A 114,867-nucleotide genomic window follows, 5' to 3' on the forward strand; every position below is an offset into this window, starting at 1 on the left:
GTGCAGGCCGCGACGCCCCACGACCCCGCGACCGGCACGGTGGTGAGCAGGAGGACCGCACCGAGCCCGGCACCTCCGGAGACGCCGAGGATCCCCGGTTCCGCCAGGGGGTTCCGCGTCACGGCCTGCACGGCGGTGCCGGCGAGCGCGAGGGCCGCCCCGGCGAGGAGCGCGGCGAGCACCCTCGGCACACGCGTGTCGAGCACGTACGACACGATCGGCCCGGCTCGCCCGGTGGCCCAGTTTACGACGTCGCCGAGCAGGAGCTTCGCGTCGCCGAGCAGCACCGCGGCGATGACGGTGCCGACGAGCACCGCGGCGAGCACGACCACGGTGAGCACGAACACGACGGTGCTCGGGATCCGGAGCCGGTCCCCCGCGGTCGTGGTCTCCCCGGCGGAGCGGGCGCGGAAGGCGAGGCCGACGAGGAACACCGCGCCGACGAACGTGGTGACGGTGCCGGTGGGGACCCCGACGGCGGCGTCCCCACCGACCACCGCGCGGAGCAGCACGTCCGACCCGAGGACGACGACCGCGCCGACGAGCCCGGCGAGCGGGAGCGCGACGACCGCCCGGGCGAGTCCGGGGACGCGTCGGGTCAGCGGACGGGCGAGCGCGGGCGCGCAGAGTCCGACGAACCCGATCGGACCCGCGAGCGTGACCGCCGCCGCGGCGAGCAGCACCGCGAGCACGACGCTGACGACGCGGGTCCGGCGGACGCCGACGCCGAGGCCCCGCGCAGCGTCGTCCCCGAGCCCGAGCACGTCGATGCGCCGTCCGACCACGAGCAGACCGAGGATGCCCACCGCGACGACGGGTGCCATCTGCGCGACACCGCCCATGCCGTTCTGCGCGATGCTCCCCTGGCTCCACCGGTACAGCCCCTCGGTCCGTTCGGGGAACAGCAGCACGAGGGTCGAGGTCACCGACCCGACGCCGAGCGCCAGCGCGCTCCCGGCCAGGACGAGCCGGACGGTGCCCGACCCGAGGCCGGAGAGCGCGAGCACGACGCCCGCCGCGACGAGCCCGCCGACGAACGCGACGCCCGAGGAGGCCAGGAGCGGCAGGTGCAGCCCCGTCACCCCGACGACGGTGAGCGCGACGTACGCGCCGGCGTCGACGGCGAGCGTGTCGGGTGCGGCGAGCGGATTCCGGCTGATGGCCTGGAGGGCCGACCCGGCCACCCCGAGCGCGGCACCCACCAGGATCCCCGCGACCGCACGCGGGAGGCGCGACGCGACCACGACGGACGCGTCGCCCTGGTCCGCACGACCGGTGACGGCCCTCCAGACCGCGGCCGGCCCGACGGCCGCCGGGCCCTGCGTGACGTCCACGACGGCGAGCGCGGCCACGAGGACCGCGCCGGCCAGGAGCACCGCGGTGACCGTGACCGGCCGCCGCGGCGCCAGGAGCGTCACTTCGTGAGCGCCGCCACGACGGCGTGCACGTACGCGGTCATGGAGGCCGGGCCACCGAACAGCCAGATGCCGTCGTGGAGCCGGTGCACGTGACCCGCGGCGACGAACGGCAGGGACTTCCACCCCGCGTTCGACCCGAGCGCGCTCGTGAACACGTCGCCGCCGTCCGCGTCGTTCGCGAGGTAGAGGAACTGCACGTCCGACGGGAGCTTCGTCAGCCCCTCGACGTCGGTGCTGCCCAGGCCGTAGCTCCCGTCGCCGGTGACGTCCCAGGCGTTGTGGAGTCCCAGCTCCTCGGTGACGTCGCCGATGAGGGAGCCGTCGGCGTAGGGCCGGATGGTGACCTGGTTCGAGACCTCGTAGCCGTCGGCGAACGCGAAGTCGTCGCCCGCGAGCCCCGCCTTCGTGATCGCCTCCTTGCCCGCGGCGACGGCGTCGTGGAACCGGTCCATGACCTTCGCCGCCTGCTGCTGCCGTCCGGTGGCCTTCGCGATCATGTCGAGGTCGGTCGTCATCTGCGCGATCTGGTGCGACGCGTCGGCGGACCGCACGGCCACGACGGGCGCGATCGCCCGGAGCTGCTCCAGGGTCGCGGCCGACAGGTCCGTCGTGGCGACGATGAGGTCGGGCGCGAGGGACGCGATGGTGTCGGTGCTCGGCTCGCCGCGGGTACCGATGTCCTTCGGTGAGCCCGTCAGCGGCGCGGCGGTGTCCCAGTTCCCGTAGCCCTTCGGGTCCGCGACGCCGACGGGCTGCACGCCGAGCGCGACGAGGTCCTCGACGACGTTCCACTCGGTGCCGACGACCTTCGTGGCCGGTCCGTCGAGGTGCACCTTCGTGCCGGTCGCGTCGGTGATCGTGATCGCGCCCGCGGTGGACGAGGACGTGCTCGAGGTCGCCTCGGTGGTGCCGCACCCGGTCAGGACGACGGCGGCGGTGACGGCGAGGGCCGCGGCGGTGATGATGCGCTTCATGGGGTGGGGTGGAGCCTTCCGGATCGGTCGTGGTGTCGGCCGACGGCCCGGGTGCGGACGGCGCCCGTTGCCGGGTCGACGTCCACCTCGATCCGGATGCCGTAGACGGCGCTGAGGGTGGTCGCGGTGAGGACGTCCGCCGGGGTGCCCGTGGCGACGACGCGGCCGTCGGCGAGCAGGACGACGTCGTCCGCCACGGCCGCGGCCTGGTCGAGGTCGTGCAGGACGATGCCGACGGCGATCCGGTGCTCGTCGGCGAGGTCGCGGACGAGGTCGAGCAGCTCCACCTGGTAGCGCAGGTCCAGGTACGTCGTCGGCTCGTCGAGCAGGAGGACCCCGGTTTCCTGCGCGAGGCAGCTCGCGAGCCACACACGCTGGAGTTGGCCACCCGAGAGCTGGTCGACGGGGCGCTCCGCCAGCTCGGCCACGCCGGTGACCGTCATGGCGTGCGCGACGGCGGCCGGGCCTCCCGGATCGCTGCGTGTCCACCGGGTCCGGTGCGGGTGCCGGCCGAACGCGACGACCTCGTGGACGCGGAGGCCCCCGGGGGTCGGGCGGCCCTGGGTCAGGAGCGCGACGCGGCGGGCGAACTGGGCCGGTGCCAGGGCGAGGGCGTCGACCTGGTCGGGGTCGCTCGCGTGGTCGGCGCGGTCGGCGTGGTCGGCGTGGTCGGTGTGGTCGGCGTGGTCGGGGCCGAGGGTGATGCTGCCCGTGCGGGCGTGCTGGAGCCGGGCGAGGGTGCGGAGCAGCGTCGACTTCCCGCTGCCGTTCGGGCCGACGAGCGCGGTGACACGACCCGGGCGGAGCCGCAGATCGGCCGCGTGCACGACGTCGACGCGGTCGTACGCCACGGTGATGCCGGTGGCGTCGAGCCCGGAGGGGGCGACGGATGAGCGTCGCACCGCACGCGCGGGTGAGGCCGCCTCGGTCCGGTCGTCGGTCACGTAGGTGAGGTTAGCCTAACCTCACCCCTCCTCCGCAAGGGCTCCGCGACACATGACGCGCATCGCCCTCGTGTTGCACCTCCGAACCGCGCGCCCCGACGACAACTGCGCTGTCGTCCACGCGCGCCCTTCGTCGTCCACGCGCGCACTCGCCGGTCCGCGTTCGCCGGTCCGCGCGCCCGGCGTCACTGCGGGTAGGGCGTCTCCCCGCGCTCGAGCATCGCGACGAGCTTCGCCAGGCGGTTCGCCCGGGCCGTCGGACTCGGCGCCGTCGTGACCCGGTGCAGCACCGCGTACCGGTTCTGCCGGTTCAGCGTCGCGAAGCGCTCGGCCGCCGCGGGCGATGCCGCGAGCGCCGCTGTCAGGTCCTCCGGCTCGGCGATCGCCGCCGACCCGGCGTACGCGCTGGCCCATCGCCCGTCGGCCTGGGCACGGTCGACCTCCGCCTGGCCACGCGGTCGCATCCGCCCCTGCGCCGTCAGGGCCGCGACGAGCCCGATGTTCCGCTGCGACCACAGCGACGCCCGGCGCCGTGGCGTGAACCGCTGGAGGAACGTGGCGGCGTCGTTCCCCCGCTTCTGCCCGTCGATCCAGCCGCTGCACAGGGCCTCGTCGAGGGCCTGGTCGTACGTCAGCGAGGTCGGGTCGACCGTGCCCTTCTTCGCGAGCACGAGCCACACGCCGTCGGGGTCGTCCTCGTGGGCGTCGAGCCAGGCGCGCCACGTCGCGACATCCGGGACGACGAGCACCGCCGGACCGGGTACCGCCGGGGCGGGTGCCGCGCTCCCGCTCACGGGCGGAGGGCGATCCCGTGGGCGTCCCGCGCCGTGGTCGCGACACGGTAGATCGACGTCGTCGCCGCGATGAACAGCGTCGTGCCGTCGTCGCCCCCGAAGCAGAGGTTCGCGACGACCTCGGGGACGGGCACGGTCCCGATCCGGTCCCCCGAGGGTGCGACGACGATGATGCCCCGTGCGCTCGAGCTCCACACGTTCCCGTCCTCGTCGACGCGGATGCCGTCGGGGACGCCCTCGTCGACCGCGAACTGGGCGAGGACGCGGCCGTTGTTGCACCGGATGCCATCCACGACGTCGTACGCCCGGATCCACCGGTTCCCGACGTCCGAGCCCTCGGATGCGGACGAATCGGCGACGTAGAGCGTCGTCCCGTCGGGTGAGAACGCCAGCCCGTTCGGCTCCTCCACGTCGAGCACGACCGGGCGGACCCGGCCGGTCGCGGGGTCGAACCGGAACACCGCGTGGTCCCCGTACTCCAGGTACCCGGCGTGGCCCTCACGCGACTGCGTGATCCCGTAGTCGGGATCGGTGAACCAGATCGTGCCGTCGGGTGCGACGACCACGTCGTTCGGGGAGTTGAACCGCACCCCGTCCCAGCTCGCCACGATCGGTTCGACGACGCCGTCGCGGTCCCGCTCGACGCGTCGCCGGCCGTGGGAGCACTGCACGACGCTGGCGTCCCGGTCGAGCGTCCGGCCGTTCGTGAACTCGACGCGGTCGGCGTACACGCTCGTGGTGCCGTCGTCGGCATGCCACTGCATGATGCGGTCGCCGGGGATGTCGGACCAGCGGAGGGTCCGCGTCGCCGGGATCCACACGGGGCCCTCGGCCCAGGTGCTCCCCGTGGCGATGCGCTCGACGGCGCCGGGATCGGGGACGAGGTCGGTCAGCGGCACGGGTTCTCCTTCGAACGCACGGGCGCGACGCACCCGTTCGCTCCATGCTGGCGCATGTCGGGTCCGACGGTCAGGAGGCGAGTGCCCCGATCTCGGCGACGGTCGCGGCGATCCGGTCGGCGAAGTCCGGATCGGTGGTGCTGCCGCCCTGGTGGACGGCCTCGAGCAGCGCACCGAGCACGAGGGTCACCGCGAGTCGAGCGGTCCGTTCGGGCACACGACCGGCGGCGATCGCCACGAGGTCCTTCCGCAGGTCCGCCATCCACTTGAGCACGGCCGGCATGAGCTCGGGCTGCTCGGTGATGAGGTCCTTCATGACGGCCTTCTCGTGCGGTGAGGCGCCGGTCTCGGCGACGACGTGCGCGACGAGAGCGCAGAGGTCGGACACGAGGGCGTCGGGTTCCCCAGCGGCGAACCGTGCCCGCTGGGCATCGTCGATCCGGAGGTCCGGCAGCCCGAGCGCCGCGGCGGACTTCGACGGGAAGTAGTTGAAGAACGTGCGGGTCGAGACACCGGCCTCGGCGCAGATCGCGTCGATCGTCACGCCATGGAGGCCGTGCTCGGCGGTCAGGCGGCGTGCGGCGTCCTGGATGTGCCCGCGGGTCTGCCGCTTCTTGCGGGCCCGGAGCGTGGATGACTCGGGGTCGACGCCCGCGATGTCGATCGCGGCCGTGTCGAGCGTGGCGCTGGTGTCCACGTCGTCTCCGTCCTGGTGGTCGTGGTCGTCCGGCAGCGGTCGCGCCGGATCCGTGCGGCGCCGTCCCCGTCCTGTCGGACGGCGACGGCGCCGCGGTCCTGCCCTACTTGGAGACCGGGATCGATCCGGTCGCGGGGGCGGTCAACGAGCCGGTGAGGTCGGCCGCGCGCACGGCCTCCACCTCGAGGTCGTCGGCCGTCTGGTCCTTGTCGGCCTGCTCCTGCAGTGCGGACCGCTGCCGCAGCGGCGGCACCTTGAAGAACCAGCTGAGGACGAACGCGAGCAGGATCACGCCGAGGCCGACCCAGTAGATCGACACGGCCGAGGCGTTGAAGCCGGTCATGAAGGGCTTGGTGAGCCGCGCGTCCGCGCCGTTGAGGTACGACGTGTCGCTCGTCTCGCTCGCGGAACTGCTCGAGCCCGACGTGCCCTTCCGCAACTGCTTCGCGATGGCCGGTGCGACCTCGTCCACCACGTGCTTCCGCTGACTGGCATCGCTGTAGTCGATCGTCAGCCGACCGTTCGACACCGAGGCGTGCGCCTGCTTCGCGGCAGCCGCCAGGGCCTGCTGCTCGGCGGCCGGTTCGGCGGCGGCGACCTGCTGCTGGATGACGGTCTGCGCGGCCGCTGCCGGGACGGCCCCGGCGGTGACCTGCTGCTGGACGGCGGCGGTCACCTGCTGGGTGACGGCCTTGTCCGCGGCGGCCTTGGCGGCGGTCGTGCCCTGGTCGAGCGCGTCCTGGATGTTGCTCCTGATCGGGGTGACGATCGGGGTCCAGATCTGCTTCATCACGCCCTTGTTCTCGGACGCGTTCGCGACCGAGGGGGTCAGAGCGGCGTTCAGGCCACTCGACAGGTCCGTCCTGTCCGACATCGCGGTCACGATGTTCGTCGGCATGAGGGAGAACAGCACCGACAGGAGCACGGCCGTGCCGAGCGTTCCACCGATCTGCCGGAAGAACGTCGCCGAGCTCGTGGCGACACCCATGTCCCGGGGCTCGACCGAGTTCTGGCTGGCGAGCGTGATGGTCTGCATGAGCTGGCCGAGGCCGAGACCGATGAAGAACATGCCGATCATGAGGAACCAGAGCGGCTTGTCGATCGTCATGAACGTCAGGACGACGAAGCCGACGGCGGTGAACGCGGTGCCGGTGACCGGGAAGATCCGGTACCTGCCGGTGCGGGACACGATCTGACCGGACACGATCGACGCGATCATGAGGCCACCGATCATCGGCAGCGTGGCGAAGCCGGACGCCGTCGGGGACAGCCCGGTGACGATCTGCAGGTACAACGGGATGGTCAGCATGGCGCCGAACATCGCGAACCCGACGAGGAAGCCCATGACGGTCGCCATCGAGAACACGCCCGAGCGGAACAGCTTGAGCGGGATGATCGCGTCGTCCTTCATGAGGGTCTCGACGACCAGGAACCCGACCAGTCCGGCGACGCCCACGGCGTAGCAGGTGATCGCGCCGGCGGAACCCCAGCCCCAGTCGCGGCCCTCCTCGGCGACGAGCAGGAGCGGCGCGAGGGTCACGATGACCGAGGTGGCACCCCACCAGTCGATCCGCGGCGTGCGCTTCTCGCCGGTCTTCGGCAGGTGCAGGAACGCGATGACCATGAGCAACGCCGCGATGCCGATCGGGACGTTCACCAGGAACACCCAGCGCCAGCCCGTGATGAACAGGATCTGCGCGGCACCCGAGAACAGACCACCGACGAGCGGGCCGATGACCGACGAGATGCCGAACACGGCCAGGAAGTACCCCTGGTACTTCGCGCGCTCACGGGGCGCGAGGATGTCGCCCATGATCGCGAGGGGCAGCGACATGAGCGCGCCCGCACCGATGCCCTGGAACGCGCGGAAGGCGGCGAGCATGAGCATCGAGGTCGAGAAGGACGACAGCAGCGACCCGACGACGAACACCGAGATGCCGAAGATGTACAGCGGGCGGCGCCCGAACAGGTCCGAGAGCTTGCCGTAGATCGGCGTGGTGATCGTCGAGGTGATGAGGTACGCGGTGGTCACCCACGCCTGCTCGTTGAGACCGTGCAGGTCGTCACCGATGGTGCGGATGGCGGTCCCGACGATCGTCTGGTCGAGGGACGAGAGGAACATGCCGGCCATGAGGCCGTAGATGACGAGCAGGATCTGGCGGTGGCTCATGATCGGCGAGCCCGATGCGGGCGCCGATCCTGGAGCACTGCGCCGGACCTGCGCGGGAGCGGAGGCGGTTGACATTGCGGTCCTTCGGATGGGTGTGGAGATGCGTGCGTCGCCTGCAGGGAGCCGACCTCGTCGGGGTGCCGACGGTGGCATACAACCTTGCAGTGCATGCAACTTTACACCGGCCCAGCTTTGCACAACCCGCAATACTGCAAGCACTGCACCCCGCGTTCGCGGGCCGCGACGGACGGGAGGCGGGACCCGCGTGCTCGGCGCAGGTCCCGCCTCCCGGGTTGGTGATGCGGGCGCCCCTCGGGCGCGAGCGGACGCGGTCAGGCGCGGTGCTCCGGGTGCTCGTGGTGGGCGACCGCCGGAGCGGCGTCCTCGACCACCGGCGCCGCGTGGTGGCCGTGCTCCGCGTGGGTGTCGTCCCCGCGGGAGGGCATGCCCCGCTCGAGCTTCGCACCCTCGACGTCGACGTCCGGCACGATCCGGTCGAGCCACTTCGGGAACCACCAGGCCGCGCGCCCGAGCAGGTGCATGGACGCCGGGATGAGCAGCAGGCGGACGATGAACGCGTCCACGAGCACCCCGAACGCCAGCCCGAACCCGATCGGTCGGATCGTCGAGGACTCCGAGAAGATGAAGCCCGAGAACACCGAGATCATGATGATCGCCGCCGCCGTGACGACCGCCCGGCCCGCGTGGACGCCCCGCTGCACCGCGATCTTCGCCGGGGCTCCGTGGGCGTACGCCTCGCGCATGCCCGACACGAGGAACAACTGGTAGTCCATCGCGAGCCCGAACAGCACGCCCACCTCGATCACCGGCAGGAAGCTCAGGATCGGTGCCGGGTCGTGCACACCGAACACCTGGCCGAGCCAGCCCCACTGGTAGATCGCGGTCAGGCCGCCGAACGCCGCCAGGAGCGAGAGCACGAAGCCCGCGGTCGCGGTGAGCGGCACGAGGAACGACCGGAACACGATGATGAGGATGATGAGCGAGAGTCCGACGACCACGACGAGGTAGAGCGGCAGGACGTCCGCGAGCTTCTCGGAGACGTCGATGTTCGCGCTCGCGTTGCCGGCGACACCGAGGTGTACGTTCCCCCCGTCGGCCTTGACCGGCGACAGGTCGCGGAGGTCGTGCACGAGGTTCTCCGTGGACACGCTCGAGGGTCCGCCCGTGGGCTGCACCTGGAACGCGATGACGGTCCCGTCCGACGACGCCCCGATCGGTGCGACGGCGTGCACGTGACCCTGGTCGGCGATCTTCTGCCCGATCGCGACCTCCTGCCGGAGCAGGTCGTTCCCGGTCGCCTTGTGCGGCAGGTCGGCGACGACGAGGATCGGGCCGTTCTGACCGGCACCGAACTCGCGCTCGAGCACCTTGTACGCCTTGTACTGGCTCGAGTCGGTGGCCTCGGCGGCACCCGTCGGGAGCCCGAGGCGCATGTGCATGGCGGGCAGGGCGACGACCCCGAGCACCGCGACGCCGGCCACGAGGGTGACGATCGCGCGCCAGGTCGCCATGGGCTTGTTCGGGATCCGCACCGAGCCGGTGCGCCCGATCGCCGCGCGCTCCTTCCGACGGAGGATGCGGAAGCCGACGAGGCTCAGCATCGCGGGCGTGAAGCTGATGGCCACGAGGATCGCGACCGCCACCGCGACGGCGCCGACCGTGCCCATGAGCCCGAGGAACGGGATGCCGGTGATGTTGAGCGCGAGGAGCGCGACGATCACCGTCGACCCCGCGAACACGACCGCGTTGCCCGAGGTGCCGTTCGCCAGCCCGATCGACTGATGCAGCTCCATGCCCTGCTTCAGCTGGGACCGGTGCCGGTTGAGGATGAACAGCGAGTAGTCGATGCCGACGGCCAGACCGAGCATCACCCCGAGCACCGGCGTCACCGAGATGAACTCGACGAGGCCCGAGAACGACATCGCACCGAGCGTGGCGACGCCCACCCCGAGGATCGCGCTGACGAGCGGCAGCGCGGCGCCGATGACCGTGCCGAGCATGACGAGCAGCACGATCGCGGCGATGACGATGCCGACGACCTCACCGGGGCCGAGGATGCTCGGAACGCCCTGCGCGATGTCGTTCGACGGGTAGACCCGCACGCCGTCGATGCCGGCGTGCTCCGACTTGTCGACGATCTTGTTCTTCAGCGTCTGCGGCACCGCGATCGTCGCCTTCTGGAACGACACCGTGCCCACCGCGGCACTGCCGTTCGACGACACGAAGCGGATGTTCTTCGACAGGTCGAGCAACTGCGAACTCAGGTCGAGCTTCGTCTCGTTCTGCTGGAGCTTCTTCCGGTTCGCGTCGACCTTCTGCTGGTTGGTCGCCAGCGTCGACTTGCTCGCGTCGAGTTTCTGCTGGTTCGCGTCGATCTGCGCCTGGCCGGCCGTGAGCTGTGCCTGCACCGCCGCGAGCTGACCGGCAGCCTGGGCCTGCGCCTTCTGTTGGTCGAGCTGCTGCTGTGCGGCGTCGATCTGCTGCTGTCCCGCGGCGAGCTGCTTCTGGCCCGCGTCGATCTGCGCCTGCGCGTCGGCGAGCTGCTGCTTGCCCGTGACGATCTTCTGCTTGCCGTCCTGCACCTGCTGGCGCTGGTCGGCCAGCTGCTGCTGCGTCGTGAACGGGTTCGTGGTCGCCCGGACGCCCTTGTACCCGTCGATCGTCGACAGGAACGACTTGATACCGGACTTCTGGTCGGCCGTGAACGCGTCACCGCTCGTCGTCTGGAAGACGATCGTGCCGCTGCCCCCGCTGGCGGACTTGAACTTCTTGGCGAGCTCGTCGGTCACCTTGCTCGTCGCGGTCCCCGGGATGGTGATCGAGGACGAGATCGTCCCGGCGAACAGGCTGTACCCGACCCCGGCGAGCGCCAGGATCACGATCCAGGCGACGACGACGGACCAGTGTCGGCGCGCGGCGAAGCGTCCGAGGCGGTAGAGGAGACCGGCCATGCTGGTGCCCCGTTCCTTTCTGTGCGGTGGTGGTGCTGCTGGGATCGGGGTACGCCGGTGGACCCCTCGTGGTCAGTGCTGGGGCATGTAGCCGCTGCGGACGCTGTCGATGAGTCGGCCGAGCAACGCGTCCCACTGTGCGCGGCCGTCGCCGTCAGTGCTCGCACCCGTGCGGAGGACCCAGTGCTTCGAGATCACGACGACGCCGTTCATGAGCGAGGTCACGAGGAGTTCGGCGTCGAGCGGGTCGGCCGACGGGTTGCGGCGACGGACCTCGTCGACGAGGACGGCGGTCGACCGGTCGAAGGCCTCGTCGATGAGCAGACGGCCGCGGCGGTCCTCCTCGGGCGGCTCACCGAGCACGCGCACGATCGACGAGATCGCGGTCGGCAGGTCGGCGACGCGTAACCACTCGGCGATCTCGTCGAACATGGAGGCCCGGTCGCCGTTGCCGACGGGCGTCGCGGTGGCCGTCGCCACGAAGTCGTCGAGGACGACGGTGAGCAGCTCGCCACAGAGCGCGAGGACGACCTCGTCGATCGACGAGAAGTGGTTGAACACCGTGCGGCGCGCGACGTCGGCGCGGGCGGCCAGCTCGTCGACGCTGAACCGGGGACCGCCCCGTTCGGCGGTCAGGGCGCGGGCGGCGTCGAGGATCGCCGCCCGGTGCCGGGCCTTGAGCACGGCCCGGCGGTCGATGCTCGTCCGCGTGGTCACTCCGGAGACACTAGGTGCACCGATGCACGGAGTGCAACGACGTCCATCCGACACTCAGGTCCGTGACCTCCGGGTGAACCGCGTCACAGGCGAACCATCTGGTCTCGGTTACCCCCAGGGGGTACCTTGTGATCATGATGATCCTGCAGGCGATCGGTGCCGCCCTGGCGGCGGCCGGGACGATGGCGTGGACGATCCTCTGGCCCCTCGTGCTCGGGTTCGCCCTGTCGGGTGTGATCCAGGCCGCGGTCAGGACCGAACGCATCACCCGGCTCATGCACGACGACTCCCCGCGTGCCATCGCGGTGGCGACGGGGTTCGGAGCACTGTCCTCCTCGTGCTCCTACGCGGCGGTCGCGCTCGCCCGGGCCCTGTTCCGGAAGGGCGCGAGCCTCACCGCGGCGATCGCGTTCGAGGTGGCGTCGACGAACCTCGTCGTCGAGCTCGGCCTCGTTCTCGCGTTCGTCATGGGATGGCAGTTCACCCTCGCCGAGTTCATCGGCGGCCCCGTCATGATCGTGCTCGTCGCGCTCGGCTTCCGACTCTGGATGCGGGGTCGCATCGTCGACGCCGCACGGGAGCAGGCCGACCGGGGCCTCGCCGGCTCGATGGAGGGGCACGCGGCGATGGACATGTCGGTCGCCGGAGACCAGGGGTTCTGGCGACGCCTGTTCTCCCGACCGGGCATCACGTCGGTGTCCCAGTACTTCGTCATGGACTGGGCCGCCGTGCTCCGGGACATCGTCATCGGGCTCCTCATCGCGGGGGCGTTCGAGACCTGGGTCCCGAGGGCATGGCTGCAGGCGGTGTTCCTGCACGGTGACCCGACGGTCGCGTTCTTCCTCGACCCGCTCATCGGACCGGTCATCGCCATGGTCAGCTTCGTGTGCTCGGTCGGGAACGTCCCGCTCGCGGCGGTGCTCTGGAACGGCGGGATCAGCTTCGGCGGCGTCGTGAGCTTCGTCTTCGCCGACCTGCTCATCATCCCGATCATCGTGATCTACCGGAAGTACTACGGCTGGGCGGCCGCCCTCCGGATCACCGGCGTCCTCTACGGCGCCATGGTGCTCGCCGGGTACGTCGTCGAGCTCGTCTTCACGCCGCTCGGCCTCGTCCCCACCGGTCGGCACCTGGCGATCGCCGAGACCGGGATCACGTGGAACTACACCACCTGGTTGGACATCCTGTTCCTGGTCGTGGCGGCGGTCCTGCTCGTCGTCTTCGTCCGCAGCGGCTCGTGGTCGATGCTGCGGATGATGGGCGGCGGCCCGGACGACGGGGGCCACGCGCACGAGCACCACGAAGCGAACGCGCACGAGCACGGGCACGAGCACGGGCACGGGCACGAGCACGGGCACGAGCACGAGCACGACGAAGCGCACGCGCACCACGACGTGGGCGGGCACCACCCGCACCACTGACCGCCCGTCAGCGGTACAGCGTCTCGCGCGGGTACTCCCCGAAGGCCGCTGCGTACGCCCCCGAGAACCGGCCGAGGTGCACGAAGCCCCAACGGCGTGCGACGTCGCCGACGGACACGTCCTCGGGGTGCTGCTCGAGCAGTTCTGCCCGCACCCGCTCCAGGCGCACCTGCCGCAGGTACCGCGTGGGCGACGTGGCCAGGGCACGCTCGAACGCCTGCTGCAGGGAGCGGGAGCTCACGTTCGCCGCCGCGGCGACGTCCGTGAGCGTGATCGGCAGATGGGCGTTCGCGTGGATGAACTCGACGGCCGTGCGGATCCGCCGGTGGCGCGGGAGCAGCAGCTCGGGCGGCAGGGAGGTCGCCTCGTGTGGGAACGTCGACAGGAGCGACACCGCGGCGAGGCGGTTCACCTCGCTCCGCAGCAGGGCACTGGCGTCCGCACTCGCGCCCACGGCGTTCACCGTCCGCACCGCCGCCGTCCACCGCTGGAGCGCGTGGTCCTCGAGTCGGCCACCGTGTCGGAACCGCAGGGGCCCGCCGTCGTGGCCCTCGACCTCCGCCGCGACCCGCTCGAGGTACCGGCCGTCGAGGTGGACGAGGTTCTGCTTGTAGTCGGCGAACGCGAACCGGTTCTGGCCACCGGTGGTGAACAGGACGGGCTGCCCGGGTTCGAGCGGCGTGAGGTCGCCGGTCCCCTCGAGGTCCATCGCGCCGGTCCCCGCGGTGATCCACGTGACCACGTACTCGCCCTGCACCTGGACGGTGCCTTCGACCGACCCCGTGAACCGGTTCCCCCGCAACGTGACGTCGTCGTCCCCGGCGATCGTGTAGCGGTACCCGAACTCGCGCTCGGTCGGCTCGATGTGGAACTGCCGTCCGTTGTACGCGGCCTCATACATGGCACGGGCATCGTCGATGTCCTGCCCGGCGACCACTGAGCGTCGCACCACGTCCTCTGCCATCATCCAAGGATCGCAGCCGCGGCGCCCGGACGCCGGGGTTGACAGGGAACTGCGCGTCTGGGACACGCGGGCGCGCCCGGGCGCAGCCGGCCTGCGGCATCCTGAGGGCATGACCGACGGCTCCCCCACCCCCGCCGACGAGCACGACGGCCCCGAGCGAGCGGCGGACGTCACGACCGCTCGGCGGGCCGTCGTCCGCCAGGGCGTCTCGGTCGCCGTCGCGACCGGACTGTACGGCGTGAGCTTCGGCGCGCTGAGCGTGGCGAGCGGCCTCAGCGTCGTGCAGACCTGCCTGCTGTCGCTCCTCCTGTTCAGCGGCGGGTCGCAGTTCGCGCTCGTCGGGATCCTCGGCGGCGGCGGCACCGCGGGGGCGGCGATCGCGGCCGCCTCCCTGCTCGGCATCCGGAACGCGCTCTACGGGCTCCAACTCGGTCCGACGATGCTCCCCCGCGGGTGGCGTCGGATCGTGGTCCCCCAGCTCACGATCGACGAGTCCACGGCGGTCGCGGTCGCGCAGTCCTCGCGGCCGCTCCGTCGCCTGGGGTTCTGGGTGACCGGCCTCGGCGTGTACATCGGATGGAACGTCATGACGCTCGTCGGGGCCCTCGCGGGGTCCGCGCTCGGCGATCCGAAGCGCTACGGGCTCGACGCCGCCGCCTCGGCCGCGTTCATCGGACTCCTCTGGCCGCGGCTGCGGGCACGGCAACCGGTCGCCATCGCGATCGTCGCCGGGATCGTGACGACCGCACTCATCCCGGTGATCCCACAGGGCCTCCCGGTCCTCGCCGCCGCGTGCGTGGGCGCGGTGATCGCGTGGTGGTGGCCCGACCGGTGGCGGCCCTCCCGGCCGGATGCGACCGGGGCCGCGTCGTGACCGCGTGGATCGCGGTGATCGCGGCGTCGGCGATCGCGTACGGGTTCAAGTTCTCCGGCTACACCGTCCCCCCGGCCGTGCTCGAGGAGCCCCGGGTCGCCCGCGTCAGCGAGATGCTCCCGGCCGCCCTGCTCGCCTCGCTCGTCGTCCTGCAGACGTTCTCGACCGCGACGCACCTGGTGCTCGACGCGCGCGCGGCCGGGCTCGTCGTGGCGATCGTCGCGCTCGTCCTGCGGGCGCCGTTCATCGTCGTGGTCGCGCTGGCCGCCGTGACCGCCGCGGTACTGCGGGCGCTCGGCTGGTCCTGAAGCGGGTGTCAGGAGCTCGCGGAGCCAGGTCGTCTCTTCCCTCCAGCGCCAGGCTCCGTCATGCTTCGGCCAGGACCTGACAGGCGAGGAACACCACCATGGGCGAGCAGGAGCTGGCAGAACGTCACTTCTTCATCAGTCACGACAGCTTCGACCACGACGTCGCAACCGTCGTCAAGGACGTGCTCCTCCGCGCGGGGGTGGCCCGGACGTTCCTCGACGTGGACGACCTGCAACCTGGTGACCCGTGGCAAGCCAAACTCCGGACGGCGTTGCGAACGTGCGATGCGCTGGTGACGCTCCTCACTCCAGAGTTCTCCGCGAAACCGTGGATGGCGGCCGAGTGGGCGTCGTTCTGGGTGGCCGACAAGACGACGTACGTCCTCACTCTGGACGTTCCGTTGACCGACGTGTTCGCGCCCATGACTACGTCCCAGCTCGCCGATCTGGGCTCGACGTCGTCGATGACGTCCTTCCTCGACGCCGTCGCTCCCCGGGGTCTGAACAACGCGTCACTCGCCGGCAGGTTGGTCGAACGCGTCGCAGAAGCCCGGGGTCAGCAGCGCAGGACGGACGGTGAGACCCTGCTCCGTCACGTGCTCGAGGGGGAAGGAGTCGTCTACGACAGCGTGCTCCGGCGGCTGATCGAGAACGGCGGGGCGGAACGACTCCTGCAGCTGGGCACCACGCTGACCGGATCACACCTCACGACTCCGCGGCTGTTCAAGGTGGCCATGGCGTTGCTCGGAACAGGCACGAGTCCGCTCGAACTCATCCCCCTGACCTCGTCCATGGGCCATTCGAACTACCAGCGGTACGTGATCGAGGCCGTCCTCGCCCTGGACACCGAGAGCGAAGACACCCGCAGGCAGTTCGCCGACTCGCAGTTCGACGCTCTGTCCGAGATCGCGAAGCGGCGAGTGAAGGGGAGAGCGATGGCCCTCGGTTTCCCGCTCGGACCATCGTGGATGGACATCGAGCCGTTCGGGATGTGACCGGCGCGTCTGCGTTCCGGCGGGCTCAGACCCGCCCCAGCCGCCCCTGCCGCCGAGCACGCCGGAGCACCCGAGCAGCCCCGCGCGCCACCCGCCCACCGATGCCCGCGCCGAGCGGCCGAACCGCGTCGAACCGGGCTCCCCGGGCGACCGGACGCCCCACGACGAGGAGCCCGACGAGGAGCGCCCCGAGCCACGGGACGATCCACACGGCCAGCACCCAGGACCCGCTCCGGTCGACGTCGTGCAGGCGTCGGACGAGCATCGACCACCGGGGCAGCGCGGTCAGCGCCACGAGCAGGACGAGCGCCCAGTCCCAGGGATCCGCGGCCACGCTGTGACCACTGCCGAAGGACTCGCTCGTGCCGGTGGCCCGGTCGAGCACGAGCAGGACACTCGCCGTCGGCGACGTCGTCGCGCCGAACGGGTCGACGAAGAACCGCCAGTGCCCCGGCAGGGACGGGAGCGCCCACGGGACGACCAGGGTCGCGATCGCGGCGAGTCCGGCCTCCAGGGCGATGCACCACCAGTACTCGGACCGACTGGCGCGCCCCGACCAGACCAGCCCCCGCGTCCAGAACCGAGCCCAGGCGACCCAGGGCAGGGCGTACCGGACGGGCTCGGGCTGCCTGACCTGACGACGCCACTGCTGCGGCGCGTCACGGAGCTGCCGGCGCCACCGCAGCCCGACGAACCGGACCTGTCGCGACCACGACAGCCAGATGAAACGAACGACCTGTAGGGCCGCTCGTCGTCGTCGCCGTGCACTGCGCGAGAGCTGCATGGTCGGAGCGTAGTGGCAGGGGACGCAGTGCCGCATGCCTGCTCGCGCCGGTGCTCACACGGACGACAACGGGACATGCGGGCGCATGCGCACTCGTCGTCGGCATGCGCAGGATCGACGGAGGGGCGCAGACCGGCCCCTTGCATCCTCCGATGGAGATCGCGGGCTGCGTCCCTCCGCCCGTCGAGGCCGGGCACCCGCGATTCCTACCGTCGGGATGTGGTCGAACCGCGGCCACCTGATCGACGGAGGCACCATGACCACCATCAGCGCACCGGGGACGGACCGCAGGAGCACGAGGCCCGCTCCGGGCGGGCTCCGCGGCGTCGTCGCCCGCAACCCGCTCCGCACGTTCGCCGTGCTCGCCCTCGGGACGAGCTGGCTGGCGTGGCTGCCGTACATCCTGTCGCCCCACGGTCTCGGGATCTGGGACCTCCACTTCCCCGAGGTCCTCGGCACCGCGCAGCTGTCGGGTGTCCTGCCGGGCGCACTCCTCGGACCGGTCACCGCGGCGTTCGTCGTGACGGCCGCGGCGGACGGTCGTGCGGGCCTCCGGGTGTGGGCCGGCCGGCTGTGGCGGTGGCGGGTCCGGTGGCAGTGGTACGTGACGGTGCTGCTCGGCGTTCCGGTGCTCATCGTGCTGTCGGGGCTGCCGTTCGCCGGCGGGGTCGTCCACGCACCGTCCGTGCTGGCGTTGGCGGCCTACGTGCCGGCGCTGCTCCTCCAGGTCGTGACGACCGGACTGGCGGAGGAGCCGGGCTGGCGGGACTTCGCCCTGCCGCGACTCCAGGGCCGGTTCGGCCCGATGCGGGCCGCGCTCGTGCTCGGGCCGCTCTGGGGGCTGTGGCACCTGCCGCTGTTCCTGACGGACTGGGGTGGATGGCCGACCGCGCACTGGACGCAACCGCTCGTGTTCGTGGGGTTCTGCATGGCGTTCACCGTCGTGATGTCGTGGGTGTTCAACCGGTCGGGTGAGAGCCTGCCGCTCGCGGTGCTCCTCCACGTCAGCGTCAACACCACGGCGTCGGTCCTGTGGAGCGACATGTTCCCGGGCATCGGTGCCGAGACGATGCTGCTCGCGCTGCTCATCACCTCGACCATCGGCGCGGTCGTCATCGTGGTCGCGACGCGGGGCCGGCTCGGCTACCGCGGTCCTGCCGCCGGCACGGCCGGGAGGCCCGGCACCGGCCCGGCGGAGGACGCCGCCTCCGCCGTCGTGGCCGGCACCGCACCCGCTGCTGCCCCGACGCCCTCCGCGTCGCCACTCGTAGACTCGAGCGATGGTCACCGCTGAGGCCCGCCCGCGGGTGCGGCGGGTGGACGTCCTGGTCGCCGCGGCCGACGCGGTCGCGGTGATCGCGCTCCTGCTCGGCGCACCCGCGATGGCGGCGGGGGATCCGGACTCGGCCCAGATCCAGTTCGCCTCGCCCGCCGACCCGTCCTGGTGGGTCGTCGCCGCCGTGCTCACGGCCCAGGCGTGCGTGCTGCTGTGGGCGCGGAACCGACCGCGGACGACGCTCGTGGCCGTCGCGGTGCTCGCAGCCGTCCTCGTGCTGGTGGCCCCGTCCGTGCTGCACGGTCTGTCGACGCTCGCGGTGATGGTGGCGGTCGTGCTCGCGGTGCTCCGGCAGCCCCTCGCGTGGCTGTGGCCCGCCCTCGTCACAGCGGCGGTGGGCGTCGGGATCGAGGAGGCCGTCTGGCAGCTCACCGGCTACGGCGCGACACCGGTGCAGGCGATCACGCAGGGGCTGGGCCAGGCGGGAGCCGTGATCGGCCTGCCACTGCTCGTGACCCTGGTCGTCCGGTCGCGCCTGGACGTCCGCGTGGCGCGGGCGCGCGAGCGGGACGCGGTCGTCCGCGAGCGGGACGCGGTCGTCCGGGAGCAGGACGCCGTGCTCCGGGAGCGGGACGCGGTGGTCCGCGAGCAGGACGCGCGCGTCGAGGCGGCCGTGTCCCGGGAGCGAGCCGCCATGGCGCGGGAGCTCCACGACATCGCCGCGCACCACCTGTCCGGGATCGCGCTCATGGCCGCCGTGATCGACCGGCAGATCGACAGCGACCCCGAGCGTGCCCACGCCGCCGTCCGCCAGGTCCGGGAGCAGAGCACGGCGGTGCTCGACGACCTCCGGCGGCTCGTCGGGCTGCTCCGCGACGACACCCTGGCCGAGCGGTCGGTCGAGACCCTGGCGGCGGTCCCGGACCTCGTCGCGCGGGCGCAGCGGCACGGCCGGGTCACGCTGCGGGTGCTGCGGGGCGAGCCCGAGACCAGCCCGTCGGTCGGCTCGGACGTCGGTCCGCTCGCGCAGCTCGCGGCGTACCGGACCGTCCAGGAGGCCCTGGCGAACGCCGCCCTGCACGCCCCGGGTGCCGCCACCACCGTCGAGCTCGACGACCGCGAGCACACCCACGTCACCGTCGTCGTGCGGAACGGACCGGCACGCGAGGCCGCACCACGGTCCTCCTCGGGCGGTCACGGGCTCGTCGGCATGCGCGAACGAGCCGACCTCGTCGGCGCCGACCTGCGGTACGGTCCCACGGAGGACGGCGGGTGGGAGGTCCGCCTCGTCGTCCCGCGGGCGGCGAGCGGTCCTGACGCCCCGGCCGTCGGAGCGGAGGTGCCGTCGTGATCCGGGTCCTCATCGCGGACGACCAGCCCCTCGTCCGCGCCGGTCTGTCCGCGTTGCTCGACGCCGAACCCGACATCGCGGTCGTCGCCGTCGCGACGGACGGTGGCGAGGCACTCGCCCTCGCACGGTCGGAGCACCCGGACGTCGCGTGCCTCGACATCCGCATGCCCGTCGTGGACGGCATCGAGGTCGCACGGGCCCTGTGCGGTCCCGAGGCGGATCCCCCGATCCCGGTCCTCATGCTGACGACGTTCGACCTCGACGACTATGTGTTCGGCGCGCTCGAGGCCGGTGCGTCGGGCTTCCTGCTCAAAGACGCGGACCCCGACACCATCGTCGCCGCCGTCCGGCAGGTGGCCGCCGGCAACGGCACGCTCGACCAGGCGCTCACCCGCCGGGTGCTGCGCGAGTTCGTCGAACGGCGCGCGCTCCAGCCCGTGACACGCGGGCGAGGGACCGAGCTGCTGACCGAGCGGGAGCGCGACGTGCTCATGCTCCTGGCGCAGGGCATGTCGAACGAGGAAATCGCGGCCGCGCTCGTCGTTGAGGTCTCGACGGTGAAGTCCCACTTGGCCCGGATGCTGCCGAAGCTCGGCGTGCGATCGCGGCTGCAGGCCGTCGTCTGGGCGTACCAGAACCGCGTCGTGACGGTGCCCGACGCGGAGCGGTGACCGGAGCAGGACGCACCAGTGTGCGGCTGCCGGACCCAGGATCCACGAAGACGCGCGCGGGATCGATCAGGTCGGACCGACTTCGCGCGGACGGCGGTCGCCGACGCCGGGGAACGCGTACCGTCCGGCCGAGAAGGGCACGTCACCCCTTCGAAAGGACACATCATGAACCACGCCCTGTGGGTCACCCTCGCCATCATCGGCATCATCCTGCTGCTGATCGGCGCGTTCGTCGCGACCCTGAAGTTCCTGATCACGGTCGGGATCATCGTCCTGGTCGTCGCCGCGATCCTGCTCGTCATCCGACTCGTGCGGGGCGGCGCGTCGCGGGTCTAGGTGTACTGCCCAGGGACGTTGGTTGTGTTGCGACGACTCGCTGTAGTCGTTGGGATGTGAGAAGGACCTCCTGCAGTGGAGTGGAGCTGTCTAGTTCACACACTCTCCGCAGGAGGTCCTCGTGTCCCACGCTAACGCTGCCCTGACACCACGCCAACGCCTCCGGATAGGTCGTCTGATCGTCGATGACGGCTGGCCAGTCCGGCACGCAGCCCTGTTCTTCCACGTGTCCTGGCCGACCGCGAAGCGCTGGGCCGACCGGTATGCGGCCATGGGCGCCGAGGGCATGCATGACCGCTCGTCCCGTCCGCACCGGTCCCCGAACCGCACCCGCCTTGAGCTGGTGAAGAAGGTCGTCGCACTTCGCTGGCGAAAGCGCCTCGGTCCCGTTGGGATCGGCGGGCAACTCGGCATGCCGGCCTCGACAGTGCACGCCGTGCTGACCCGCTGTCGGGTGAACCGGCTGCACCACATCGACATCCGCACCGGCGAACTCGTGCGCCGTTACGAGCACGAACGTCCGGGCGCGATGATCCACGTCGACGTGAAGAAACTCGGCAACATCCCCGATGGCGGCGGCTGGCGCTACGTCGGCCGACAGCAAGGTGGGCGGAACCGGTCAGCAACGCCCGGTAAGGGCCGCAGCAAGCATCGCGGCCCGCTGATCGGGACCGCGTTCGTGCACACCGTGATCGATGACCACTCCCGCGTCGCTTACGCCGAGATCCACGACGACGAGAAAGCAGCGACCGCGATCGGGGTGCTACGGCGGGCCGTGTCGTGGTTCGCCGCACGCGGTGTCCGGGTGGAGCGGGTCCTCTCCGACAACGGCTCTGCCTACAAGTCCCACGCCTGGCGCGAGGCCTGCACTGAGCTGGAGATCACGCCGAAGAAGACCCGCCCCTATCGGCCGCAGACCAACGGGAAGATCGAACGCTTCCACCGCACCCTCGCCGACGAGTGGGCGTTCTCACGGCACTACCCGACCGAGCACGCCCGCCGGAACGCCCTCCCGGCATGGCTGCATCACTACAATCACCACCGGCCCCACACCGCCATCGGGAACCGGTCACCGATCACTCGGTTGACCAACCTCCCTGGGCAGTACATCTAGGCAGTCGGCCGGAGACCGGGCCCCGCCAGCTCCTCCACCGTCCCGCTCACCCGGATGCGACCCGTCGCGGGGACCTCGACGGTGATGCGTGAGGGGTGTCCGGTCTCCGCACCCTGCTCGACGGTGAGCACCGCCGGGACCGCCACGTGGCCGCCGTCCCGCAGGTAGGCACCGAGCGCGGCGGCAGCCGACCCCGTGGCCGGGTCCTCGCGGACACCGCCCCGCGGGAACGGGTGACGGCTCACGAACCGCGTGGCGTCGACCCGGTGCACGACCGCGATCGTGCCGTCCCATCCCTCCCGGTCCTGCAGGCGGAGCACCGCGTCGCCGTCGTGGTCGAGCCGGGCGAGGACGCCGTCGCGGACGGGCACGAGCGGGTGCGGGTTGCCCCCGGACAGGAACGCCGGTGGCAGCGCCGGGTCGAGGTCCGTCGACGACAGACGGAGCGCGTCGAGCAGCTCGCCGAGCACCGCGTCGGGGAGCGGTGCGACGGTCGTCGCGACGGCGGTGAGGGTCGCGCCGTCCGGACGGACCGCGACCGGCACGACGCCGGCGTTCGTGGTCAGGTCGACCACGCCCTCGGCGCCGTTCCGCGCCAGCGCCACGCCCGACGCGATGGTCGCGTGGCCGCAGAACGCGATCTCCGCCCGCGGCGTGAAGTAGCGGATCCGCGCCGAGTTGGGCGTCACGGCGGTGAGGAACGCGGTCTCACTGTGTCCGAGCTCGCCGGCGATCGCGAGCATGTCCGCGTCGGTCAACGTCTCGGCGTGCAGCACGACCCCCGCCGGATTGCCGGACCGCGGGTCGTCGCTCGTCGTCGTGAAGGCGCGGAACTGCAGCGTCCTGGGTGCGGTGCTCATGCCGTATGTCTACCGGGCCCGGCGAGCGGGGCGCGACAGGCACCCTGAAGTGCCTACTTCCGCTCTCTCACGGGCGCTCCTACCGTGGAATCGGGCCGACTCGTCGCGCCCGTGCACTCCTCCGTCCGAAAGGCTCCCATCTCCCGCATCTCCGTCATCGGCGGCACCGGCTACGCAGGATCGGCGATCGTCGCCGAGGCTGTGTCCCGTGGTCACGAGGTCACCTCGCTCAGCCGTTCGCTCCCGACCGACCAGGTCCCGGGCGTCCGGTACGTGCAGGGCGACGCCTCCGACGAAGCCGTCCTCACCTCGGTCATCGAGGACGCCGACGTCGTCGTCGCCGCGCTCGCCCCGCGCGGCGACCTCACCGACACCTTCCGGGAGGTCAACCGCACCATCGCGCGGCTGGCCGCGTCCGCCGGTGCTCGGCTGTTCGTGGTCGGCGGGTTCTCGTCGCTCCGTCCCGCGCCCGGGGCGCCCCGCTACGTCGAGGACCTCAGCGCCGTCCCGGCCGAGCTGCACCACGAGGTCCAGAGCGGCGCGGCCCTCGTCCTCGAGGACCTCCCCGCAGCCCCCGAGGCGCTCGACTGGGTGTTCGTCAGCCCGCCCCTCCAGTTCGGCTCCTTCGCCCCCGGCGAGCGCACCGGCTCGTACCGGGTCGGCACCGACGTCGCGGTGGTCGCCGAGGGCGGAGCGATCTCCGCGCAGGACTACGCCATCGGTTTCGTCGACCAGATCGAGCGGACGGACCTGCACCGCACGCAGGTGAACGTCGCCAACTGACGCCGGCCGCGCCTGGCGTCCGACGGCGCTCGGCGTCCCCCGTCGCTCGGCGGACGCGCGTCGTCGCCGGGCCGTGCATCGGACGGGAGGCGCTGCACCCGCGGCCCCACCGTGTTGCACACCTCGCGTCCGGTCGAATCGCGTCCGGTCGAACACCGGGATCGCGGTGTTCGACCGGACGACCGGTGTTCGACGACCACGACGACGTCACCACGAGCACGCCGTGCTGCCGCCGGGGCTCAGCGCGCGCCGTACGCCCGCATGAAGGCGTGCACTCCGTCGGCCATCGTCCTGCGGGTCGCGTCCGTGGACAGCTGATCCGGGAACCGGATGTTCATGGCCAGCAGGGTGGTCAGGGCGTTGAAGTGGTCGGCCGCCAGGAACGCGTCGTCCACGTCGAGCAGACCGACGTCCGCGAAGTGTGCGATCCGCTCGGCGAGCGCCGCTTCCGGTGCCGAGCTGAGGGGGTGGTGCGCGAGCTCGGGGAGGATCGCGCGGTTGTCACCGATGAGCTTGATGGTGCTCCCGTAGTCGGCAGAGCCGAGCATGGTCTCGCCGATCTGCACGGCGAACCCGACGAGCGCGCGTTCGAGCGCGGCCTGGTCGGCGATGGGAGCGTCATCGGCCAGGTGGTCCGCGATGGCCCGCCGGAGCGTCTCGACGAGCGACTCCCCCGCAGCCACGACGACACCGAGGAGGAGCCCGCGCTTGTCGCCGTAGTAGTCGTACACGGTCCGCTTCGAGACGCTCGCGCGCGCGGCGACTGCGTCCATGCTCGTGCGCTCGACACCGTCCAGGACGAAGAGGTCCCGCGCTGCCGCGAGGATCGCGCTCCGTTTGTGCGCCTGCCCGGCACGGATGGTCTTCGATGTCGATTTCGATGTCGGGTCCTGAGGGGTCGCGGCAGCCACCACGCCACACTACACCGACGGGTGTACTTCCTACACTGCACGGTGTAGTTTACGCCACATGACCACTTCCCTCACGGCTCCGGCCGTTCCCGGCCCGGTCACGGACCGGCGGCTCACCCTGATCAGCCTCGTGCTGGTCCTGGGCGCCCTGACGACGCTGCTCGACACCACCATCATCAACATCGCACTCGACCACCTGCACCACACGTTCCACGTGTCGGTCGCACGCACGCAGTGGGTCGCGACCGCGTACCTCCTGGCCTTCGTGTCGGTGATCCCGGTGTCCGGCTGGGTGTCCGAACGCCTCGGCGCCCGCACCGCGTGGATCGTCGCCGTCGCGACCTTCATGGTCGGTTCCCTGCTCTGCGGACTCGCGTGGTCCCTCCCGTCACTCGTCGTGTTCCGGGTGCTGCAGGGCGTCGGGGGCGGCCTGGTGCTCCCGGTGACGATCACGATCCTGACCCGCGCGGCCGGCCGCGAGCGCATCGGCCGCGCCATCGCCACCATCGGGCTCATCGGGCAGCTCGCGCCGATCCTCGGACCGATCATCGGCGGGTCCATCGTGCAATCCGTCAGCTGGCACTGGCTGTTCTTCGTCAACATCCCGATCTGCCTGGCCGCTCTCGTGCTCGGCCCGCTGTTCCTGCCGTCCGCACCCGCGCAGCGCGGGAGCCGGTTCGACGTGCTCGGGTTCGTGCTCCTCACCCCCGCGGTCGCGCTCATCGCGTACGGCGTCAGCCGGCTCACCGGGGACCACGGGTTCGCCGCGACCGACGTCTGGCTCCCGCTCGCAACGGGAGGCGCGCTCCTGGTCGGCTTCGTCGCCTCCGCGCTCCGTAACCGGACCCATGCGCTCGTCGACGTCCGCGTCTTCGCACGTCGGAGCTTCGGCCTGTCGAGCGTCATCACGTTCGTCGGCGGCTTCTCGATGTACGCCCTGATGTTCCTCCTGCCGCTGTTCTACCAACAGGTCCGCGGCGCCTCCGTCCTGCACACCGGCCTGCTGCTCATCCCGCAGGGCCTCGGCACGATGCTCTTCATCGTGCTCAGCCGCCGACTCACCGCGAAACTCGACGGCCGCCTGGTCGTCGGCGGTGGCGTGGTGCTCCTCATGCTCGGGATCGTCCCCTTCGCCCTCGCCGGCGTCGATGGTCACTCCGTCCTGCTGCTCGTCGCGCAGTTCGTCCAGGGAGTCGGGATGGGCGCCGCGTCCCTCCCGGTGATGACCCTGGCGTTCGCGAGCCTGAGCCACGACGAGACCCCACGCGGCAGTGCCGCCTTCAGCATCGTGCAGCGCGTCGGGGCGCCCTTCGGCGTCACCGTGGTCGCGGTGGTCCTCGAGCACTTCCTGGCTTCCGCGGGGTCGCCGGCTGCCGCGGCCGGTGCCTTCGGGGCGACGTTCTGGTGGGTGCTCGGGCTCAGCGCGGTGCCGTTGGTGCTGGCTGCGTTCCTCCCGAGGGCGTCGCGCTGACCGTGGTGCACTCCGCAACCCCCTGTTCAGCGCGCTGGCGGTCGCGAAGCCGCTCGTGCGGATCGCGTGGACCGATGCGACCCTGCCCTCGGCTGAGCAGGCCCGGCCCGGCGCTGCCGCCGTAGATCGCACGCGAGCCGGCGAGCTCGGGACGCGACGCGAGGTACGCCTCGATCCCGGCGAGCACGGCGACGATGTGCTCGTCGGGGGCGGGCGCCGTGGCGCCGATCGCCCACACCGGCTCGTAGGCCACGATGACGGGTCCGGTCGCGTCGCACACCGCACGTCCTGGCGAACCCCGGGATCACCGTGTTCGACAGGACGACGGGTGTTCGACAGCGACGGCGACGGCCCATGTCAGCGCGACGTGAGGACGACGTGAGCGCCCACGGACACGATGGGGCACACCGATCGAAGGAGTCCCCCGATGACCACCGTCCTCATCTCCGGCGCGAGCATCGCCGGCCCCGCCCTGGCGTACTGGCTGCACCGGTACGGGTTCGACGTCACCGTCGTCGAGCAGGCCGAGCGGATCCGGCCCGGCGGCCAGGCCGTCGACTTCAAGGGCCCGATCCAGATGCGCGTCCTGGCGGAGATGGGGATCCTCGACGCCGTCCGCGCGAAGGACGTGCGTGACGAGGACGCACCGATCGTCAACGCGTCGGGTCGTCGCATCGGCACGGCACCCGGCGCCTTCGGCGCGGGCGAGGTGAACGTGCCACGCGGCGACCTCGCGCAGATCCTGCACGAGCGCACCGAGCACGACGTCGAGTACGTCTTCGGCGACAGCATCACCGGGATCGACGACGACGGCGAGGGCGTCGACGTCACCTTCCGGCACGGGGCTCCGCGGCGGTTCGACCTGGTCGTCGGCGCCGACGGGATCCACTCGAACGTGCGCAGGCTCGTGTTCGGCCCCGAGGAGGCGTACGTCACCCACCTCGGCCACTACTACGTCCTCGCCGACATCGACACCGGCCCCGAGGACGTCGTCTACAGCCAGCCCGGCATGACGGTGATGCTCGGCGGCGGCAAGGCCCCGGTGTTCCTCGTGTTCGCCTCGCCGCTCCTGCCGTCGGCCCGCGACGACGTCGACATGCAGAAGCGCCAGGCCGCGGACGCGCTCCGTGACGGTGCGTGGCGCATCCCCGAGATCATCGGGCGTTTCGGCGAAGCCCACTCCTTCTACATGGACTCGATCAGCCGCGTGACCGTCGACCACTACGCTCGCGGGCGGACCGTGCTCCTCGGCGACGCTGCCTGGGGCAACGCCCTCGGCGGGTACGGGACCGGGCTCGCCATGGTCGGGGCGTACGTCCTGGCGGGGGAACTGCACCGTGCCGCCGGGGACCCGGCGGCGTTCGCCACGTTCGAGCGGAAGTTCACCGACCACGCCTCGGTGTCGCGGAAGGTGAACGCCGGGCGACTGCTCGCGCCGCTGACGCGCGGCGGGGTCCTCGTCCGCAACCTCCTGTTCAGCGCGCTGGCGGTCGCGAAGCCGCTCATGCGGATCGTGGACCAGCCGGCGAGCGACCTGACGCTCGAGCACTACGGCGATCCCGTTCCGGCACGTTGACAGGGCGCGACGCGACCCGGGGCCTCCGGCACCACGGTCCGTCGGGGTGCCGCGCGAGGTCGTCAGTCCTGCGCCGTCGGCCGGATGACGACCTCGCCGACGTCGATGCCCTCCGGCTGCGCGATGGCGTACGCGACGGCGGCGGCCACGGCGTCGGCCGGCATGGCGATCGTCGCCATCCGCGCCTCGAGCGCTGCGCGGTGCTCGGGGTCGTCCGTCTTCGAGACGCCCTCGGTCGCCGTGAAGCCGGGCGAGACGACGGTGACGCGCAGGGCCGGTCCGGCCTCCTGCCGCAGCGCCTCGCTGAGCACGTGCACCGCGGTCTTCGTCGCCGCGTACACGCCCTGCGCGGGCACGATGCGGTGGGCCGCGGTCGACGCCGTGTGCACGAAGTGCCCGGACCCCTGCTCGCGGAACACCGGCAGGGCGGCCGCGATCCCGTTGAGGACGCCTACCAGGTTGACGTCGACCATCTGCTGCCATCCGTCGACGTCGAGCGCGTCGAAGGGTGACACGGCCATGCTCCCGGCGTTCTGGTGCAGCACGTCGAGACGCCCGAAGCGCGACCGGGCCGACGCGACCAGGTGGTGGAGGGCCTCCCGGCTGCGCACGTCCGTCTCGACCGCGATCGCCGCACCGCCGGCGTCGACGATGCGCTCGACGACCGACGCGAGCCGTTCGACGCGGCGCGCGCCGAGCACGACCTTCGCGCCGCGGGCGGCGAGGTACAGCGCCGTGGCCTCCCCGATGCCGCTCGATGCGCCGGTGATGGCGACGACCTTGCCCTGGACACCCTCCACGATGATTCCCTCCGGTAGACTGAAACGGACACACGTCCGATTCGTGGAGGAGGTTACCGGACACATGTCCGCTTCACAACCGACGCGGCGGGCCGACGCCGAACGCAACCGAGCACGGCTGGTCGAGGTCGCCCGCGATGCGCTCCACGCCGACCCCGCGACGACGATGCAGTCACTTGCGCGACGGGCGGGGGTCGGTCAGGGCACCATCTACCGCCACTTCCCCAGCCGGGAGGCCCTGCTCGCCGAGGTCTACCGGGACGACTTCCAGGGACTGGTCGCGTCGGCACGCGCGCTGGCGGCGGAGTCGGATCAGCGGGCACGGCTCCGGTGCTGGCTCGACGACCTCGCGGCCTTCGGGTACCAGAAGCACGCCCTGGCCGAGGTACTCGACGCCGCGACCCGGCAGCAGTTGCACGACGAGCAGTACGACGCGATCGTCGACGCCATCGGGGCACTGCTCGGGGCCGGCGTCGAGGCGGGCGTGCTCCGGTCCGACGTCGCGCCGGCGGACCTGCTCGCGCTCGTCGCGTTCCTGTGGCAGCTCGGACCGTCGGCGGCAGACCGCGTCCCGCACCTGCTCGACGTGGTCGTGGACGGACTGCGCGCGTCCTGAACCGAGCGCACGGCCGAACGCCGCCCGTCTCGGCGTCCGGAGCGGGAGGACGATCCCGGTCCGTCAGGCCGGATGCACCTCGTGCCGCTGCTGCGCCAAGCCACTGACGAGCAGTCGGAGTCCTGCCTCGAACCCCTGTGCGTGGTCGACGGCCTCGAGTCCCGGCGGTGGTGGCGCGTCGTCCGCGGCCTGCGCCTCCAGGGCGTTGCCGAGCGTGAGTTGACCGGCGGCCATCATCGCCGACTGCGCGGCCACCGCGGGGATGCCGTTGTCGCTGAGGAACGCGATCTTGGCGAGCAGCACCTCGAGATCGCCACCGCTCGGGAAGGTGCCCGCATGCAGCCGGGCGCCGTCCCGGTGCAACAACAGGGTGCGGCGGAAGCGTCGGTAGTTCTCGAGGAACCACTCCTGCCAGTCGTCGCCGGCCTCCGGGAGCGGGGCCGACGTCTGCGGCTGCATCGCCGCTTCGGCCATCGCGATGAGGAGGTCCTCCTTGCGCTTGAAGTGCCAGTACAGCGCCGGCTGCTCCACGCCGAGACGCTGCGCGAGGCGCCGCGTGCTGACGCCGTCGAGTCCGACCTCATCGAGCAGGTCGAGCGCCTCGGCGACGACGAGCTGCCGGTTGATCTTCGTCACACAGGAAACTTTAACACTGATAGATAATGTCAGGGTGTTCTTGATCACCGATAAACACCAGGAGACGACATGCCGTCGAACACCATCCCTCGCTCGCTCGACGAGGAGACGGGACTCGACCACCAGGTCGCCGTCGTCGGAGCCGGACCAACCGGCCTGCTCGTGGCCGCCGAACTCGCGCTCGGCGGCGTCGACGTCGTCGTCCTCGACCGGCTGGAGGCGCCCGATCCGACGATCAAGGCCGGCTCGATCAACGTCGCGACGGCCGAGATCCTCGATCGACGCGGTCTGCGCCCGGCCGCAGAGGCCGCGCAGCTCCGCTTCTTCGACGAGCTCAAGGCGTTCGCGGCGGCGACCGGCAGGGCGATGCCGCCGGTCGGTGGCCGGGGGCCGGCCGGCGGAGGGCATCGTCCGGTTGGCGCTGGGCAGGGGCCGGCCGCCGGTGGGCGCCCACCGTTCCCGAGCACCGGGCACTTCGCCGGCCTCTTCTTCCGCCCGGATCTCGTCGACCAGACCGACCCGGAGATCGCCGCGCATGGCGGAGCGGGCGCTTCCGTGATGGTGCGTCAGGCCGAGGTCGAGGCGCTGCTCGCATCCCATGCGGACGCGCTCGGGGTCCAGGTCCTCCGCGGGGTGGAGGTCACGGGGCTCGACGAGATCCAGGGCGACGACGGGGCCGACGTCGGGGTCGCCCTGACCACGGACCGCGGCCCGATCCGCGTCGCGTGGGTCGTCGCCGCGGACGGTGGCCGCAGCCGTGTCCGTCGCCTGGCGGGGATCGACTTCGTCGGCACCGACGCCGAGATCACCGGATACCAGGCGATCGCGGACATGGAGGGCGTGGACGGGACGCTGCAGCCGGGCTGGACCCACACCTCCACCGGCGTCTACAGCTTCGGACCGGTGCCCGGTCGGATCCTGACCGTCCAGTTCACCGGGGCGCCCGACCGCGCCACGCGCGACCAGCCGGTCACGGTCGAGGAGCTGCAGGCGAGCATCCGCCTGGTCACCGGGCAGGACATCACCGTCACCGCGATCCACGGTCGCGCGACGCGGTGGACCGACAACGCGCGCCAGGCGACCACCTACCGGGCCGGTCGCGTGCTCCTCGCCGGGGACGCAGCCCACGTGCGCTCCCCGTTCAGCGGCCAGGGCCTCAACCTCGGCGCCGGCGACGCGATCAACCTCGGCTGGAAGCTCGCCGCCACGATCAACGGGTGGGCTCCGGAGGGGCTGCTCGACACGTACTCCGCCGAGCGTCACCCCATCGGCGCGCAGGTGCTCGACTGGACCAGGGCCCAGGTCGCGCTCATGCGTGGCGACGACAAGACGACCCAGCTGCGCCGCGTCGTGCAGCAGGACCTCCTGTCGAACACCGCCACGACCACGCACCTGGTGCTGACGACCTCGGGCGTCGCGCAGCGCTACGACCTCGCACCGGCGGACGCGGACGCGCCGACCCACCCGCAGGTCGGCCGGCTCGTCGGCGACATGCCCCTGACGGACGGCAGCCGGCTCGCCGAGCACTGCACCACCGGGCGGTTCGTCCTGCTCGATCGCCTCGGCGGCGAGCTCGTCGCCGCCGAGGGCGGGGCGCAGGAGCGGGTCGAGTCCGTCCTCGAGGGGAGCGCGGCCCCCGGGTGCCCCGACGCCTACCGAGACTTCACCGGGCTGCTCGTCCGTCCGGACGGCGTCGTCGCCTGGGCCACGGACACCGTCGACGCCGAGCTGGCCAGCGCGGAACTTCGGGCGGCGCTGACGCGCTGGGCCGGTGCCGCGGTGTCGACGGCGGTGGCGTGAGGAGCGCGACCGCCGCCGGCCGTCACGCGTCGACTCCGAAGAGGGCGGCAACCGTCGAGGCGACCCAGTCCGTCTCCACGGCGATGCTCCTCGACGCGGCGTCCCCGGTGGAGTCATCCGCCGAGTCGGCCTGCCACGGGAGCCAGAACTCGATGACACGGTTGATGCCCCGCGCGTCGGGCTCGATCGCCGCCCGGATGCCGTCGTAGTCGAGCCGACCGGTGCCGAACGGGACGCCGGTGTACTGGAACCCGACCCAGCCCGGCGATCGGGTGAAGTCGAAGTCCTTCACGTGCCAGTTCGCCGTGTACGGAGCGCACCGGGCGACGACGTCGGCCGGGTGCTCGAGGTTCGCGACGGTGTTCGCGGGATCGAGGCAGATCCGCAGGTTCGGCGACCCGATCGCGGACACGACCGCGACGAGCTCGACCGAGCTGATCCGTTCGTACGTCTCGAGGGCGAGGGTGACCCCGGCCTCCTCGTACGCCGGCAGCGCGGCCCGCAGGCGCCGGTCGGTCTCGACGGCGTCCGGCTCGTCGTCGCCGGCACTCCACATCGACCGGACGAGCGCCGCGTCGAGCCGCTGAGCGACGTGCAGGTACCGGGCGAGGTGCTCCGGGTCGGTCCCGCGCGTGCCGACCTCGAGCGTCAGGCCGAGCTCGTCCGCGAGCGAGCGGATCCCGGCGAGCCGCTCGTCCGACGCCGTGTCGAGCGGTGCGTGGTCGCAGATCTGGAACAGGTCGACACCGTCGTGCGTGGCGGCGTCGCGGAGTGCGTCGTCGAGGGACATCGGCGACGGCACCCGATCCGACATGCGCCAGAAGTACGCGTAGGTGGACAGGCCGAGCAAGGAGGTCATGGGGTCCGCTCCGAGACGCTGGTGGTGAGGACTTCGTCGAGGACGGCAGCGACGGCGGCGGGGTCGTGGGCGAAGCGGCCGAGGAAGAGCCCGCCGATGCGACCCTGCCCTCGGCTGAGCAGGCCCGGTCCGGCGCTGCCGCCGTAGATCGCACGCGAGCCGGCGAGCTCGGGACGCGACGCGAGGTACGCCTCGATCCCGGCGAGCACGGCGACGATGTGCTCGTCGGAAGCGGGCGCCGTGGCGCCGATCGCCCACACCGGCTCGTAGGCCACGATGACGGGTCCGGCCAGGTGGTCCGCGGTGGCGGTGGCGAGGAACCGGCCGAGCTGACCGGTCACCTCCGCGATCGCATCCTGCCTGGAAGCCCGCTCCACCTCGCCGACGCAGATCAGGGGGGTGAGGTGGTTGCGGAACGCGGCGTGCACCTTGCCGGCGATCTCGTCGTCCGTCTCGTGGAACAGGGAGCGGCGCTCGGCGTGCGCGATCTCGACGAGGTCGCAGCCGATCTCGGCGAGCTCGGCGCCGGACACCGCACCGGTGAACGCGCCCTGGTCGGCCCACGCCAGGTCCTGCGCCCCGAGGTGGACGCGGGTGCCCTCGAGCAGGCCCTTGACGGGGACGAGCGAGGGGAACGTCGGGATGACGAACAGGTCGACGGCCCCGGCGGTGACGGCGGGGTGGTCCCTGGCGATGTCCGCGACGGCGGACGCCCATGCCAGCGTCCGGGCGTGACCGAAGTACATCTTCAGCGACACACCGATCGTCAGCGCGGGTGCTGCCGCGGCGGTCAGCATCAGGCGTCCACCGACTCCGTGTCGATGCCCTCCGGCGCGCTGCCGTCGTACTGGCAGATCGCGGCGACCTTCTCGGCGGAGGCCGAGGAGGTGTCGAAGCTGTAGCCGAGCCACTCCCCCGCGAGTCGGCGGGCGAGCTCGACGCCGATGACGCGCTGGCCCATGCAGAGCACCTGGGCGTCGTTGGACAGGACCGAGCGTTCGACGCTGAAGGAGTCGTGAGCGGTGACGGCGCGGATGCCGGGGACCTTGTTCGCCGAGATCGCGACGCCGAGGCCGGTGCCGCAGATGAGGATGGCCCGGTCGGCCTCGCCGTTCGCGACCATGCGGGCCGCGTCGACCGCGATGTGCGGATAGGCGGTGTGCCCCTCGGCATCGACACCGACGTCCACGACGGACGCCACCCGGTCGTCGGCCTCCAGGTCCTTCTTGATGATCTCCTTGTAGTCGAACCCGGCGTCGTCGGAGCCGACGACGAGGCGGAACTGCTGCTCAGCCATGATGACCTTCCTTCTGCTTCGTGGGGAGCGCCGCGAGGACCGCGGCGGTGATCAGGGCGAACGAGATCGCGCCGGCGTCGGGGGTGCCGACGGCGTGCTCGGCGTGGGTGCGGGCGCGACCCATCTTCGGGAGCAGCGCGGCGGTGCCGTCGGCGGCCTCCTGCGCGGCGGCGGACGCGGCGGTCCACGCGGTCACCAGGTCGTCGCCGGCGTCCACCCGTCCGGTGAGCGCCGTGTCGAACGGCACGAGCGCGTCGACCATGGTCTTGTCGCCGACGACGGCGCCGAAGGCGAGGACCGCCTCGTTCGCCGCGTGCACCGCCGCAGCGACGTCGGCGGCCGACGGACGCGACTCGTCCCCGAGCACGCGACCCAGCGCCTCCAGGGCGGCACCCCAGATCGCACCGGAGGTCCCGCCGGCCTCGTCGGACCAGGCGTCCCCGGCGATCCGGAGGACGGATCCGGCGCCGGCACCGCGCGCGGCGGCGTCCTGCGCGGCCACGTGCGCGGCGTGTGAACCGCGCCGCATGCCGATGCCGTGGTCGCCGTCGCCGGCGACCGAGTCGATCTCGCCGAGCCGGACGGCGTGCTCGTCGATCGTCGCGCGGATCGCGGTGATCGCGTCCGTGACGACCGCGGCCGAAATCTGTGACTCCTCGCTGCCGGGCGTGACCTGGACCTGCTCGCCGGCCTCGAGGAGTTCGTCGGACACGCGCTCCTGCGGCACCGCTCCGCCCTTCCGGTACGCGGGGCTGTCGGCCGGCGCCGCCCACAGCTGCTCGAGCTCCTCGTCCACCCAGAACAGCGTCAGCGACACCCCGGCCATGTCGAACGACGTGACCAGCTCGCCGACCTCGGGTTCCACGACGATCGCGCCGACGTCCGTCAGCAGGCGCTGCACGGTGCCGTAGACGACGAACAGCTCCTCGTACTTCACCGAGCCGAGTCCGTTGAGGATGGGGACGACGCGGGCGCCGTCGACGGAGACACCGTCCGGGAGCTCCTGGAGCAGGCGGCCGACGAGCAGGTCGGCGAGCTCGGCGGCGGTGGGGACGTCGGCCTCGTCGATGCCCCGCTCACCGTGGATGCCCATCCCGATCGCCATCCGCCCCTCGGGGACCGTGAACAGCGGCTCGTCGGCGCCGGGCAGCGAGCAGCCGCTGAACGCGACGCCGAAACTCCGCGTCCGGTCGTTCGCCCGCTCCGCGATCGCTGCCACGTGGTCCAGCGAGTCGCCCCGCTCGGCGGCGGCACCGGCGACCTTGAACACGCACAGGTCCCCCGCGATGCCGCGACGCTTGTGGTGCTCGTCGGCCGACGCGGAGGCGATGTCGTCCGTCACGCGGACCGTGCGGACGTCGATGCCGGCCTCAGTCAGGGCGCGCGCCGCGGCATCGAAGTTGAGCGCGTCACCGGCGTAGTTGCCGTAGGACAGCAGCACCCCGCCGCGGTGGTGCGCCGCCGTCGCGACCGCGGTGACCTGCTGTGCCGACGGCGACGCGAACAGGTTGCCCATCGCCGCGCCGGCCGCGAGGCCGTGCCCGACGAGTCCGCCGAACGCCGGGTAGTGCCCCGAGCCGCCACCGATCACCAGGGCCACCGTGCCCTCAGGGCTGGTGGTCGCACGAGTGACCCCGCCGCGGACCTTCCGGACCCACCGCCGGTTCGCCCCGACGAACCCGTCGACCATCTCGTCCGCGAAGTCCGCCGGGTCGTTGAACAGGCGGGTCATGGTGTCGCTCCTTCGATCGGGTGGTGCGGCTGGCCGGTCACGGTCGCGCGACCGGCGTGGAGGTTGGAGGGGCCGTGCACCGGCACGCGGCGGGCAGGTCGCGGCGGTGAGGCCGAGGTCGACTCCGCTGTAGCGTCGTTGCATCGGGTTCGAGGAGAGGGGGCGTCGTGGCGCTGACGAGCCGTGACATCGCGCGGGCCGCGGGCGTGTCGCAGGCGACCGTGTCGCGGGTGCTCAACGGCAGCCCGAGCGTCTCGGACCAGACCCGTGAGCGCGTCCTCGGTGCCATGCGCGACGTCGGCTACGTGCCCAACGCGCAGGCCAAGGCGATGCGCACGGCGCGGGCGGGCGCGATCGGGATCGTCACCAGCGAGATCCAGAACCCGTACCTGCCGTACCTGCTCGACGAGTTGACGCGGGTCGCGCGCGAGATGAACGTCAACGTCGTGGTGTGGAACGACGACGATCCGGCGATGCCGCTCGCGACCGCCGGCGTCGGCGCCGGCACCGTCGACGGCGTGCTCTTCACCGCCGCGAAGCAGCAGACGCTCGGCATCGACCGCCTGGTCGAACGCGGCGTTCCGGTGCTGCTCTGCAACCGGGCCGACCTCGAGTCGACCGCCGACATCGTCATGACGGATCACTTCGGGACAGGCGTCCGTGCCGCGGAGTTCCTGCTCGAACGCGGTCGGTCGCACATCGCCGCGATCTTCGGCCCGTCGGACACGTTCGCGAGCCCGGCGCGTGAGGCCGGGTTCCGACAGGCGTTGCGGGCCGCCGGGGTGGAGATCCGGGCCGAGCAGACCACGAGGGGCACGACCACGTACGACACGGGGAACCGCGCGGCGCGCGAGTTGCTCGCGCACGGCGTTCCGGACGCGGTCTTCTGCTCCTCGGACATCATCGCGTACGGCGCGATGGACGCCCTCCGCACGGCCGAGGTCGCCGTCCCCGAGCGGACGTGGGTGCTCGGCATCGACGGGCTCCCGATGTCGGCGTGGGGTGCGTTCGACCTCACGACGTTCGAACAGGACATCACGAGCATCGCGCGCGCGTCCGTGCAACGACTCCTGGACCGCATCGCCGGGGACACGTCGGAGCCGGTGCACACGCTGGTGCCCGCTCGGCTCGTCGAGCGCGGGTCGACCGGGGCCCGCTGACCGGGAGGCACGGTGTCCGCCCGGTCCGCCGGGTGTCGGCGGCGTGGGCGCGACGAGCGTGGGGTGCGCGCCGAGGTGTGGAGCACCCCGGTCGTGGGTCTCGGCCATGCGCTCTCCTCGGACTCGTCGGTCGTCGCGTCGGATCAGTGCGCCGTTGCGGCGACCGTCTCGGCTCCCCCGACGGTTGCCGCGCCGTCGACGGGCCCGTTCGGCAGGATGAGGACCTTGTTGGCGTCGCCGGTGAGGAGGTCGATCGCGGGGCCGAGGTCGCCGAGCGGGAACCGGTGGGTGATGAGCCACGAGATGTCCACGCCGCCACGGGTGAGGACCTCGACGAGGTCCTCCCAGGTGTCCCAGAGTCGGCGCCCGAACGTGCCGCGCAGGGTGATCCCGTTCTTGTTGATGTACTTGGCGATGTCGACCGGCACCGGGTTGCCGGGGTGTCCGATCGTGACGATCGTGCCCTCGCGGCGGACCGACTCGAAGATGGTCGGGTACGCCGCGGCGGCCGCGCTGACCTCGAAGGCGACGTCGACGCCGCTGCGGTGGGCATAGTGCTCCTCGACGTACTCGACGACGCCGGGGCCGGGCTCGAACACGGTCGCGCCGAGCTTCTCGGCCCAGCCGCGTCGGTACGGGTTGGGTTCGACGGCGATCACCTCGGTGGCGCCGAGGTGCAGCGCGAACTGCACGATGAGCAGCCCGACCGGGCCGCAGCCGGACACCAACACCGAGTGCCCGGCGACATCGAGGTCCGCCCGCTGCAGCGCATGCCAAGCGACGCCGGCGGGCTCGAGGAGCGCACCGACCTCGAGCGGCATGCCCTCCGGCAGCGGGAAGCAGATGTTCTCCGGCACCGCGACGCGCTCGGCGAACGCGCCGTCGGCGTGCATCGCGATGATCTTCATGTTCAGGCAGTTGTGCCCGTTGCCGGTGCGGCACATGAAGCACTGCTCGCACGGGATGTGCGTCTCGAGCGCCACCCGGTCCCCCACCGCGAGTCGACTGACGTCGGAGCCCACCTCGATCACCGTGCCGGAGACCTCGTGCCCCAGGACGACCGGCAGGTCGAGGTTGAACGCCACCGCCGACGGTGTCCACTCGTACATCTCGCGGTCGGTGCCGCAGATCGACACCGCGCCGACGTGGAGCAGGACGTCACGGGGGCCGACCGTGGGCTCGGGGTGGTCCTCGACGAACTCGACGCCCGGCGCCGCGGTGGTCTTGACGATTGCCTTCATGGTGCTTGCTTCTTCCTTCGGTGGCTCAGGACTGGTTCGCGACGCGCGGGTCCACCACGGCGGTCGGCACGGCGGAGGTGACCTCGTCGACGTAGGCCCGCTCCTTCCGGCTCCACGTCTCACGGGTGAGGAGCACCGTGACGACGCCGACGACGCCGGCAGCGACGTAGAGGAGCGAGACGCCGCCCCAACCGATCGCTGCCGCGAGGGCGGTGGCGATGAACGGGATGAAGCCGGAGATCGCGGCGGCGAGCTGGTAGCCGATCGAGGCGCCCGAGGAGCGCGTGTCCGTGCTGAACAGCTCGCTGAACCAGGCGCCCTGGGTGCCGGCGAGCATGTCGTGGATGAGCGGCAGGCCGATGACGTAGACGAACACGATCAGGACCGGCACCTGCGAGTTGAGCATCAGGAACATCGGGAACCCGAACGCGATCGAGAGGATCGACCCGACCAGGTAGATCGGCTTCCGCCCGAACTTGTCGGTGAGGTCGCCCCAGAACAGGGAGGAGCCGACGCCGATCGCGGTCGCGATGCAGAGCCCGACGAGGCCGACCTCACGGAGGTCCGCGTCGAGACCGGAGATGTAGCTGAGGATGTAGGTGACGACGACGTAGAAGCCCGCGGACTCGACCAGGCGCAGGCCGATGACGCGGAGCAGGTTCCGCCAGTCGTCCTTGAGCACCTTGAGCAGCGGGTTCTTCGCGGTCTCGCCGCGGTCCTTGACGTCTTCGAACTCCGGGGACTCCGAGACCCTCGCCCGGATGATGAGGCCCGCGATGACGAGGACGGCGCTGGCGAGGAACGGCACCCGCCACGCCCACTCACCGCCGAGGTGCACGGAGAACAGGAAGACGATGTTCGCCAGGAACACCCCGGCCGGGTTCCCCGCGGTCGGGATCGCGGAGTAGCGGCCACGGTGTCGCCACGGCGCGTGCTCGTAGGCCATGAGGATCGCGCCGCCCCACTCGGCGCCGAACGCGACGCCCTGGATGACGCGCACCGCGACCAGGAGGATCGGGGCCAGGACGCCGACGGTCTGGTACGTCGGCAGCAGTCCGATCGCGAACGTCGCGAGTCCCATCACCAGCAACGCCGCGACGAGCACCGGCTTGCGGCCGATCTTGTCCCCGAGGTAGCCACCGATGATGCCGCCGAGCGGGCGCATCGCGAACCCGACGCCGAGCGTGGCGAACGAGAGCAGCGTCCCGACCAGCGGATCGGCGCCGGGGAAGAACGCGGTGCCGAAGTACAGCGCCGACGCGGTGCCGTACGCGAGGAAGTCGTAGTTCTCGACGCAGGTGCCGACCGCTGCGCCGATCGCCGCGGACTTCTTGTCCCGCGTTCCGTGGACGGCGCGCTGGCGCTGGACTTCAGTGAGGGCCATCGTCTTCTCCTTCGAAGAATGGGTACGTATTCACGGGGATGCTCCGAGCGACTGTATACGTAACCAAGTGACGCCCGCAAGCCGCGACATCGCTCGGCGCAGAAGCACCACGACGTGTGCTCCTTGCGCCAGCGCTCCCCTGCGGAGCAGGATGCCGGAGGTACCGCTGTGCCGTGATGATCGTCGAAGCCCAGGCCGACTTGTCTGCCGACCGATCACCGGCACCGCGTCGGAGGCATCGTCCATGACGACTGCGCGCTCGCTCCTGTCCTCGGTCCTCGGACCGTTCCGGTCGACCGGTGCCCGGTACGGCCGTGTCCTCGACCACCCCGGGGCGCTGGCGTTCTTCCTCCCCGCGGCCGTTGCGCGTCTCGGCGTCGCGATGACCGGGCTCGGGCTGCTGTTCTCGATCCAGCACGCGTCGGGATCGTTCGCGGTCGCAGGCGCTTCCACGGCCGGTTTCTCGATCGCGGAGGCCGTGGCGGGTCCGCAGGTCGCTCGCCTCGTGGACCGGTGGGGGCAGACGGTGACGGTCCCGGTGATCGTCGCCGCTCACGCTGCCGCGGTCGCTGCGGCCATCACCACCGCGGGGAGCGCACCGGTCCCGGTCACGCTCGCGGCCGTGATGGTCGCCGGTGCCGTGACGCCCCAGCCCGGAGCCCTGTCGGCGGCGCGGTGGTCGCACCTCCTGACGGATGGGCCGGCGCTCCGCGTCGCCTTCTCCCTCGAGGCGAACGTCAACGACGTCGTGTTCCTGTCCGGTCCGATCCTCGTGACCCTCGCCAGTACTTCCCTCGTCCCGTGGGCGGGTTCGGCCGCGGCCGCGACACTCGTCGCCCTCGGCTGCGGCACGCTGTCGCTGCAACCGCGCACCGCACCAGCGCCGCGTCGAGGTCGGGGACGCGGCCGGAACAGGACCCGGACCTCACTCCTCGCTCCGGACTTCCTCGCCGCACTCGGCGTCAACCTCGGGCTCGGGTGCTTCTTCGGCGCTGTTCCGCTCCTCGTCACCGCCGCGGCGAGCGCTCGCGGGATGCTGTCCCTCACCGGTCTCGTCCTCGCCGTCCCCAGCGCCGCGAGCATCATCGCGGGCCTCGTGTACGGGTCGATGCGTGCGACCCCGCGCCCCCAGGCGGCGCAGCTGGTCGCGACGCTCGTGCTCACGGTCGCCGTGCTCGTCGGCGTCGCCTGGCCCACGCTGCTCGGGCTGGCGATCATGCTGGCGATCGGCGGAACGGCGATCGCCCCGCTGCTCGCGTCGTCCTCCCAGATCGTGCAGGCGACGGTCGCCGGTTCAGCACTGACACAGGGGTTCACCTGGATCAACTCCGCCTCCGCGATCGGCATCGCGATGAGCGCATCGCTCGCCGGAGCACTGATCACGCATGGTGGGGTTCGAGCCGCGACCATGCCGCTCGTGGTCCTCGTGCTGGCCGCGGTGGCGTCCGCCGCGCTGTCGTTCCGGTACGCCCGGACCCGGAGTGCGTCGGATCCGTCGGCATGATCGATCCGCCACCAGGCGGCGCCAGCTGGGCCATCGGCGCGCCGTCTGCCGTCCTCGCTGGTACGAGGAGCGATGCCGCGCCGGCGAAGACGGGTGCGTTCATCGCGGTGTGCGCCAGATGGAGACACGGCTCTGCTGCCACCGGGCCTCCCGACCGGTGTCGGACCGCGCGTCGCCGATCCCCACCATGGGCGCCGGAATGGAGGGCCGTCCAGCCCGGGTGGATCCGGGATCACGGGTGATCTTCGTCACGGGTTGACTATGGGCGTGCCGACGACCGCTGAGATTCTCGACTTCGACGAGCCGCCCGTGCCGGCGGGAGCCAGCCCGTGGGTCGTCCCGCCGAAGGCCACCGTCATCAGTGTCGTCGACCCGGACCCTGAATGGCCGCAGCTCGCATCGACGGTGAGCAACCTGATCATCGATGCTCTCGACGTTCGCGCGCTCCGTGTCGAGCACGTCGGGTCCACGTCTGTTCCTGGGCTCGCGGCGAAACCGGTACTCGACCTGGACCTGACGGTCGCAGATCCCTCCGACGAACGTGTCTGGCTGCCGCGGTTGGAAGCAGCGGGCTTCGTCCTCACGGTGCGCGAGCCCTGGTGGCACGAGCATCGCCTCCTCCAGGGAGCCCCTGCAAGCAACCGGGCGCAGCGCCGGTTCCCGGGATCCCCGTGAACCTGCACGTCTTCGGGCCGGACAGTCCGGAGCTGGTCAAGCACGTGGTGTTCCGGAACTGGCTCCGACACGACACCGCGGATCGCGAACGCTACGGGACCGTCAAGCGTCAGGCCGCACAGCAGCCAGCGCAACGCATGTCGGACTACAACGCCCGTAAGGCCGCAGTCATCCGAGAGATCTACGAGCGCGCCCTCGCGGCCGCCGGCTTCATCGAAGGCGACTAGAGAGACCTGGCCCGCGCTGGCAACGCTCTCACAGCGGTGCGCGGAAGACGCGTCGTGATCACGCAGGACGCGCTCACCACTCGGACAGGCCACACCGGCGGAGCACCTCGTCCACGACGACATCGAGCGGCTGACTGGCATCGACGTGCACGCCATCGCGCGGCACGGTGCCGGTCGCATGGAGTGCGTGAACGAGGGCCCGCTCTTCCAGCCGGCCCGTCCCGGCCCATTCGTCATCGCCCCGCGCCTCCAGGCGTCGCTCGAGCGTTGCCCGATCGATCATCAGGACGAAGACGTCGTCGAAGACATCGATGAACGATTCGACGTTGCGCGATCCTCCGCAGAAGAAGGTGACCGGATCTGACTGGTCCGCCGCGATCGAGCGGACCCTCTGTACCTGCCAGATGTGGTGGTGGTGAACGGCTGTCCCGGTCACACCATCGACAGGCGCCCCTGTCTTCGGGTCACCCTGGTAAGCGAGTTCTCGATCGCCGTCGATCGCTGGGAAACCACGGCGACGCAGTTCGTGGCACACCGACGTCTTCCCTGTTCCAGAGACGCCTTCGACGAGGTAGTTCCGCTTCCCCACGAGGGCACGGTAGCCCTCGGCGATGGATCTCTGAAGCCCATCGGCTACTGGACACCAGAGGGTGGCCGGATGCTCGTATAGGTGTCCGGAGCGCGCGTTGAGCCGCAGGGTCGAACGTGTCGGAAGGGCGTCGACGCCAGGCGTACGATTTCTTGAAGTCGAGACGATTTGTCTCGACAAGCCTGGTGATCACCACCTAGCTCACCCTCGTCACTGTCGACAGGAGACCTTCATGTCCGATTCCACCGCACCCGACAGCCACACGAACGTGGTTCCGCAGTCCACGCAGGCTTCCACCTGGACTGAGCAGATCACTCCGGGTCGTTTCTCCGGCCAGACCGTCATCGTCACCGGGGCCGCGTCCGGCATCGGTCGTGCCACGGCGTCACGCGTTGCACGCGAAGGCGGGCGGGTCGTGGCCGTCGACATCACCGCCGACCGCCTCTCAGATCTGCTTGCGGAACTGCCCGACGCCGACATCGTGCCGGTGGGTGGCGACATCACCTCGCAGGCAGACGTCGACGCGATCGTCGCAGCCGCCGGTGGCCAGATCGACGCTCTCGCCAACGTCGCCGGCATCGCCGACGACTTCTCCCCCATCGACGAGACGAGCGACGCCGTCTGGGAGCGCGTGATGGGCGTCAACGTCACCGGCACTTTCAAGCTCACCCGAGCCGTGCTGCCCGTCATGCTCGAAGCCGGCAGCGGCTCCGTCGTCAACATCATCAGCGGCGCCGCGCTCCTCGGTAGCGGTTCAGGAGCGGCCTACACCGCGTCCAAGCACGCGGTCCTGGGCCTGACCCGCTCCGCAGCGTTCATGTATGCGCAGCGAGGACTGCGTGTCAACGCTGTCGCTCCGGGCGCGGTCGCCACGAACATCGGCTCCTCCTCGAAGCTCTCGGAGAAGGGCCAGGAGCGGTTGGCGCCGTTCTTCGCACTGCTACCGAGCATCGCGGCGCCCGCCGAGCTCGCTGCCTCGATCACGTTCTTGCTCAGCAAGGACGGTGTGAACATCAACGGTGCCGTCCTCTCCAGCGACGGCGGCGTCTCCGTTCAGTAGTCCGCACCACGGCTGGCCGCGCCGGCCGGAGTCGTGATGCCGCGAGGATGGCTGTATGGCCAAGAGCACAGGACGACTCCGCAATGAAGAGACACGCTTGGCGATCCTCGACGCGACACGCTCGGAGCTGGCCAGCCGTGGATGGGACACGCTGTCGTTCGAGCGAATCGCCGCGGTAGCTGGCGTCGGCAAACAAACCCTGTATCGATGGTGGCCGACGAAAGCGGCGCTGGTTTCGGAGATGGTCACCGCGGGCGGCATCCTCCCGGTAGGTCCCGTTGCCGTCTCCGATGACGTCCACGCCGACGTCACTGCGTGGATGCTGGCCGTCGCGCGTGTTTACGACGACCCCGATGCAGCCGCCGTACTCCAGGCCATCATCGCGGCTGTTGCCGAAGATGCTGACCTCTCCGCGAACTACGACGAACGGATCACGACTGCCGCCCGCACGCGGCTCGCGGAACGACTGCGACTGGCGGTGGAGGCTGGTGCGCTCCCCCCGGACCTCAGGATCGACACGGTCACGCAGGTCTTCCTGGCGATGGTCCTATGGTGCCTCGTCACCCGCCGCCCGCTCGATGGAACCCTCGTCGAAGATCTCGTCGCGGCAACGTTGCCGGTGCCTCCCGACGGGTACGCACTCACTTAGCCTGAGCAATCTCTGGGAGCCGCCGGTTCAGAAGGCCAATCCCCCCACGCTGTGAGGAGAGCTCCGCCTTCGAGAGTCTTGTATGAAGGTCTTGGATCAGGCTACTGCGGCTCGTACTGCGCGCCACGGCTGAGCATCGTGTATCGGAGTCGGGGGCACAGTTGGTCCATGGCGAGCAACGAGAGCCGTATCGACGTCGAAGGTGAAGTGGCCTTCATCGAGTTGGCGCTGCGAGCACGGGGCCTACAGGTCGATGCAGACGCCATCGAGCGAGTCCGCCGGGTGCTGCAAGGAGCGCTCTCTCGAGACCAGGCGAGGCGAGAAATCGTCGCCAAGTACGGCCGGCCTGCGTCCCGATAGCCGACCAACTACCGAACGTCTTCCCGCGTTGCCCTGCGACGGGGTTTCTCGTCTGGCTACTTCACCCACGGTCGTTGACCGCGCACCGCTCGAGCAGCGGGTCTGCTGATATCGCGCTCAGCAAGGCGGTTCGGGATCCTGAACGTTCAGCTCTGGTGCGGAGCCTTTCTCGGCGAACGCACGATCTGCTTCCGCTGCAAGGTAGGCGGTGATGTCGATGGGCTGGGTCGGGGGGAGATGGATGTCTTCGGGGCGGACGGGGTGCTGCATCAGCTGTCACTTTCGTTCTACGAGCAAAGGACGAAGGGCCCCGGTGTGCTCACCGGGGCCCTTCGGAGTGTCAGCCGACGAGGACTCGTGGCTGGTCGTGCGCGGCAGGTGTCGCGGCGTCGTGCTTGTCGAGGGCGTGGCCTTCGACATCGACGTCGGGGAGGACCTTGTCCAGCCACTTCGGGATCCACCAAGCGGAGCGACCCAGGAGGGACAACGCAGCCGGCATCAGGACCATGCGGACGATGAACGCGTCCGCGGCGACGCCGACGAGGAGCCCGAACGCGATCGAGGCGCCGATCGCGAACTCCCCGGTGGCGAACCCGCCGAAGACGACGATCATGATGCTCGCCGCAGCGACGAGGACGGGACCGGATCGGGAGAAGCCCTCGCGGATCGCCTGCTTGGGGTCACGGCCCTTGCGGTACATCTCCTGGATACGTGAGACGAGGAACACCTGGTAGTCCATCGCGAGTCCGAAGAGCACACCGACGAGCAGCAGCGGCAGGATGCTCAGCATCGGGTCGCCCTGCGGTGCTGGCAGGAAGTCCAGCCACCCCCACTGGAACACTGCGACGCTCGCCCCGAACGACGCGCCGACGGAGAGCAGGTATCCGAGGGTCGCGATCACGGGAATGAGCAGCGACCGGAACAGGACGATGAGCAGGATGATCGAGATGACGACGATGACGATGACGTACTTCACCAGCGCACGTGCGAGCTGGTCGTCGGAGTCGATGCCGATCGCGGTTTCACCGGTGACCTCGAGGTGCGTTCCGCTGATGGTGTCAGCGTCGTCGCGGATCTGGTGCACCAGGTCCTTGGTGGAGTCGTCGATCGGTCCCTCGGTCGGAATGACGGTGATACGTGCGTAGTCCCCGTCGGAACTGACCTGAGCGGGAACGACCTGCTGCACGCCGTCGAGACCGGTGAGTTCGTTCTCGATCGCGGCGGTCTTCGAGGTGATGTTGTCACCCTCAGCCAGGACGATCAGGGGGCTCTGGATGCCGCCGAACTTGTCGACGATGAGGTTGTAGGCGGTGCGTTCGGTGGACTCCGGGTCGGACCCGCCAGGGACGTTGGAGGCGGTCTTCATGCTGAGCATGGGGAGCGCGACGACGACCAGGACGAGGACGCCGCCCAGGAGAGACACGATCGGGCGCTTCACGACGAAGCTGCCCCACGAGCGGAGGACGCCGCGCTTCTGCGGGCCGTCGTCGGTGAAGAGTTCCCCGCGTTGCAGCGCTGCGCGCTGCTTTTTCGACAGCGCCTTGACGCCCATGAACCGCATCAGTGCCGGCAGCAGGGTGAGCGAGAGCAGGACGGCGACGGCGACCGCGAACGCTGCGGCGACACCCATCTCGGTGATGTAGCTGAGGTTTGCGACCATGAGCGCGACGAGCGCGACGACGACGGTCATGCCAGCGAAGACCACAGCGGTGCCGGCCGTACCGGTTGCGCGAGCGATCGCGTCGTCGACCCTCCGACCGGAACGGAGCTCGGTCTTGAAGCGGGACAGGATGAACAGGCTGTAGTCGATACCGACTGCCAGGCCGAGCATGGTTGCGAGGATGATCGCGTTGTCACCGATCGGGGTGAGTGCGCCGTAGGCGAGGACACCGATGAGGCCGACACCGACGCCGAAGACAGCGACGAGGAGATTGATGCCCGCAGCGAGCAGCGATCCGAACGTGATCGCGAGGATGACGAACGCGATGATGACGCCGGCGCCTTCACTCGGGCTGGTGGCCGGGGCGCCGAGGGGCACGAGGTTCCCGCCGAGCTCGACACCGAGCCCCGGAGGGGCGTTCTCCTGCAGCTCGAGGGCTGCGTCGTAGTACTTCGTCTCCTGCTTCTTCGTCAGGTCGCCGTAGGTCATCGTGGCGACGGCCACCGTGCGGTCCTTGGAGATGTAGGGCTGTTCCGCGTTCAGTGGGTCGCTGACGGACTTGACGCCGTCGACCGTCCGAGCCTTCGCGAGGAACGACTCGAGCTGCTTCGCAGTCGTCGCGTCCGTGACGTTGCCGGACTTCGGTTGGAACACCAGCTGCAGGGACGCGGTGTCCGAGGCAGTCTTGGAAGGGAATTCCTTGTTCATCCGCTCCAACGCTTGGGAGGCCTTGGTGTCGGGGATGCTCGTGGTCGCGGCACCCTTGTCGATGCCGCTGCCGACGATGAAGATGCCGATCAGCACGGCCATGATCAGGAGCCACGCTCCGATCACCAGCCATCGGAACCGGGCGCTGAAGCGCCCGAGGTGGGACAGGAACGTGGACATGCGGTTTCCTTCGTCGTCGTGGTTGCGATGTGCGAACAACGTCAACGATCCCGATCCGAGCGCTTCGACACGGCCTCCTTTCGCACCGTTCGGGCTACTCCATTTGCAGTAGATCCCGCCCTTTCCTTGCACAACCAGTAGGCGCGACATCGGCGGGCCGACGCTCATTGAGCGGCGGCCGGTTCCGAAGGGTGGGGGTCAGATCAGGCGACGAAGCGGACCTCCCGCTCTGAGGCACAGCACCGCTACCCGTCGAAGTCGCCAGCGGACGGTGCTGCGATTCTCGTGGTCATCGTCGTCCTTCCGAGCCAGTGTGTGCGCCAGCCCATCTGGGTGGAGTGATCGGGTCAGGAGTTGGTGACGGCGAGCTCGGGCGCGAGGACTTCGTCGATCGAGGTCTGCCGCCATTCCCGGAGCAGGCGGTGGAACCGGACGGGCCCGGGGCTGTACCCGCCGCCCCCACGCTTCCGGGTGCCCTCGCCGTTGTAGTAACCGGGCGTGCACTCCGCCAGGAACGCCGCGTTGTCCACCTCCACCTCGTGGATCGTCGCCAACCACCGGTCTTCGGCTTCGACGGTGGGCTCGACCTGCCGTGCGCCCTCGTCGCGAGCGTGCTCCAGGATCGCGGCGATGTGCGTGGCCTGCTCCTGCAGGATGTGCACGAAGTTCACAGAGTTCGCGTTCTGCAGCGCTCCGAGGTGGAAGAGGTTCGGGAAGCCGTGCGACACGAATCCGTGCAGTGTCCGGGGACCTCGTGCCCACGCTTCGAGCAGTTTCGTTCCGTCCCGGCCGTGCACCGGCAGTGTTCCGGAGATGACGCCCGAGACGCCGGTCTCGAACCCGGTGGCGAAAACGACGGCGTCGACCTCGTACTCCGTGTCGCCGACCACCACACCGGTCTCGGTCATGGCGGTGATTCCCCCGGTGTCGGCGGTGTCGACCAGGGTCACGTTCGGCCGGTTGAAGGCCTGCAGGTACTTGTCACTGAACGTCGGCCGCTTGCACATGTACCGGTACCAGGGCTTGAGGATCTCTGCGGTCGCCGGATCCGTGACGACGGCATCGACGCGTGCACGGATCTGGTCCATCTTGCGGGCGTCCGCGATCTCGATCAGCCGGTCGCGTTCCTCCGGGTCGAGCGTGTCCTCCGTCTGCCCGGTCAGCATCGTGCGTTGCAGCGCTGCGGTGGAGGTCCAGCCGTCCTGAATCAGGTCCACCTCGGTCTCTTCGCCGGAGACGACCGCGAGGAAGTTCTCCATGCGTTCCTGCTGCCATCCGGTCGGGAGGCCCGTGGTCCAGTCCGCGGGCAGATCGCGATTGTCGCGGACGTCCACACTCGACGGGGTCCGCTGGAAAACGGTGAGGTGCGCAGCGTCCTCGGCGACGAGGGGGATCACCTGGATGCCCGTCGCACCGGTCCCGACCACCGCGACGCGCTTGTCGGCAAGGCCGGTCATCCCCCCGGCCTGGTCACCACCGGTGTAGCCGTAGTCCCACCGACTCGTGTGGAACGTGTGTCCCCTGAAGTTCTCCATCCCGGGGATCGCGGGGAGCTTGGGCTGAGATAGCGACCCGGAGGAGACGATGACGTACCGTGCGCGCATCGTGTCGCCGCGGTCGGTCCGGACTGCCCAGTCCGCGGTGTCGTCGTCCCAGCGGAGGTCGGTGACCCGGGTGTGGAAGAGCACGTCGTCGTACAGGTCAAAGTGCCTCGCCATCGCCATCGCGTGCCGGCGGATCTCCTCGCCGGGCGCGTACCGGCGAGTGGGGACGGTTCCGACTTCCTCGAGCAGCGGCATGTACACCGAGGCTTCAATGTCGCAGTGGATACCCGGGTACCGGTTCCAGTACCAGGTACCGCCGAAGTCGCCGCCCTCCTCGGTCATGCGGATGTCCGTGAAGCCCGCCTGGCGCAGCCGCGCCCCGGTCAGGAGTCCGCCGAAACCGCCGCCCACGATGAGCACCTCGACGCGGTCGGTCTTCGCCGGACGATCCGAACGGCGCGTGTACGGGTCCGTCGCCCAGTACCCGTACGCGCCGCGCATGCCCTGGTACTGCCGGAGCCCGTCAGGACGGATGCGTCGGTCGCGTTCGACCCGGTACCGGGCGCGCAACGCCTCCAGGTCCGCTTCGCGCATGCTGCTGTCCGTGGCGATGTCCGTCATCGTGCTCCTTGAGATGGGCGGGGCGGCAACAGCTGTTGCCGCCCCAGCGAGTCAATCGCCGTACCCGTTTTAACTCAATCGCTTGATTTACACTCGCGGGAGATTTCCACCTACCGCGAAGGGGGTCCCCCGAAGGGTGGACCAGGCTCAGGATGGCGACTGCCCGGCAGCGCGCGGAGACGTCACCGCCTCGGCCAGCCACAAGGACGACACGACGTCGATCAGAGAGTCCGCCACGGCGGACCAGTTCGGCCAGATGCGGGCACCGCCTCGCTCCAGCGCGCGTTCGTGTTCCGCGATCACCTGCGTCAGGAGGATTCGGCCCATCGTCATCCGCTCAACACGCACCGGCGCTGGGAGGTCCGGGAGGCAGCGCTGGATGCCATGCGCGATGCGCATGAGGCCCGGTGCTTCTCGAGCTTCGTCCATCGCGATGTCAGCCCAGGCGGGATCCGTCGCGACCTGCGCGCTGAACCGGCCGTACCAGGTCGGTGATCCCAGGGACTCGAGATGGGTGGTCGTCGGACGCACGAAACAGGCGATCCAGTCGCGGATGTCGTTCCGCCCCTCGACTCGCTGCAGTTCGGCAAGTCGGAGCGCGTTGATGGCGTGCTGGTGCCGGGCGAGGATCGCGCGGATGAGATCTGCTTTGCCTCCGAAGTGGTACCCGACCGCCGCGGTGTTCCCCTGCCCGGCGGCCTCTCCGATCTGCCGTCCTGACACGTGTGCGATGCCGTACTCACCGAAGAGCTGCTCGGCCGCCGTGAGGATCGCGTCCCTGGTTGCAGCCACACGTGACGCTCGGGTCCTCTGCTGGGCATCAGTCATGGCGGCTCCTCCCGTTCCCAGGAGCCTAACGACCGTCCATGGTCCCGAAGGGCTTCCCGAACGGTCATTGCGTCCGCGTGATGCGCGCGGCCGGGTCAGGCGAGAAGGCCGGCCTGGTAGGCGTACGCGACCAGTTGGGCCCGGTCACGGGCGCCGACCTTCGCCATCGCACGGCTCGCGTGGGTCTTCACCGTGAACGGTGAGACGAACAGCTCTGAGGCGATGGTGTCGTTGTCGTGCCCCGCCGCGATGCTGAGGACCACGTCGCGCTCGCGGGCGGTCAAAGCGAGGAACCGGTCGGCGAGGTCGGCGTCGATGACGCGGCCCGGGCTGTCGGTGACGTGCCCGATGAGCGCGGCAGAGGCTGCTGCGGACAGGGCACCTCCCCCGGCGATGACTTCCTGCAGACTGACGATGAGCTCGGCTGGTGCGACGCCCTTGCCGAGGAACCCGTTCGCGCCGGCCCGGAGCGCGGCGAGGACGGTGTCGTCGTGCTCGAAGGTGGTCAGCACGACGATGCGGGTCTGCTCGGACGGGATCCGCTCCCGGATCCGTCGCGTCGTTTCGACGCCGTCGATCCCGGGCATGCGGACGTCCATGAGGATGAGATCGACGTCGTGATCGTTGAGGAAGGTGAGGGCGGCGAACCCGTCCGCTGCTTCACCGACGACGGTGAAGTCCGGGTGCGCGTCGATGATGGTGCGCAGTCCGAGCCGGATCATCTCTTGGTCATCGACCAACAGCACGTGTGTCACGAGCTGGCTCCTTCGTTCCATGGGATTCGTGCTGTGACGGTAAAGACATCCTCGTCGGTGCCAAGCTGCAGGGTTCCGCCGGCGGACTCAACGCGTTCGCGCATGCCGATGAGTCCATATCCGCTGCCGTGTGCGGTCGGCGGCGTGGACGCGACCGGGTTCGTGACGCTGATCACCACATCAGCCTCGTCCGTCAGCACCGTCAGCGCGGCCTCACCGGTGCCGTACCGGTGGGCGTTCGTCAACGCTTCTTGCGCCACGCGGAACACCGTCACCCCGACGGCCTCGTGCACCCGGCGAGCTTGGTCGGTGATTTGCGCGTCGATCGATAGGCCAGCGTCCTGGAACGAGGCGGCCAGCTCGTCGATCGTCGACAGGCCGGGTGTCGGTCGGCGCGCGTCGTCGTGGTCGGCGTCGTCGCTGCGGAGCATCGCCAGCGTGCGTTGCGTGTCGCTGAGGATCGACTGCACGGCGGTGCGCGCCGCGACCAGCGATCGCTGGGTCGCGGCGTCGTCGCGGCCGGCGGTGACTTCGACCGCGCCGATGTGCATGCTCACGACGGCGACCTGGTGGCCGACGATGTCGTGCAGGTCGCGGGCGATGCGGACCCGCTCTTCGGCCACTCGCCGTTCGGCTTCGGCCTCCCGTGTCGCGATCGCGTCGCGGGTGCGCTGCTCGAGGGACTCCCAGTACTGTCGCTGCAGCCGAAGTGCCGCGCCCACGGCACCACCGGCGACGACGGCGACGATGACCGCGACGGCGTCGAGACCGACCGCGCGGCCCGCGGAGAGGAAGCTGGCGAGTCCGAAGATGACGGCCATCGCCAGCGCTGTGATCCCGATGCTGCGCGTGGGCGGCAAGCCGCGCAAGGTGAGTGCGAACAGGACGAACACCACGACGGTGCACTCGCCGATCGGCTCCCGCCCTCCGACGATCACCACGACGACGCCCGCCATCGTCAACGTGAGTCCGACCTGCGGTAGACGGGCGGCGACGAGCGCGCCGGCGAGGGTCACGAGTGCGCCGATGCCGGCGAGCAGACCGCCGCCGTTGGTGACGATGACGACCAGTTCCACGATCATCGCGGTCACGCTCACCCAGAGCGGGAGGCGCTCGAGCACGGGTTGCGTGCGCAGCCACAGCGGGCGCGGCGTCGCGGGCCCGCCGGGCGTCGGAACGGTCATCCCCTGAGTCTGGGGTAGGCCGGTGCCGGTCGTGTACTCCATCTGCATCAGGTCCTCGGTTCTGGGGAACGACGCCGACGGGTGTCGCTGCGGTGATGCTGGTCCCCATAGCCGCACCGATGGAAGGACACCTCATGACCACGCTTCTTCCCGCTCGCCCCGCCCGGACGGCGATGTTCATCTCGACGCCGGCGGAGCTCGACGACGAATCTGACCAGCGGGACCACACCTCTCGTGCTCGGACGATCGCACGGGTCCCGTTGCTGCCGGTATGGGCGGCGATCGCTGCCACGAGCGCCGTGTTGCGGTTTGCCGGCTTCATGGTGCTGGCCGCTTCGATGCTCCTTCAGAGCGCAGCGCGGGGCATCATTTCCCGGTGACGGCTCCGCCGGGCCTTGCAACCGCCTGCAGCGTGGCTCAGCGGAGGTGTTCGAGTAGGTGCGCGGTGAACGCGGCCATGAGCGTGTCGAGGGTCGCTTTCGGCGTGGAGCTTGCGTAGTAGAAGTCGTGGTCGACGTCGTCGAACCGTCGGGTCTCGACCGGCGCGCCGACGGCTACCGCTCGTGCGGTGAACTCCTCGATGGAGGGGCGCAGCGTGTCGTGCTCCGCGGTGACGACCAGGGTCGGTGGCAGTGCCCGGAGCTCGGCGTCGGAGAGGAAGCTGGGCGAGACGAGGGGATCTTTCCGGTCGGTGTCCTCCAGCGGGTAGGCCGTGTCGACCATCTCGAGCATCCCGGCGTTCACGAACGGCTTCTCGATCAGCAAGGTCGCTTCGGCGGGCGGGATCGACAGGTCCACGGCGGGCACGATGAGGGCGGCAGCGCGAACAGCGGGGCCGTGCTCGCGGGTGGTCTGCGTGAGGGTGCCGAGGGCGAGGTTCCCCCCGGCGCTGCTGCCAGTCACCGCGATCCGGGTGCCGTCCCATCCCATGGTGTCCCCAGAGCGGGCGACCCACCTGAGCACGTCGAAGCACTCCTCCAACGCCTGTGGGAACCGGGCTTTGGGAGCTGTGCTGTAGTCGACGTTGACGACGACTGTGCCGACTTCGCCCGCGATCCCTCGAGCGAGGTGGTTGTCCTGCAGCGGGTTCCCGATCACGAACCCACCACCATGGGTGTTGATGACCACCGGCGGGGTGGCACCGTTGGCGGCGAGCGGGGCGTCCGCGGGAGGCCGTGTGATGTAGCAGCGGACTGACCCGTGACGGGTGGGGATGTGCACGATCTCGTTGTCCGGAATCGCTCGGGAGGTCAACTCCACCTTCGGCGCCCGGATGATTCGTGTGACGAGCGTTGACATCGCCCAGGTGCGGACGCGCATGCCGAGAGGGGCGGCCATGATGGTCTCTTTCTGTGGCGTGGCTACTGGTGCAGGCGTGCGGGTCGAGCGTGTTCGTCGGTGCCTATCGCGGGCCGGGGATGGAGGAAGGAGCCGCCGCTGACGGCCCCTCCTTCTGTCCGGCTACTTGTCGCGACGGGTCCCGGCTTGAACGGAGTCCGAGCCTGAGGGGGCTGCGGCTGCGGCCGGCTGGCCGGCTGCAGCGGCGTCCTGTCGCGCCTTCTCGAGTTCATCGGCTTCTGCGCCGCCGATCGCTTCGCCGCGGGCCACCATGCCGGCCGTGTCGGAGAGCTTGATCTGCGGCAGGAACAGCGCGAGGAGGAACGCGGCGGCGATGAACGGCAGCAGGTACCAGAACACCGGCGCGAGGGAGTCGGCGTACGCGTTCACGATGCCGTTCTGCACCGCCTCGGGAAGCTTCGCCACGGTCGCGGGGTCGATGCTGCCCGCCGAGGACGCCGCATCAGTCGCGGAACCGCCGGCGCCGCGGAACACGTCCGTCAGCGAGGTGGTCAAACGTGCGGTGAACAGTGCACCGAAGACGGCGGTGCCGAGGGAGGCGCCGACCTCGCGGAAGTAGTTGTTCGTCGAGGTGGCGGTGCCGACCTGCTCGGCGGGTACGGCGTTCTGTGCGACGAGGACCACGACCTGCATGATGAGGCCGAGGCCGGCGCCGAAGACGAACAGGTAGACGCAGATCAGCCAGATCGGGGTGTCCGCAGCCAGCTGCGTCAAGCACAGCATCGCGGCGGCGACGAGGATCGTGCCGACGATCGGGAACATCCGGTAGCGGCCGGTCTTCGTGATGAGGTTGCCGGATACGACGGAGGTGCCGATGAGGCCGACCATCATCGGGAGCATGAGAAGCCCCGAGACTGCGGCCGAGGTGCCGGACGCCATCTGCAGGAACGTGGGAACGAACCCGATGGCGGCGAACATGCCGATGCCGAGCACGAGGCCGATGCCGGTCGCGAGCAGGAAGGTACGGTTGCGGAAGAACGACATCGGGAGCACCGGGTCCTCGACGCGGGACTCGACGAGCACGAGGAGGGCCGCGGCGACGACGAGGCCGGCGAACCAGGCCCAGGTCTCGGGGGCGTCCCAGCCGTGGTCCTTGTTGCCGCCGAACTCGGAGAAGAACACCAGGCAGGTGGTGGCGGCGGACATGAGGAGCACGCCGAGGACGTCGATCTTCTTCTCGGCCTTCTTGGTCGGCAGGGTGAGTGCGAACCAGGCGATGAAGAACGCGGCGATCCCGACGGGGATGTTGATGTAGAACGCCCAGTTCCAGGTGAGGTGGTCGACGAAGAACCCACCGAGCAGCGGGCCGCCGATCGCGGACAGGCCGAAGATCGCACCGAGCGGGCCGAGGTACTTGCCGCGCTGCGACGCGGGCACGATGTCCGCGATGATCGCCTGCGACAGGATCATCAGACCACCTCCACCGAGGCCCTGCACCGCACGCCACACGATCAGCTGTGTGAAGTCGCCGGCGAACGCGCAGCCGGCCGATGCGATGGTGAACAGCGCGATGGCGATGAGGAACAGGTTCCGCCGTCCGAGGACGTCGCCGAACTTGCCGTAGATCGGCATCACGATCGTGGAGGCCAGCAGGTAGCCCGTGGTCAGCCACGCCTGGTGCGCGACACCGCCGAGCTCGCCCACGATGGTGGGCATCGCCGTGGACACGATGGTCTGGTCGAGGCTCGACAGCAGCATGCCCGCGATGAGCGCCGAGAAGATGGTCCAGATGCGGCGCTGGGTGAGCAGAAGTGGCCCGTCGGACCGTCCTGCCCGTTTCGCGCTCTTGGTCGAGCTCATGGGGTGTGCTCCAGTTCGTTGATCGAGTGTGCCGCCGAGAGCGGCGCACTGCTGGCCGGGACAGCGGGGCTGTCCGAGTTCGCCATCGCTGTGACAAGGCGGAAGTTGGTGCGGAGGATGTCCTCGAAGGGCGGCCCGTCGTCATCGGCGAAGAACCGCCACGCGGTCGCTTTGAGCAGTGCGCCGATGATCTCGGCAACGAGCCGCCCGCGGTCGTCGGCCGGGTCTGTCCATCCGAATCGGGAGCGCATGGCGTCGCCGACGAGGTTCATCTGCCGGTCGGTCGCGGTGACGAATCGCGCCACGAGGGAGGGCTCGCGTTCCAGGACGTCCCGCATGAGGGCTTCTTCGCCGCGGTCGAGGCCGACGACATGGAGATGTTCGATCGCCAGTGCGACCGCCGCTTCGAAGGGAGCGAGGTCGGGGTCGACCGCCGCTCCCGCAGCGAAGGTGGCAAGCAGGTCGTCTTCGACGCCGAGCTCGATCCCGAGCACGACGTCTTCCTTCGACGCGAAGTGGTTGAAGAACGTCCGGCGGGACACACCAACTTCTTCGCAGAGCTGCTCGATGGTGAACCCGTTCAGGCCGTCCGCGATCGTCCGGCGACGGGCCGTGGCGATCATGCGACGGCGAAGCAGTCGCGTGCGCTCAGATGTGTTCACACTCTGCAGTGTTGCACTTTGCGAGGCACAGTGCAACTACTTGAAGGTGGAGGTGCAGACCTCGCTGGCCGTGCGGCATGGATGCGACAACGCTCCGTGGTACGGACGGAAGTATCCGGCACCACGGAGCGTCGTGGATCGCGGGTGGATCAGGCCGTGTGGAAGCGGCGGAAGGCTTCCTCGAGCGTCTCGGTCGGGTGACCGATCAGCGTGGAGAGGACCGTCGAGGGTCCGTCGAGCGCGCCGTCGGCGACGGCGGCGTCGAGGCCGACGAGGAACCCGATCGTGCCTTCGTCGAGACCTGCAGCGACGAGTGCCTCCTGGTGCTCCTCCGACGAGACGCCGGCGTACGCGACGTCGCGTCCGAGGACACGGCTGGCGGTGGCGGCGAACTCGGCGCCGTCCCAGGCGGTGTCGCCGGCGAGCTCGAGTGTCTCGCCGCGATGCGCGTCCGTTGCGGCGACGACGGCTGCCGCTTCGGCGTAGTCGGAGCGGGAGGCCGAGGCGATCCGGCCGGTGCCGCTGCTGGCGAGCCACTGGCTGGTCGCGGCGATCTGGGCGAACGCCTGCTCGTAGTTCTCGTTGTACCAGTTGTTCCGGAGCACGGTCGCGGTGACGGGTGAGGCCGCGAGGAGGTCCTCGGTGGCCTTGTGCTCGGGTGCGACGAACAGCGTCGACGTGTCGGCGCGGGGAGCGCTGGTGTAGACGATGTGCTGCACGCCGGCCTGTTCCGCGGCGCGGATGGCGTTGGTGTGCTGCGGGACACGCTGGCCCACCTCGCTGCCGGAGACGAGCACCAGGGTATCGATGCCGTGGAACGCGGCCTGGAGGGCGTCCGGGTCGGTGTAGTCGGCGACTGCGGTGCGGACATCGTGGTCGAGGAACAGTGTCGAGAGGCGGTCGGCGTTGCGGCCGACCGCGACGACGTCATCGGCAGCGAGGCCGCGGGCGAGGAGGTGCTCGACGATCAGGCGGCCGAGTTGACCGGTCGCGCCAGTGACGGCGATCGTCACTTGATGACCCCGAGACCGTCGGTCCATCCGATCTGCTCGGAGACGGCCAGGCCCATCTGAAGGTAGCCGATGCCCTCGAGCTCGTGGGCGCGGGCGAGGGGGCCGGCGTCGTACGCGTCGAGGCCACCGGCGGTGATCGCTTCGCGGAGGGCGGCCTTCGCGTCGGCGTCGTCGCCGGCGATGAGCACGGCGGTCTTCTTGCCGCCGACGCTCTTCGCGGCCAGCGCGCCGGCGAAGTTGGTGTTGAACGCCTTGACGACGTGGGACTCGGGCAGGCGGGCGGCGAGGTCCGCGGCGCCGCTGCCGGCGTCGAAGGCGACGGGCTGGAAGGTGGCGAAGTCGACGGTGTTGGTGATGTCGACGACGGTCTTGCCGCCGAGGGCGGCCTTGTACTTGTCGGCGATCTCGGGGAGGGCCGCGTACGGGACGGCGAGGACGACGATGTCGCCGGCGAAGGAGGTGGGCTCGTCGGAGTGCTTGATGGACTCGACGGTGGCGCCGCCGTCGGAGAAGACGGAGGCGATCGCGGTGCCCATGTTGCCGGTACCGAGGATGCTGATGCTGGTCATGATGTGTGCTCCTGTTTCAGAGGTGGTGCGGTTGGAGAGGGTGAGTTCAGAGGGCGATGAAGCCGAGGATCGCGCTGACGATCGAGAGGATCATCAGGACGATCGGCGCCGCCGGAGATTCCTTGCGGCGCAGGTGGACGACCACGGCGCCGAGCATGAGGACCGCGAGGAGGATCGCAGCGATCGGGGTGAGGATCGGCGCGATGTCGAGCAGCAGCGGCAGGATCAGACCGATCGCTCCGAGAACCTCGGCGAGGCCGATGAGCTTGACGTGGCTGCTGGCGAAGTCGGCCGCCCAGCCCATCCCGCTGCTGGCGAGGGCCTCGGTCGGGCGTGCCAGCTTCATCAGGCCGGCTCCGAGGAACGCGAGCGCCAGGAGGCCATTGATGATCCAGAGTGCGATGAGCATGATCTTCCTTGTGCTTGAACGTTGAAGTAACGAGAGCGACAGTACACACCATTTTGTTGAACAGTCAAGTTTTTTCTGCGACGATGTGTGCATGGACGAACCGCGCTGGCTCAACAAGACCGAGGCGGCAGCCTGGATGGATCTCCTTGCGATCATCGAGCTGCTGCCTTCGGCCCTCGACGCTCAGCTCAAGCGTGACTTCGGGATGACCCGCTTCGAGTACAACGTTCTCTCGATGCTGAGCGAGTCGCCCGATGACAGCGCCCCGATGAGCAGCCTCGCCTTCCTCACCAACGGCTCACTCTCCCGTCTGTCGCACGCGGTGACGAAGCTCGAGAAGCGTGGGTGGGTGCGTCGCGTGCCGTCCGAGACGGACAAGCGCTCGCTCGTGGCCACCCTGACGGCGGACGGACGAGCGCTCATCGAGCGAGCGGCTCCGCATCACGTCGAGGAGGCTCGACGTGCGTTCTTCGACGCGATCTCGCCTGAGCGGGTCGGCGATCTCGCCGAGATCCTGCGGCCGATCGCCGCGAACCTCTTGACGCCGGACGCCGACTGCGGGTCGACGGTGCGCGCCGCTGCGCCGGCGGCTCACGACTGACCGTCGGCTCTCCAGACCGAAGACTCCACAGACCCCGACCGCTCGGACTGGCACCCGTCAGTCCGTCGCTCCGCCGTGCCCGCTCATCCGATGCGGCCGCCTCTCAGAACGGAAACTCCCATGAGCACGATCGACACGACAACCCGCCGCCCGAGCCGCCTCCGCGGGGTGCTCGTCGCGACTGTCCTCGCCGCCGTCATCGGCAGCATCGCCAACGCGATCATCGCCGTCAGCGCCCTCGCGGCCGGTGCTGACCCTGCAGTGCAGGGCCTGACGCCGCCGGCCTACATCACCTTCACCGTCGTCGGGGTCCTGATCGGCGCGATTGGGTGGGCGCTTATCAGCCGCGCGCGTTCGGCTGGCCGCGTGCTCGCGATCCTCGTCCCTGTCGTACTGGTGCTGTCCCTCATCCCCGACGTGCTCCTCGCCGTCAGTGGTGGCTCCGCTGCGATGACCGCGGGAGTGGCGCTCGGCATCATGCACCTCGTGACCACTGCGATTGCGGTGCCGATCTACCGCGTGTTCCTCCCGATCGCACGCTGAGTCCTCCTCCCGCCCGCCAGCTGACGACGCTTTCGTCGCCCAGCTGGCGGGCGTTCTGCATCCAGGCCCGCTCCTGCCGCGTCGAGCCTTCAAGAACGATGTGCAGCGAGTTGTTGACAGTTCAACCAAACGGCGTACAGTGGTCCTCGTTACTTGATAGTTCAAGTAATCCCTGGTTCCGGCAGCAGCAGCTCGTGCGGCCAGGATCCACGCCGACGTCGAACTCTGCAGGAGCAGCAATGAATCCCCTCGACACTTCTTCGGACCCGCGCCCCGCCCCGAACGCTGCCGCGCCCGGCACGCCGGACCGTGAGGTCGCGGAGTTCGGCGCCGTGCACCTCGAGGTCACCGACCTCGGTCGTTCCACCGCGTTCTGGACCGATGTCATCGGTCTCGTCCTGCGGTCCGAGTCCCAGGACCAGGTCGAGCTCGGTACGAAGGCACGGACGCTCGTCACCCTGCACCCGGGCGCCCAGACCGGGTTCCTGCAGGGCCACAGCGGGCTCTACCACCTCGCCGTGCACCCGCCGACAGAAGCCGACTTCGCACGGATCCTGCTCCGCCTCATCCGGGTCGGCTGGCAGATCTCCCCCACCGACCACATCATGTCGAAGGCGATCTACCTCCTCGACCCGGACGGCATCACCGTCGAGATCACCCTCGAGACGCCGGAACGTCTCCGCGGATTCCACTTCGACGACAACGGCCCGTACGTGCTCCGCCAAGACGGCAGCCGCTCCAACGGTCGCGAACCGCTCGACGTTCGCACCGTCCTGAACGCTCTGCCCGACGACGACACGACCCTCCCCATGCCGGAGGGCACGAAGATCGGCCACGTCCACCTGTACGTCGGGGACCTCGAAGCCGCCTACGGCTTCTACCGCACGTTCGGGTTCAACCAGGCTGTCTGGGCACCCCGCTTCCACATGGGCGACCTCGGTGGAGGCGGCGCGTTCAACCACCGCATCGCGGTGAACACCTGGCAAGGCATCGGCGCACCACAATCCCCCGCAGGGACCGCCCGCATGCGCGCCTTCACCCTCCGCCTCGACACCCACGAGCGCCTCGACCATGTCCTCGGCACCGTCGACGGACCCATCGAGGAATCCGACGCCGGCTTCCTCGTCCGAGACCCCAGCCTGAACACGCTGCTGCTCTCCGCCAACTAACCACCGCCCCAACCCGGGCACACAACCCCACTCACGTTCCGTGAGCGGCCACTTTCAGCCGAAGGACAAGTCCATGAGCACCACCGACGACAACAAGACCATCGCCCGCACCTTCTACGACGCCTACAACGGCGGCGACCTGCAGGGCGCGTTCGACACCTACATCGCCCAGGATCTCCTCAACCACACCAACGGCGGCGCGATGAACCGTGACATGTGGATGGGTTCCGACCTCGCCGCGAAGACCGCGGTCCCCGACCAGACCATGACGATCCTCGGCCAGGCTGCCGACGGCGACACCGTCTACACCCACTGGGTCCTCGAGGGCACCTTCAGCAACGGTGACCTGTTCGGCATCCCCGCCAACGGCAATGCGACCCGCCTCGAAGCCGTCGCCGTCGACGTCATTCGCGACGGCCAGATCGTCGAGCACAACGCCATCGGCGACTTCACCGCTTTCATGAGCCAGCTCACCGCTCAGTAAGCACCGCCCACGAGCTGATGCAATAGCCGAATCACTCCACAGTCGGCGAAAGCGAAAGACTCGCCGGCGGGATCGCACCGGATGGGCCGGGGTCGCGTGCAGCTCCCCCGGCTCATCCGGCCACCTTCGACTCCGCTAGCTGTTTCAGTAGCCGATGCTTCTCCGAGGCATCCTTGGTCCCCTCTACGCTGACGGGGCATGCAGAGCACCGCGACTCATCAGGTTCCGATGGGCGGGCCGCTCACCGCCACCCGCTCCCAGGCTGGACACGCGTCTCTTCATGGGGTTCGGACAACTGTGCGCGATTTGCGCCCGCGCGCCCTACCGGAGGCGCCGAGTGGTGTTGCCTTAGGGTCTGCACATGGGCAAGGTTGACGACTTCTTGAGCGAGCACCTTCACGGTCTTGCCGGTCCCTACCTCTTCGTCGGCGCAGGCCTTTCTAGGCGGTATGCGGGCCTTGGGGACTGGAAAGGGCTATTGACGCACTTTTCCGAGCTCACTGGTCATCCCTTCGCCTACTACCTTGGTGCCGCGGGCGGAGATTTCCCGACGGCAGCGACGCTCATCGCGGACGCCTTCTATGACTCCTGGTGGTCTGACGCCGCGTTCGCATCGTCCGTCGATGAGTGGCGAGATTCGGTAACGACCCGTGCTTCGCCACTCAAGTTTGAAGTAGCCAAATACGTGAGGTCGGCGCTCGAAGACTTCGCGCCGCCCGTAGACCTTCTTCACGAGTTCGAGCTATTCAAAGACTCCGTTGTCGACGGTGTGATCACGACGAACTTCGACTCCCTACTCGAGCGAGTATTTCCAGACTTCCGGCCATACATCGGTCAAGATGAACTTGTGTTCTCTGACACGCAAGGTATTGCGGAGATCTACTACATTCATGGAGGCGAAAAGCACCCCGATTCATTGGTGCTTACTGCGGAGGATTACGAGGATTACAACGCGCGGAACGCGTATTTAGCTGCGAAGCTAGCAACTATATTCGTCGAGCATCCCGTTATATTCCTTGGGTACAGTCTAGGTGATTCGAACATTCAGTCGTTGTTGGATTCACTGATCACTGGTCTTCGCCCGGAGAACGTCTCGAAGTTGCAGGATCGACTCATTTTCGTCGAGTGGGTGCCCGACCAGCCGGCAGACGTGAGCTCCACCGTGATGAATGTGAACGGGGTGTCTCTCCCGATCATCCGCGCAACGGTGCCAGACTTCCTGGAAGTGTTCAGCGCCCTCGGGCATCGCGAGCGAGCTATGCCAGCGCGCATCCTTCGGCTGCTCAAGGAGCAAGTGTTCGAGCTTGTGCAGAGCAATGATCCAGACGGGCGGCTTGTTGCCGTCTCCGACATAGACGACTCTAGCGCCAGCGGGTTGGACGTCGTTTTTGGCGTCGGAGCGAAGATGACGGCAGTTGGCATCGTCGGACTCACCCGTCAGGACCTTTTCGACGACGTTCTACAGAGCCCTGCTCGAGATTTGCCTGCGGATCTGGTCATCTCCAAGGTGTATCCCAAGCTGCCAATCACGACGTACGTGCCTGTCTTTAAGTATCTCGTCGAGGCTGGTCTATGGACGGCTGGCTCATGGCAAGGAGGCTCTGCACTAGAGACGGCCGCCAAGAGGCGGGCAGAGAGATATGCGGAGCTGTTCGCGAAGCTCGAGGAGCCGGGCGTTCTGTTGTCGGTGCCTGACCTCGAGGCAAAGATGGGCTGGGATCGTGTTTTGAACAGTGCGATGCAGTTGCCCACACTGACGAACGACGTTGCTGGTTTGCGGGAGTTTCTGGTGAAGTATCGTGAAAAACGCTCTGAACCGTGGTGGTCCACGCAGTACGCGAAAGCGGTCGTGGCGTATGACTGGATGCGCTTCGGAAGCGCGTGAGGCGCCTTCTATCGAGAGCTGCTCTTCAGCTCCCCGCATTTAGGGTGAGTCACCGCTAGCGGTAGCTTGTGTCGCTGATCGACAGTCGGTCGCTTAGAGGACGCCGAAGAGGACGGCGGAGACGACCCCCAGCGACCAGCGGACCGTCCGAAGGGCCGACCGGCAGCCGGATGCTTCCTAGCGGACGGTGCGGCGCTGCCGTCCGACGGTGGGCGCGATGACGGAGGCGCAGAGGATGAACGCCGCGGCGATGAAGAGGCTTGCGAGGGTGAGTGCGCTGTGGGTGCGTCCGACGGCTCCCGCAACGCCGGTGCCGCTGGTCAGTGCGGTGGAGACGGCGACGAGGACTGCGAGGCCGAGGGAACTGCGGAGCTGGTGGGCAGTGTTCACCAGGCCTGAGGCGGCTCCGGCGTAGGCGCTGTTTGCGCCAGCGATGCCGAAGCTGGAGAGGAGGGGCGAACGCGAGGCCTTGACCGGCACCGACGACGACCATCGGGGCGTCGATGGCGAGCATGAACGGCGAGTCAGCGGTGGCTAGCCCTTCCACGACGTCGTTGCCGACGTGCCCGAAGTCATCGAGGCGCACCACGTCAGGGCGCAGACTGCTTCATCATCAAGGTGCTCGCCCGGTCGATGCGGGACCTGGCGCGGATCACTGGACGGCTCGCCACGCTCGAAGGGATCACCACGAACGTCGTGTACTCGAGCCCCGTTCCCGCGCGGCACGTGGAACCTGCATGAGCAGCTGCCCCTCACGCAGAGCGGGGCGCTCCGGGATTTTGCCGTGGCGTCAGGGCCCCGTCAGTGCGCGCCGTCATGTCCGGTAGCCGATCGGCTATCGAGACGGCTCAGATGGCGGCCGTGCAGTGCTCAGGACGAGGCGTACCGCCTGTTTCGCTTCGTCTGGGACGAGCTGTTCATCATCGAGCGAGGTCGCGGCGACCCAGCTGGGGGCGTACTCGTTGGAGTCGGATGCTCGGTGTAGCTCCGGTCCTCCGAGCGACACATCCGTGAAGGTCATCCGCACGACGAAGTACGCCGCAGGCACATCGCTGTCTACGGGGACGTCGAGCAGCTCGCCCACGTCGCATCAAGCCCGGTCTCTTCGCAGGTTCGCGACGGCAGGCCTCACGTAGGTTCCCGCTCTCTTCGACGCCGCCTCCGGGGAGCACGCAGCAGCTCCGGCCGTTTTTGAACCGTCGGATCACGAGCACCTGCTCGTCGTGCACGACGACTGCCGCTAAGCAGTCAAGCTGGCGGTCAACGCCGATACGAGACAAACTGATGCCGGAACAGACAGTCTGAAACACTTCCAGACATTCTCACCCGCTTAGTCACAACTTGCCCGTGTGCTGCTTGAGCTGGGGATTCCCGTATACCTGTCTCGCGAGAATGCCCGGTGAAGGTGCCCTAAGTGCTACAGGTCGAAGTCGCCTCTCGTGGTCCCGCGGGTCGATGGCGGATTGGTCGCGGGCGACGGAAGCCGACCGGTCGTGCAGCCCGGGATACTCGGCACGGCCCGCGAGTGCGACTGGACCCGTCGTCGCTGCCAAACAACCTGTCCTTATCGGTATTTCGGACACGTTGTGCGGCAGTCGGACAAGTTAGCTGGCGGACGACACGTTCCCCTACTGCGGCATGTCCACGAACCGCGAGAACATCCCGTGGAACGCCACCGTGATCGTGTCCGTCGGCCCGTTGCGGTGCTTCGCGACGATGAAGTCCGCCTCGCCCTGCCGCGGGTTGTCCTTCTCGTAGGCGGACTCGCGGTGCAGCAGGATCACCATGTCGGCGTCCTGCTCGATCGAGCCCGACTCGCGCAGGTCCGAGATCTGGGGCTTCTTGTCCGCGCGCTGCTCGGGGCCACGGTTGAGCTGCGAGAGCGCGATGACCGGGACTTGGAGCTCCTTGGCCATGAGCTTGAGCGCACGCGAGAACTCCGAGACCTCTTGCTGGCGACTCTCGACGCGCTTGCCGCTCGTCATGAGCTGCAGGTAGTCGATGACGACGAGCTTGAGGTCGTGCTGCTGCTTGAGCCGCCGGCACTTGGCTCGGATCTCGACGAGCGTCATGTTGGGGGAGTCGTCGATGAAGAACGGGGCGTCGTTGATGCGACCGCGGGTCTGGGCGATGGTCGTCCAGTCGCGGGCGTCGACGGTGCCCTTGCGCATGTTCTGGAGCGGCACGCTCGACTCGGCGGACAGCAGGCGCATGGCGATCTCGGAGCGGCCCATCTCGAGCGAGAAGAACGCCGCGGTCTGGTTGTGCTTGACGGCGGCAGCGCGTGCGAGGTCGAGGGCGAGCGTCGACTTGCCGAGCGCCGGGCGCGCCGCGACGATGATGAGCTGGCCGGGGTGGAACCCGTTCGTCAGGGCGTCGAGCCCGGCGAACCCGGTCGGCACGCCGGTCATCTGCCCGTCGCGGCCCTTGGCGGCCTCGATCTCGTCGATGGCGGAGCCGATGGCCTCGGTCAGCGGCACGTAGTCCTCGGTCTGCACGCCACCCGCGACGTTGTAGACCTCGGCCTGGGCGTTGTTGACGAGGTCGGTGACCTCACCCTCGGACGCGTAGCCCATCTGCACGATGCGCGTGCCGGCCTCGACCAGGCGACGGAGCACGGCCTTCTCGGCGACGATCGCGGCGTAGTAGCCCGCGTTGGCCGCCGTGGGCACGAGCGAGGTCAGGGAGTGCAGGTACTCGGCGCCACCGGCCCGGGACAGCATGGCCGTCTTGGTGAGCTCGTCGGTCACCGCGATGACGTCGGTCGGCTCACCGTGCGAGTACAGCGACAGGATCGCGTCGAAGATGACCTCGTGCTTGGGGATGTAGAAGTCCACGCCCCGCGCGGTCTCGATCACGTCGGCGACGGCGTCCTTCGACAGCAGCATGCCGCCGATGGTCGACTGCTCGGCGAGCAGATCGTGGGGCGGCGTCCGCTCCATGCCCCGTTCGGCCATGTCCGGTGGTGCACCGAGATGCGCGATCGACACGCAGACTCCTCACTGTCCTGGTCGGCCCGTCCGGGCCGTTCGAGCATGATCCGGGAGGCCCGTCCCACCATTGGTACCGCCACCCCCCGACACCACCCTCGCGGCTCGAGCGCGACGGTCGTTCCGGTCCCGTGACGACCCGTTCCATGCCCCCTGCCCGAGTCGCTCCCGCAGGCTAGGGGAGCGAAGTTATCCCCAGCAAGAGGTCCTGTGGATAACTTTGTGGATGACACGGGGAACACGCCGGAAAGCGGTGGGGACAACTGTGGAAACTCCTGTGGAGGAGCGGGGACCGGGGCGAAATAAACCGCTTCTGACCTGGCGTTTCTGGTTGCACACCATGTGTGCACAACGTTGTTTAGAGTGCCGGTTGAAGGTTCCCGACTTGACGTCCTGCCTGTGCATAGAACCTGGACAGGGCGGCCTGATGTGGAGTACCACGTCCCGCGCTCCCAGCCCCACCACATGCGCGCTTGTCCCCCGGAACGGTCCCCGGGTCAACAGCGCGACGGGTGTCGCTGGGCGCGCGCCGGAACCACGCGGAGTTGCTGTCCGCAACCAGGAGGACACGCGTACCCCACCGGCCTCGCCCCGGTCCCGGCCGGCGGGACGGACCGCCACCGCGCCTCCCGGCAGGGGGCCGGAATCGACATGACCGTTGTCGTCCGACAGCAGTCGGGTCGTCGCATGCAACCGCATCTGGTGCGTGTGCATCCGACGACCGCCGATCCGATGTCGGACGACCGCCGGACTGTCGAAGAGCAGCGAAGCCGGAGGAGGCTGCGGGGACGACGAAGGGCGGGCCTCCCGACTGGGAGACCCGCCCTCGGCGGTCGGACCGGCAGCGCCGGTCCGGACGGAACTACTTGGCGGCGACGACCTTCAGCGCGATGGTCGCGACGATGTCCTCGCGGAGCCGGACCGTGGCCTCGTGCTCGCCGACGGACTTGATCGACCCGGGGACCTCGATCTTGCGCTTGTCGAGCGAGCCGATGCCCTGCGCCTGCACGGCGTCGGCGACGTCGCCCGGGCGGACAGAGCCGAACAGGCGGCCGTCCTTGCCGGCCTTGACGGTCAGCGTGACGACGGCGTTCTGCAGCTTGAGCTTGAGGTCCTGGGCCTCTTCGATCGTGGCGAGCTCGCGCGCGGCGCGGGCGGCCTGGATCGACTCGACCTGCTTCTGACCACCACGCGACCACGCGACGGCGAAGCCCTGCGGGATCAGGTAGTTGCGGGCGTAGCCGTTCTTGACGTCGACGACGTCACCGGCGGAACCGAGGCCGGAGACCTCGTGGGTGAGGATGAGCTTCGACATGGGTGATCCTCCGATCAGCGGCCGGAGCCGGCGTAGGGGAGGAGCGCCATCTCGCGGGCGTTCTTCACGGCACGGGCGATGAGGCGCTGCTCCTGGACGGAGACGCCGGTGATACGGCGGGCACGGATCTTGCCGCGCTCGGAGATGAACTTGCGCAGGGTCGCGACGTCCTTGTAGTCGATGACGCCGACCTTGATCGACTTCGCGGGGGCGGCGTTCTTGCCGCCCTTGCCTCCGCGAGGCTTGCGGCGGTCGCCGCTGCTCTTTCCAGCCATTGGGGGATTCCTTCTAGTTCTGTTTCCGGATCAGCGGGGGAGCCGACTGATCAGAACGGGGTTTCGTCGTCGTAGGTGCCGCCCGGGGTGTTCCACACGTCGGACGAGGACGTGTTGCCACCCTGGTTGCCCTGCGGGGACCACGGTTCGTCGGACTGCGCGCCACCGTTGTACCCGCCGCCGCCGCCACCGTTGCCGCCGCCGACCTGGCCGCGGCCACCGCCGCCACCACCACCGGAGGCGCGGGTGACCTGGGCGGTCGCGTAGCGGAGCGAGGGGCCGATCTCGTCGACCTCGAGCTCGATGCTCGTGCGCTGCTGGCCTTCGCGGTCCTGGTAGGAGCGCTGACGCAGACGACCCTGCGCGATGACGCGCGAGCCCTTGGTCAGCGATCCCGCGACGTGCTCGGCGAACTCACGCCAGACACTCGCACGGAGGAACAGCGCGTCGCCGTCCTTCCACTCGTTCGCCTGACGGTCGAACGTGCGCGGTGTCGACGCGATGGTGAAGTTCGCCACCGCGAGGCCGTTCTGCGTGTACCGCAGCTCGGGATCGCTGGTGAGGTTGCCCACCACCGTGATGACGGTCTCGCCGGCCACGGGCTACTCGGCGCTCTTCGTGGCGGCCGCGGCCTTGCGGGCGGCGCGCTCGTCGGAGAGCTTCTTGGCGGCGGCGACCTGGGCGATCGCTTCCTCGGCGCGGAGGACCTTGGTGCGGAGCACGGCCTCGGAGAGACCGAGCTGGCGGTCGAGCTCCTTGGCGGCGTCGGCGTTCGCCGTCATGTTGACGACGGCGTAGATGCCCTCGGACTTCTTGTTGATCTCGTACGCGAGACGACGACGGCCCCAGACGTCCACGTTGTCGACGGTGCCACCGTCGTTGCGGATGACTGCGAGGAACCGGTCGAGCGACGGAGCGACCGTGCGCTCGTCGATCTCGGGGTCGAGGATGACCATCAGTTCGTACTGGTGCATGCGGAACCCACCTCCCTTGGTCTAGAACGGCTCCGGTCTTTCCGGAGCAGGAGGGTTGATGCATGTGTGCGACCACCACGAACACGGTGGGCACAACCTGACAAGACTAGCCGACGGCCGGGAGGCCCGGCAAGGGTTCTCCACAGCCCGACCGCCCGCACCGTGGTCGGGTGGTGCGGATCAGCCCCGCTCGGCCCACCAGGCGCGCAGGCGACGCTCCGCCTCGTCCGCGCCGAGGGGCCCCTCGTCCATGCGCGCCTCGAGCAGGAACCGGTAGGCCTCGCCGACCTCGCGCCCGGGGCGGATGTCGAGGATGCGCATGATGTCGTCGCCCGTCAGGTCCGGACGCATGGCGTCGAGTTCCTCCCGGTCGCGCAGGGCGGCGATCCGGTCCTCCAGGTCGTCGTACGCGAACCCGAGCCGGTCGGCCTTGCGGCGGTTGCGCGTCGTGACGTCCGAGCGGGTGAGCTCGTGGAGCCGCTCGAGCTGGTCGCCGGCGTCGCGGACGTACCGGCGCACGGCCGAGTCCGTCCACGCGCCGTCCGTGTAGCCGAAGAACCGCAGGTGCAGCTCGATGAGCTTCGTGACGGCGGCGACGGTCTCGTTGTCGAACCGCAGCGCGCGGAGCCGCTTGCGGGCGAGCTTGGCACCGACGAGGTCGTGGTGGTGGAAGCTCACGACGCCGCCGGGCTCAAGGCGGCGGGTGGCCGGCTTGCCGATGTCGTGGAGCAATGCGGCGACGCGGAGGACGATGTCGGGCGCGTCGCCGGCGTGCCGTTCGTGCTCGTAGCCGATCGCCTGCGTGAGCACGGTGAGCGAGTGCTCGTAGACGTCCTTGTGGTGGTGGTGCTCGTCGATCTCGAGCTGCATCGCCGGGAGTTCCGGCAGCACCCGCTCGGCGATGCCCGTGTCAACGAGGAGGCGCAACCCGGGCACGGGGTCGTCCGTGGCGAGCAGCTTGACGAACTCGTCGCGCACGCGCTCGGCGGAGATGATCGCGATCGAGCCGGCGAGCTCGGTCATCGCGGCGCGGACGTCGTCGCTCACGGTGAACCCGAGCTGGCCCGTGAACCGTGCCGCACGCATCATGCGGAGCGGGTCGTCGCGGAAGGACACCGCGGCGCTCTGCGGCGTCCGCAGTCGACCGGCGAGCAGGTCCTCGACGCCGTCGGCCACGTCGACGAGCTCGCGCTGGGGGAGTCGCAGGGCCATCGCGTTGACGGTGAAGTCCCGGCGGACCAGGTCCTCGGTGATGGCCGATCCGAACTCGACCTCGGGCTTCCGGGTCTCGCCGTCGTACACGTCGCTGCGGTACGTCGTGATCTCGACCTGCTCGCCACGCACGCGGGCCGCGATGGTGCCGAACTGTCGCCCGACGTCCCAGGTCGCGCTCGCGATCGGTTCCACGATCCGGAGGATCTCGTCGGGCCGGGCGTCCGTCGTGAAGTCGAGGTCGGTCACGGGCCGACCGAGGAAGGCGTCGCGGACGGGACCGCCGACGAGCGCGAGTTCGTGACCGGCCTCGGCGAAGGCGGCGGCCAGGGTGGCGACGGGTGCGGACTCGGCGAGGTGACCGAGGCGTTCCACGGCGTGTGCGACGGAGGGCATGACCCGTCGATCATCCCAGAACCCGGCCGTGCCGTGCCTCCTCGGCTGCGTCTCCGGCTGGGCCTCCTACACTCGTCCGAGGCCCGGACGGTCCCGGGCGCCTCTTCCATGCACATCCTCCGAACGCCACTCGCCGCCGCGGTGACCGCGCTGGTCGCCCTCGGCGTCGTCGGCGCGCCCGGAGTCGCGGAGGCGGCGAGCAGCAGCCATGCAGCGGCCAGCAGCAGCCACGCCGCGTCGGCCACGAGCAGTGCACGCGCGGTCGCGACCCCCGGTCCCACCGGCACGAACGCCAGCACCGCGACGCCCGCGCCCACCCACCCCGCGCAGAAGAACGCAGCGGCGCCCACCACGGCGACCACGGCCTCCCTGTCGGTGGCGGCGACGGACCAGGGCGTGCTCAAGCCGGACCAGGACCTCACCCTGACGGTCACCGTGACGAACGGCACCGACACGGACCTCGCCGCGACCACCGCGGACGTCTCCCTGTCGCGGAGCGTGACCGGGGACCGGTCCGACCTCGAGGACTGGCTCGACGACACCAGCTCAGACGGTTACCTCGGCTCCTACCTGACGAGTTTCGACGTCCCGGTGGTCCCCGCGCACCACACGGTCACGATGACCGACATCACGATCCCGTCAGCCACGGTCGGCCTCGACGGCTACTCGTTCGGCGCGCGCCGCCTCGCGGTCTCGTACGCGTCGGGCTCGGTCGACGTCGTCGGCCGTTCGGCCATCACCTGGTACCCGTCGCTGACGCAGCAGCCCACGGACGTCTCCGTCGTGATGCCGATCACCGTGCCCGCGACGACGTCGACCACGCTGTCGGCGTCGGAGCTCGCCGCGGACACCGCCGTCGACGGCACGCTCACGGCACAGCTCGACGCCGCGATCGACCACAACGTCGCGATCGGCATCGACCCGCGGATCATCGTCTCGATCCGGCTCCTGGGCCAGGACGCCCCGGAGTCCGCGGTGGCCTGGCTCGACCGTCTGACCGCCGCCCGGAACGAGACGTTCGCGCTCCCCTACGCCGACGCCGACCTGACGGGCCTCCGGCAGGCGGGGGCGCCGGGCGTCTTCACGCCGATCTCGTTCGACCAGGACGTCGACCCACGGCACTTCCCCGGAGCGGTCACCCCGACACCGACGGCCACCGCGACCGGGACGACGGGCGGTGCGAGCGGCGCCAGCGCGGCCGCCGCGAGCGCGACGCCGACCGCCGGTGCGGGCCCGTCCACGTCGGCCGGTGGAGGCACGGGGACGAGCGCCGGCGCCGGAACCAGCACCGGGGGCGAGACCGGAACGGCGGCCGGAACCGGAACGACCGCCGGCACCGACACAACCCCGGCGCCCGGCACGGGCCAGCCGGAAGGCGAGCCCACGCCCGCCGCGCCCACGCTGCCGACGATGCAGACCCTGCTCGACTTCCCGTACACGCTGCCCTCGATCGCCTGGCCGGACGAGGACACCGTCACCTCGGACGACCTCCCGGTACTCGCCAAGGGGGGTTACCAGCACACCATCGTCGCGAACGGGAACACCACGGCCGGCGCGGACACCACGGTCGCCGCCTCCGCCAAGGCCGGGACCGCCGACCTCCTCGTGTCCGACGAACGGCTGAGCGCGCTCCTCGACGACGCCGCGGACGCACCCGATCAGGCGTCGTGGCAGAGCGCGATGGCGGCGCTCACCGCCACCCTCGCGACGACGACGCGCCAGGCGAGCACCTCCGCCCCGATCCTCCTGACGTTCGACCGTTCATGGCCGACCGACCCGACCCGCATGTCTGACACGCTCGACGCGCTCGAGTCGATGCCGTGGGTCTCGCCCACGGACCTCTCGACGACCATCGGCACCGCGCCGACGAGCGTCTCGGTGAGCAACCACGCCGAGCCCGACGACCGCCTCGCGCAACTCCGCCAGCTCGTCCAGTCCGAGAGTGCCGTCACCGCGTTCTCGACCGCGCTGACCACCCCCACCGACCTCACGGCGCCGACCCGGCTCCACACGCTCGCCCTCGCCTCGACCGCGTGGACGACCGACCTCGCGGGACTGCAGCGTGCCGTGGCCGTCCGGGTGAAACGGGCGAACGCCGTCGTCGACTCCGTCGGGATCGTCGACTCGAGCTCCATCACCCTGCTCGGCGACCGGTCGTCCCTGCCGATCTCCGTCCGCAACAAGTCCGAGTTCCCCGTGACCGTCTACCTGACGGTGACGCCGTCGAACTCGTTCCTCCGGGTCGAGAAGAACGCGCTCCAGGTCACCGTCCAGCCCGAGTCGCAGTCGCGCATCACGTTCCCCGTGCAGTCCGTCGCGAACGGCAAGGTGCAGCTCCAGCTCACGCTGACGAGCTCCACCGGGACGCGGGTCGCGCAGCCGAGCGCGGTCGAGATCAACGTGCAGGCCCAGTGGGAGACCATCATCACCGGCCTCGCCGGAGCCGCGGTCGTGGTGATCTTCGGCCTCGGGATCCTGCGCAACATCCGCCGACGCCTCCGTCGCCGGTCCGGTGGCGCGCCTCCTGAGGACGACGACGACCCCAACCGTCCGCTCGACGACCAGCCGGTGGCCGCGTCGGCCCCCGCCCCCGCGGCCACCGCATCCACGGCCGTCGCCACACCCGCAGCCGTCGCCACACCCGCGGCCGTCGCCGCTGCACGCCCGACGGGCGCACGAGAACGGAACGACGTGACCGACGACCTCCAGACCGCTCGGCCGGGAGGCACGGCTCCACTCGCCGGGACCCCCATCGGTGCCGCGGCACCCACCGCCGGCACCCCGGGCACGACGGACGCGGCCGTCGGGGCGGGCGCGGTCGTCGGGGCGGGCGCGGTCGCGGCAGCGGGCGCGATCGATGGTGCGGCTCCGACCGGCGGCGCGACCCCGACCGGCGGCGCGGCTCCGACCGGCGGCGCGACCCCGACCGGCGGCGCGACCCCGACCGGCGGCGCGACCCCGACCGGCGGCGCGACCCCGACCGGCGGCGCGACCCCGACCGCCCCGGCGGAACGCGGCCTCGGCCGGGCCAGCGCCCTGCTCGCGATCGGCACGATGGTGTCGCGCGTCCTCGGGTTCGCCAAGACGTTCGTCCTCGCGGCCGCGATCGGCCAGTCCGGCAGCGCCGCCGCCAACGCCTTCGCCGTCTCGAACCAGCTGCCGAACAACATCTACGCGCTCATCGCGGGCGGCCTGCTCAGCGCGGTCCTCATCCCGCAGATCGTCCGCTCGATGAAGCAGCACGCCGACGGCGGTCAGGCGTACATCAACCGGATCGTCACGCTCGGGGGCATCGTGTTCCTCGGCGTCACCGTCGTCGCCACCGCGATCGCACCCCTGCTCGTCCACCTGTACAGCCAGTCCGCGGGCAGCGGCGGCAAGGGCTTCGCGGACGACACCACCGCACTGGCGGTCGCGTTCGCGTTCTGGTGCCTGCCGCAGATCCTCTTCTACGCGCTGTACTCGCTGCTCGGCGAGGTCCTCAACGCCCGCCAGGTGTTCGGGCCCTTCACGTGGGCGCCGCTCCTCAACAACGTCATCGCGATCGCCGGGCTCGTCGTGTTCATCGCCCTCTTCGGCACGCGCGGGTTCAACAGCGACGCAGGCGACTGGACGCCGACGAAGATCGCCGTGCTCGCCGGGAGCGCCACTCTGGGCGTCGCGGTGCAGGCGGCGTTCCTGCTGCTCTTCTGGCGTCGTGCCGGCCTGGGGTTCCGTCCCGACTTCCGGTGGCGCGGGGTGGGCCTCAAGGCGACGGGGACCGCGGCCGGCTGGCTGTTCCTCATGATCCTGGTGACGCAGTTGGCGGGCATCGTGCAGTCGCGGGTGGCATCCCTCGGTACGGGCGCGGGCAACGCGACGCTGCAGAACTCGTGGCTGCTGTTCATGCTGCCGCACTCGATCATCACCGTGTCGATCGCCACCGCCTACTTCACCCGGATGAGCCACGACGCGGAACGGGGTGACATCGCCGCGGTCCGCCGGAACCTGTCGCAGTCGCTCCGGATCGTCGGTCTGTTCACCGTGTTCGCGTCGGTCGCCCTCATCGTCCTGGCGTTCCCGTTCGCCCGGATCTACGAGCACGCCTTCACGGACGTCCGGTCGATGGCCTTCGTGCTCGTCGCCTACATGCCCGGCCTGGTGCTGTTCAGCATGTTGTTCATCATCCAGCGGGTGTTCTGGGCCCTCCACGACCACCGCACGCCGTTCTTCATGCAGCTCGTGCAGTCCGGGCTGTTCGTCATCGGCGCCTACGCCGTCGCGGCCCTGCCCGGCTCGGCCATCGGTGTCGGCGTCGCGATCACGACCACCCTCGCCGGGAGCGCCCAGACCGTCGTCGCGCTCGTCATCGTCCGCCGACGCCTCGCCGGCATCGAGGGCGGCGCCGTGACGCGCTCGCACGTGCAGTTCGTCGTCGCCGCGATCGTCGCCGGGGCCGCCGGGGTCGCCGTCGCCGCGTTCTTCGGGGCGTTCCGAGCCGGCGGGTTCGCGATGACGGACGTCACGAGTGCGCTCATCACCCTCGCGCTCACCGCGGCCGCCATGGTGGTCGTGTACGTGGCCGTGCTCGTCCTCACGCGCAACGGCGAGATCCGAAGCGCGGTGGGCCTCCTCCGGGCCCGTCTCGGACGCTGAACGCGGGCCGAGCGGCGGAATGCGCCGCCGGTACCATGTGTTGATCCGATCGGACCGGGAGGCACCGGTCCGGTCCTCCAGGACGTCCACGACGAAAGGGCACCAGGCATGCGCCAGCTCATCATCATCGGCTCCGGTCCCGCCGCGCTGACCGCCGCGATCTACAGCGCGCGCGCCGAGCTGAAGCCCCTCGTGGTCGCGTCCAGCGTCGAGACCGGCGGCGAGCTCACCAAGACCACCGAGGTCGAGAACTTCCCCGGCTTCCCGGAGGGCATCCAGGGCCCCGACCTCATGATGAAGATGCAGGAGCAGGCCGAGAAGTTCGGCGCGGAGATCCTGTACGACGACGCCGTGTCCGTCGACCTCACGGGCGACGTCAAGAAGGTCACCGTCGGTGGCGGCCAGACCTACGAGTCGCTCGCCGTGATCTACGCGACCGGCTCCGCCTACCGCAACCTGGGCCTCCCGGACGAGCAGCGCCTGTCGGGCCACGGCGTGTCGTGGTGCGCGACCTGCGACGGCTTCTTCTTCCGCCAAAAGAACATCGCCGTCGTCGGCGGTGGCGACTCCGCGATGGAGGAAGCCACGTTCCTCACCCGCTTCGCCGACACGGTGACGGTGATCCACCGGAAGGACGTCCTGCGCGCGTCGAAGATCATGCAGGACCGCGCGTTCAACGACCCGAAGATCGTGTTCGCGTGGAACAAGGAGGTCGTCGCCATCCACGGTGAGACCTCGGTGGAGGGCGTCACGCTCCGCGACACCACCACCGGCGAGGAGTCGCAGCTGCCCCTCGACGGTCTGTTCATCGCGATCGGCAACGACCCGCGCACGCACCTCATCCACGGCCAGGTCGACCTCGCCCCCGAGGGCACCATCGCCGTCGACGGACGCTCGTCGCGCACGAACCTGTCCGGCGTCTTCGCGGCCGGTGACGTCATCGACCCGACCTACCGGCAGGCGATCACCGCGGCCGGTTCCGGCACGGTGGCGGCCCTCGACGCCGAGAAGTTCCTCGCCGACCTCGAGCCCGAGCTCGCCGCCCTGGCGGACGGTCCGGTCCCGGTCGAGCCCGTCACGATCTCGCCGGTCGAGCCGGCCACGGTCGGGAGCTGAGCGGTCGCGCCCGGCCGCGCCGTGCCTCCCGTCCAACGGAATAGCGACACGGACGTCGATGTTGTCCACAACGACCAACCCAAGGAAGCAGGAACCATGTCCAACGCCAAGGCAGTGACCGACGCGTCGTTCTCGAGCGACGTGCTGCAGTCCGACAAGACGATCCTCGTCGACTTCTGGGCCGAGTGGTGCGGGCCGTGTCGTGCGGTCTCCCCGATCCTCGACCAGATCGCGTCGGAGCACAGCGACAAGATCGAGATCGTCAAGCTCAACGTGGACGAGAACCCCCAGTCCGCAATGCAGTACCAGATCACCTCGATCCCCGCGATGAAGGTCTTCCGCGGCGGTGAGGTCGTCAAGACCGTGATCGGTGCGAAGCCGAAGCCGGCGCTCGAGGCCGACCTGGCCGAGTTCCTGGTCTGACACCAGCCCCGACGGCTCCTGAAGCCCCGTCTCCCGATCCGGGAGGCGGGGCTTCCGTCGTCCACGCGGAGCCACGCGTCCGGAACTGGCCTGCGCGGGGACGGACGGGCGTGCACGGGCATGCCGTATCGTGGCCGGAACGCCGTCCGTCGGCGTCGGCGTTGGCGTCCGCGATCGGCGCCCCAGTGATCGGAGACCATGCGATGACCGACCGGGGAACCAGCCTCGACCCGTGGTACGACTCCTACGCCCAGCGCACCGCAGGGCTGAGCGCATCCGAGGTCCGAGCACTCTTCGCCGTCGCATCCCGCCCCGAGGTCGTCTCCCTGGCTGGCGGCATGCCGTTCGTGTCCGCGCTCCCCCGCGAGCTCGTCACCGGGTCCATCGACCGGGTCATGGAGCACGACGCCGCCATGGCGCTGCAGTACGGCGGCGGCCAGGGTCTCCGGACCCTCCGTGAGCACATCGTCGACATCATGGCACTCGAGGGCGTCCGTGCGAGCGCCGAGGACGTCGTCGTCACCACGGGTTCACAGCACGCCCTCGACCTCGTCACGCGGCTGTTCATCGATCCGGGCGACGTCGTCCTGGCGGAGTCGCCGTCGTACGTCGGTGCGATCGGTGTGTTCCGCTCGTACCAGGCCGAGACCGCGCACGTGGCCATGGACGACCAGGGCCTGGTCCCCGAGGCCCTGCGCGAGACCATCGCACGCCTCAGGGCCGCCGGCAAGCGCATGAAGTTCCTGTACACCATCCCGAACTTCCACAACCCCGCGGGCGTCACGATGAGCCGCGAACGCCGCATCGAGATCCTCGACATCTGCCGGTCGAACCAGATCCTCGTGCTCGAGGACAACCCCTACGGTCTCCTCTGGTTCGACGAGCCGGCGCCGCAGGCCATCCGCTCGATCGACGAGGACGGCGTCGTGTACCTCGGCTCCTTCTCGAAGACCCTCGCCCCGGGATTCCGTGTCGGGTGGGCCCTCGCGCCGCACGCCATCCGCGAGAAGCTCGTGCTCGCGAACGAATCCGCCGTGCTCGCGCCGAACTCGTTCGGACAGTACGTCGTGAGCGCGTACCTCGATGCCGCGGACTGGAAGGCCCAGATCACCACCTTCCGCGGTCTCTACGCGGAGCGCCGCGACGCCATGCTCGCCGCCCTCGCCGAGTTCCTCCCCGACTTGCGGTGGACCACGCCGAACGGCGGGTTCTTCGTGTGGCTCACGCTGCCGGAGCAGCTCGACTCCAAGGCGATGCTGCCCCGCGCGGTCAAGGAACTCGTCGCCTACACGCCGGGTACCGCGTTCTTCGCGGACGGCCGCGGGGGCGGACACATGCGTCTCTCCTTCTGCTACCCCACACCGGAGCAGATCCGCACCGGCGTGAAGCGGCTCGCGACCGTCGTGAACGACGAACTCGAGCTCATCGAGACCTTCGGCACCGCCGCCCGGCCGGCGCCGATCACCGACCCCGCCCAGACGGTCTCCGCACCGCCGCCGAACATGTCCTGACCCGCGTCGCCGTTTCGGCCGACCGCTCCTGACCAGGGATTCATCACGCCGCGCGCCGCGCGGCCGCACTCGAGGAACGCATCATGGTGGAGTTCGCCCGTCGTCACGTCGTCGTCGTCGCGGGGGGCATCTCGCACGAGCGGGACATCTCGCTCCGTTCCGGACGACGCGTGGCTGACTCGCTCATCGGCTACGGCTGGCAGGTCGATCTCCGGGACGCCGACGCGACGCTGCTGCCCGCGCTGCGCGAACTCCAGCCCGACGTCGTCTGGCCCGCGCTCCACGGCGCCAGCGGTGAGGACGGCGCGCTCCGCGGCATCCTCGAGGCACTCGACGTGCCGTTCGTCGGTTCGCGCGCCACCTCGGCTCGCCTCGCGTGGGACAAACCGACCGCATCCGCACTCGCCGCTCGGGCGGGCGTTCGCACGCCGCGATCGGTCACCCTGTCGCACGACGTCTTCCGCGAACTCGGCGCCGTCAGCGTGCTCGCGGCCATCGCGGACGAGCACCCGATCCCCCTCGTGGTCAAGCCCGCCCGCGGTGGCAGCGCGCAGGGCGTCACCCTGGTCCACGACACGGCCGATCTGCCGCGAGCGATGGTCACGGCGTACACCTACTGCGACGACGTCATCGTCGAGCAGCTCATCACCGGGACCGAGATCGCCGTCGGGGTGGTCGACACCGGGGATGACCCGGTGCCCCTCGCTCCCGTCGAGATCGTCCCGCGATCCGGCGTGTACGGGTACGAGGCGCGGTACAACGCTGGTGAGACGACCTTCTACACCCCGGCGCGCCTGTCGGCCGCAGCCGCAACGGCGGCGGCCGACGCAGCAGTCGCAGCACACGTCGCGCTCGGCCTCCGGCACATCTCGCGCGTCGACATGATCGTCGACGCGGTTGAGACACCGTGGTTCCTCGAGGTGAACGTCCTTCCCGGACTCACCGAGACGTCGCTCGTGCCGCAGGCCCTCCTGGCCTCCGGTCATGACCTCGGGTGGGTCTACGCCGAACTCGCCGAGCAGGCCATCCGCGACCATCGCCGGTAGCGGTCGTCTGTCCCACGGGGGATCAGCCCGGTCCCGAGCAGCGCGGTCCGGTCCCGGGCGGCGCAGTGCACGCGCGTTCCACGTGAAACATTCGGCTGCTCCAGGCGCAGTTGGAGACGACCCGGTTCTGTGGCTTGGCGAGGGTGAACGCGACGGCCGGAGTTGGCCACGGGTCGTCCTGATCGGCGTGCGGTCGAGGCCCCGTAGTCGTCCCCGCAGGAGCAAGCTGATCGGCGTACCGAGCGCCCAGCGGCAGCACGATCTGCGTGGCGGCCCAACAACAGCACACCGAGGACGCCGGGACACGACTGTGCGATCGTGCGCTGCGGTGGCCCGGCTCCGCGTCCACCAAGCGTAGCCTGATCGCCGCCCGGGTGCCGAGGACGGCCCACTCCGGCGACGAGGCGCGCTGATCACGATCCGCGCACCCCGCCTCGCGACCGCCGCATGCGCCCGCGGTGGCAGCGAGGATCGCCCATCGTGGTTGCCTCACGCGCCGCCCGGATGGCTGCCCGGATCGCCGCCCACCCGGCGCCTCGCGCTCCGCCTCAGGGTCACCCGACTCGCCGCCCATCTAACCTCTCATCCGCCGCCCGTCTCGCTGCCATCCTGGCGGGCCCGATCAACGTCCCGGCGCAATCCCCCGCGATCATCCGAGCGCGAGCCACCAGCGCCGCGGTCAACCTCCTGCAGCGATCTCCGGTCTGCCGTCCGTCGTCATCGAGACATTGCGGGCCAAGCCGCTCGTCGTGCCGTGGCGTTGTCATGTGCCGGGGGACCCGGTCCAGTGCTCGTAGTTCCATCCCCGCGACGGCCGTCAAGTCATCCTCCGCCTGCATCGCGTCGCGCTTTGTTCGCGGTCCGCGCGCAACGCCGCGTCGTCACGCGCACCGGCTGCGGCGCGACCAGCAGGACGGCGGCCCTTGTTTCACGTGGAACATGCTCGCCACGCCAGTCTCTCGACTCCGGCCGTCGCACGACCATCAGCGCACGCGTTGCCACACCGGATCGGTCGCACCAGCGGCTCGACTGGTCCATGTATGGCGTGCGCAGGATTCACGATCAGGGCGTGAGCCACGCATCGTGCTGATCGTGGTCAGCGCCGCAGGCGCCCTTCGGACGCCACCTGCCGACGCACCTCACGATGTTCCACGTGAAACGTCAGGACGCTGCGTCGGCGACTGCCTCGTTCCGCAGGTCCGCGAGGATCCGATTGAGATCCTCGATCGTTGCGAAGTCGATGCGCAGCGTGCCCTTGCGCGACCCCAACTGGATCTTCACGCGCGTGTTGAGGCGGTCACCGAGGCGTTCCGCGAGGTCATTGAGATGAGCTTGCCGCTTGGACGGCTCCGTCCGCGGCCGCACCGAGGGCGTCTTGGCCGAGAGTGCCGCTGCGGCTGCCTCAGCGGCCCGGACCGACAGGTCCTCGTTCACGATCTTCTCGGCGAGGTACTCCATCGCCTCTGCATCGGGCGCCGAGAGGATCGCGCGAGCATGGCCGGCGCTCAGGACACCGGCTGCGACGCGCCGCTGCACCGGTGACGGCAGTCGGAGCAGGCGGATGGTGTTCGTGATCTGTGGCCGCGAACGCCCGATACGTGCGGCGAGCTGCTCCTGCGTGATCCCGAAGTCCGCCAGGAGCTGCTGGTAGGCCGATGCCTCCTCGAGCGGGTTGAGGTCCGCACGGTGCAGGTTCTCGAGGAGCGCGTCGCGCAGCATCGCGTCATCAGGCGTCTCCTTGATGATCGCCGGGATGGTGCCGAGGCCGAGCTCCTTCGTGGCCCGCAGCCGTCGCTCACCCATGATGAGCTCGTACCGCGGCTCGGTTCCGGCCGCGCCCGCGATGGGACGAACGACGATCGGTTGCAGGACGCCGATCTCGCGGATCGAGTGGACCAGCTCCTGGAGCTCTTCCTCGCGGAACTCCGAGCGTGGCTGCTGGGCGTTCGGCACGATGTCCAGGGGGTTGAGATTGGCCAGGCGAGCGCCGGGCACGGCAACCAGGTCATCGGCGGTCTGGCCGACGCTGTTCGGCGAGGCTCCGTCGGCAAGGATCGCAGCGACGGCATCCGTCGCGGTCGTCGCGGGGTCCCTGGTCGCAGCACTCGTGTTCGTGGGGAAGAAGACGTCGACCGGACGCTCCTGTTGCTCGGCGCTCGTCGGGATGAGCGCGCCGATGCCCCTGCCGAGTCCGGTCCGCTTCGGTGCCATCAGTGCTTCGCTCCTCGTGCTGCGATCTCTGCGGCCGCCTCGAAGTACGAGAGCGACCCTGGTGAATTCGTGTCATAGCTGACGACGCTCTGCCCGTAGCTCGGAGCCTCACTGATGCGCACGGACCGGGGGATCAGCGTGGCGAGGACCTGATCGCCGAAGTGCTCACGGACCTCGGTCGCGACCTGGTTCGCCAGATTGGTCCGGCCGTCGTACATGGTCAGCAGGATCGTTGACACCCGCAACGCCGGGTTGAGATGCCGCTCGATCAGCTCGATGTTCCGGAGCAGCTGGCTCAGTCCCTCGAGCGCGTAGTACTCACACTGGATCGGGATGAGCACCTCACGGGCCGCCACGAACGCGTTGATCGTCAGCAGACCCAGCGACGGCGGGCAGTCGATGAACACGTAGTGGAACGGCTCGTCAACGCCGTCGAGAAACTGCTGCAGCGCGGTCCGGAGGCGCTGTTCACGCGCCACGAGGGACACCAGCTCGATCTCTGCGCCCGCCAGGTGGATGGTCGCCGGCACGCAGAACAGATTCTCCGACTCCGGGCTCTGCTGCATGGTGCCGGCGAGTGGCGCTTCATCCACGATCACGTCGTAGATGCTGGCGACCTCCGCGCGGTGGTCCACGCCAAGCGCCGTCGAGGCATTCCCCTGCGGGTCGAGGTCGATGACGAGCACGCGAGCGCCGCCACGGGCCAGTGCGGCCGCGAGATTGACCGTCGTTGTCGTCTTGCCGACGCCGCCCTTCTGGTTCGACACGGTGAACACGCGCGTCTGCTCGGGCAAGGGGAACTGCTGCGTCGCGAGCGCGCGTCGCCGCCGATTGAGGTCGGCGATCTCGCGCGCGAGTGGCGTGGTCGCGTCGAAGTCAGTAGATGAACTCACGAATGCACTTCCCCGCCTCGATGTTCCACGTGAAACGTTGGTGCGGCTGCGGCGAGCAGTCGTCCGATGCTCGACCAGACACTCCGCACGGGAACGTCAGTCAACTGTAGCCCGGAAGACCCGGGTCGTTTCCTCCACCACGCCGGCACCGAGCTCGATGACCTCGACGTCCGTCAGGCGCTTCCGGAGAATCACCTTCCGCGCCGCATCGACTTCGGCATCGACCCGGGCCCCCTTCATGAGCAGCAACTGGCCGCCCGAGCGGACGAGTGGAACGGTGATCGGGATGAGCTTGCTCAGGGCGCTGACAGCGCGGGCCGTCACCTGATCGAGCACGAGGTCATCCGCGACGTCCTCGGCTCGGGCGCGCAGCACCCGCACGTTCTGCAGCCCAAGCCGGTCCGCTTCACCACGCAACCACTCGACGCGCCGCTCCATCGGCTCGATGAGGGTCATCTCGACGTCAGGCCGCATGATGGCGAGCACGAGGCCCGGCAGTCCCGCACCTGATCCGACGTCACCGACCTTCGCTCCCTCGAGGAGCAGCGGTCCGACCACACCCGAATTGAGGATATGTCGCGTCCAGAGCCGTGGGAGTTCCAGGGGTCCGATCAACCCGAGCTCCTCGCCACGTCGCGCGAGTTCCTGCGTGAAGGACCGGACCTGCTCGAGGTGGTCGCCGAACACCGCCGCAGCAGCGTCCGGCTCTGGCTCGACCGGCAAGCTCTCGGTCACGGCGACCTCCACGTCGCCCTCAGCAGACGCGGAACGCTCGTCCGTGCTGTCAGCCACGTCAGCGCGTGACGACCGTGTGCCGGTCGCGGCCCTCGCCCTCGGACTCCGAGTGGAAGCCGCGCTCGGCCACGAGATCGTGCACGAGCTTGCGCTCGTACGACGACATCGGCGGGAGCGCCGCGCTCGGGGACCCGGCCTCGATCCGCTCGATGGCCGTGTCCACGAGCCGACCGAGCTCCGAAGCCCGAGCATCGCGCGAGCCACCGACGTCGAGGATCAGACGGCTGAATTCGCCGGTCTCGGCCTGTACGGCGATCCTGGTGAGTTCCTGCAGCGCCGACACCGTGTCGGGCTTCGAGAGCACCCGCAGCGCGCCACCCTGATCGGTCACCGAGAGGTAGACGCGGCCGCCGCGCTCCTCGATCTCGATGTCACCGTCGAGATCGCAGATGTCGAGCAGTTCCTCGATGTAGTCGGCAGCGATGTCGCCCTCATCACGGACCTCGTCGTCGACGTCGTCGACCGGTGCCTCGGTGGTCGGCTCGTCGGACACGGGCGCGTCCTCGGTCAGCAGCTCGTCGTCGGTCACGACTTCTTCCCGTTCTTCTTGGCGCGGTTCTTGCCCACCGGCTGCTGCCGCTGGGTCGTCGGGCGAGGACGCTCGATCTCGGTCACGCGGATGTCGTTCACGGCGGCGAGAGCGCCACCGGCGGTCGCGCCACGTCGCTGCGCTTTCCGGGCGAGCCGGGCTTCACGGGCGAGCGCCGCCTCGGACCCCGGCGTCGGCATGCGCCGGATCACGACGTACTGCTGCCCCATCGTCCAGACGTTCGAGGCGAGCCAGTAGAACATGACGCCGAGCGGGAAGCTCAGACCCGAGAACACGAACACGAGCGGGAGGACGTAGAGCATCATCCGCTGCTGCCGGTACATCGGGCTCGCCTTGGTCTCCGGCGACATGTTCTTGGCCACGATCTGCAGCTGCGTGACGAACTGCGAGACGGTCATGATGATGACCATCGCGGCGGCGATGAGGCGGACCTCCCAGCCCGTGGCGCTGAGGAACGTCTCGTGCAGGGGAGCGCCGAACAGCTTCGCGACACCGAACGAATGGGCCAGTGGCGTGGTCAGCAGGCCGATACCGGTCTTGTCGATCTGAGCGGTGTGGAGCGTCGAGTACAGACTCAGGAACACCGGCATCTGGATGATGAGCGGCAGGCAGGAGCTCAGCGGGTTCGTCCCGGTCTCCTTGTACAGCGCCATCGTCTCGCGGGACATGGCCTCACGCGAGAACTGGTCCTTCTTGCCCTTGTACTTGTCCTGGATCTTCTTGAGCTGCGGCGCGACCTCGAGCATCCGCCGCTGGCTCTTGATCTGCCGGACGAAGATCGGGATCAGCGCCGCCCGCACCACGAGGGTCAGACCGATGATCGAGATCACCCAGGTGATCCCGGCGTTCGGGTCCATGCCGATGGCCGCGAACAACGAATGGAAACCGACGAGGATCGCGGAGACCACCCATTTGAGTGGCCAGAGGATCGTGTTTTCGAGGAACTCCATGAGAAGCGGTCACGCCTTTCGGGGGTGCGGTGTCAACCGGCGACGCCGGGAGGTCGGGGCGGCCTGCGGGGCCGAACGGTGGGTGCCGTCCACGGGGCGGGTCTCCAGGACGGGGGTGCCGTCGAGCCGGCGGGTGCCGAGCGCGCGGGTGTCGCCGGCTGGGCGGGGGAGCACGAACCCGAAACGGGTCACGGGATAGGGCGCGGTCCGAGCCCGGACGTCGTCGATGCCACCGGCCGCCCACGGATTGCACCGGGCGATACGCCAGGCGCCCATGCTGGAACCGACGACGACGCCGTACTGCTGGATGGCCTCGAGTGCGTACCGCGAGCACGACGGGTGGTACCGGCAGACCTCGCCGTACAGCGGGGAGACGACCGCGCGGTACGCGCGCAGCACCACCACGCACACGTTGCGCGGGAGCAACGCGACGGCCGACAGTGCTCGTCTCATGCCTTGTTCACACCCTTGCTCTGGCTCATGCTCCGACTGAAGCACTGCCTGACATCTGCGATGAGGGTAGGCCAGCCGGCCTGCGCGGCGGCTGGCAGTGCGCGGACGACCACATCGAGCCCCGAAGGGTGATCGACGACGAGTTCGTGGGCGATGGCCTTGAGCCTGCGGCGGACGAGGTTCCGGGTCACCGCGTTCCCCACCGCCTTCGAGACGATGAACCCGAACCGGGTGGGATCGGCATCGGCACGGACGACCACCGATACGACGGCGTGCGCCGTGGCGCTCCTGCGACCACGACGCACGACGGTTCGGTAGTCGTCACCTCGGACGATCCGGTTGGCTCGGGCCAACAACCCCGGGGGTTAGGCCGAGAGCTCGGTGCGGCCCTTGCTGCGGCGGGCGGCCAGGATGGCACGGCCGGCGCGGGTCCGCATACGAGCGCGGAAGCCGTGCTTCTTGGCGCGGCGGCGGTTGTTCGGCTGGAAGGTGCGCTTGCTCATGATCTCGTCTCCACACGGACGCTCGCGGCGGTCCGGTCACGTTGGGTCCGTTGACGCGATGGGAACGGACGCTCTGGGCGCGACCGATTGGCCGCAGTCAACCGTTCAACGGTACGTGAGGACGGGCCCTGGGTCAAACGAACGGGACCAACCGCTCATTCTCCACATTGGGGACAACTCCGGTTGCGTCCGACGCGCCGCGAGCAATTACAGTGGGTTGATCCAGGGGCGCGCGGCCCGTGATCACCCGGCGGGACCGGGCACGAGCACGATCCGCGACTCGTGGAGAACACTGTGGACAACCCTGTGTACGGCCGAGTGGTCCGCCCACGACTCGCGGGCGACGTCGGCGCTGTGCGGGAGCCGGCCGGAGCGACCGTCGGTCCACGTCGACCGACCAGAGGAGACGAGCGCGCCATGACGATCCCGGCACCCGTCGAGGACCTCTGGGCCTCGGTGCTCGGACTCCTCGAGGACGACGACCGGATCACCCCGCAGCTGCACGGATTCCTCAACCTGGTCGAACCGAAGGGCGTGCTCGCCGGGACGCTCTACCTCGAGGTGCCCAACGACCTGACGCGCGGCATGCTCGAGCAGCGGATCCGGGTCCCCATCACCGAGGCCGTCTCGCGCCTCGGTGACGACTCGGTCGCCAACTTCGCGATCACGGTGAACCCCGAACTGACCCCGGAACCCCGCACGGATCCGGTGGTCCCCGCGTACGCGGCATCGGCACCCGTCCCGCCGATGGAGCAGGGTACGGCCCCGCGCCAGTACGTCGAGGCCCCGTTCGTGCCCGCGCCGGTGGACAACCCGTCGAGCGCCGGCCGCCCGGACTCGCGCCTCAACCCGAAGTACAACTTCGACAACTTCGTCATCGGCGGTTCCAACCGCTTCGCACACGCCGCCGCCGTCGCAGTCGCCGAGGCCCCGGCGAAGGCCTACAACCCGCTGTTCATCTACGGCGACTCCGGCCTGGGCAAGACGCACCTCCTCCACGCCATCGGGCACTACGCCGAGAGCCTGTACCCGGGCATCCGCGTCCGGTACGTCTCGAGCGAGGAGTTCACCAACGACTTCATCAACTCGATCGCGAACAACCGCTCCGCGCAGTTCCAGCAGCGCTACCGCGACATCGACATCCTGCTCATCGACGACATCCAGTTCCTGCAGGGGAAGGACTCCACGCAAGAGGCCTTCTTCCACACCTTCAACACCCTGCACGACCACAACAAGCAGGTCGTCATCACGTCGGACCTGCCGCCGAAGCACCTGACCGGCTTCGAGGACCGCATGCGCAGCCGGTTCGAGTGGGGCCTGATCACGGACGTCCAAGCACCGGACCTCGAGACCCGCATCGCGATCCTCCGCAAGAAGGCGCAGAGCGACCACCTGCAGGTGCGCGACGACATCCTCGAGTTCATGGCGTCCAAGGTGTCGAGCAACATCCGCGAGCTCGAGGGGACGCTCATCCGGGTCACCGCGTTCGCGAGCCTGAACCGGACCGAGGTCGACATGGCACTCGTGCAGACGGTGCTCAAGGACCTCATCACGCTCGACGAGGACAACGTCATCGCACCGGTCGACATCATCACGCACACCGCGGACTACTTCAAACTGTCCGTCGACGACCTCTACGGCTCCTCCCGCTCCCAGGCGATCGCGACCGCCCGGCAGATCGCGATGTACCTCTGCCGCGAGATGACGAGTCTGTCCCTGCCCAAGATCGGGCAGCTGTTCGGCAACCGCGACCACACGACCGTGATGTACGCGAACAAGAAGATCACCGAGCTCATGAAGGAACGTCGGTCGATCTACAACCAGGTGACCGAGCTCACGAGCCGCATCAAGCAGGACCGCCGCTACAAGTAGCACCGCCAACGTCGACCTCGTACCCCCCTCCGCGCGCCGGCCGGGAGGCCCACCGCGGGCCGCCATGCGTCCCCCGGTCCGGCTGCGGGACGGCCGCGGGACGGCTGCGGGACGGCCGCGACGCCGCCTCCGGAGAGCATCACCGCCCGGTCTCCACAAGATGTGCACAACGTGTGGATAACTGTGGATGACACGCCGCTCCCCTGTTCATGGACGACGGCCGAGCTGTGGACGTCGTCGGGAGGGAGCTCCCGACGAGTTTTCCTCGTCCACGGCCGCTCCACACACTGCTCACAAGTCACACGGTTGTAGTTCCCCGTCCTGACAACGATCAACAGAGTTATCCACACTGTGCACAAGCGTTAAGACCATTACTCCTGGTTAACGATTTCTCTCAGGGGGCCAACCTTGTGGACGGTCCCCAGCGGCCGAACGACACGGATCCCGCCCCCGCCCGCTGTGCCACAATGGGGGCCGCCGTCACCGAACCGAAGGACAGGGGTCCCAGCTGTGCAGTTCCATGTCAACCGGGACGTCTTCAGCGAAGCGGTCTCCTTCGCGGTCAAGCTCCTCCCCCAGCGCACGACGCTCCCGATCCTGTCGGGTGTGCTCATCCACGCCGAGGACGACCACCTGACGCTCTCGTCGTTCGACTACGAGGTCAGTGCGCAGACGCGCATCCCGGCGCAGATCGACGACCCCGGCACCGTGCTCGTGTCCGGGCGCCTCCTCGCTGACATCGCCAGCCGCCTCCCGAACGCGCCGGTCGTGTTCAGCACCGACGAGTCCCGCATCACGGTCACGTGCGGATCGGCACACTTCACGCTCCTGAGCATGCCCGTGGCCGAGTACCCGACCCTGCCCGAGGTCGGTCCCCAGACGGGCGTCATCCCGGGCAACGCCTTCTCCGAGGCCGTCGCGCAGGTGGCGGTCGCCGCCAGCCGTGACGACGTCACCCCCGTCATCACGGGTGTGCAACTCGAGGTCGGCGACAACGACCTGTCCCTCGTCGCGACGGACCGCTACCGGGTCGCCGTCCGGACGATCGCATGGGACAGCGGGCGCGTCGGCGCTGACCCGATGCACGCCCTGGTACCCGCGCGTACCCTTCAGGAGGTGGGACGTACCTTCGGATCAGCGAGCACCGTGTCGGTGTCGATCAGCGGCAACCAGGACCGCGAACTCATCGCGTTCCGTGCCGACGACAAGACCGTCACCTCGCTGCTCATCAAGGGCAACTACCCGCCGGTCCGCCGGCTGTTCCCCGACACCGTCCCCGACCACGCGGTGCTCAACACCGCGGAACTGGTCGAGGCCGTCCGTCGCGTCTCCCTCGTCCTCGAGCGCGAAGCCGCGCTCCGATTCACCTTCTCGGTCGACGGGCTCACGCTCGAGGCGATCGGATCCGAACAAGCGCAGGCATCAGAGTCGATCGACGCGCAGTTGACCGGAGAGGACACCGTGGTCTCGCTGAAGCCGCAGTTCCTCCTGGACGGGTTGAACGCGGTGCACTCCGAGTTCGTCCGCATCTCCTTCACCAAGACGGAGAACCCGAACAAGCCGGGGCCTGTGCTCATCACGGGACAGACCTCGCGCGAGGACGCGGCCGCGGACGGCTACCGGTACCTGCTCCAGCCCAACCTCCTCCTGCGCTGACGCCGGGGCACCACCGGGCGTCGCGCGAACTCAACGAGAAAAGGGAAATCATGCACATCGGTCTTGTCGGCCTCGGGAAGATGGGCAACAACATGCGTGCCCGCCTGCGCAACGCAGGGATCGAGGTCACCGGTTACGACGCCAACCCCGCCGTCTCCGATGTCGCCAGCCTCGCGGACCTCGCGGCGGCTCTGCCCGGCCCGCGCCTCGTGTGGGTCATGGTCCCGCACGGCAAGATCACCGACGACGTGATCTCGGGCCTCGCCGACGTCCTCGACGCGGGCGACCTCGTCATCGACGGTGGCAACTCGAAGTGGCTCGACGACGAGGTGCACGCCAAGCAGCTCGACGCCAAGGGCATCCGCTACATGGACGCCGGTGTGTCCGGTGGTGTCTGGGGCCTCGACAACGGTTACGGCCTCATGGTCGGCGGCGCGGACGAGGACGTCGCGACGGCTATGCCCGTGCTCGACGCGCTCCGCCCCGAGGGTCCGCGCGAAGAGGGCCTGGTCCACGCCGGTCCGGTCGGTGCCGGCCACTACACGAAGATGGTCCACAACGGCATCGAGTACGCGATCATGCAGGCGTACGGCGAGGGCTACGAGCTCCTCGAGGCCAAGGACCTGGTCAAGGACGTCCCCGGGACCTTCAGGGCATGGCAGCGCGGGACGGTCGTGCGTTCCTGGCTGCTCGAGCTGCTCGTGCGCGCGCTCGACGAGGACCCGACGCTCAAGGAGCTCGAGGGCTACGTCGAGGACTCCGGTGAGGGTCGCTGGACGCTGGAGGAAGCGATCGAGCACGCCGTGCCGATGCCCGCGATCAGCGCCTCGATCTTCGCGCGCTTCGTGTCCCGTCAGGGCAGCGAGTCGCCGACGATGAAGGCCGTCGCCGCCCTCCGCAACCAGTTCGGCGGCCACGCCGTCAAGAAGGCCTAGCGGTCCTCGCTCCTTCGGCCCGCGTGCACGTCGACCATCTCCAACTGACCGACTTCCGGAACTACCGGGAGGCGGACGTCGACTTCGCACGCGGGCCGAACCTGTTCGTGGGCCGGAACGGACAGGGCAAGACCAACCTCGTCGAGTCGATCGGGTACCTGTCCACCCTCGGTTCGCACCGGGTCCCCACCGACGCCGCGCTCGTGCGACAGGGGTGCGACGCGGCGATCGTCCGGGCACGGCTCGCCTACGAGGAGCGCACGATCCTCGCCGAGGTGCAGATCAACCGGACCGGCTCGAACCGAGCCCAGGTGAACCGGGCACCCATCAAGCCCCGGGATCTCCCCCGCTACTGCACGAGCGTGTTGTTCGCCCCCGAGGACCTGGCCCTGGTGCGCGGCGAGCCCGCCGGCCGGCGCCGGATGCTCGACGAACTCCTCGTGCTCATCGCCCCGCGCATGCAGGGGGTGCTCGCGGACTACGACCGGACGCTCCGCCAGCGGAACACGCTCCTCAAGTCGGCGCGCGGTTCGGGTGTCAGCGGCGGGGCGATGTCGACCCTGGACGTCTGGGACGACCGCCTCGTCGCCCTCGGGTCCGAGGTGATCGCCGGCCGCGACCACCTGGTCCGACGACTCGCACCGTTCGTCACCGAGGCCTACGCGGCGGTCGCGGGTGCGGCCCACGAGGCGTCACTCGCGGGCGTCCTCAGCATCCGCGGCGGCGACCCGGAGACCGAGCAGGAGCTCGGGAGCGAGATCGAACCCGTGACGGTGGCCGCCGCGGCGGACGGGTTCCGAGCCGGCCTGGCCCGTCGGCGCCGGGACGAGTTCGACCGCGGACTGACCCTCGTCGGTCCGCACCGAGACGATGTCCTCTTCCGGCTCAACGGGTTACCGGCCCGTGGCTACGCCAGCCACGGCGAGTCGTGGTCGTTCGCACTGGCGGTCAAGCTCGCGGCCGCGGCCGTGCTCCGCGCGGAGTCGTCCCTCGGCGATCCGATCATCGTGCTCGACGACGTGTTCGCGGAACTCGACGAGACCCGCCGCGGCCGACTCGCGAACGCGGTGTCCGGGTACGAGCAGGTGCTCATCACGGCGGCCGTCCACGGTGACGTGCCGCCGGTCCTCGCCGCGCACACGGTGCACATCGACGCCGGGAGGATCGTGGACGCGCCGGGCGACGATGCGGCGGTCGCCGAGACGGGGACCCCGGCGACCGGATCGACGGACGGGACCGACGGGGCGGACGCGCGCCGTTCCTCCCGTCCGGCCGCGCAGGAGGTGTGACGGTGCCACGACCGGACCGGCCGACCGAACCGACGCGGTTCTACCTCCACCTGAAGGCGGTGTTCGGTGACCCCGCGAAGCGATCCGTCGACGCGCGTCGGCGTCGTCGACGCGAGGCATCCGCGGACTCGGAGCCCTACGGCGTCGGACGCGAGCCGCGGGGGCTCGGGGACGTGGTGGGGAACCTGACGAGCGAGCTCGGGTGGACCGAGCCCCTGGCGCAGTCCGAGGTGATCGCCGCGTGGCCCCATGTCGTCGGTGCCGAGCTCGCGGCGCACTCGGAGCCGGTGTCGATCGACGACCACGCGCTGCTCATCCGGTGTGACTCGACCGCCTGGGCCACACAACTCCGACTCATGCGCGCGCAGATCACGACGACGATCGCGGAGCGCTACCCGGAGGCGGGGGTCGAGTCGGTGCGCGTTCTCGCCCCGGACGCCCCGACCTGGAAACGCGGTCTCAGATCGGTCCAGGGGCGCGGCCCTCGCGATACCTACGGTTGAGGCGACAAATCAATCCTCTGGGAGCGGAATCGGCCCGCAGATCGGCGTCTCAGCCCTCGGGAGCAGGCCTGCTGCGGTAGACTCGTGGGGTTGCACGCGGGCGCTGGCGCACGCCGGACACGCCGTGCTGCACGACCGAATCGCAGGCGGGCAGGAGCCACAACGACCATGTCATCAGAATCTGGCGACACCCCTCAGGACAACGCGTACGGTGCCGATCAGATCCAGGTGCTCGAAGGCCTCGAAGCGGTCCGCAAGCGCCCCGGCATGTACATCGGCTCCACCGGACCACGTGGGCTCCACCACCTCGTCCAGGAGATCGTCGACAACTCGGTCGACGAAGCCCTGGCGGGGTACTGCGACCAGATCGACATCGTCATCCGCGAGGACGGCGGTGTACGCGTCACCGACAACGGCCGTGGCATCCCGGTCGACATCCACCCCAACGAGGGCATCTCGACCGTCCAACTCGTGCTGACGGTCCTGCACGCCGGCGGTAAGTTCGGCGGCGGCGGGTACGCGGTGTCCGGTGGCCTGCACGGTGTCGGGTCGTCGGTCGTGAACGCCCTGAGCTCGGAACTCGACGTCGAGGTGCGCCGACAGGGCCACGTGTGGCGGCAGAGCTACACCGACGGCGTGCCCGTCGCGCCGCTCTCCCAGGACGAGGAGACCGACACCACCGGCACGACGATCACGTTCTGGCCGAACGCGGACATCTTCGAGACCGTCGACTTCGACTACGAGACGCTGCGCACGCGGTTCCAGCAGATGGCGTTCCTCAACAAGGGGCTCCGGATCACGCTCCACGACGAGCGTGTCCCCGACGAGGGCGAAGAAGCACGGAAGGACGTCTTCCACTACGAGCGCGGGCTCGTCGACTACGTCGAGTACCTCGTCAGCACGAAGAAGGCCGAGGTGATCCACCCCGACGTGATCTCCCTCGAGTCCGAGGACACCGACCGGAAGATCTCGCTCGAGCTCGCCATGCAGTGGAACACCTCGTACCAAGAGAGCGTCCACACCTTCGCGAACACGATCAACACGCACGAGGGCGGCACGCACGAAGAGGGCTTCCGCGCCGCGCTCACCTCGCTCGTCAACAAGTACGCGCGCGACAAGAACATCATCAAGGAGAAGGACGACAACCTCACGGGTGACGACATCCGCGAGGGGTTGACCGCCGTCATCTCCGTCAAGCTCGCCGAACCGCAGTTCGAGGGACAGACCAAGACGAAGCTCGGCAACACCGAGGCGAAGTCGTTCGTCCAGCGTGTCGTCGGTCAGGAACTCGGCGACTGGCTCGAGCGCAACCCGACGCAGGCGCGCGACGTCGTCCGCAAGGCGATCCAGGCCTCCCAGGCGCGCATGGCGGCGCGGAAGGCGCGCGAGACCACGCGGCGCAAGGGCCTGCTCGAGTCCGGCGGGATGCCGGGCAAGCTCAAGGACTGCCAGTCCAAGGACCCGACCGTCAGCGAGATCTTCATGGTCGAGGGCGACTCGGCCGGCGGATCCGCGGTGCAGGGGCGCAACCCGCTCACCCAGGCGATCCTCCCGCTGCGCGGCAAGATCCTCAACGTCGAGAAGGCCCGACTCGACCGCGCGCTGGCGAACCAGGAGATCCAGTCGATGATCACGGCGTTCGGTGCCGGCATCGGCGAGGACTTCGACCCGGACAAGGCGCGGTACCACAAGATCGTGCTCATGGCCGACGCCGACGTCGACGGCCAGCACATCACCACGCTGCTGCTGACGCTCCTGTTCCGCTACATGCGTCCGCTCATCGAACGTGGCTACGTGTACCTCGCGCAGCCCCCGCTCTACCGACTCAAGTGGTCGAACTCGGCCCACGAGTACGTGTTCAGTGACCGCGAGCGCGACGTCCTGCTGCAGGCCGGTCTCGCGGCGGGCAAGCGGATCCCGAAGGACAACGGGATCCAGCGCTACAAGGGCCTCGGCGAGATGGACTACAAGGAGCTCTGGGACACGACGATGAACCCGGACACCCGCACGTTGCTCCAGGTCACCCTCGAGGACGCCGCCGCGGTCGACGGCGTGTTCGCCACCCTCATGGGCGAGGACGTCGAGTCGCGTCGTCAGTTCATCCAGCAGAACGCCAAGGACGTCCGCTTCCTGGACATCTGAGGCACCGCGCGCCCCGCGCGCCCCGACCACCTGCCGGCGCGACGCCCGAGCAGGACGGAACCACGGCCTCCCGGCCGATGAGAGAGGCAGCACATGGCTGACGACAACGACAACGGCGGCGACGAGCCCGAGGTCGTGCACGGCGACGCCGGCGACATCGTGCTCTCGGGCGACCGCATCTCGCAGGTCGACCTCCAGCTCGAGATGCAGCGGTCCTACCTCGACTACGCCATGAGCGTCATCGTCGGGCGTGCGCTCCCGGAGGTCCGTGACGGCCTCAAGCCCGTGCACCGGCGCGTCCTCTACGCGATGTACGACGGCGGGTACCGCCCGGACCGCGCCTTCTCCAAGTGCTCGCGCGTGGTCGGCGACGTCATGGGGCAGTTCCACCCGCACGGCGACTCCGCCATCTACGACGCCCTCGTCCGCCTGGTGCAGCCGTGGAGCCTCCGGTACCCGCTCGCGCTCGGCCAGGGCAACTTCGGGTCCCCCGGCAACGACGGTGCCGCCGCCCCGCGGTACACCGAGACGAAGATGGCTCCGCTCGCGCTCGAGATGGTGCGGGACATCGAGGAAGACACCGTCGACTTCCAGGACAACTACGACGGCCGCACACAGGAACCGTCGATCCTGCCGTCGCGCTTCCCGAACCTGCTCGTCAACGGGTCGGTCGGCATCGCGGTCGGCATGGCCACGAACATCCCGCCGCACAACCTGCGTGAGGTCGCCGAGGGCGCGAAGTGGGCGCTCGAACACCCGGACGCGACGCGTGAGGAGCTCCTCGAGGCGCTCATGCAGCGGATCAAGGGCCCGGACTTCCCGACCGGCGCCCAGATCCTCGGTGTGCGCGGGATCCAGGACGCCTACCGCACGGGCCGTGGTTCGATCACCATGCGCGCGGTCGTCAACGTCGAGGAGATCCAGGGTCGGAACTGCCTCGTCGTGACCGAGCTGCCGTACCAGGTGAACCCGGACAACCTCGCGGTCAAGATCGCGGAGCTCGTCAAGGACGGCCGCCTAGCGGGCATCGCGGACATCCGCGACGAGACCTCCGGCCGCACGGGACAGCGCCTCGTGATCGTCCTCAAGCGCGACGCGGTCGCCAAGGTCGTGCTCAACAACCTGTACAAGCACACGCAGCTGCAGGAGAACTTCGGCGCGAACATGCTCGCGATCGTCGACGGTGTCCCGCGCACGCTCGCGCTCGACGGCTTCATCTCGGCGTGGGTCGACCACCAGGTCGAGGTCATCGTCCGGCGGACCCGCTTCCGGCTCCGCAAGGCAGAGGAGCGGGCGCACATCCTCCGCGGGTACCTCGCCGCCCTCGACGCGCTCGACGAGGTCATCGCGCTCATCCGCCGGTCGCCGACGGTCGAGGAGGCCCGGGACGGCCTCATGGCGCTGCTGTCGGTCGACGAGGTCCAGGCACGCGCGATCCTCGACCTGCAGCTCCGTCGTCTCGCCGCCCTCGAGCGACAGCGGATCCACGAGGAGGCCGAGGAGCTCGAGCGCCTCATCGCGGACTACCAGGACATCCTCGCGCGTCCCGAGCGCCAGCGCGTGATCATCGGCGAGGAGCTCGACGAGATCGTCGCCAAGTTCGGCGACGATCGCCGCACCGAGGTGATGTTCGGGTTCGACGGCGACATGAGCGTCGAGGACCTCATCCCCGAGGAGGAGATGGTCGTCACCATCACGCGTGGTGGCTACGTCAAGCGCACACGCAGCGACAACTACCGGTCCCAGCACCGCGGCGGCAAGGGCGTCAAGGGCGCCCAGCTCCGAGCGGACGACGTCGTGGACCACTTCTTCGTCACGACGACGCACCACTGGCTGCTGTTCCTGACCGACAAGGGTCGCGTCTACCGCGCCAAGGCGTACGAACTCCAGGAGGCCGGGCGCGACGCCAAGGGCCAGCACGTCGCCAACCTGCTCGCCATGCAGCCGGACGAGCAGATCTCGCAGGTCCTCGACATCCGCGACTACGAGGCAGCCCAGTACCTCGTGTTGGCGACCCGCGACGGCCTGGTCAAGAAGACCGCGCTCACCGAGTACGACACGAACCGCACCGGCGGGATCATCGCGATCAACCTCCGCGAGGGTGACGCACTCGTCTCCGCACTCCTGGTGGACGAGTCCGACGACCTCCTCCTGGTCTCGCGGCACGGCATGTCGCTCCGGTTCACCGCGACGAACGACGCCCTGCGTCCGATGGGCCGCTCGACGTCCGGCGTCAAGGGCATGACCTTCCGTGGGGACGACTCGCTGCTGTCCGCGTCGGTCGCGCACGACGAGGGATTCGTGTTCGTGATGACGGAGGGCGGCTACGCCAAGCGCACCGCCGTGGACCAGTACCGCGTGCAGGGGCGCGGTGGTCTCGGCATCAAGGTGGCCAAGCTCGCGGTCGACCGGGGTGACCTGGTCGGCGGTCTCATCGTCAGCGGGGACGACGAAGTGCTCGTCGTGCTGGCTTCCGGCAAGGTGGTAAGGTCTGCCGTGGCCGAGGTCCCTGCCAAGGGGCGCGACACCATGGGCGTCGTGTTCGCACGCTTCGCCGACGACGACCGGATCATCGCAGTGGCCCGGAACAGTGAACGGAACCTGGACGACCAGGCCGACGCCGAGATCGAACCCGCGGGCCCGGTCGAAGCAGTGAGCCCCGCCGAGGCAACGGACGAGCCCGCCGACCCGCAGGCCGGAGAGGACCAGCCAACGAATGAGTAGTGTCGCCGAGAAGCTCCAGCGCAAGACGAAGCGACCCGTCGGCACCAAGCAGGTTCGGCTGCGCCTGGTGTACCTCGACTTCTGGTCGTGCGTGAAGCTGTCGTTCCTCATCGCGCTGGCCGGCAGCATCGTGATCGTCGTGGCGACCATGCTCGTCTGGATCATCCTGAACCAGACGGGTGTGTTCACCCAGATCGACAAGCTGCTGCAGGACGTGACGGGCAAGAACAACTACTCGATCATGGACCAGTTCTCGCTGGGCCAGGTCATGGGGTTCTCGATCGTCGTCGGGATCCTCAACGTGGTCGTCGGCACGGTGCTCGGCGCGATCGTGAGCGTGCTGTACAACCTCAGCGTGCGGATCACCGGTGGTCTGCTCGTCGGGTTCACCAACAACTGACCCCGATCACCGGTCTGGAGGCCCCACCCGATTCGCGCCCGCGGCGCGCGTCATGTAGGCTTTCATCCGGTCTCGGGGCTATAGCTCAGGCGGTTAGAGCGCTTCGCTGATAACGAAGAGGTCCTAGGTTCAAGTCCTAGTAGCCCCACTCCGACGGTTCGCCGTCATCGTGACTGCACCACCGAGCCCGTATGACCCGTCGGCTGCTCCTCCGGTAGCATGGCCGACCATCCGGGGCCTTAGCTCAATTGGCAGAGCACCGCCTTTGCAAGGCGGGGGTTAGGGGTTCGATTCCCCTAGGCTCCACCAGCTGTCTGGGCTGCTCGGCGCTTCGCGCCTTCGCAGCCCGCTGGTTCAGTGCTCATGCGCGCCGCCGCCCCTGCGGCGCGACGTCGCGGGGGCGTGCCTGAGCGCTCGGCGCGCGGCGCCGGCGCAGTGCCTTCGGTCCGGGCGTCCCTTCCGGTCCTCCTCTTGCGCGAGATCGCAGGAGATGCCGCTTCGGACCGCGCCGGAACGACATCTGCTGCGATCTCGGCGGAGGGCTGCCGGCGACGCCGGGTGAGATGGCCCTCCCGGCATGACGAACGGCCCGCGCCGAGTGGCACGGGCCGTTCGTGTGGTGCGATCCGATCAGGCGGCGGGCTTGTCCGCCGCGTCCGCGTCGTCGGCGACCCACAGGTCGTCGTCGGCACGGAGGGTCTGGTACGCCGCGTACGCGGCTCCGATGACGGCGACGGCACCGACGACGATGAGCGCGACGCCGCCGAAGCCGAGTCCGCTCTTCTGCTTCGGGGCGGCCTTGACCACCGTCTTGGCGGCCTTGCGGCCCTTCTTCGAGGCCTTGGCCGCCTTCTTGGTGGCGTCGGCGACGATCTTGCGCACCTTCGGGTCCTTGGCCAGGTCCACGACGCTCATCGCGGACCCGAGGGTCGACACGAGGCTCGGGACGACCTCGGAGGTCAACCGGGTCTTGGTGGCGGTCGCCGCGGACGTCGCCGCGTGCACGCCGGTGGCGACGGCGGGCTTGACCCCGTTGTCGATGGCGTCCTTGACGCGGGGGGCGAGGTCGTTGCGAGCGGCGTCGGCAGCGTGCAGTCGGGCCTCGGCCAGGATGGCGTTCGCGTGCTCGAGGACCTTGCGCTGCTCGCCGAGGAGGGTGGTCGTCTGACCCTTGAGCTTCTTGATCTGCTTTTTGCGCTTGCGGGAGAGTTCCATGGTCATGAGCTACCTCCATCGGATCGGGCGGTGAGATGCCCATCCTGCCACCGGAGACCCTGGCAGGTCACGGTGCCTCGTCTGGAAGTACCATGAACGACCCGGGAGCGCATGCGAGAATGGCAACATGTCTTCGCACACCGCTGTTGCAACCATCCACACCAACCTCGGCGACATCCGCGTCAACCTCTTCGGCAACCACGCACCCAAGACGGTCGCGAACTTCGTCGGACTCGCCACGGGCACGCAGGAGTGGACGCACCCGGGTACCGGCAAGGTGTCGACGGACAAGCTGTACGACGGCGTCGTGTTCCACCGCATCATCAAGGACTTCATGATCCAGGGCGGTGACCCGCTCGGCCAGGGCATCGGCGGCCCAGGCTACCGCTTCGACGACGAGATCCACCCGGAGCTCACGTTCCAGCAGCCGTACATCCTGGCGATGGCGAACGCCGGCACCCAGGGTGGCCGCGGCACCAACGGCTCGCAGTTCTTCATCACGACCGTCGCCACCCCGTGGCTGCAGGGCAAGCACACGATCTTCGGTGAGGTCGCCGACGACGAGTCGCGCGCGGTCGTCGACGCGATCGAGGCCGTGCCCACCGACGGCCGCGACAAGCCGCGTGAGGACGTCGTCATCCAGAGCATCGACGTGACCGACTCCGCTGGCGCCGGGGCGTAGTGACCGACTTCTCCCAAGACCGAGCGAACTTCTGCTACCGGCACCCGGACCGGCAGAGCTTCATCCTGTGTCAGCGTTGCGGGCGGACGATCTGCACCGAGTGCCAGACACCGGCCGCCGTCGGGGTGCACTGCCCCGAGTGCGTGCGTGAGCAGCGCGCGCAGTTCTCGTCGAACCGCCGGACCGTCGGCCCGAGCACCTTCACGGTGGCACGGCGTCGCTTCGGCATGATCGACCAGAAAGCGACGACGGTCATCGTCGTCGTCAGCGTCGCCATCTGGCTGCTGCAGATGCTGACCGGCGGGACGAACGGGCCGGTCACCGCCGCGCTGGACTACAACCCGTACTGGCTGCCGACGCAGCCGTGGCGGTTGATCACGACGATGTTCGTGCACGGCAGCTTCCTGCACATCCTGTTCAACATGTGGGCCGTGTGGATCTTCGGCCGCATGCTCGAGCAGATGCTCGGGACCTGGCGGTTCGTGGCGCTGTACTTCATCAGCGGTCTCGTCGGTTCGGTGGCGGTGACGGTGCTGGCGCCGCAGACCACGGTGATCGGCGCCTCCGGGGCGATCTTCGGGCTGTTCGCGGTGTTCTTCGTGCTCCAGCGGAGTCTCGGTGGCAACGCGGTCCAGATCCTGGTCATCATCGGGCTCAACCTGGTGATCGGGTTCCTGGTCGCCGGCGTCGCATGGCAGGCGCACGTCGGCGGCGTCGTCGCGGGGTTCGTGACGGGCTTCATCTTCACCCGGACCCGCAGTGTCCGACGGCGTGGGCTCCAGATCACCCTGCTCGTCGCCGAGGCCGTCGTCGCGGTCGCCATCGCCGCAGCGGCCTACGCCGTGTACACGTGAGCACCGTCGGGAGGCCCGACACACGAAGGCCCGCGGACCGTCCGGTCCGCGGGCCTTCCGTCTCCCCCCGAAGAGGGGGATGAGTTATCCACAGCCATGTCCACATTGGGGATAATCACAGCTGTGTAAGTCCACTAGGCTCCGCCGTCACCCGGCGGACAGATCGTGTTCGCCTCAGCGCCACTTCGTCGTCATGAGGAACCCGATGAACATGATCCCGAAGCCGATCAGGATGTTGAGCGACCCGAGCGTCGGCACGGGCAGCGTTCCCTGCGAGACGTAGAACACGATGACCCAGGCGAGGCCGACGAGCATGAAGCCGAACATGACCGGCTTGAACCACACCGGGTTCGGTGCACCGCCGGCAGTGTCGACCGAGTCGGCTCGGGCCTGCCGGGCGGGCTTCGTACGGTCCTTCTGCTTGGCCATGGCCGGTATCCTACCGTCAACACATCTGCCACCCGCTCGGGTGGGTGGGCTGTCGGACGGGGGACGAACCACATGACCGTGACCGAGGTGCCCGTCGAGGGCGACGCTCATGCCCCGTCCCCGGACACGGGGGGCCGTCGTCGACGCCGAGGCCACGTGACCGTCCTCGGTGTCCTGGGCGACCTGCTCATCACGGCGGGTGTGCTCGTCCTCCTGTTCATCGCCTGGCAGCAGTGGTTCAACGACCTGGTCGTCGCCAAGCAGCACGAACACCAGGCCCAGCAGTTCAGCAAGTCGCTCGGCGCGATCTCGACGCCAGCGCCCACCCCCACGCAGGGGTACGGTCCGCCGAAGGTCAGCGCGCAGCCCGGCAACACCAAGGTGTTCGGCGTCATGTACGTGCCCCGGTTCGGTGCGACCTACGCCGTCCCCATGGCCGGCGGCACGACCACGGCGGGCACACTCGACACGATCGGCATCGGGCACTACGACCACACCCAGATGCCCGGTCAGGTCGGGAACTTCGCCGTCGCCGGTCACCGCACGACGCACGGCGCCCCGTTCAACCAGATCGCGAACCTCCAGGTCGGCGACAAGATCTACCTCGAGACCGCGGACGGCTTCTACACCTACACGTTCCGCAACCTGGAGTACGTGCCGCCGACGCAGGTGACGGTCCTCGACCAGGACCCCGACGACGTCGGCGTCGCGACGAAGGACCGGATCATGACGATGACGAGCTGCAACCCGATGTACTCGGCGCAGGAGCGCATCGTCGCCTTCAGTGTGTTCGATTCGTGGCAGCCACGGTCCGCGGGAGCGCCGACGGCCATCGCGTCCGAGGTCAAGGGTTAGGAGACCACATGTACGGTGCGCTCTGGCGGGTCCTGCCCGGTCCGGTGTGGGTACGGATCGTCGAGGTCCTGGTCCTCGTCGCGATCGTCCTCGCCGTCCTCGACCTGTGGGTGTTCCCCTGGGTGCAGGAGCTGATCCCCACCCCCGACGTGACGGTCGGCCACCGATGAGCCGGATCCTGGTCGTGGACAACTACGACAGCTTCGTCTACACGCTCAACGGCTACGTGCAACAGCTCGGTGCCGAGACCGACGTGGTCCGCAACGACGCGATCGATGCGGACGCCATCGCCGACCGCATCGCCGAGTACGACGGCGTCCTGCTGTCGCCGGGGCCCGGCGCTCCCGCCGCTGCCGGCGTCTCGATCCCCGCCGTGCATGCTGCGATCGGCGCCGACGTGCCGTTGCTCGGGGTGTGCCTCGGACACCAGGCCATCGCGGAGGCGCTCGGGGCCACGGTGACCCACGCCGAGGAACTCATGCACGGCAAGACGTCGAGCGTGATGCACGACGACAGCCCGCTGTTCGTCGGCGTTCCGCAGCCGTTCACGGCGACCCGGTACCACTCGCTCGCGGTGGTCGACGGCACGGTGCCCGACGAACTCGAGGTCACCGCGCGGACGACCGGGGGTGTGATCATGGGGGTCCAGCACCGGGACGCTCCGGTGTTCGGCGTGCAGTTCCACCCGGAGTCCGTCCTGACCGAGGGCGGGTACCGCATGGTGGGGAACTGGCTCGAGCTGACCGGGCTCGCGGGTGCCGCCACGGCCGCGGACGGACTCGGTCCGCTCATCACGTCGCCCTCGACGGACCGCTGAGGGCGACGCGCGGACCGCTGAGGGCGACGCGCGGCCCGACGAGGGCGACGCGCGGCCCGACGAGGGTCACGCGGCCCGATGAGAATCACGCGGCCCGGTGAGGCTCACGCGATCTCCGATGAGGGTCACGCGGTCCGGAGAGGACCACGCGGTCCGCTGGAGGCGGCGCCCCGGACGGTCGACGAACCGTCAGTGGTCGTCGTCGCCGTTCCCGGAGTCGCTGCTCTGGGTGGGTGCCGGCGTCGATGTCTGCGTGGGCTGCGCGGAGGCGGCGCAGTACGTCAGCTGCACGGTCGAGCCCTGCGGCTGATCGCCCGGCGGGAGCGACTGTTGTGTCACGGTGCTGCCCGTGCAGGTGTAGTCCGGCTGCGGCTGCACGGTGAGCCCGAGGCCGGCGAGTGTCGCGTTCGCCGTCGAGAAGGGCTGCTTCGTGACGTCGGGCAGCTGGATCTTGCCGTTCGAGACGACGATGTTCACGACCGAGCCCTTGTTGACGGTCGTGCCCGAGCCCGGGTCGGTGCTGAGGACGGTGCCTGCGGGCACGGTCGCCGAGTACCCCGAGTTGCTGCTGCCGATCTTGAGGCCCTGCGACTTCAGGGTGGTCTCGGCGGCGTCCTGGGACTGGTTCGTCACGTCCGGCACGGCGACCTGCGCCGGACCGGCCGAGACCACGACCCGGATGTTCTGCTGGGGCGCGACGTTCGTGCCGGCGCCGGGCGTGGTCCGGATGATGGTGTCCTTCGGGACCGACGTCGAGTTCTTGTCGACGCGGACTGCGACGAGATGGCGCTTCTCCAGGGCCTTCTGCCCGGTCTGCCAGGTCGCGCCGGCCACGTTCGGCACGGACACCGACGAGGACACGGACGACGTGGATGGCTGGAGGTTCGCGACCCACCAGACGACGGCGATCACGACGGCTGCGATGACGATGACGCCGAGCCAGATCCACGCCACGGGCGGTCGGCTCTGCGTCCGCTGCGGGCGGGCGTCATCGGGGTCGTCGAGCTCGCGGAAGGCCGCGTCGGCGCTGTCGGAGGTCCGGGGGTCGACGCCGAACAGGACGGTCGAGGCGTCGGCGGCGGCCGGTAGTCGACGCGTCGCGGGGACGTGCCCGGACGCGGCCTGCTGGAGGTCACGGCGGAACTCCGCGGCGCTCTGGAACCGCTGCGACCGGTCCTTCGCGAGGGCGCGCAGCGTGACCGCGTCGAGTGCGGGCGACACGGCTGGGTTCACGGTGCTCGGGGCGGCAGGCTGCTCGCTGACGTGCTGGTAGGCGACCGCCACGGGCGAGTCCCCGCGGAACGGCGGACGACCGGTGAGCAGCTCGAACAGGACGATGCCCGTCGAGTACAGGTCGGTGCGGGCGTCGACGGTCTCGCCGCGGGCCTGCTCGGGGGAGAAGTACGAGGCGGTTCCGAGGATCGCGGTCGTCTGGGCTACGGTCGCCGAGGTGTCGGTGATGGCCCGCGCGATCCCGAAGTCCATGACCTTGACCTGGCCGGACTGCGTCACCATGACGTTCGCGGGCTTGATGTCCCGGTGCACGACACCCGCACGGTGGCTGTACTCGAGCGCGGTGAGGATGCCCTCGGTGATGCGGACGGCCTCGTCCGGAGCGAGCGGGCCGTCGGTGAGGATGTCGCTGAGCGGACGGCCCTCGACGAACTCCATGACGATGTACGGCACCTGGACCTCGGCACCGGAGGGCTCGGTCACCGTTTCCTCACCGGCGTCGTACACGCGGACGATGGTCGGGTGGGCCATGCGCGCGGCGGCCTGGGCCTCTTGCCGGAAGCGCGTGCGGAACGAGGGGTCGTTCGCCAGGCTCGGCTTGAGGAGCTTGACCGCGACCCGACGACCGAGCCGGGTGTCGTTGCCGATGTGGACCGTCGCCATGCCGCCCCGGCCGATCGTGTCGCCGATCTCGTACCGGCCGGCGAGGAGGGAGATCCCCGCGGTCACACCTTCTGCCACGTGTCCTCCGAGTGTCCGTCGCGATCAGTGTACGGCAGGGGTTCCTGACGGATCGCTGGCGCGGGGGACCCGGTGGCGAACCGTTATCGGAAGGTCATCAGCGGTGCAGACCGACCCGGTTCGCGATCTGGTCGAGCACGTTGTTCGCGTCGTCGTTCGAGGTGCCGGGGGTACCCGGGGTCCCGGCGGAGCTCGGTGTGGGCGTGCTCGTCGCGGCCGGCTGGTACTGCACGGTGAGCGGCTGGGACGAGCCCGACTGCAGGTCCCCGCAGTTGACGGTGTAGGTGAGGGACACCGTTCCGGGCGAGCCTGCGGAGACGCGGACCGACGTGCCGCGGGTCGCCCCCGAGGACGCCCCGGAGCCGTCCGTGCCGTTCTGGATCGTGTACGAGTACCCGGTGAGGCTGTAGCCGGTCGGGCACTGCGTGTACGCCGGCCAGGTCGCCGTGAAGGTGCCGTCCGACGAGATCGGCGAGGCGGTGGCCGTGGACGGGGTGGGCGCCGACGGCATGGGCCCGTAGGCCTTGACGGTGATGGTGGAGCCGTACGGCAGGTTGCCGGTGGGGTCGATGGACTGCACCGTGTTCTCCGGCGTCGTGCTCGACGCCGGATCGCCGGTGACGACCTTGACGGTGAACCCTTCGGCGCGCAGCGCGGCCGCCACGTCGTCGACGTTCTTGCCCGTGTAGTCGCCCTCGTTCACCGTGACGGTCTGGGGCTGGGCGGTGGTCGGCGTGGAACTCGGGCTGTCGCTCGGCTCGGACCGCTTCGGCGTGGACGCGTGCGATGGGGTCTCCGACGCGCTCGGGTCCTGCTGGTTGCCGCGGTTCGCGAACACGATGCCGCCGATGACGAGCGCCGCGACGAGGAGCGCCCCGAGGACGATGAGGGGCCACAACCAGGGCCGGCGCTTCCGGCCGTCGTCGTCGGGAGTCGGGGGGGTGCCGGGGCCCCTGGGCACGGCCGGCCCCGGCGTCGGAGCGAGCCGCTGCGTGGCCTGGGTCCCGATGATGCTCGTGGCGTCGTCGTTGCCGACCGGCGGGTTGAAGGCGACCGTGGCTGCGCCGAGCGCCGGGACGGCGACGGTGGCCGCGGCGACGTCACCACGTCGGAGTGCCTGCGCCGCGCGGGCGAGGTTCGCCGCGGTCGCCGGGCGGTCGGCGGGCTTCTTCGCGATGCAGGACATCACCAGATCGCGCACGGGCTCGGGGATCGACGCCGGGAGCTCCGGGGGCTGCTCGTTGATGTGCGCCATCGCGATCGCGACCTGGGACTCACCCGTGAACGGACGCTTGCCCGCGAGGCACTCGTAGGCGACGATCCCGAGCGAGTAGATGTCCGTCGAGGGCGACGCCGGGTGACCGCTCGCCTGCTCCGGCGACAGGTACTGCACGGTGCCCATCACCTGACCCGTCGCGGTCAGGGGGACCTGGTCGGCGATGCGCGCGATGCCGAAGTCCGTGATCTTCACCCGGCCGTCCGGGGTGATCAGCAGGTTGCCGGGCTTGATGTCCCGGTGCACCAGCCCGACCGCGTGCGCGGCCTGCAGGGCGTTGGCAGTCTGCGCGACGATGTCGAGGACCTTGTCGACGGGGAGTGTGTGCTCACGCTCGAGCAGCGTCGAGAGCGCCTCGCCGGGGACGAGTTCCATGACGAGGTAGGCGCTGCCGTCCTCTTCGCCGTAGTCGAAGACGTTCGCGATGCCCTCGTGGTTGACGAGTGCCGCGTGTCGGGCCTCCGCGCGGAAGCGCTCGAGGAACCCGGGGTCGCCGAGGTACTCGTCCTTGAGGATCTTGAGCGCGACGGTGCGACCGATGACGAGGTCGGTCGCCTGCCACACCTCGCCCATGCCGCCGATCGCGACGCGGGAGGAGAGCTGGTACCGCCCACCGAAGGTGAGTCCGCTGGTGGGTCTCATTTGTTCAGCACCGCCTCCATGACTTTCTTCGCGATCGGAGCCGCGACCGTGTTGCCCACGCCCTGTTGTCCGAGTCCGCCGCCGTTCCCCACGACCACGGCGACGGCGACCTGCGGGTCCTTCGCGGGGGCGAACCCGGTGAACCAGAGCGTGTAGGGATCGCCCGTCCCGTTCTCGGCGGTGCCCGTCTTGCCCGCCACGTCGACCCCGTCGATTCTCGCATTGGTGCCGGTGCCGTTGTCGACGACGCTCTCCATGGCCTTGGTCAGGTCGGAGGCGACGTCGGACGAGATCGGGTCGCCGTACTGCTTGGCCTGGAACGGGACCACCGTCTTCAGGTCGCTCGTCGTGATCTTGTCGATGAGCGTGGGGCTCATCACCCGGCCGCCGTTCGCGATGCCGGCCGACACCATCGCCATCTGGAGCGGGGTCACCCGGACGCTCTGCTGACCGAAGGCACTCCGCATGAGCTCGGCGGTGCCGTCGGTCTGCGGGTACTGGCTCGGCGTGCTCGCCATCGGCACGTGGACGCTGTCGCCGAAGCCGTACTGCTTGGCCATCGCGTTGATGGCGTCGTAGCCGAGCTTCTGGCCGAGCTCCGCGAACGGGATGTTGCACGAGTTCTGGATCGCGACGGCGATGGTGACCGTGTTGCCACCGCCGCAGGACCCGCCCTCTGCGTTGTTGATCGTGCGGCTCGTGCCCGGCAGGGTCAGTGTCGACGGGTTCGGCAGCGTCGAGTCGAGGTCGTAGTCACCGCTCGCGAAGGCGGCGGAAGCGACGATCAGCTTGAACGTGGACCCCGGCGCGTACAGGTCGCCGGCGATCGCGCGGTTCTGCAGCGGCTGGCTCTCGGCGGACAGGAGGGCGTGGTACTGGGCCAGGACCTGCTTCGTGTCGTGCACGGCGAGCGTGTTGGGGTCGAACGACGCCTTCGACACCATGGCGAGGATCTTGCCGGTCTTCGGCTCGATGGCGACGACCGCGCCGGTGTTCGAGCCGAGTGCGTCGAACGCGGCCTGCTGCACCTGCGGGTCGATCGTCAGGTTGACGTCGTCGCCCTGGACGTCCTGCCCGGTGAGGATCGAGTTGATGTTGCTGAAGAAGCTGTCGGAACTCGTGCCCGCGAGGTAGGAGTTCTCGGCGCTCTCGACCCCGGTCTCGCCCTGTCCGATGGTGAAGTACCCGGTCACGGCGCTGTACAGGTCGCCGTTCGCGTAGGTGCGCTGGTAGTTGTACTGGTCGTCCACGGGCTTCGACTCGGCGATGGGGGTGCCGTCGACCAGGATCGCCCCGCGCTTGGTCGAGTAGCTGTCGAGGATCGTCCGGGAGTTCCGGGAGTCGGCCCGGAGCTGCTGGGCCGAGAAGAACTGGATGCTCGTCGTCGACACGAAGAGCGCGACGAACATGAGCACGACCACGGTCGAGATCGAGCGGAGTTGGCGTTTCACGGGCGGGTCACCGTCCTGTCCTCGTGTCGATGGCGGCCGTGGCGACGCCCTGCTGCACCCGCTGCTCCGCCGGGACGGAGTCGGTGAGGCGCAGGAGCATCGCCGCGATGATCCAGTTCGCCACGAGTGAGGATCCACCCGCGGCCATGAACGGCGTGGTCAGACCCGTCACGGGGATGACGCGCGTGACGCCGCCGATCACGATGAAGGTCTGCAGCGCGATGACGAAGCCGAGCCCGACCCCGAGGAGTCGGCCGAAGTCGTCCTGGCCGGCGTACGCCACGCGGAACCCGCGCGAGACGAGCAGGAGGAACAGTCCGAGGATCGCGAAGACGCCGACGAGCCCGAGTTCTTCGCCGATGGCCGAGAAGATGTAGTCGCTCTGGGCGAGCGGGGTCAGGTACGGGCGTCCCTGGCCGAGGCCCGTGCCGGTGATGCCGCCGTTGGCGAACCCGAACAGACCCGTCACGAGCTGGTAGCTCCCGGAGAACTGCCGGTTGTAGATGGTGTTGTCGAACGGCTCGAGCCAGGCCTGGAACCGGCCGTGCACGTAGGTGAGGGTCTGCGCGGCGATGAGCGCGCCTCCCACGAACAGGATCAAGCCGATGATCACCCAACTCGCGCGGCCCGTGGCCACGTAGATCATCACGAGGAACAGGCCGAAGTAGAGCAGCGAGGTCCCGAGGTCGCGCTGGAACACGAGGACGCTCATCGCCGCGCCCCACACGATGAGGATCGGCCCGAGGTCGCGGGCCCGCGGCAGCTGCACGCCGAGGATCCGGCGGCCCACGATCGACAGGCTGTCGCGCGCCGTCACGAGGTACCCGGCGAAGAACAGCGCGAGCGAGATCTTGGCGAGCTCGCCCGGCTGGAACGAGAACGGTCCGATGCCGATCCAGACGCGCGCGCCGTAGATGGTGCGTCCGATGCCGGGGAGCATCGGCAGCAACAACAGCACGATGCTGACGAGCATGAAGATGTAGCGGTAGCGCTGGAGGAAGCGGTGGTTCCGGACGAGCAGGAGCACCAGGATCGCCATCACCATGGCCATGCAGGTCCAGGCGATCTGCCGGACCCCGGCGCTGCCCCATCCGGTGGCGCTCGGTGTGTGCAGGTCGATCCGGTAGATCTCGGCGATCCCGATGCCGTTGAGCACGAGGGCGATCGGCAGGATGAACGGGTCCGCGTTCTTCGCGACGATGCGGAGGACCACGTGCATCACGAGGGCCAGCACGAGGATGGCCGCGCCCTCGATCAGGATCGGCACGTCGATCCGGTTGTGCACGCCGAGCTGGACGAGCAGCATCGCGCCGGCGCAGATGCCGCAGGCGATGACGAGGAGGCCGAGCTCCAGGTTGCGGGCGCGCGCCGGTTCGCGCAGCTTGATGGTGATGGTCTGCGTCAGGGACTGGCGGGCGGCGATGTCAGCCATGCGCGCCTCCCGTCGGCGTCGGCGTCGGCGTGGGTGTGGGCGTCGGCGTCCCGGTGCCGTCACCGTCCGCGTCGGACTCGGCCGCGGCCTCCAGACGGCGGATGATGGCCCGCGCGTCCGACAGGGACGACGCGTTGATGGTCTGGCGGACGTTCTCACGCGTGTACGCGGGCAGGTCGCCGACCCGGAGGTCCGAGTCCTCGTACACACTCGACAGGTGCACCGGACCGATGCCCTGCTGCACGCCCTTGAAGATGGCCACGTTGCTGCCGTCGGCGCCCACGTAGTAGTGCTGTTGGGTCCACCGGTAGCCGAGGAACACGACGCCGACGAGCACGACGACCGCAGCGACCAACGCGATCGTCCACGAGATGCGACGACGCAGGCGCCGGCGGCGGTCCTCCGCGATGAGCTCGGCGAAGTACTGGTCGGACTCGGGCTCGAAGTGTGAGTCCTCGGGCGCCGTCGTGACCTTGAGGGGGTGGAGCAGGATCGTCGGCAGCCGGATCGGCTTGCGGCCCGTCGACGCCTCGAACGTCAGCGGCGCGGCGGCGGACCCGACGGTCGTCGCGGCGTCGTCGACGTCGTCCGGGACGTCCTCGGTCACGTCCATCACCACGACGGTGACGTTGTCCGGTGCGCCGTGGTCGAGGGTCTCCTTGACGAGGCGCTGCGTCACCTGGTTGGCGTCCATCTCGGACGCGAGCGCGTGGCGGATGCGCTCCTCGGCGAGGTAGCTCGACAGGCCGTCGGAGCAGAGCAGCCACCGGTCACCGGGCTGGATGTCCATGACCGCGGTGTCGACCTCGGGCGCCGCGTCGACGTCGCCGAGCACCCGCATGAGGACGGACCGCCGCGGGTGGACCGCGGCTTCCTCCGGCGTGATGCGCCCGCTGTCGACCAACCGCTGCACGAAGGTGTGGTCGGCGGTGATCTGCTTGAGCTCGCCGTCCCGGAAGCGGTAGATGCGGGAGTCGCCGATGTGCGCGATCGCGATCTGGTCGCCCACGCGGATCATCGCGGACACGGTCGTGCCCATGCCCGTGAGCTCCTGGTGCTCGAACACCGTCTCGGTGATGAGCTGGTTCGCCGCGATGAGCGCGGCCTGCAGCGCGAACTCCGCGTCGTGGGCCGACGGGAACTCGCGGTCGACCTCGCGGATGCGGCGGATCGCGATCGCGGAGGCGACGTCACCCCCCGCGTGCCCGCCCATGCCGTCGGCGACCGCGAACAGGTACGCCCCCGAGTATCCGGAGTCCTGGTTGTTCGCGCGGATCCGGCCCACGTGGGACACGGCGGCACTGAGGGTACGGGCTGCCATCCGGCGCTACCGCCGCAGCTCGAACGTCGTCGTCCCGATGGTGATCGGGGTGCGCTCCCGGACCGGCATCGGCGCGGAGACGCGCTGGCCGTCGAGGAAGGTGCCGTTCGTGGAGTCGAGGTCGGTGATGAACCACCCCTCGGGGCGGAGGTCGAGGCGGGCGTGGTTGGTGGACGTGTAGTCGTCGCGGATGACGACGTTGCTGTCGCTCGCTCGACCGATCGTGATCGGACCGCGCCCGAGGGGCATCTCCATGCCCTCGCGCGCGCCGTCGGTGATGACGAGTCGGGTGGCGACCTGCGTGGCGGACGCGGGTGGGCCTCCAGGCCGGATGGCCTCGGTGAACGCGCCCGGATCCGCGCGGCCAGCCGTGGCGTTGGTCGGCAGTGGCGGCGTGCTCGGACCCTGCTGCTGGTTCTTGGCGTCGGTCGGGATGGACCGGGTGCGTTGCCCGAACAGATCGCTCCGGAGGGCGAACACGATCGCGAACACGAACAGCCACAGCACCGCGAGGAACGCGAAGCGCAGCACGAGGAGTGTCAGGCTGCTCGTCATCACGCTCCTCCGTCGGCTTCCGGGACCACCCGGAACACCATACGGGTCCGTCCGATCTCGATGGTGGAGTCCGGCTCCACGATCGCACGCTCGAAGCGCTCGCCGTTCAGCTTGGATCCGTTCGTCGAGCCGAGGTCCGTCGCCTGCGCGTGCTTGCCGTCCCACACGACCTCGACGTGCCGACGGCTCGTGCCGGTGTCGGCGACCGTGATGTCGGCGTCCGAACCGCGACCGATGACGGTGCGGCCGACCTTGAGGTGATGGCGCTGCGATCCGATGTCGAGCACGCCGGCCCACGTGACGTCACGACGGACCGTCGTGGAGTCGACCTGCAGGATCCCGGTCGAGAGCGTGCCGTCCTGCCGCAGCGTGATCTGGACCGGACCGGAGAACGAGTAGTTCTGTGCGACCGCGTGCTGCTGGACGAGGCCGGTGAGCTCGTCGATGAGCGGCCGGCCGATGTCGTTCATGCGCGAGTAGTCCGGCGGCGCGAGCCGGACCGTGAACTCGTTCGGCACGAGGATGCGCTCGCGCGTGACCACCGCCGCCTTGGTGTCGAGCTCGCGTCGGAGCGCCGCCGAGATCTCGACCGGCTGCACGCCCGAGCGGAAGGTCTTCGCGAACGCGCCGTTGACCGCGCGCTCGAGCCCTCGCTCGAAACTGTCCAGTAGGCCCATGGGTCTCCCGTGATCGCGGTCGCCGACTCATGCATGGTAGTGGTTGGCGTGGGTTCCTTCCTGTGCGTGCTAGAGTCGTCCGGCTGGCGCGAGTGGCGGAATTGGTAGACGCGCACGGTTCAGGTCCGTGTGCCCGTGAGGGCGTGGGGGTTCAAGTCCCCCCTCGCGCACCAGGGGTTGTACTGGAAACTGCTTCGGTACATCTCGAAAACCCAGCAAGAGATGAGGCCGCTGCCCGAGAGGGCAGCGGCCTCAGTTCGTTTCGACTTGTCTGTCAGTCGTCGGCGTCGATCTCCTCGGCGGGGAGGTCCACTTCCTCTTCAGTGCCAGCGGCACTTCCGTCGGCGAGGGCGGCCCAGTCCACGGCTGCGCCCTAGATGTCTCCGGAGAAGACGTCGTCGGCGATGAACCCTCCAGGGATACCCGCGTTGGGGGCGATGCCGGTGTTGGTCTCGGGGTCGTAGAGGTACCCGTTGGTGATGTCGCGGCGGCGGATGTCAGGGATGGTGCGTGGTGCGTACGGCTGGCCGAACTTGTGGGTGTTGATGCGGCGAAGGTTGGCGGCGAAGATCAGCATGGAGACCATCACGTATTGCTGGGATGAGCCGCGCGCTCGCCGTCGTCCTTCCGAGCTCAGGGCTTCCTTTGCGTCGTCCTTCACGTATCGGTTCGCTGACTCGATCATGTTGCGGGCGTGGCTGTACAGCTTCTTCCACGTCTTGGTGCCGAAGCGGACAGCTTGGATGTACTTCGCGTCGGTGGCGAGTGGGAACGTGACGGACGCCTTGTTGGTGCAGATGGGCAGGCGGCGGTCGGGCAGCTGGCTCTCGAGGACGGGGAACGGTGTCTTCGTGCGGCGGCGCTTGTCCTTAATGAGGTCCCACTCGGCTTTGCGTTGGCCTTGCCGCCACGGGCAGTCGAGGGTTGCGTTCGGGCCGATGGCCGGGCACATCATTGGCACATCTCCTCGGGCGTCTGGCTTCTGCTTCCGGCGCAGGAGGTACTTCTCGCGGCTGTCGATGCGCGTGCGCCACGTTTCGAAGTCGATTCTGTGGGCGCGGACGTCCTTCGTGGCGTTGATGAGATCGGCTGGCATCGCAGGGCAGTACCAAGCTCCCTCGACCTGAATCGCGCCCATGTAGCCGCCCTTCTCTCCGAGCTGGTCGACCTTGTAGTCAGCGGTCGATTGTGCTCGCGCCCAACTGAGAATCGATACTTGCTCTCGCGCGGTGTAGGGCGCAGACGGGTTGCTCGCCGGCAGGGGCGGGAGCCGCTTCGCTGGGATCGTGGCAAAGAACTTGGCAATGCGCAGCAGAATCGACCGTCGATTCCCGCGGGCCGCTGCGGTGAGCTGGCCGCAGCCGACCTGGATGTAGTACGCAATGACGCTTCGATCCAGCATCGCCCGTGTCTCGAGCGGAAGCGCAGCGACCTGCCACCCCCAGAGCGCGAACTCAGTCATCGTGTTGTAGACGGTGCCGACCGAGTAGGGGATGTGCCCCTCGGTTTGCGTAGCGACCTCCCGGACGAAGTCACGGATGGCTTCCCAGTGCGCTGGTTCGATCTTCGGCTGGTACTGATGTGGATCCCGCGACCGCTCCCCCATGTGGTCAATGTAATGACCGAGGGCCGTTGTGCGGGCCTGTGGTTCGGCGTGTCGCTGGCGTCGTGAGCCGCCGTGATGAGTGAATGGGCGCATCGAGATTCCAGGTCGGGCAACCCTCACGCAGCAAGTGATCAGGGCCGCGGTCAACGCGCTGCCCTCGATGCTGCGCGATCGGCGCGAAGGGCGAATGACTCGAACGGAGCTCGCGGCTCGGACCGGCATCGAGGTCAGCGCCCTGCGCCGCATCGAGGCCGGACAGCCACCGAGCGTCGAGCAACTGCTGCTCATCTGCGATGTGCTCGGCGTCGCCCCATGGGACCTGCTCGGACCGCTGCGCACCGGTGACCCGGCTTCTCGGACTGTCGAGGTACGCAGCAATGGCAACATCTGGCGCTCCGTCACTCCAGAAGTGACGCTGCCGAATCCGGTGGAGCAAACAATCAAAGCGGGGACACGGGACGCGACAGCGCAGCACGACGGGACGGAGTGGATCTACCTTGTCGAGGGGCACCTCGTCGAAGTGAACTTCGGCCGCAACCGCGAACCGCGACTCCTGCGGCCGCACGAGGCGATCGACTTCGACGCCTCGATCCCGCACTGGCTTTTCGCGGGCCTCGACGACGCCGTCGTCCTTCGACGGCTCACGCGGTCGGGCTTAGACGCACACGTGCCTGAACTGGGTGGAACGTCAGGCCTCTAACGGGGCCGGACAGCCACGGGCCAGGCCAGACAGTCACGGGCCGGTCGCGGATGAATAACCGCGTCCATCGTGCGTGCGCTCGATCCGCTCGGACACTAACCGCAGGCGGAGAAGCATGGCCGTGGCGACGACGCCGGTGGACAGCGTCACCGACGTGTCAGCACGACACGTCAGATGTGGAACCGTGGGCGAGCAATACGATCGTGCCCGCTGTGCCGAGGCGGGCGATGGGGCGTTGAAGAGACAAGCGCACCAAGCACAGGAACAGCACGTACACCCCGACCGCGGCGAGCACCACGGCGGTGCTCCGGCTCCGTCGATGTCTCCGGCTCCGTCGATGTCTCCGGCTCCGTCGATGTCTCCGACTCCGTCGATGTCCAGTCGCTCCCGGGCCCACAAGGGAAACGGTCTCTTGCCCTCTCTGCTCCGTAATACGACGGCGGCGCCGCCTATGACCGAGAGCAGTACTAACGCGTAGTGACAGTGCCCGGCGCCGAATTGGAGCATGTCGGGAAGGCTGTCAAAGCACTCGTCCAGCCGATGCTTCGGGGGATCGGCTCGTGGAACTACTGGTCAAATCTCGTGAATGAACTCAGCTGACACGGACAGGGCCACCCCGACTGATGGCGCTCAGTTCGCCTTCTAGTGCGATGCGAGCGAGGGGCACGTCAGGTCCATGAAGGCGGATGTCCACCGAGCGGAGATCAACTCGTTGGATGCCGCTCGACGCCCTTAGGCCGGTGCGGTCCCTTTTCGGCCAGTTCGGGTGCCAACTGTGACTCACGTGCCATTTCGGTGAGTGACGACAAGGTCGTACTGATGGCGTCAGCGGGAGACCCTGATCAGTTCCACTTCGAGACGGAACTTCGCGTTGCCTTGCTTGTCCGTGCCATTGGGTCGCGCGACGGTGGTGAACTCGTCCTGTCCGAGGTCGTTCTCGACTTCCTCGATCAGGCTCGCACGGATGTAGCGGATTGCATCTGGGTCGATGGGGATGTCATGCAGGGCGGTCATCCGGATCAGGGCGGCCGCGAGCTTCTCACCGAGTCGTAGATCACGAGCTGTCCTGCGCTGCCCGCGCTGGCCGTGTTTCAAGTCGTTCTGCAGTGTCGCGAGGAACTGTGCGACAAGCATCTCGGCGTCGAATGGGGGCCGTGCGAGATTCGACCAGTTTCCTCCGCCAGCGCGTACGCAGTTGGCAATCGCGTCCACTAGCTTGATCTGATCGTGAGGTGCACCGACGACCCATCCACCGAGTGCTTCCAGGGTGTTGATGAGCAGCATCACCCGAGGCTCAAGGAACCTGGTGAATCCTGCAAGCGCTTCGATTGCAGACTGCATGGGGTTCCGGAAGGTGTCGTCGTCGAGCCACCGCGCGAACCAGGCCCGCATGCCGTCTGGACCGAGTGCCGGCATGCCGAACAGTGGCACGGGGAGCTTCGCCGGGTCTTGGAAGGCGCTGTATGCGGTGTCGGCGATGAAGGCCGGCGCCCAGTCGATCGTGTCCGGTTCTCCTCGCATGTATCTCGTCGGGAACGATTGGCCGCGCACGTGGTGAGTGCGCCACTCCACGCGCTTGCCGTACGCGAGAACGAGGAGACTTCGCATCGGGTACTGCTGCCACAACAGGATCTCTGGCTGCACGTCCCCGCCGAGCCATTTGGTTTGGATGACGACCTCGTTGTGAACTATGACGCCCTCGTCGTTCTCTCGCCACGGTGTGGTTCGCAGCACCTCGTACTGCAGAGCGGAAGCGAAGTCTTCCGCGTCGACCGTCCAAGAGACATGCTCCTCCACGCTCCGCGTGAGCACGATCTGCCCGGGATGCTCCTGGTCAGTGTCTGCGACCTCGATGCGACCGAAACCGCTGAAGCGGGCAAGCCCGTCAATCGTCGAGTAGATCTCCTCCACGCAGAGCACAGAGGGAGCCAGGGGAGTTTCGAGCGCACGAGTGATGCGTTCTTCGGCCGTTCCCGTCGGAAGCACTTTCGGGTACTGGCAGATCGCGTTCCGTGCTCTCCCTCTCGTAACGCGGATCGTGCTGCCGTGCCGGCCTGTGTAGCGCACGTCCGAGAGGGTCACCGGCCCGCGGTCATCGACGAACAGCAGGTCGACGCCGCCGCGCCCGGGCTTGAGCCACTCCTCGATGACCGCGTACTGCGGTTGCTGGGGTGATGCCGGCACGGCGATCTCCGGACCCAGTTCCGTCCAGGTCAGCGAGGCGGCGATGAGGTCGGGGTGCTTACCGTCGCTGAGTAAGCCTGTTCTGACGTCATTGGCGCGGAGCACGTTATCCATGCCTTCAAGCTAAGCGGTGAAACCACCGAGCGGCCTGGCGGGCCGGTCCTGATTGGCCAACTCACGAAAAAGGAGCAGCCCCGTCTGCTCCTTCGGCGGCGTCGACCCGCCGGAGCGGCGTGAGACCGTTCGACGGTTGACCGGCGAAGCACAACGGCAGCGGACGTCCGGCAGCTGACGGGGTGGCCATCTGCTATCCAGTTGCGACGCGATGACCGGCGGCCGACATCACAGGTGCCCGCAATGGTCTTGCACAACGCCGACGGGTCAAGAGACCGCCTCCTCGAACTGGCACAAGCCACTGACGCAACGATCGCCGCTTACCTGATGGGGCTGCTGGGTCTCAGCGCGGCATGTCAGCGCCGGTCGGCCGCAGCGATGCGCACCCCCTACTGACCTGCTGCCTAAGTTGGGCACCAGGGCGCAAGCAAGACCAGCAGACTGCCGCAGTGTCACATCAAGTTTGCGCGA

107 protein-coding genes and 3 tRNA genes are annotated in these 114,867 nt (G+C 69.4%); 49 read left to right on the plus strand and 61 right to left on the minus strand.

Translation table 11 applies throughout. The features are described 5' to 3' along the window. The 9 genes from DEI81_RS10700 to DEI81_RS10740 form a co-directional block, all read right to left on the minus strand. A partial coding sequence (locus DEI81_RS10700; protein ID WP_111010718.1) for an iron chelate uptake ABC transporter family permease subunit occupies positions 1-1,418 on the minus strand: 1,418 nt, incomplete at its 3' end. Beyond that, complete coding sequence (locus DEI81_RS10705; protein WP_111010719.1) at positions 1,415-2,392, minus strand: iron-siderophore ABC transporter substrate-binding protein; 978 nt, start codon at positions 2,390-2,392, stop codon at positions 1,415-1,417. The genes DEI81_RS10705 and DEI81_RS10700, both read right to left, overlap by 4 nt. Then, on the minus strand, positions 2,389-3,336 hold the full coding sequence (locus DEI81_RS10710) for an ABC transporter ATP-binding protein (RefSeq protein WP_309146668.1): 948 nt from the start codon (positions 3,334-3,336) through the stop codon (positions 2,389-2,391). The genes DEI81_RS10705 and DEI81_RS10710 overlap by 4 nt, the downstream gene beginning before the upstream one ends. Before the next feature lie 185 nt (positions 3,337-3,521). Then, entirely contained in the window at positions 3,522-4,130 is a 609-nt protein-coding gene (locus DEI81_RS10715) for a YdeI family protein (RefSeq protein WP_258368645.1), read from the minus strand. After that, on the minus strand, positions 4,127-5,029 hold the full coding sequence (locus tag DEI81_RS10720; RefSeq protein ID WP_309146669.1) for an SMP-30/gluconolactonase/LRE family protein: 903 nt from the start codon (positions 5,027-5,029) through the stop codon (positions 4,127-4,129). Before DEI81_RS10720 ends, DEI81_RS10715 begins: the two co-directional genes overlap by 4 nt. 70 nt (positions 5,030-5,099) lie before the next feature. Next, complete coding sequence (locus tag DEI81_RS10725; RefSeq protein ID WP_258368646.1) at positions 5,100-5,726, minus strand: TetR/AcrR family transcriptional regulator; 627 nt, start codon at positions 5,724-5,726, stop codon at positions 5,100-5,102. Positions 5,727-5,829: 103 nt separating this feature from the next. Next, positions 5,830-7,971 (minus strand): MDR family MFS transporter, encoded by a 2,142-nt coding sequence (locus DEI81_RS10730; protein ID WP_181435387.1) that lies wholly within the window; start codon positions 7,969-7,971, stop codon positions 5,830-5,832. Positions 7,972-8,228: 257 nt separating this feature from the next. Further along, positions 8,229-10,868: an MMPL family transporter gene (locus DEI81_RS10735; protein WP_111010722.1), complete on the minus strand. Its 2,640-nt coding sequence runs from the start codon at positions 10,866-10,868 to the stop codon at positions 8,229-8,231. Positions 10,869-10,940: 72 nt separating this feature from the next. Then, positions 10,941-11,585 (minus strand): TetR/AcrR family transcriptional regulator, encoded by a 645-nt coding sequence (locus tag DEI81_RS10740; protein WP_181435388.1) that lies wholly within the window; start codon positions 11,583-11,585, stop codon positions 10,941-10,943. Positions 11,586-11,719: 134 nt separating this feature from the next. On the opposite strand from DEI81_RS10740, the gene DEI81_RS10745 reads away from it, so the two are divergent. Further along, positions 11,720-13,006, plus strand: coding sequence for a permease (locus tag DEI81_RS10745; protein ID WP_111010810.1), 1,287 nt, complete (start codon positions 11,720-11,722; stop codon positions 13,004-13,006). Positions 13,007-13,013: 7 nt separating this feature from the next. Here DEI81_RS10745 and DEI81_RS10750 read toward each other — a convergent pair whose 3' ends face one another. Continuing rightward, a complete protein-coding gene (locus DEI81_RS10750) occupies positions 13,014-13,970 on the minus strand; it encodes a helix-turn-helix transcriptional regulator (protein ID WP_181435389.1) in 957 nt (318 codons plus the stop codon). Positions 13,971-14,079: 109 nt separating this feature from the next. Between DEI81_RS10750 and DEI81_RS10755 the strand changes: the two genes are divergently transcribed. The 3 genes from DEI81_RS10755 to DEI81_RS10765 all read left to right on the plus strand — a co-directional run bounded on the left by DEI81_RS10755 (position 14,080) and on the right by DEI81_RS10765 (position 16,147). After that, entirely contained in the window at positions 14,080-14,844 is a 765-nt protein-coding gene (locus tag DEI81_RS10755; protein WP_111010725.1) for an AzlC family ABC transporter permease, read from the plus strand. Beyond that, positions 14,841-15,152: an AzlD domain-containing protein gene (locus DEI81_RS10760; protein WP_111010811.1), complete on the plus strand. Its 312-nt coding sequence runs from the start codon at positions 14,841-14,843 to the stop codon at positions 15,150-15,152. The genes DEI81_RS10755 and DEI81_RS10760 overlap by 4 nt, the downstream gene beginning before the upstream one ends. 98 nt (positions 15,153-15,250) lie before the next feature. Continuing rightward, entirely contained in the window at positions 15,251-16,147 is an 897-nt protein-coding gene (locus DEI81_RS10765; protein WP_111010726.1) for a toll/interleukin-1 receptor domain-containing protein, read from the plus strand. A gap of 25 nt (positions 16,148-16,172) precedes the next feature. Here the strand turns inward: DEI81_RS10765 and DEI81_RS10770 are convergent, their stop codons facing one another. After that, positions 16,173-16,931, minus strand: a complete 759-nt coding sequence (locus DEI81_RS10770; protein ID WP_181435390.1) for a DUF805 domain-containing protein — start codon at positions 16,929-16,931, stop codon at positions 16,173-16,175. Between the two features lie 256 nt (positions 16,932-17,187). On the opposite strand from DEI81_RS10770, the gene DEI81_RS10775 reads away from it, so the two are divergent. The 5 genes from DEI81_RS10775 (at position 17,188) to DEI81_RS10790 (ending at position 21,679) form a co-directional block, all read left to right on the plus strand. Further along, a complete protein-coding gene (locus tag DEI81_RS10775; RefSeq protein WP_111010812.1) occupies positions 17,188-18,225 on the plus strand; it encodes a type II CAAX endopeptidase family protein in 1,038 nt (345 codons plus the stop codon). Next, on the plus strand, positions 18,212-19,558 hold the full coding sequence (locus DEI81_RS10780) for a sensor histidine kinase (protein ID WP_111010728.1): 1,347 nt from the start codon (positions 18,212-18,214) through the stop codon (positions 19,556-19,558). The genes DEI81_RS10775 and DEI81_RS10780 overlap by 14 nt, the downstream gene beginning before the upstream one ends. Then, positions 19,555-20,229: a response regulator transcription factor gene (locus DEI81_RS10785; protein ID WP_111010729.1), complete on the plus strand. Its 675-nt coding sequence runs from the start codon at positions 19,555-19,557 to the stop codon at positions 20,227-20,229. The genes DEI81_RS10780 and DEI81_RS10785 overlap by 4 nt, the downstream gene beginning before the upstream one ends. A 165-nt stretch (positions 20,230-20,394) precedes the next feature. Continuing rightward, complete coding sequence (locus tag DEI81_RS16245; protein ID WP_181434976.1) at positions 20,395-20,565, plus strand: hypothetical protein; 171 nt, start codon at positions 20,395-20,397, stop codon at positions 20,563-20,565. 121 nt (positions 20,566-20,686) lie between these two features. Then, entirely contained in the window at positions 20,687-21,679 is a 993-nt protein-coding gene (locus DEI81_RS10790; RefSeq protein ID WP_111010730.1) for an IS481 family transposase, read from the plus strand. Here DEI81_RS10790 and DEI81_RS10795 read toward each other — a convergent pair. Beyond that, a complete protein-coding gene (locus DEI81_RS10795) occupies positions 21,676-22,539 on the minus strand; it encodes a PhzF family phenazine biosynthesis protein (RefSeq protein WP_111010731.1) in 864 nt (287 codons plus the stop codon). The two genes, DEI81_RS10790 and DEI81_RS10795, sit on opposite strands and share 4 nt — an antisense overlap. A gap of 84 nt (positions 22,540-22,623) precedes the next feature. On the opposite strand from DEI81_RS10795, the gene DEI81_RS10800 reads away from it, so the two are divergent. Further along, complete coding sequence (locus DEI81_RS10800; protein WP_258368649.1) at positions 22,624-23,322, plus strand: NAD(P)-dependent oxidoreductase; 699 nt, start codon at positions 22,624-22,626, stop codon at positions 23,320-23,322. Between the two features lie 239 nt (positions 23,323-23,561). Here the strand turns inward: DEI81_RS10800 and DEI81_RS10805 are convergent, their stop codons facing one another. Beyond that, positions 23,562-24,233 carry a TetR/AcrR family transcriptional regulator gene (locus DEI81_RS10805; protein ID WP_111010814.1) on the minus strand — a complete coding sequence of 224 codons (672 nt, stop codon included), beginning with the start codon at positions 24,231-24,233 and terminating at the stop codon, positions 23,562-23,564. Between the two features lie 58 nt (positions 24,234-24,291). On the opposite strand from DEI81_RS10805, the gene DEI81_RS10810 reads away from it, so the two are divergent. Further along, complete coding sequence (locus DEI81_RS10810; protein ID WP_111010732.1) at positions 24,292-25,704, plus strand: MDR family MFS transporter; 1,413 nt, start codon at positions 24,292-24,294, stop codon at positions 25,702-25,704. Here DEI81_RS10810 and DEI81_RS16705 read toward each other — a convergent pair. Further along, on the minus strand, positions 25,652-25,984 hold the full coding sequence (locus DEI81_RS16705; RefSeq protein WP_309146670.1) for a triose-phosphate isomerase: 333 nt from the start codon (positions 25,982-25,984) through the stop codon (positions 25,652-25,654). The genes DEI81_RS10810 and DEI81_RS16705 overlap by 53 nt on opposite strands. A 147-nt stretch (positions 25,985-26,131) precedes the next feature. Between DEI81_RS16705 and DEI81_RS10820 the strand changes: the two genes are divergently transcribed. After that, the gene (locus DEI81_RS10820; protein ID WP_111010733.1) at positions 26,132-27,280 is read left to right on the plus strand and encodes an FAD-dependent monooxygenase; all 1,149 of its coding nucleotides are present in this window, start codon (positions 26,132-26,134) and stop codon (positions 27,278-27,280) included. A 62-nt stretch (positions 27,281-27,342) separates the two neighbouring features. On the opposite strand, the gene DEI81_RS10825 is transcribed toward DEI81_RS10820, so the two are convergent. Further along, entirely contained in the window at positions 27,343-28,080 is a 738-nt protein-coding gene (locus tag DEI81_RS10825) for an SDR family oxidoreductase (RefSeq protein ID WP_111010734.1), read from the minus strand. A gap of 64 nt (positions 28,081-28,144) precedes the next feature. On the opposite strand from DEI81_RS10825, the gene DEI81_RS10830 reads away from it, so the two are divergent. Further along, positions 28,145-28,696, plus strand: a complete 552-nt coding sequence (locus tag DEI81_RS10830) for a TetR/AcrR family transcriptional regulator (RefSeq protein WP_111010735.1) — start codon at positions 28,145-28,147, stop codon at positions 28,694-28,696. 63 nt (positions 28,697-28,759) lie between these two features. Here DEI81_RS10830 and DEI81_RS10835 read toward each other — a convergent pair whose 3' ends face one another. Then, a complete protein-coding gene (locus DEI81_RS10835) occupies positions 28,760-29,332 on the minus strand; it encodes a TetR/AcrR family transcriptional regulator C-terminal domain-containing protein (RefSeq protein WP_111010736.1) in 573 nt (190 codons plus the stop codon). Positions 29,333-29,401: 69 nt separating this feature from the next. Here DEI81_RS10835 and DEI81_RS10840 point away from each other — a divergent pair, with 69 nt between their 5' ends. Further along, entirely contained in the window at positions 29,402-31,132 is a 1,731-nt protein-coding gene (locus DEI81_RS10840) for an FAD-dependent monooxygenase (protein ID WP_111010737.1), read from the plus strand. A 22-nt stretch (positions 31,133-31,154) separates the two neighbouring features. On the opposite strand, the gene DEI81_RS10845 is transcribed toward DEI81_RS10840, so the two are convergent. The 4 genes from DEI81_RS10845 to DEI81_RS10860 are packed head-to-tail and all read right to left on the minus strand — an operon-like array spanning position 31,155 to position 35,020. After that, positions 31,155-31,991, minus strand: a complete 837-nt coding sequence (locus tag DEI81_RS10845; RefSeq protein WP_111010738.1) for a sugar phosphate isomerase/epimerase — start codon at positions 31,989-31,991, stop codon at positions 31,155-31,157. Further along, positions 31,988-32,788, minus strand: coding sequence for a triose-phosphate isomerase family protein (locus DEI81_RS10850; RefSeq protein ID WP_111010739.1), 801 nt, complete (start codon positions 32,786-32,788; stop codon positions 31,988-31,990). The genes DEI81_RS10845 and DEI81_RS10850 overlap by 4 nt, the downstream gene beginning before the upstream one ends. Continuing rightward, a complete protein-coding gene (locus DEI81_RS10855) occupies positions 32,788-33,288 on the minus strand; it encodes a ribose-5-phosphate isomerase (protein WP_111010740.1) in 501 nt (166 codons plus the stop codon). Before DEI81_RS10855 ends, DEI81_RS10850 begins: the two co-directional genes overlap by 1 nt. Beyond that, positions 33,281-35,020, minus strand: coding sequence for a dihydroxyacetone kinase family protein (locus tag DEI81_RS10860; protein WP_111010741.1), 1,740 nt, complete (start codon positions 35,018-35,020; stop codon positions 33,281-33,283). The genes DEI81_RS10855 and DEI81_RS10860 overlap by 8 nt, the downstream gene beginning before the upstream one ends. A 167-nt stretch (positions 35,021-35,187) precedes the next feature. Here DEI81_RS10860 and DEI81_RS10865 point away from each other — a divergent pair, with 167 nt between their 5' ends. Then, positions 35,188-36,180, plus strand: coding sequence for a LacI family DNA-binding transcriptional regulator (locus tag DEI81_RS10865; RefSeq protein WP_111010742.1), 993 nt, complete (start codon positions 35,188-35,190; stop codon positions 36,178-36,180). A 143-nt stretch (positions 36,181-36,323) separates the two neighbouring features. Here the strand turns inward: DEI81_RS10865 and DEI81_RS10870 are convergent, their stop codons facing one another. Further along, positions 36,324-37,421 carry a zinc-binding dehydrogenase gene (locus tag DEI81_RS10870; RefSeq protein WP_111010743.1) on the minus strand — a complete coding sequence of 366 codons (1,098 nt, stop codon included), beginning with the start codon at positions 37,419-37,421 and terminating at the stop codon, positions 36,324-36,326. A gap of 25 nt (positions 37,422-37,446) precedes the next feature. Next, on the minus strand, positions 37,447-38,805 hold the full coding sequence (locus tag DEI81_RS10875; protein WP_111010744.1) for an MFS transporter: 1,359 nt from the start codon (positions 38,803-38,805) through the stop codon (positions 37,447-37,449). A 244-nt stretch (positions 38,806-39,049) separates the two neighbouring features. Here DEI81_RS10875 and DEI81_RS10880 point away from each other — a divergent pair, with 244 nt between their 5' ends. From DEI81_RS10880 to DEI81_RS16415, 3 genes are all read left to right on the plus strand, one after another. Next, positions 39,050-40,309, plus strand: a complete 1,260-nt coding sequence (locus tag DEI81_RS10880; RefSeq protein ID WP_111010745.1) for an MFS transporter — start codon at positions 39,050-39,052, stop codon at positions 40,307-40,309. A gap of 267 nt (positions 40,310-40,576) precedes the next feature. After that, on the plus strand, positions 40,577-40,984 hold the full coding sequence (locus DEI81_RS16410; RefSeq protein WP_220035676.1) for a GrpB family protein: 408 nt from the start codon (positions 40,577-40,579) through the stop codon (positions 40,982-40,984). Beyond that, positions 40,981-41,211: a GrpB family protein gene (locus DEI81_RS16415; RefSeq protein WP_220035677.1), complete on the plus strand. Its 231-nt coding sequence runs from the start codon at positions 40,981-40,983 to the stop codon at positions 41,209-41,211. Before DEI81_RS16410 ends, DEI81_RS16415 begins: the two co-directional genes overlap by 4 nt. Before the next feature lie 73 nt (positions 41,212-41,284). Here DEI81_RS16415 and DEI81_RS10890 read toward each other — a convergent pair whose 3' ends face one another. Continuing rightward, positions 41,285-41,800, minus strand: coding sequence for an AAA family ATPase (locus tag DEI81_RS10890; RefSeq protein WP_111010746.1), 516 nt, complete (start codon positions 41,798-41,800; stop codon positions 41,285-41,287). Positions 41,801-42,032: 232 nt separating this feature from the next. On the opposite strand from DEI81_RS10890, the gene DEI81_RS10895 reads away from it, so the two are divergent. From DEI81_RS10895 to DEI81_RS16020, 3 genes are all read left to right on the plus strand, one after another. Continuing rightward, positions 42,033-42,860, plus strand: a complete 828-nt coding sequence (locus DEI81_RS10895) for an SDR family NAD(P)-dependent oxidoreductase (RefSeq protein WP_111010747.1) — start codon at positions 42,033-42,035, stop codon at positions 42,858-42,860. A 55-nt stretch (positions 42,861-42,915) separates the two neighbouring features. Continuing rightward, complete coding sequence (locus DEI81_RS10900) at positions 42,916-43,509, plus strand: TetR/AcrR family transcriptional regulator (RefSeq protein WP_111010748.1); 594 nt, start codon at positions 42,916-42,918, stop codon at positions 43,507-43,509. 168 nt (positions 43,510-43,677) lie between these two features. Next, on the plus strand, positions 43,678-43,869 hold the full coding sequence (locus tag DEI81_RS16020) for a hypothetical protein (RefSeq protein WP_146244080.1): 192 nt from the start codon (positions 43,678-43,680) through the stop codon (positions 43,867-43,869). A 340-nt stretch (positions 43,870-44,209) separates the two neighbouring features. Here the strand turns inward: DEI81_RS16020 and DEI81_RS10905 are convergent, their stop codons facing one another. The 5 genes from DEI81_RS10905 to DEI81_RS10925 all read right to left on the minus strand — a co-directional run bounded on the left by DEI81_RS10905 (position 44,210) and on the right by DEI81_RS10925 (position 51,349). Beyond that, the gene (locus DEI81_RS10905) at positions 44,210-46,417 is read right to left on the minus strand and encodes an MMPL family transporter (RefSeq protein ID WP_111010749.1); all 2,208 of its coding nucleotides are present in this window, start codon (positions 46,415-46,417) and stop codon (positions 44,210-44,212) included. Between the two features lie 347 nt (positions 46,418-46,764). After that, a complete protein-coding gene (locus DEI81_RS10910) occupies positions 46,765-48,582 on the minus strand; it encodes an NAD(P)/FAD-dependent oxidoreductase (protein WP_111010750.1) in 1,818 nt (605 codons plus the stop codon). Positions 48,583-48,729: 147 nt separating this feature from the next. Then, positions 48,730-49,374, minus strand: coding sequence for a TetR family transcriptional regulator (locus DEI81_RS10915; RefSeq protein ID WP_309146671.1), 645 nt, complete (start codon positions 49,372-49,374; stop codon positions 48,730-48,732). Between the two features lie 131 nt (positions 49,375-49,505). Further along, positions 49,506-50,165: a response regulator transcription factor gene (locus DEI81_RS10920; protein WP_111010752.1), complete on the minus strand. Its 660-nt coding sequence runs from the start codon at positions 50,163-50,165 to the stop codon at positions 49,506-49,508. After that, positions 50,162-51,349, minus strand: a complete 1,188-nt coding sequence (locus tag DEI81_RS10925; protein ID WP_181435391.1) for a sensor histidine kinase — start codon at positions 51,347-51,349, stop codon at positions 50,162-50,164. The genes DEI81_RS10920 and DEI81_RS10925 overlap by 4 nt, the downstream gene beginning before the upstream one ends. A gap of 134 nt (positions 51,350-51,483) precedes the next feature. Here DEI81_RS10925 and DEI81_RS10930 point away from each other — a divergent pair, with 134 nt between their 5' ends. Next, positions 51,484-51,729: a hypothetical protein gene (locus DEI81_RS10930; RefSeq protein WP_111120461.1), complete on the plus strand. Its 246-nt coding sequence runs from the start codon at positions 51,484-51,486 to the stop codon at positions 51,727-51,729. Positions 51,730-51,766: 37 nt separating this feature from the next. On the opposite strand, the gene DEI81_RS10935 is transcribed toward DEI81_RS10930, so the two are convergent. The 6 genes from DEI81_RS10935 to DEI81_RS10960 all read right to left on the minus strand — a co-directional run bounded on the left by DEI81_RS10935 (position 51,767) and on the right by DEI81_RS10960 (position 57,161). Then, complete coding sequence (locus DEI81_RS10935; protein ID WP_181435392.1) at positions 51,767-52,477, minus strand: alpha/beta hydrolase; 711 nt, start codon at positions 52,475-52,477, stop codon at positions 51,767-51,769. Positions 52,478-52,810: 333 nt separating this feature from the next. Next, entirely contained in the window at positions 52,811-54,508 is a 1,698-nt protein-coding gene (locus DEI81_RS10940) for an MDR family MFS transporter (RefSeq protein WP_111010756.1), read from the minus strand. After that, positions 54,505-55,206 carry a TetR/AcrR family transcriptional regulator gene (locus tag DEI81_RS10945; RefSeq protein WP_181435393.1) on the minus strand — a complete coding sequence of 234 codons (702 nt, stop codon included), beginning with the start codon at positions 55,204-55,206 and terminating at the stop codon, positions 54,505-54,507. The genes DEI81_RS10940 and DEI81_RS10945 overlap by 4 nt, the downstream gene beginning before the upstream one ends. A 113-nt stretch (positions 55,207-55,319) precedes the next feature. Further along, on the minus strand, positions 55,320-56,183 hold the full coding sequence (locus tag DEI81_RS10950; RefSeq protein WP_111010758.1) for an SDR family oxidoreductase: 864 nt from the start codon (positions 56,181-56,183) through the stop codon (positions 55,320-55,322). Continuing rightward, positions 56,180-56,752, minus strand: a complete 573-nt coding sequence (locus DEI81_RS10955; RefSeq protein ID WP_111010759.1) for an NADPH-dependent F420 reductase — start codon at positions 56,750-56,752, stop codon at positions 56,180-56,182. The genes DEI81_RS10950 and DEI81_RS10955 overlap by 4 nt, the downstream gene beginning before the upstream one ends. A 46-nt stretch (positions 56,753-56,798) precedes the next feature. Beyond that, complete coding sequence (locus DEI81_RS10960; RefSeq protein ID WP_111010760.1) at positions 56,799-57,161, minus strand: DoxX family protein; 363 nt, start codon at positions 57,159-57,161, stop codon at positions 56,799-56,801. Positions 57,162-57,252: 91 nt separating this feature from the next. On the opposite strand from DEI81_RS10960, the gene DEI81_RS10965 reads away from it, so the two are divergent. The 5 genes from DEI81_RS10965 (at position 57,253) to DEI81_RS10985 (ending at position 61,843) form a co-directional block, all read left to right on the plus strand. Beyond that, positions 57,253-57,762, plus strand: coding sequence for a MarR family winged helix-turn-helix transcriptional regulator (locus tag DEI81_RS10965; RefSeq protein ID WP_111010761.1), 510 nt, complete (start codon positions 57,253-57,255; stop codon positions 57,760-57,762). Positions 57,763-57,882: 120 nt separating this feature from the next. Then, positions 57,883-58,305: a DUF6069 family protein gene (locus DEI81_RS10970; protein ID WP_111010762.1), complete on the plus strand. Its 423-nt coding sequence runs from the start codon at positions 57,883-57,885 to the stop codon at positions 58,303-58,305. A gap of 239 nt (positions 58,306-58,544) precedes the next feature. Then, the gene (locus DEI81_RS10975) at positions 58,545-59,474 is read left to right on the plus strand and encodes a VOC family protein (protein WP_181435394.1); all 930 of its coding nucleotides are present in this window, start codon (positions 58,545-58,547) and stop codon (positions 59,472-59,474) included. 73 nt (positions 59,475-59,547) lie between these two features. Next, the gene (locus DEI81_RS10980; RefSeq protein WP_111010764.1) at positions 59,548-59,958 is read left to right on the plus strand and encodes an ester cyclase; all 411 of its coding nucleotides are present in this window, start codon (positions 59,548-59,550) and stop codon (positions 59,956-59,958) included. A 361-nt stretch (positions 59,959-60,319) separates the two neighbouring features. Then, positions 60,320-61,843, plus strand: a complete 1,524-nt coding sequence (locus DEI81_RS10985; RefSeq protein ID WP_111010765.1) for an SIR2 family protein — start codon at positions 60,320-60,322, stop codon at positions 61,841-61,843. 177 nt (positions 61,844-62,020) lie between these two features. Here DEI81_RS10985 and DEI81_RS16250 read toward each other — a convergent pair whose 3' ends face one another. The 8 genes from DEI81_RS16250 to DEI81_RS11030 all read right to left on the minus strand — a co-directional run bounded on the left by DEI81_RS16250 (position 62,021) and on the right by DEI81_RS11030 (position 69,005). Continuing rightward, complete coding sequence (locus DEI81_RS16250) at positions 62,021-62,233, minus strand: hypothetical protein (RefSeq protein ID WP_181435395.1); 213 nt, start codon at positions 62,231-62,233, stop codon at positions 62,021-62,023. Positions 62,234-62,763: 530 nt separating this feature from the next. Next, entirely contained in the window at positions 62,764-63,153 is a 390-nt protein-coding gene (locus tag DEI81_RS16770) for an NUDIX domain-containing protein (protein WP_375334771.1), read from the minus strand. A 318-nt stretch (positions 63,154-63,471) separates the two neighbouring features. Beyond that, positions 63,472-64,833, minus strand: a complete 1,362-nt coding sequence (gene dnaB, locus DEI81_RS11005) for a replicative DNA helicase (protein WP_375334608.1) — start codon at positions 64,831-64,833, stop codon at positions 63,472-63,474. Between the two features lie 862 nt (positions 64,834-65,695). Further along, positions 65,696-66,148 carry a 50S ribosomal protein L9 gene (rplI, locus tag DEI81_RS11010; protein WP_111010767.1) on the minus strand — a complete coding sequence of 151 codons (453 nt, stop codon included), beginning with the start codon at positions 66,146-66,148 and terminating at the stop codon, positions 65,696-65,698. A 14-nt stretch (positions 66,149-66,162) separates the two neighbouring features. After that, entirely contained in the window at positions 66,163-66,423 is a 261-nt protein-coding gene (rpsR, locus tag DEI81_RS11015) for a 30S ribosomal protein S18 (RefSeq protein ID WP_066517360.1), read from the minus strand. 50 nt (positions 66,424-66,473) lie between these two features. Then, positions 66,474-67,022: a single-stranded DNA-binding protein gene (locus DEI81_RS11020; RefSeq protein WP_111010768.1), complete on the minus strand. Its 549-nt coding sequence runs from the start codon at positions 67,020-67,022 to the stop codon at positions 66,474-66,476. Positions 67,023-67,025: 3 nt separating this feature from the next. Then, entirely contained in the window at positions 67,026-67,397 is a 372-nt protein-coding gene (gene rpsF, locus DEI81_RS11025; RefSeq protein ID WP_111010769.1) for a 30S ribosomal protein S6, read from the minus strand. Between the two features lie 180 nt (positions 67,398-67,577). Next, positions 67,578-69,005: a CCA tRNA nucleotidyltransferase gene (locus DEI81_RS11030; protein ID WP_111010770.1), complete on the minus strand. Its 1,428-nt coding sequence runs from the start codon at positions 69,003-69,005 to the stop codon at positions 67,578-67,580. Between the two features lie 108 nt (positions 69,006-69,113). On the opposite strand from DEI81_RS11030, the gene murJ reads away from it, so the two are divergent. From murJ to DEI81_RS11060, 5 genes are all read left to right on the plus strand, one after another. After that, complete coding sequence (gene murJ, locus DEI81_RS16420; protein ID WP_220035678.1) at positions 69,114-73,640, plus strand: murein biosynthesis integral membrane protein MurJ; 4,527 nt, start codon at positions 69,114-69,116, stop codon at positions 73,638-73,640. A 108-nt stretch (positions 73,641-73,748) separates the two neighbouring features. Beyond that, a complete protein-coding gene (trxB, locus tag DEI81_RS11045; protein WP_111010771.1) occupies positions 73,749-74,756 on the plus strand; it encodes a thioredoxin-disulfide reductase in 1,008 nt (335 codons plus the stop codon). Between the two features lie 96 nt (positions 74,757-74,852). Next, positions 74,853-75,179: a thioredoxin gene (gene trxA, locus DEI81_RS11050; RefSeq protein WP_111010772.1), complete on the plus strand. Its 327-nt coding sequence runs from the start codon at positions 74,853-74,855 to the stop codon at positions 75,177-75,179. 203 nt (positions 75,180-75,382) lie between these two features. After that, positions 75,383-76,690, plus strand: a complete 1,308-nt coding sequence (locus DEI81_RS11055; RefSeq protein WP_111010773.1) for a PLP-dependent aminotransferase family protein — start codon at positions 75,383-75,385, stop codon at positions 76,688-76,690. Between the two features lie 83 nt (positions 76,691-76,773). Continuing rightward, positions 76,774-77,736, plus strand: coding sequence for a D-alanine--D-alanine ligase (locus DEI81_RS11060; protein WP_111010774.1), 963 nt, complete (start codon positions 76,774-76,776; stop codon positions 77,734-77,736). A gap of 1,161 nt (positions 77,737-78,897) precedes the next feature. Here the strand turns inward: DEI81_RS11060 and DEI81_RS11070 are convergent. The 8 genes from DEI81_RS11070 to rpmH all read right to left on the minus strand — a co-directional run bounded on the left by DEI81_RS11070 (position 78,898) and on the right by rpmH (position 84,091). Continuing rightward, the gene (locus tag DEI81_RS11070; RefSeq protein WP_111010776.1) at positions 78,898-79,947 is read right to left on the minus strand and encodes a ParB/RepB/Spo0J family partition protein; all 1,050 of its coding nucleotides are present in this window, start codon (positions 79,945-79,947) and stop codon (positions 78,898-78,900) included. Further along, entirely contained in the window at positions 79,947-80,840 is an 894-nt protein-coding gene (locus DEI81_RS11075) for a ParA family protein (protein WP_111010777.1), read from the minus strand. Before DEI81_RS11075 ends, DEI81_RS11070 begins: the two co-directional genes overlap by 1 nt. 96 nt (positions 80,841-80,936) lie before the next feature. Next, a complete protein-coding gene (gene rsmG, locus DEI81_RS11080) occupies positions 80,937-81,575 on the minus strand; it encodes a 16S rRNA (guanine(527)-N(7))-methyltransferase RsmG (RefSeq protein ID WP_111010817.1) in 639 nt (212 codons plus the stop codon). Positions 81,576-81,633: 58 nt separating this feature from the next. Then, positions 81,634-82,128: a R3H domain-containing nucleic acid-binding protein gene (locus tag DEI81_RS11085; protein WP_111010818.1), complete on the minus strand. Its 495-nt coding sequence runs from the start codon at positions 82,126-82,128 to the stop codon at positions 81,634-81,636. A gap of 32 nt (positions 82,129-82,160) precedes the next feature. Further along, complete coding sequence (gene yidC / locus DEI81_RS11090) at positions 82,161-83,135, minus strand: membrane protein insertase YidC (protein WP_111010778.1); 975 nt, start codon at positions 83,133-83,135, stop codon at positions 82,161-82,163. 9 nt (positions 83,136-83,144) lie between these two features. Beyond that, positions 83,145-83,588: a membrane protein insertion efficiency factor YidD gene (gene yidD, locus DEI81_RS16425; protein ID WP_111035757.1), complete on the minus strand. Its 444-nt coding sequence runs from the start codon at positions 83,586-83,588 to the stop codon at positions 83,145-83,147. Continuing rightward, complete coding sequence (gene rnpA, locus DEI81_RS11100; RefSeq protein WP_111010779.1) at positions 83,585-83,944, minus strand: ribonuclease P protein component; 360 nt, start codon at positions 83,942-83,944, stop codon at positions 83,585-83,587. Before rnpA ends, yidD begins: the two co-directional genes overlap by 4 nt. A gap of 9 nt (positions 83,945-83,953) precedes the next feature. Next, the gene (gene rpmH / locus DEI81_RS11105; RefSeq protein ID WP_019181680.1) at positions 83,954-84,091 is read right to left on the minus strand and encodes a 50S ribosomal protein L34; all 138 of its coding nucleotides are present in this window, start codon (positions 84,089-84,091) and stop codon (positions 83,954-83,956) included. Between the two features lie 417 nt (positions 84,092-84,508). Between rpmH and dnaA the strand changes: the two genes are divergently transcribed. The 10 genes from dnaA to DEI81_RS11155 all read left to right on the plus strand — a co-directional run bounded on the left by dnaA (position 84,509) and on the right by DEI81_RS11155 (position 95,921). After that, positions 84,509-85,963, plus strand: coding sequence for a chromosomal replication initiator protein DnaA (gene dnaA, locus DEI81_RS11110; RefSeq protein WP_111010780.1), 1,455 nt, complete (start codon positions 84,509-84,511; stop codon positions 85,961-85,963). 510 nt (positions 85,964-86,473) lie between these two features. Further along, on the plus strand, positions 86,474-87,619 hold the full coding sequence (gene dnaN, locus DEI81_RS11115; protein WP_111010781.1) for a DNA polymerase III subunit beta: 1,146 nt from the start codon (positions 86,474-86,476) through the stop codon (positions 87,617-87,619). A gap of 50 nt (positions 87,620-87,669) precedes the next feature. Then, positions 87,670-88,554 (plus strand): phosphogluconate dehydrogenase (NAD(+)-dependent, decarboxylating), encoded by an 885-nt coding sequence (gene gnd / locus DEI81_RS11120; RefSeq protein ID WP_111010782.1) that lies wholly within the window; start codon positions 87,670-87,672, stop codon positions 88,552-88,554. Between the two features lie 23 nt (positions 88,555-88,577). Continuing rightward, entirely contained in the window at positions 88,578-89,843 is a 1,266-nt protein-coding gene (gene recF, locus DEI81_RS11125) for a DNA replication/repair protein RecF (protein ID WP_111010783.1), read from the plus strand. 2 nt (positions 89,844-89,845) lie between these two features. Beyond that, complete coding sequence (locus DEI81_RS11130; RefSeq protein ID WP_111010819.1) at positions 89,846-90,346, plus strand: DUF721 domain-containing protein; 501 nt, start codon at positions 89,846-89,848, stop codon at positions 90,344-90,346. Between the two features lie 168 nt (positions 90,347-90,514). Continuing rightward, positions 90,515-92,488, plus strand: coding sequence for a DNA topoisomerase (ATP-hydrolyzing) subunit B (gene gyrB, locus DEI81_RS11135; RefSeq protein ID WP_111010784.1), 1,974 nt, complete (start codon positions 90,515-90,517; stop codon positions 92,486-92,488). A 93-nt stretch (positions 92,489-92,581) separates the two neighbouring features. Next, positions 92,582-95,212, plus strand: a complete 2,631-nt coding sequence (gene gyrA, locus DEI81_RS11140; protein ID WP_111010785.1) for a DNA gyrase subunit A — start codon at positions 92,582-92,584, stop codon at positions 95,210-95,212. After that, entirely contained in the window at positions 95,205-95,612 is a 408-nt protein-coding gene (locus tag DEI81_RS11145) for a DUF3566 domain-containing protein (protein ID WP_111010786.1), read from the plus strand. Before gyrA ends, DEI81_RS11145 begins: the two co-directional genes overlap by 8 nt. A gap of 74 nt (positions 95,613-95,686) precedes the next feature. After that, positions 95,687-95,760, plus strand: a tRNA-Ile gene (locus tag DEI81_RS11150). An 85-nt stretch (positions 95,761-95,845) separates the two neighbouring features. Beyond that, positions 95,846-95,921: transfer RNA gene (locus tag DEI81_RS11155), tRNA-Ala, on the plus strand. 321 nt (positions 95,922-96,242) lie between these two features. Here the strand turns inward: DEI81_RS11155 and DEI81_RS11160 are convergent. Continuing rightward, positions 96,243-96,833: a hypothetical protein gene (locus DEI81_RS11160; RefSeq protein WP_111010787.1), complete on the minus strand. Its 591-nt coding sequence runs from the start codon at positions 96,831-96,833 to the stop codon at positions 96,243-96,245. A gap of 121 nt (positions 96,834-96,954) precedes the next feature. Between DEI81_RS11160 and DEI81_RS11165 the strand changes: the two genes are divergently transcribed. Both DEI81_RS11165 and DEI81_RS11170 read left to right on the plus strand, forming a co-directional pair. Next, positions 96,955-97,509 (plus strand): peptidylprolyl isomerase, encoded by a 555-nt coding sequence (locus DEI81_RS11165; protein WP_111010788.1) that lies wholly within the window; start codon positions 96,955-96,957, stop codon positions 97,507-97,509. A 143-nt stretch (positions 97,510-97,652) separates the two neighbouring features. Continuing rightward, a complete protein-coding gene (locus DEI81_RS11170; RefSeq protein ID WP_258368657.1) occupies positions 97,653-98,363 on the plus strand; it encodes a rhomboid family intramembrane serine protease in 711 nt (236 codons plus the stop codon). A 174-nt stretch (positions 98,364-98,537) separates the two neighbouring features. Here DEI81_RS11170 and DEI81_RS11175 read toward each other — a convergent pair whose 3' ends face one another. After that, positions 98,538-98,792: a cell division protein CrgA gene (locus DEI81_RS11175; protein WP_111010790.1), complete on the minus strand. Its 255-nt coding sequence runs from the start codon at positions 98,790-98,792 to the stop codon at positions 98,538-98,540. A gap of 72 nt (positions 98,793-98,864) precedes the next feature. Here DEI81_RS11175 and DEI81_RS11180 point away from each other — a divergent pair, with 72 nt between their 5' ends. The 3 genes from DEI81_RS11180 to DEI81_RS11185 are packed head-to-tail and all read left to right on the plus strand — an operon-like array spanning position 98,865 to position 100,464. Next, complete coding sequence (locus tag DEI81_RS11180; RefSeq protein WP_111010791.1) at positions 98,865-99,647, plus strand: class E sortase; 783 nt, start codon at positions 98,865-98,867, stop codon at positions 99,645-99,647. A gap of 8 nt (positions 99,648-99,655) precedes the next feature. Continuing rightward, complete coding sequence (locus DEI81_RS16260; RefSeq protein WP_181434571.1) at positions 99,656-99,817, plus strand: hypothetical protein; 162 nt, start codon at positions 99,656-99,658, stop codon at positions 99,815-99,817. Beyond that, positions 99,814-100,464 carry an aminodeoxychorismate/anthranilate synthase component II gene (locus DEI81_RS11185; RefSeq protein ID WP_111010792.1) on the plus strand — a complete coding sequence of 217 codons (651 nt, stop codon included), beginning with the start codon at positions 99,814-99,816 and terminating at the stop codon, positions 100,462-100,464. Before DEI81_RS16260 ends, DEI81_RS11185 begins: the two co-directional genes overlap by 4 nt. A 189-nt stretch (positions 100,465-100,653) precedes the next feature. On the opposite strand, the gene pknB is transcribed toward DEI81_RS11185, so the two are convergent. The 7 genes from pknB to DEI81_RS11220 all read right to left on the minus strand — a co-directional run bounded on the left by pknB (position 100,654) and on the right by DEI81_RS11220 (position 109,792). Beyond that, the gene (gene pknB / locus DEI81_RS11190; protein WP_258368659.1) at positions 100,654-102,438 is read right to left on the minus strand and encodes a Stk1 family PASTA domain-containing Ser/Thr kinase; all 1,785 of its coding nucleotides are present in this window, start codon (positions 102,436-102,438) and stop codon (positions 100,654-100,656) included. Between the two features lie 97 nt (positions 102,439-102,535). Continuing rightward, positions 102,536-104,356, minus strand: coding sequence for a protein kinase (locus DEI81_RS11195; RefSeq protein ID WP_111010794.1), 1,821 nt, complete (start codon positions 104,354-104,356; stop codon positions 102,536-102,538). After that, on the minus strand, positions 104,353-105,807 hold the full coding sequence (locus tag DEI81_RS11200; RefSeq protein WP_111010795.1) for a penicillin-binding protein 2: 1,455 nt from the start codon (positions 105,805-105,807) through the stop codon (positions 104,353-104,355). The genes DEI81_RS11195 and DEI81_RS11200 overlap by 4 nt, the downstream gene beginning before the upstream one ends. Before the next feature lie 7 nt (positions 105,808-105,814). Beyond that, positions 105,815-107,239: an FtsW/RodA/SpoVE family cell cycle protein gene (locus DEI81_RS11205; RefSeq protein WP_111010796.1), complete on the minus strand. Its 1,425-nt coding sequence runs from the start codon at positions 107,237-107,239 to the stop codon at positions 105,815-105,817. Beyond that, a complete protein-coding gene (locus DEI81_RS11210; RefSeq protein ID WP_111010797.1) occupies positions 107,232-108,560 on the minus strand; it encodes a Stp1/IreP family PP2C-type Ser/Thr phosphatase in 1,329 nt (442 codons plus the stop codon). Before DEI81_RS11210 ends, DEI81_RS11205 begins: the two co-directional genes overlap by 8 nt. 6 nt (positions 108,561-108,566) lie before the next feature. Further along, positions 108,567-109,115 carry an FHA domain-containing protein gene (locus DEI81_RS11215; RefSeq protein ID WP_111010798.1) on the minus strand — a complete coding sequence of 183 codons (549 nt, stop codon included), beginning with the start codon at positions 109,113-109,115 and terminating at the stop codon, positions 108,567-108,569. Next, positions 109,115-109,792 (minus strand): DUF3662 and FHA domain-containing protein, encoded by a 678-nt coding sequence (locus tag DEI81_RS11220; RefSeq protein WP_111010799.1) that lies wholly within the window; start codon positions 109,790-109,792, stop codon positions 109,115-109,117. The genes DEI81_RS11215 and DEI81_RS11220 overlap by 1 nt, the downstream gene beginning before the upstream one ends. A gap of 86 nt (positions 109,793-109,878) precedes the next feature. On the opposite strand from DEI81_RS11220, the gene DEI81_RS11225 reads away from it, so the two are divergent. Continuing rightward, positions 109,879-109,965: transfer RNA gene (locus tag DEI81_RS11225), tRNA-Leu, on the plus strand. Positions 109,966-110,165: 200 nt separating this feature from the next. Here the strand turns inward: DEI81_RS11225 and DEI81_RS11230 are convergent. After that, positions 110,166-111,398, minus strand: coding sequence for a hypothetical protein (locus tag DEI81_RS11230; RefSeq protein ID WP_111010800.1), 1,233 nt, complete (start codon positions 111,396-111,398; stop codon positions 110,166-110,168). Between the two features lie 79 nt (positions 111,399-111,477). Between DEI81_RS11230 and DEI81_RS11235 the strand changes: the two genes are divergently transcribed. Then, entirely contained in the window at positions 111,478-112,098 is a 621-nt protein-coding gene (locus tag DEI81_RS11235; protein WP_146244081.1) for a helix-turn-helix domain-containing protein, read from the plus strand. An 825-nt stretch (positions 112,099-112,923) separates the two neighbouring features. Here the strand turns inward: DEI81_RS11235 and DEI81_RS11245 are convergent. After that, entirely contained in the window at positions 112,924-114,396 is a 1,473-nt protein-coding gene (locus tag DEI81_RS11245) for a hypothetical protein (protein ID WP_146244082.1), read from the minus strand. Positions 114,397-114,867: the final 471 nt, after the last annotated feature.

This window comes from Curtobacterium sp. MCBD17_013, assembly GCF_003234565.1.
Taxonomy (GTDB): Bacteria; Actinomycetota; Actinomycetes; order Actinomycetales; family Microbacteriaceae; genus Curtobacterium.

Excerpts from the sequence above, each read along its gene's own strand:
- DEI81_RS10880 (WP_111010745.1), top strand. The coding sequence starts at position 39,050 with ATGACGACTGCGCGCTCGCTCCTGTCCTCGGTCCTCGGACCGTTCCGG.
- yidD (WP_111035757.1), bottom strand. The coding sequence starts at position 83,588 with ATGAGACGAGCACTGTCGGCCGTCGCGTTGCTCCCGCGCAACGTGTGC.
- DEI81_RS10765 (WP_111010726.1), top strand. The coding sequence starts at position 15,251 with ATGGGCGAGCAGGAGCTGGCAGAACGTCACTTCTTCATCAGTCACGAC.
- DEI81_RS10975 (WP_181435394.1), top strand. The coding sequence starts at position 58,545 with ATGAATCCCCTCGACACTTCTTCGGACCCGCGCCCCGCCCCGAACGCT.
- DEI81_RS11215 (WP_111010798.1), bottom strand. The coding sequence starts at position 109,115 with ATGACGAGCAGCCTGACACTCCTCGTGCTGCGCTTCGCGTTCCTCGCG.
- DEI81_RS11160 (WP_111010787.1), bottom strand. The coding sequence starts at position 96,833 with ATGACCATGGAACTCTCCCGCAAGCGCAAAAAGCAGATCAAGAAGCTC.
- DEI81_RS10850 (WP_111010739.1), bottom strand. The coding sequence starts at position 32,788 with ATGCTGACCGCCGCGGCAGCACCCGCGCTGACGATCGGTGTGTCGCTG.
- DEI81_RS10965 (WP_111010761.1), top strand. The coding sequence starts at position 57,253 with ATGGACGAACCGCGCTGGCTCAACAAGACCGAGGCGGCAGCCTGGATG.
- DEI81_RS10820 (WP_111010733.1), top strand. The coding sequence starts at position 26,132 with ATGACCACCGTCCTCATCTCCGGCGCGAGCATCGCCGGCCCCGCCCTG.
- DEI81_RS10755 (WP_111010725.1), top strand. The coding sequence starts at position 14,080 with ATGACCGACGGCTCCCCCACCCCCGCCGACGAGCACGACGGCCCCGAG.
- DEI81_RS10705 (WP_111010719.1), bottom strand. The coding sequence starts at position 2,392 with ATGAAGCGCATCATCACCGCCGCGGCCCTCGCCGTCACCGCCGCCGTC.
- DEI81_RS10985 (WP_111010765.1), top strand. The coding sequence starts at position 60,320 with ATGGGCAAGGTTGACGACTTCTTGAGCGAGCACCTTCACGGTCTTGCC.
- DEI81_RS16260 (WP_181434571.1), top strand. The coding sequence starts at position 99,656 with ATGTACGGTGCGCTCTGGCGGGTCCTGCCCGGTCCGGTGTGGGTACGG.
- DEI81_RS11060 (WP_111010774.1), top strand. The coding sequence starts at position 76,774 with ATGGTGGAGTTCGCCCGTCGTCACGTCGTCGTCGTCGCGGGGGGCATC.
- DEI81_RS10750 (WP_181435389.1), bottom strand. The coding sequence starts at position 13,970 with ATGGCAGAGGACGTGGTGCGACGCTCAGTGGTCGCCGGGCAGGACATC.
- rpsR (WP_066517360.1), bottom strand. The coding sequence starts at position 66,423 with ATGGCTGGAAAGAGCAGCGGCGACCGCCGCAAGCCTCGCGGAGGCAAG.
- DEI81_RS10830 (WP_111010735.1), top strand. The coding sequence starts at position 28,145 with ATGTCCGCTTCACAACCGACGCGGCGGGCCGACGCCGAACGCAACCGA.
- DEI81_RS11145 (WP_111010786.1), top strand. The coding sequence starts at position 95,205 with ATGAGTAGTGTCGCCGAGAAGCTCCAGCGCAAGACGAAGCGACCCGTC.
- DEI81_RS10905 (WP_111010749.1), bottom strand. The coding sequence starts at position 46,417 with ATGTCCACGTTCCTGTCCCACCTCGGGCGCTTCAGCGCCCGGTTCCGA.
- DEI81_RS10730 (WP_181435387.1), bottom strand. The coding sequence starts at position 7,971 with ATGTCAACCGCCTCCGCTCCCGCGCAGGTCCGGCGCAGTGCTCCAGGA.
- DEI81_RS10980 (WP_111010764.1), top strand. The coding sequence starts at position 59,548 with ATGAGCACCACCGACGACAACAAGACCATCGCCCGCACCTTCTACGAC.
- trxB (WP_111010771.1), top strand. The coding sequence starts at position 73,749 with ATGCGCCAGCTCATCATCATCGGCTCCGGTCCCGCCGCGCTGACCGCC.
- DEI81_RS11205 (WP_111010796.1), bottom strand. The coding sequence starts at position 107,239 with ATGGCTGACATCGCCGCCCGCCAGTCCCTGACGCAGACCATCACCATC.
- DEI81_RS10845 (WP_111010738.1), bottom strand. The coding sequence starts at position 31,991 with ATGACCTCCTTGCTCGGCCTGTCCACCTACGCGTACTTCTGGCGCATG.
- DEI81_RS10970 (WP_111010762.1), top strand. The coding sequence starts at position 57,883 with ATGAGCACGATCGACACGACAACCCGCCGCCCGAGCCGCCTCCGCGGG.
- DEI81_RS10955 (WP_111010759.1), bottom strand. The coding sequence starts at position 56,752 with ATGACCAGCATCAGCATCCTCGGTACCGGCAACATGGGCACCGCGATC.
- DEI81_RS16245 (WP_181434976.1), top strand. The coding sequence starts at position 20,395 with ATGAACCACGCCCTGTGGGTCACCCTCGCCATCATCGGCATCATCCTG.
- DEI81_RS10940 (WP_111010756.1), bottom strand. The coding sequence starts at position 54,508 with ATGAGCTCGACCAAGAGCGCGAAACGGGCAGGACGGTCCGACGGGCCA.
- DEI81_RS11245 (WP_146244082.1), bottom strand. The coding sequence starts at position 114,396 with ATGGATAACGTGCTCCGCGCCAATGACGTCAGAACAGGCTTACTCAGC.
- DEI81_RS10860 (WP_111010741.1), bottom strand. The coding sequence starts at position 35,020 with ATGACCCGCCTGTTCAACGACCCGGCGGACTTCGCGGACGAGATGGTC.
- gyrA (WP_111010785.1), top strand. The coding sequence starts at position 92,582 with ATGGCTGACGACAACGACAACGGCGGCGACGAGCCCGAGGTCGTGCAC.
- gnd (WP_111010782.1), top strand. The coding sequence starts at position 87,670 with ATGCACATCGGTCTTGTCGGCCTCGGGAAGATGGGCAACAACATGCGT.
- DEI81_RS11220 (WP_111010799.1), bottom strand. The coding sequence starts at position 109,792 with ATGGGCCTACTGGACAGTTTCGAGCGAGGGCTCGAGCGCGCGGTCAAC.
- rpmH (WP_019181680.1), bottom strand. The coding sequence starts at position 84,091 with ATGAGCAAGCGCACCTTCCAGCCGAACAACCGCCGCCGCGCCAAGAAG.
- DEI81_RS10875 (WP_111010744.1), bottom strand. The coding sequence starts at position 38,805 with ATGGCCCTCACTGAAGTCCAGCGCCAGCGCGCCGTCCACGGAACGCGG.
- DEI81_RS16020 (WP_146244080.1), top strand. The coding sequence starts at position 43,678 with ATGGCGAGCAACGAGAGCCGTATCGACGTCGAAGGTGAAGTGGCCTTC.
- DEI81_RS10895 (WP_111010747.1), top strand. The coding sequence starts at position 42,033 with ATGTCCGATTCCACCGCACCCGACAGCCACACGAACGTGGTTCCGCAG.
- DEI81_RS11180 (WP_111010791.1), top strand. The coding sequence starts at position 98,865 with ATGACCGTGACCGAGGTGCCCGTCGAGGGCGACGCTCATGCCCCGTCC.
- DEI81_RS10870 (WP_111010743.1), bottom strand. The coding sequence starts at position 37,421 with ATGAAGGCAATCGTCAAGACCACCGCGGCGCCGGGCGTCGAGTTCGTC.
- DEI81_RS10735 (WP_111010722.1), bottom strand. The coding sequence starts at position 10,868 with ATGGCCGGTCTCCTCTACCGCCTCGGACGCTTCGCCGCGCGCCGACAC.
- DEI81_RS10930 (WP_111120461.1), top strand. The coding sequence starts at position 51,484 with ATGACCACGCTTCTTCCCGCTCGCCCCGCCCGGACGGCGATGTTCATC.
- DEI81_RS10770 (WP_181435390.1), bottom strand. The coding sequence starts at position 16,931 with ATGCAGCTCTCGCGCAGTGCACGGCGACGACGACGAGCGGCCCTACAG.
- DEI81_RS11230 (WP_111010800.1), bottom strand. The coding sequence starts at position 111,398 with ATGGGGGAGCGGTCGCGGGATCCACATCAGTACCAGCCGAAGATCGAA.
- trxA (WP_111010772.1), top strand. The coding sequence starts at position 74,853 with ATGTCCAACGCCAAGGCAGTGACCGACGCGTCGTTCTCGAGCGACGTG.
- DEI81_RS11185 (WP_111010792.1), top strand. The coding sequence starts at position 99,814 with ATGAGCCGGATCCTGGTCGTGGACAACTACGACAGCTTCGTCTACACG.
- murJ (WP_220035678.1), top strand. The coding sequence starts at position 69,114 with ATGCACATCCTCCGAACGCCACTCGCCGCCGCGGTGACCGCGCTGGTC.
- rpsF (WP_111010769.1), bottom strand. The coding sequence starts at position 67,397 with ATGCACCAGTACGAACTGATGGTCATCCTCGACCCCGAGATCGACGAG.
- yidC (WP_111010778.1), bottom strand. The coding sequence starts at position 83,135 with ATGGAGTTCCTCGAAAACACGATCCTCTGGCCACTCAAATGGGTGGTC.
- DEI81_RS11165 (WP_111010788.1), top strand. The coding sequence starts at position 96,955 with ATGTCTTCGCACACCGCTGTTGCAACCATCCACACCAACCTCGGCGAC.
- DEI81_RS11210 (WP_111010797.1), bottom strand. The coding sequence starts at position 108,560 with ATGGCAGCCCGTACCCTCAGTGCCGCCGTGTCCCACGTGGGCCGGATC.
- DEI81_RS10780 (WP_111010728.1), top strand. The coding sequence starts at position 18,212 with ATGGTCACCGCTGAGGCCCGCCCGCGGGTGCGGCGGGTGGACGTCCTG.
- DEI81_RS10960 (WP_111010760.1), bottom strand. The coding sequence starts at position 57,161 with ATGCTCATCGCACTCTGGATCATCAATGGCCTCCTGGCGCTCGCGTTC.
- DEI81_RS10910 (WP_111010750.1), bottom strand. The coding sequence starts at position 48,582 with ATGACGGACATCGCCACGGACAGCAGCATGCGCGAAGCGGACCTGGAG.
- DEI81_RS10925 (WP_181435391.1), bottom strand. The coding sequence starts at position 51,349 with ATGACCGTTCCGACGCCCGGCGGGCCCGCGACGCCGCGCCCGCTGTGG.
- DEI81_RS10855 (WP_111010740.1), bottom strand. The coding sequence starts at position 33,288 with ATGGCTGAGCAGCAGTTCCGCCTCGTCGTCGGCTCCGACGACGCCGGG.
- DEI81_RS11070 (WP_111010776.1), bottom strand. The coding sequence starts at position 79,947 with ATGGCACCGAAGCGGACCGGACTCGGCAGGGGCATCGGCGCGCTCATC.
- DEI81_RS10745 (WP_111010810.1), top strand. The coding sequence starts at position 11,720 with ATGATGATCCTGCAGGCGATCGGTGCCGCCCTGGCGGCGGCCGGGACG.
- DEI81_RS11030 (WP_111010770.1), bottom strand. The coding sequence starts at position 69,005 with ATGCCCTCCGTCGCACACGCCGTGGAACGCCTCGGTCACCTCGCCGAG.
- dnaA (WP_111010780.1), top strand. The coding sequence starts at position 84,509 with ATGACGATCCCGGCACCCGTCGAGGACCTCTGGGCCTCGGTGCTCGGA.
- gyrB (WP_111010784.1), top strand. The coding sequence starts at position 90,515 with ATGTCATCAGAATCTGGCGACACCCCTCAGGACAACGCGTACGGTGCC.
- DEI81_RS11055 (WP_111010773.1), top strand. The coding sequence starts at position 75,383 with ATGACCGACCGGGGAACCAGCCTCGACCCGTGGTACGACTCCTACGCC.
- rplI (WP_111010767.1), bottom strand. The coding sequence starts at position 66,148 with ATGTCGAAGCTCATCCTCACCCACGAGGTCTCCGGCCTCGGTTCCGCC.
- DEI81_RS10840 (WP_111010737.1), top strand. The coding sequence starts at position 29,402 with ATGCCGTCGAACACCATCCCTCGCTCGCTCGACGAGGAGACGGGACTC.
- DEI81_RS10775 (WP_111010812.1), top strand. The coding sequence starts at position 17,188 with ATGACCACCATCAGCGCACCGGGGACGGACCGCAGGAGCACGAGGCCC.
- DEI81_RS10810 (WP_111010732.1), top strand. The coding sequence starts at position 24,292 with ATGACCACTTCCCTCACGGCTCCGGCCGTTCCCGGCCCGGTCACGGAC.
- DEI81_RS10900 (WP_111010748.1), top strand. The coding sequence starts at position 42,916 with ATGGCCAAGAGCACAGGACGACTCCGCAATGAAGAGACACGCTTGGCG.
- DEI81_RS11195 (WP_111010794.1), bottom strand. The coding sequence starts at position 104,356 with ATGAGACCCACCAGCGGACTCACCTTCGGTGGGCGGTACCAGCTCTCC.
- DEI81_RS10795 (WP_111010731.1), bottom strand. The coding sequence starts at position 22,539 with ATGAGCACCGCACCCAGGACGCTGCAGTTCCGCGCCTTCACGACGACG.
- DEI81_RS11175 (WP_111010790.1), bottom strand. The coding sequence starts at position 98,792 with ATGGCCAAGCAGAAGGACCGTACGAAGCCCGCCCGGCAGGCCCGAGCC.